The organism is Chryseobacterium binzhouense (assembly GCF_007474545.1).
GTDB lineage: Bacteria > Bacteroidota > Bacteroidia > Flavobacteriales > Weeksellaceae > Chryseobacterium > Chryseobacterium binzhouense.
In genome coordinates, this window is record NZ_VKOG01000004.1 from 230,687 (window position 1) to 346,029 (window position 115,343).

105 protein-coding genes, 1 pseudogene and 1 riboswitch (2 of these 107 running past the window's edge) are annotated in these 115,343 nt (G+C 35.1%); of the genes and pseudogenes, 45 read left to right on the plus strand and 61 right to left on the minus strand.

Features of this window, described 5'->3' with window-relative positions:
• Window positions 1-86, plus strand: partial view of a trimeric intracellular cation channel family protein gene (locus FNE73_RS11840; RefSeq protein ID WP_143884809.1) — the 3' end only. It extends 547 nt beyond the left edge of the window; only the last 86 of its 633 coding nucleotides appear in the window; the start codon falls outside the window, past its left edge; it ends in the stop codon at window positions 84-86.
• Between the two features lie 249 nt (window positions 87-335).
• On the opposite strand, the gene FNE73_RS11845 is transcribed toward FNE73_RS11840, so the two are convergent.
• Window positions 336-905: a DUF2892 domain-containing protein gene (locus FNE73_RS11845; RefSeq protein WP_143884810.1), complete on the minus strand. Its 570-nt coding sequence runs from the start codon at window positions 903-905 to the stop codon at window positions 336-338.
• Between the two features lie 83 nt (window positions 906-988).
• A complete protein-coding gene (locus FNE73_RS11850; RefSeq protein WP_143884811.1) occupies window positions 989-1,474 on the minus strand; it encodes a dihydrofolate reductase in 486 nt (161 codons plus the stop codon).
• Window positions 1,475-1,559: 85 nt separating this feature from the next.
• Here FNE73_RS11850 and FNE73_RS11855 point away from each other — a divergent pair, with 85 nt between their 5' ends.
• The 5 genes from FNE73_RS11855 to FNE73_RS11875 all read left to right on the plus strand — a co-directional run bounded on the left by FNE73_RS11855 (window position 1,560) and on the right by FNE73_RS11875 (window position 6,054).
• Window positions 1,560-2,168, plus strand: a complete 609-nt coding sequence (locus FNE73_RS11855) for a LemA family protein (protein ID WP_143884812.1) — start codon at window positions 1,560-1,562, stop codon at window positions 2,166-2,168.
• Window positions 2,165-2,596 carry a TPM domain-containing protein gene (locus FNE73_RS11860; RefSeq protein WP_143884813.1) on the plus strand — a complete coding sequence of 144 codons (432 nt, stop codon included), beginning with the start codon at window positions 2,165-2,167 and terminating at the stop codon, window positions 2,594-2,596. The genes FNE73_RS11855 and FNE73_RS11860 overlap by 4 nt, the downstream gene beginning before the upstream one ends.
• Entirely contained in the window at window positions 2,577-3,374 is a 798-nt protein-coding gene (locus FNE73_RS11865) for a TPM domain-containing protein (RefSeq protein ID WP_143884814.1), read from the plus strand. The genes FNE73_RS11860 and FNE73_RS11865 overlap by 20 nt, the downstream gene beginning before the upstream one ends.
• Before the next feature lie 276 nt (window positions 3,375-3,650).
• Complete coding sequence (locus FNE73_RS11870; protein WP_143884815.1) at window positions 3,651-4,172, plus strand: NAD(P)H-dependent oxidoreductase; 522 nt, start codon at window positions 3,651-3,653, stop codon at window positions 4,170-4,172.
• 1 nt (window position 4,173) lies between these two features.
• Window positions 4,174-6,054, plus strand: a complete 1,881-nt coding sequence (locus tag FNE73_RS11875; RefSeq protein ID WP_143884816.1) for a monovalent cation:proton antiporter-2 (CPA2) family protein — start codon at window positions 4,174-4,176, stop codon at window positions 6,052-6,054.
• Window position 6,055: 1 nt separating this feature from the next.
• Here FNE73_RS11875 and FNE73_RS11880 read toward each other — a convergent pair whose 3' ends face one another.
• Window positions 6,056-6,865: a head GIN domain-containing protein gene (locus tag FNE73_RS11880; protein WP_143884817.1), complete on the minus strand. Its 810-nt coding sequence runs from the start codon at window positions 6,863-6,865 to the stop codon at window positions 6,056-6,058.
• 137 nt (window positions 6,866-7,002) lie between these two features.
• Between FNE73_RS11880 and FNE73_RS11885 the strand changes: the two genes are divergently transcribed.
• The 6 genes from FNE73_RS11885 to FNE73_RS11910 all read left to right on the plus strand — a co-directional run bounded on the left by FNE73_RS11885 (window position 7,003) and on the right by FNE73_RS11910 (window position 15,648).
• Window positions 7,003-9,150: a M3 family metallopeptidase gene (locus FNE73_RS11885; protein WP_228430065.1), complete on the plus strand. Its 2,148-nt coding sequence runs from the start codon at window positions 7,003-7,005 to the stop codon at window positions 9,148-9,150.
• Between the two features lie 175 nt (window positions 9,151-9,325).
• Window positions 9,326-10,489, plus strand: a complete 1,164-nt coding sequence (locus FNE73_RS11890; protein ID WP_143884818.1) for a T9SS type A sorting domain-containing protein — start codon at window positions 9,326-9,328, stop codon at window positions 10,487-10,489.
• Between the two features lie 127 nt (window positions 10,490-10,616).
• Window positions 10,617-13,265 (plus strand): 4-alpha-glucanotransferase, encoded by a 2,649-nt coding sequence (locus tag FNE73_RS11895; protein WP_143884819.1) that lies wholly within the window; start codon window positions 10,617-10,619, stop codon window positions 13,263-13,265.
• A gap of 138 nt (window positions 13,266-13,403) precedes the next feature.
• Window positions 13,404-14,354, plus strand: coding sequence for a hypothetical protein (locus tag FNE73_RS11900; protein ID WP_143884820.1), 951 nt, complete (start codon window positions 13,404-13,406; stop codon window positions 14,352-14,354).
• 186 nt (window positions 14,355-14,540) lie between these two features.
• Window positions 14,541-14,990, plus strand: coding sequence for a DUF342 domain-containing protein (locus tag FNE73_RS11905; protein ID WP_143884821.1), 450 nt, complete (start codon window positions 14,541-14,543; stop codon window positions 14,988-14,990).
• 148 nt (window positions 14,991-15,138) lie between these two features.
• Window positions 15,139-15,648 (plus strand): ferritin, encoded by a 510-nt coding sequence (locus tag FNE73_RS11910; RefSeq protein ID WP_143884822.1) that lies wholly within the window; start codon window positions 15,139-15,141, stop codon window positions 15,646-15,648.
• Between the two features lie 62 nt (window positions 15,649-15,710).
• On the opposite strand, the gene FNE73_RS11915 is transcribed toward FNE73_RS11910, so the two are convergent.
• Window positions 15,711-18,851, minus strand: coding sequence for a UvrD-helicase domain-containing protein (locus FNE73_RS11915; RefSeq protein WP_143884823.1), 3,141 nt, complete (start codon window positions 18,849-18,851; stop codon window positions 15,711-15,713).
• A gap of 182 nt (window positions 18,852-19,033) precedes the next feature.
• Between FNE73_RS11915 and FNE73_RS11920 the strand changes: the two genes are divergently transcribed.
• On the plus strand, window positions 19,034-19,780 hold the full coding sequence (locus FNE73_RS11920) for a hypothetical protein (protein ID WP_143884824.1): 747 nt from the start codon (window positions 19,034-19,036) through the stop codon (window positions 19,778-19,780).
• Window positions 19,781-19,814: 34 nt separating this feature from the next.
• Here FNE73_RS11920 and FNE73_RS11925 read toward each other — a convergent pair whose 3' ends face one another.
• From FNE73_RS11925 to FNE73_RS11945, 5 genes are all read right to left on the minus strand, one after another.
• Window positions 19,815-20,327: a GNAT family protein gene (locus tag FNE73_RS11925; RefSeq protein ID WP_143884825.1), complete on the minus strand. Its 513-nt coding sequence runs from the start codon at window positions 20,325-20,327 to the stop codon at window positions 19,815-19,817.
• 5 nt (window positions 20,328-20,332) lie between these two features.
• Window positions 20,333-20,554 (minus strand): PspC family transcriptional regulator, encoded by a 222-nt coding sequence (locus tag FNE73_RS11930; protein WP_076449725.1) that lies wholly within the window; start codon window positions 20,552-20,554, stop codon window positions 20,333-20,335.
• Window positions 20,547-21,821, minus strand: a complete 1,275-nt coding sequence (locus FNE73_RS11935) for a DUF2851 family protein (protein WP_143884826.1) — start codon at window positions 21,819-21,821, stop codon at window positions 20,547-20,549. Before FNE73_RS11935 ends, FNE73_RS11930 begins: the two co-directional genes overlap by 8 nt.
• 736 nt (window positions 21,822-22,557) lie before the next feature.
• On the minus strand, window positions 22,558-23,703 hold the full coding sequence (bshA, locus tag FNE73_RS11940; protein WP_143884827.1) for an N-acetyl-alpha-D-glucosaminyl L-malate synthase BshA: 1,146 nt from the start codon (window positions 23,701-23,703) through the stop codon (window positions 22,558-22,560).
• A gap of 16 nt (window positions 23,704-23,719) precedes the next feature.
• A complete protein-coding gene (locus FNE73_RS11945) occupies window positions 23,720-25,420 on the minus strand; it encodes a glycoside hydrolase family 3 protein (RefSeq protein ID WP_143884828.1) in 1,701 nt (566 codons plus the stop codon).
• Between the two features lie 110 nt (window positions 25,421-25,530).
• Between FNE73_RS11945 and FNE73_RS11950 the strand changes: the two genes are divergently transcribed.
• On the plus strand, window positions 25,531-26,073 hold the full coding sequence (locus tag FNE73_RS11950; protein WP_143884829.1) for a hypothetical protein: 543 nt from the start codon (window positions 25,531-25,533) through the stop codon (window positions 26,071-26,073).
• A 77-nt stretch (window positions 26,074-26,150) separates the two neighbouring features.
• On the opposite strand, the gene FNE73_RS11955 is transcribed toward FNE73_RS11950, so the two are convergent.
• The 9 genes from FNE73_RS11955 to FNE73_RS11995 form a co-directional block, all read right to left on the minus strand.
• Window positions 26,151-26,699: a hypothetical protein gene (locus tag FNE73_RS11955; protein WP_143884830.1), complete on the minus strand. Its 549-nt coding sequence runs from the start codon at window positions 26,697-26,699 to the stop codon at window positions 26,151-26,153.
• 162 nt (window positions 26,700-26,861) lie between these two features.
• Window positions 26,862-27,449, minus strand: a complete 588-nt coding sequence (gene ribA, locus FNE73_RS11960) for a GTP cyclohydrolase II (RefSeq protein ID WP_143884831.1) — start codon at window positions 27,447-27,449, stop codon at window positions 26,862-26,864.
• Window positions 27,450-27,464: 15 nt separating this feature from the next.
• Complete coding sequence (locus tag FNE73_RS11965) at window positions 27,465-27,908, minus strand: hypothetical protein (RefSeq protein ID WP_143884832.1); 444 nt, start codon at window positions 27,906-27,908, stop codon at window positions 27,465-27,467.
• Entirely contained in the window at window positions 27,905-28,516 is a 612-nt protein-coding gene (locus FNE73_RS11970) for a DUF4254 domain-containing protein (RefSeq protein WP_143884833.1), read from the minus strand. The genes FNE73_RS11965 and FNE73_RS11970 overlap by 4 nt, the downstream gene beginning before the upstream one ends.
• A gap of 14 nt (window positions 28,517-28,530) precedes the next feature.
• Window positions 28,531-28,743 (minus strand): twin-arginine translocase TatA/TatE family subunit, encoded by a 213-nt coding sequence (locus FNE73_RS11975; protein WP_143884834.1) that lies wholly within the window; start codon window positions 28,741-28,743, stop codon window positions 28,531-28,533.
• 30 nt (window positions 28,744-28,773) lie between these two features.
• On the minus strand, window positions 28,774-30,330 hold the full coding sequence (locus FNE73_RS11980) for a murein hydrolase activator EnvC family protein (protein ID WP_143884835.1): 1,557 nt from the start codon (window positions 30,328-30,330) through the stop codon (window positions 28,774-28,776).
• Window positions 30,327-31,166, minus strand: a complete 840-nt coding sequence (locus FNE73_RS11985) for a DUF4292 domain-containing protein (RefSeq protein ID WP_143884836.1) — start codon at window positions 31,164-31,166, stop codon at window positions 30,327-30,329. The genes FNE73_RS11980 and FNE73_RS11985 overlap by 4 nt, the downstream gene beginning before the upstream one ends.
• A 124-nt stretch (window positions 31,167-31,290) precedes the next feature.
• Window positions 31,291-32,307, minus strand: coding sequence for a sugar phosphate nucleotidyltransferase (locus tag FNE73_RS11990; RefSeq protein ID WP_143884837.1), 1,017 nt, complete (start codon window positions 32,305-32,307; stop codon window positions 31,291-31,293).
• A 31-nt stretch (window positions 32,308-32,338) separates the two neighbouring features.
• A complete protein-coding gene (locus FNE73_RS11995; protein ID WP_143884838.1) occupies window positions 32,339-33,793 on the minus strand; it encodes a lipopolysaccharide biosynthesis protein in 1,455 nt (484 codons plus the stop codon).
• Window positions 33,794-33,910: 117 nt separating this feature from the next.
• Between FNE73_RS11995 and FNE73_RS12000 the strand changes: the two genes are divergently transcribed.
• A complete protein-coding gene (locus tag FNE73_RS12000; RefSeq protein WP_143884839.1) occupies window positions 33,911-35,251 on the plus strand; it encodes a dihydroorotase in 1,341 nt (446 codons plus the stop codon).
• A 98-nt stretch (window positions 35,252-35,349) separates the two neighbouring features.
• On the opposite strand, the gene FNE73_RS12005 is transcribed toward FNE73_RS12000, so the two are convergent.
• The 6 genes from FNE73_RS12005 to FNE73_RS12030 form a co-directional block, all read right to left on the minus strand.
• Window positions 35,350-36,246 carry a helix-turn-helix domain-containing protein gene (locus FNE73_RS12005; RefSeq protein ID WP_143884840.1) on the minus strand — a complete coding sequence of 299 codons (897 nt, stop codon included), beginning with the start codon at window positions 36,244-36,246 and terminating at the stop codon, window positions 35,350-35,352.
• A 398-nt stretch (window positions 36,247-36,644) separates the two neighbouring features.
• Window positions 36,645-37,646: an aldo/keto reductase gene (locus FNE73_RS12010; protein ID WP_143884841.1), complete on the minus strand. Its 1,002-nt coding sequence runs from the start codon at window positions 37,644-37,646 to the stop codon at window positions 36,645-36,647.
• An 89-nt stretch (window positions 37,647-37,735) separates the two neighbouring features.
• Window positions 37,736-38,650 (minus strand): helix-turn-helix domain-containing protein, encoded by a 915-nt coding sequence (locus FNE73_RS12015; RefSeq protein WP_143884842.1) that lies wholly within the window; start codon window positions 38,648-38,650, stop codon window positions 37,736-37,738.
• Between the two features lie 48 nt (window positions 38,651-38,698).
• Complete coding sequence (locus FNE73_RS12020) at window positions 38,699-39,538, minus strand: SDR family oxidoreductase (protein WP_143884843.1); 840 nt, start codon at window positions 39,536-39,538, stop codon at window positions 38,699-38,701.
• Between the two features lie 214 nt (window positions 39,539-39,752).
• The gene (locus FNE73_RS12025; protein WP_143884844.1) at window positions 39,753-40,436 is read right to left on the minus strand and encodes a response regulator transcription factor; all 684 of its coding nucleotides are present in this window, start codon (window positions 40,434-40,436) and stop codon (window positions 39,753-39,755) included.
• A gap of 5 nt (window positions 40,437-40,441) precedes the next feature.
• Window positions 40,442-41,695: a sensor histidine kinase gene (locus tag FNE73_RS12030; protein WP_143884845.1), complete on the minus strand. Its 1,254-nt coding sequence runs from the start codon at window positions 41,693-41,695 to the stop codon at window positions 40,442-40,444.
• Window positions 41,696-41,859: 164 nt separating this feature from the next.
• Here FNE73_RS12030 and FNE73_RS12035 point away from each other — a divergent pair, with 164 nt between their 5' ends.
• From FNE73_RS12035 to FNE73_RS12075, 9 genes are all read left to right on the plus strand, one after another.
• Window positions 41,860-42,276, plus strand: coding sequence for a DUF1573 domain-containing protein (locus FNE73_RS12035; RefSeq protein WP_143884846.1), 417 nt, complete (start codon window positions 41,860-41,862; stop codon window positions 42,274-42,276).
• Between the two features lie 166 nt (window positions 42,277-42,442).
• Window positions 42,443-43,324, plus strand: coding sequence for an SDR family oxidoreductase (locus tag FNE73_RS12040; protein WP_143884847.1), 882 nt, complete (start codon window positions 42,443-42,445; stop codon window positions 43,322-43,324).
• Between the two features lie 207 nt (window positions 43,325-43,531).
• Entirely contained in the window at window positions 43,532-44,419 is an 888-nt protein-coding gene (locus FNE73_RS12045) for a DUF2589 domain-containing protein (protein WP_143884848.1), read from the plus strand.
• A gap of 18 nt (window positions 44,420-44,437) precedes the next feature.
• Window positions 44,438-45,136: a hypothetical protein gene (locus FNE73_RS12050; RefSeq protein WP_143884849.1), complete on the plus strand. Its 699-nt coding sequence runs from the start codon at window positions 44,438-44,440 to the stop codon at window positions 45,134-45,136.
• On the plus strand, window positions 45,136-45,714 hold the full coding sequence (locus FNE73_RS12055; protein ID WP_143884850.1) for a hypothetical protein: 579 nt from the start codon (window positions 45,136-45,138) through the stop codon (window positions 45,712-45,714). Before FNE73_RS12050 ends, FNE73_RS12055 begins: the two co-directional genes overlap by 1 nt.
• 13 nt (window positions 45,715-45,727) lie before the next feature.
• Window positions 45,728-46,984, plus strand: coding sequence for a S8 family peptidase (locus FNE73_RS12060; protein WP_143884851.1), 1,257 nt, complete (start codon window positions 45,728-45,730; stop codon window positions 46,982-46,984).
• A 2-nt stretch (window positions 46,985-46,986) separates the two neighbouring features.
• Window positions 46,987-47,190, plus strand: coding sequence for a hypothetical protein (locus tag FNE73_RS12065; RefSeq protein WP_143884852.1), 204 nt, complete (start codon window positions 46,987-46,989; stop codon window positions 47,188-47,190).
• 68 nt (window positions 47,191-47,258) lie between these two features.
• On the plus strand, window positions 47,259-48,086 hold the full coding sequence (locus tag FNE73_RS12070) for an endonuclease/exonuclease/phosphatase family protein (protein ID WP_143884853.1): 828 nt from the start codon (window positions 47,259-47,261) through the stop codon (window positions 48,084-48,086).
• Window positions 48,087-48,222: 136 nt separating this feature from the next.
• A complete protein-coding gene (locus FNE73_RS12075; protein WP_143884854.1) occupies window positions 48,223-48,927 on the plus strand; it encodes an FKBP-type peptidyl-prolyl cis-trans isomerase in 705 nt (234 codons plus the stop codon).
• Window positions 48,928-49,025: 98 nt separating this feature from the next.
• On the opposite strand, the gene FNE73_RS12080 is transcribed toward FNE73_RS12075, so the two are convergent.
• From FNE73_RS12080 to clpB, 5 genes are all read right to left on the minus strand, one after another.
• Window positions 49,026-49,667, minus strand: coding sequence for a response regulator transcription factor (locus FNE73_RS12080; protein ID WP_143884855.1), 642 nt, complete (start codon window positions 49,665-49,667; stop codon window positions 49,026-49,028).
• Window positions 49,664-50,446, minus strand: a complete 783-nt coding sequence (locus FNE73_RS12085) for a sensor histidine kinase (RefSeq protein WP_143884856.1) — start codon at window positions 50,444-50,446, stop codon at window positions 49,664-49,666. Before FNE73_RS12085 ends, FNE73_RS12080 begins: the two co-directional genes overlap by 4 nt.
• Window positions 50,422-51,075, minus strand: coding sequence for a hypothetical protein (locus tag FNE73_RS12090; RefSeq protein WP_143884857.1), 654 nt, complete (start codon window positions 51,073-51,075; stop codon window positions 50,422-50,424). The genes FNE73_RS12085 and FNE73_RS12090 overlap by 25 nt, the downstream gene beginning before the upstream one ends.
• A complete protein-coding gene (locus FNE73_RS12095) occupies window positions 51,075-51,563 on the minus strand; it encodes a hypothetical protein (RefSeq protein WP_143884858.1) in 489 nt (162 codons plus the stop codon). The genes FNE73_RS12090 and FNE73_RS12095 overlap by 1 nt, the downstream gene beginning before the upstream one ends.
• A gap of 167 nt (window positions 51,564-51,730) precedes the next feature.
• A complete protein-coding gene (gene clpB / locus FNE73_RS12100; protein ID WP_143884859.1) occupies window positions 51,731-54,325 on the minus strand; it encodes an ATP-dependent chaperone ClpB in 2,595 nt (864 codons plus the stop codon).
• A gap of 436 nt (window positions 54,326-54,761) precedes the next feature.
• Between clpB and FNE73_RS12105 the strand changes: the two genes are divergently transcribed.
• From FNE73_RS12105 to FNE73_RS12115, 3 genes are all read left to right on the plus strand, one after another.
• Window positions 54,762-55,337: a TetR/AcrR family transcriptional regulator gene (locus FNE73_RS12105; protein WP_143884860.1), complete on the plus strand. Its 576-nt coding sequence runs from the start codon at window positions 54,762-54,764 to the stop codon at window positions 55,335-55,337.
• A gap of 87 nt (window positions 55,338-55,424) precedes the next feature.
• Window positions 55,425-56,444, plus strand: a complete 1,020-nt coding sequence (locus FNE73_RS12110; RefSeq protein ID WP_143884861.1) for an LLM class flavin-dependent oxidoreductase — start codon at window positions 55,425-55,427, stop codon at window positions 56,442-56,444.
• Between the two features lie 83 nt (window positions 56,445-56,527).
• Window positions 56,528-56,962 (plus strand): lipocalin-like domain-containing protein, encoded by a 435-nt coding sequence (locus FNE73_RS12115; RefSeq protein ID WP_143884862.1) that lies wholly within the window; start codon window positions 56,528-56,530, stop codon window positions 56,960-56,962.
• Window positions 56,963-56,997: 35 nt separating this feature from the next.
• Here the strand turns inward: FNE73_RS12115 and FNE73_RS12120 are convergent, their stop codons facing one another.
• The 4 genes from FNE73_RS12120 to FNE73_RS16770 form a co-directional block, all read right to left on the minus strand.
• The gene (locus FNE73_RS12120) at window positions 56,998-57,468 is read right to left on the minus strand and encodes a PH domain-containing protein (protein ID WP_143884863.1); all 471 of its coding nucleotides are present in this window, start codon (window positions 57,466-57,468) and stop codon (window positions 56,998-57,000) included.
• 70 nt (window positions 57,469-57,538) lie between these two features.
• Window positions 57,539-60,577 (minus strand): SbcC/MukB-like Walker B domain-containing protein, encoded by a 3,039-nt coding sequence (locus FNE73_RS12125; protein WP_143884864.1) that lies wholly within the window; start codon window positions 60,575-60,577, stop codon window positions 57,539-57,541.
• A 161-nt stretch (window positions 60,578-60,738) separates the two neighbouring features.
• Window positions 60,739-61,947, minus strand: coding sequence for a metallophosphoesterase family protein (gene sbcD, locus FNE73_RS12130; RefSeq protein ID WP_143884865.1), 1,209 nt, complete (start codon window positions 61,945-61,947; stop codon window positions 60,739-60,741).
• A complete protein-coding gene (locus tag FNE73_RS16770; protein ID WP_185147340.1) occupies window positions 61,944-62,114 on the minus strand; it encodes a hypothetical protein in 171 nt (56 codons plus the stop codon). Before FNE73_RS16770 ends, sbcD begins: the two co-directional genes overlap by 4 nt.
• 337 nt (window positions 62,115-62,451) lie before the next feature.
• On the opposite strand from FNE73_RS16770, the gene FNE73_RS12135 reads away from it, so the two are divergent.
• Window positions 62,452-62,703 carry a VF530 family protein gene (locus tag FNE73_RS12135; protein WP_143884973.1) on the plus strand — a complete coding sequence of 84 codons (252 nt, stop codon included), beginning with the start codon at window positions 62,452-62,454 and terminating at the stop codon, window positions 62,701-62,703.
• A 205-nt stretch (window positions 62,704-62,908) separates the two neighbouring features.
• Window positions 62,909-63,409, plus strand: coding sequence for an FKBP-type peptidyl-prolyl cis-trans isomerase (locus tag FNE73_RS12140; protein WP_089744937.1), 501 nt, complete (start codon window positions 62,909-62,911; stop codon window positions 63,407-63,409).
• A gap of 127 nt (window positions 63,410-63,536) precedes the next feature.
• Here the strand turns inward: FNE73_RS12140 and FNE73_RS12145 are convergent, their stop codons facing one another.
• The 3 genes from FNE73_RS12145 to folE form a co-directional block, all read right to left on the minus strand.
• Window positions 63,537-63,914, minus strand: a complete 378-nt coding sequence (locus tag FNE73_RS12145) for a YchJ family protein (protein WP_143884866.1) — start codon at window positions 63,912-63,914, stop codon at window positions 63,537-63,539.
• A 112-nt stretch (window positions 63,915-64,026) separates the two neighbouring features.
• Window positions 64,027-65,493, minus strand: coding sequence for a cysteine--tRNA ligase (gene cysS, locus FNE73_RS12150; protein WP_143884867.1), 1,467 nt, complete (start codon window positions 65,491-65,493; stop codon window positions 64,027-64,029).
• Between the two features lie 425 nt (window positions 65,494-65,918).
• Window positions 65,919-66,584 (minus strand): GTP cyclohydrolase I FolE, encoded by a 666-nt coding sequence (gene folE / locus FNE73_RS12155; protein ID WP_143884868.1) that lies wholly within the window; start codon window positions 66,582-66,584, stop codon window positions 65,919-65,921.
• Window positions 66,585-66,679: 95 nt separating this feature from the next.
• Between folE and FNE73_RS12160 the strand changes: the two genes are divergently transcribed.
• Window positions 66,680-67,834, plus strand: coding sequence for a hypothetical protein (locus FNE73_RS12160; protein ID WP_143884869.1), 1,155 nt, complete (start codon window positions 66,680-66,682; stop codon window positions 67,832-67,834).
• An 89-nt stretch (window positions 67,835-67,923) separates the two neighbouring features.
• On the opposite strand, the gene metF is transcribed toward FNE73_RS12160, so the two are convergent.
• The 8 genes from metF to FNE73_RS12200 all read right to left on the minus strand — a co-directional run bounded on the left by metF (window position 67,924) and on the right by FNE73_RS12200 (window position 78,261).
• On the minus strand, window positions 67,924-68,883 hold the full coding sequence (gene metF / locus FNE73_RS12165; protein ID WP_143884870.1) for a methylenetetrahydrofolate reductase [NAD(P)H]: 960 nt from the start codon (window positions 68,881-68,883) through the stop codon (window positions 67,924-67,926).
• A gap of 30 nt (window positions 68,884-68,913) precedes the next feature.
• A complete protein-coding gene (locus tag FNE73_RS12170; RefSeq protein ID WP_143884871.1) occupies window positions 68,914-69,213 on the minus strand; it encodes a hypothetical protein in 300 nt (99 codons plus the stop codon).
• Window positions 69,214-69,396: 183 nt separating this feature from the next.
• Window positions 69,397-72,063, minus strand: coding sequence for a methionine synthase (gene metH / locus FNE73_RS12175; protein WP_143884872.1), 2,667 nt, complete (start codon window positions 72,061-72,063; stop codon window positions 69,397-69,399).
• A 4-nt stretch (window positions 72,064-72,067) separates the two neighbouring features.
• Window positions 72,068-73,159 carry a fatty acid desaturase family protein gene (locus FNE73_RS12180; RefSeq protein ID WP_143884873.1) on the minus strand — a complete coding sequence of 364 codons (1,092 nt, stop codon included), beginning with the start codon at window positions 73,157-73,159 and terminating at the stop codon, window positions 72,068-72,070.
• Window positions 73,160-73,242: 83 nt separating this feature from the next.
• Complete coding sequence (locus FNE73_RS12185) at window positions 73,243-74,253, minus strand: homocysteine S-methyltransferase family protein (protein ID WP_143884874.1); 1,011 nt, start codon at window positions 74,251-74,253, stop codon at window positions 73,243-73,245.
• A 166-nt stretch (window positions 74,254-74,419) separates the two neighbouring features.
• Entirely contained in the window at window positions 74,420-75,586 is a 1,167-nt protein-coding gene (locus FNE73_RS12190; protein ID WP_143884875.1) for an O-succinylhomoserine sulfhydrylase, read from the minus strand.
• 190 nt (window positions 75,587-75,776) lie between these two features.
• Window positions 75,777-77,321 carry an ACT domain-containing protein gene (locus FNE73_RS12195; RefSeq protein WP_143884876.1) on the minus strand — a complete coding sequence of 515 codons (1,545 nt, stop codon included), beginning with the start codon at window positions 77,319-77,321 and terminating at the stop codon, window positions 75,777-75,779.
• Window positions 77,314-78,261 (minus strand): alpha/beta fold hydrolase, encoded by a 948-nt coding sequence (locus tag FNE73_RS12200; RefSeq protein ID WP_143884877.1) that lies wholly within the window; start codon window positions 78,259-78,261, stop codon window positions 77,314-77,316. The genes FNE73_RS12195 and FNE73_RS12200 overlap by 8 nt, the downstream gene beginning before the upstream one ends.
• Window positions 78,262-78,326: 65 nt before the next feature.
• Window positions 78,327-78,434, minus strand: a riboswitch (SAM riboswitch).
• A 186-nt stretch (window positions 78,435-78,620) separates the two neighbouring features.
• On the opposite strand from FNE73_RS12200, the gene FNE73_RS12205 reads away from it, so the two are divergent.
• Window positions 78,621-81,233: an MGH1-like glycoside hydrolase domain-containing protein gene (locus tag FNE73_RS12205; protein ID WP_143884974.1), complete on the plus strand. Its 2,613-nt coding sequence runs from the start codon at window positions 78,621-78,623 to the stop codon at window positions 81,231-81,233.
• Between the two features lie 79 nt (window positions 81,234-81,312).
• Here FNE73_RS12205 and FNE73_RS12210 read toward each other — a convergent pair whose 3' ends face one another.
• The 9 genes from FNE73_RS12210 to FNE73_RS12250 form a co-directional block, all read right to left on the minus strand.
• The gene (locus tag FNE73_RS12210; protein ID WP_143884878.1) at window positions 81,313-81,738 is read right to left on the minus strand and encodes an OsmC family protein; all 426 of its coding nucleotides are present in this window, start codon (window positions 81,736-81,738) and stop codon (window positions 81,313-81,315) included.
• 53 nt (window positions 81,739-81,791) lie between these two features.
• Complete coding sequence (locus FNE73_RS12215) at window positions 81,792-82,349, minus strand: YdcF family protein (protein WP_185147341.1); 558 nt, start codon at window positions 82,347-82,349, stop codon at window positions 81,792-81,794.
• Window positions 82,350-82,366: 17 nt separating this feature from the next.
• Entirely contained in the window at window positions 82,367-83,689 is a 1,323-nt protein-coding gene (locus FNE73_RS12220) for a DUF58 domain-containing protein (protein ID WP_143884880.1), read from the minus strand.
• 35 nt (window positions 83,690-83,724) lie between these two features.
• Window positions 83,725-83,973, minus strand: coding sequence for a four helix bundle protein (locus FNE73_RS12225; RefSeq protein WP_455423420.1), 249 nt, complete (start codon window positions 83,971-83,973; stop codon window positions 83,725-83,727).
• A gap of 148 nt (window positions 83,974-84,121) precedes the next feature.
• The gene (locus FNE73_RS12230; RefSeq protein WP_143884881.1) at window positions 84,122-85,159 is read right to left on the minus strand and encodes an AAA family ATPase; all 1,038 of its coding nucleotides are present in this window, start codon (window positions 85,157-85,159) and stop codon (window positions 84,122-84,124) included.
• A gap of 24 nt (window positions 85,160-85,183) precedes the next feature.
• Window positions 85,184-86,350: a hypothetical protein gene (locus tag FNE73_RS12235; RefSeq protein WP_143884882.1), complete on the minus strand. Its 1,167-nt coding sequence runs from the start codon at window positions 86,348-86,350 to the stop codon at window positions 85,184-85,186.
• A gap of 6 nt (window positions 86,351-86,356) precedes the next feature.
• Complete coding sequence (locus FNE73_RS12240) at window positions 86,357-87,154, minus strand: DUF4129 domain-containing protein (RefSeq protein WP_143884883.1); 798 nt, start codon at window positions 87,152-87,154, stop codon at window positions 86,357-86,359.
• Window positions 87,147-88,106 carry a DUF4013 domain-containing protein gene (locus FNE73_RS12245; RefSeq protein WP_143884884.1) on the minus strand — a complete coding sequence of 320 codons (960 nt, stop codon included), beginning with the start codon at window positions 88,104-88,106 and terminating at the stop codon, window positions 87,147-87,149. Before FNE73_RS12245 ends, FNE73_RS12240 begins: the two co-directional genes overlap by 8 nt.
• Window positions 88,093-89,076 carry a stage II sporulation protein M gene (locus FNE73_RS12250; RefSeq protein ID WP_143884885.1) on the minus strand — a complete coding sequence of 328 codons (984 nt, stop codon included), beginning with the start codon at window positions 89,074-89,076 and terminating at the stop codon, window positions 88,093-88,095. The genes FNE73_RS12245 and FNE73_RS12250 overlap by 14 nt, the downstream gene beginning before the upstream one ends.
• 26 nt (window positions 89,077-89,102) lie before the next feature.
• Here FNE73_RS12250 and FNE73_RS12255 point away from each other — a divergent pair, with 26 nt between their 5' ends.
• Complete coding sequence (locus FNE73_RS12255) at window positions 89,103-89,852, plus strand: RDD family protein (RefSeq protein ID WP_143884886.1); 750 nt, start codon at window positions 89,103-89,105, stop codon at window positions 89,850-89,852.
• 45 nt (window positions 89,853-89,897) lie between these two features.
• Here FNE73_RS12255 and FNE73_RS12260 read toward each other — a convergent pair whose 3' ends face one another.
• The gene (locus FNE73_RS12260) at window positions 89,898-90,368 is read right to left on the minus strand and encodes a hypothetical protein (protein WP_143884887.1); all 471 of its coding nucleotides are present in this window, start codon (window positions 90,366-90,368) and stop codon (window positions 89,898-89,900) included.
• A gap of 186 nt (window positions 90,369-90,554) precedes the next feature.
• Between FNE73_RS12260 and FNE73_RS12265 the strand changes: the two genes are divergently transcribed.
• Window positions 90,555-90,845, plus strand: coding sequence for a GNAT family N-acetyltransferase (locus FNE73_RS12265; protein WP_130914185.1), 291 nt, complete (start codon window positions 90,555-90,557; stop codon window positions 90,843-90,845).
• On the opposite strand, the gene FNE73_RS12270 is transcribed toward FNE73_RS12265, so the two are convergent.
• From FNE73_RS12270 to smpB, 5 genes are all read right to left on the minus strand, one after another.
• Complete coding sequence (locus FNE73_RS12270; RefSeq protein WP_143884888.1) at window positions 90,834-91,805, minus strand: glycosyltransferase family protein; 972 nt, start codon at window positions 91,803-91,805, stop codon at window positions 90,834-90,836. The two genes, FNE73_RS12265 and FNE73_RS12270, sit on opposite strands and share 12 nt — an antisense overlap.
• 1 nt (window position 91,806) lies before the next feature.
• Window positions 91,807-92,631: a UDP-2,3-diacylglucosamine diphosphatase gene (locus FNE73_RS12275; RefSeq protein ID WP_143884889.1), complete on the minus strand. Its 825-nt coding sequence runs from the start codon at window positions 92,629-92,631 to the stop codon at window positions 91,807-91,809.
• Window positions 92,632-92,688: 57 nt separating this feature from the next.
• Window positions 92,689-93,429 carry a YebC/PmpR family DNA-binding transcriptional regulator gene (locus FNE73_RS12280; RefSeq protein ID WP_130914188.1) on the minus strand — a complete coding sequence of 247 codons (741 nt, stop codon included), beginning with the start codon at window positions 93,427-93,429 and terminating at the stop codon, window positions 92,689-92,691.
• A gap of 92 nt (window positions 93,430-93,521) precedes the next feature.
• Entirely contained in the window at window positions 93,522-94,997 is a 1,476-nt protein-coding gene (locus FNE73_RS12285; RefSeq protein ID WP_143884890.1) for an OmpA family protein, read from the minus strand.
• Window positions 94,998-95,074: 77 nt separating this feature from the next.
• On the minus strand, window positions 95,075-95,533 hold the full coding sequence (gene smpB / locus FNE73_RS12290; RefSeq protein ID WP_089744851.1) for an SsrA-binding protein SmpB: 459 nt from the start codon (window positions 95,531-95,533) through the stop codon (window positions 95,075-95,077).
• 118 nt (window positions 95,534-95,651) lie between these two features.
• On the opposite strand from smpB, the gene FNE73_RS12295 reads away from it, so the two are divergent.
• Window positions 95,652-97,274, plus strand: a complete 1,623-nt coding sequence (locus FNE73_RS12295) for an ABC-F family ATP-binding cassette domain-containing protein (protein ID WP_143884891.1) — start codon at window positions 95,652-95,654, stop codon at window positions 97,272-97,274.
• Window positions 97,275-97,394: 120 nt separating this feature from the next.
• Here FNE73_RS12295 and FNE73_RS12300 read toward each other — a convergent pair whose 3' ends face one another.
• Window positions 97,395-98,210 (minus strand): ferritin-like domain-containing protein, encoded by an 816-nt coding sequence (locus FNE73_RS12300; RefSeq protein WP_143884892.1) that lies wholly within the window; start codon window positions 98,208-98,210, stop codon window positions 97,395-97,397.
• Window positions 98,211-98,235: 25 nt separating this feature from the next.
• Window positions 98,236-98,943, minus strand: coding sequence for a ferritin-like domain-containing protein (locus FNE73_RS12305; protein ID WP_143884893.1), 708 nt, complete (start codon window positions 98,941-98,943; stop codon window positions 98,236-98,238).
• Between the two features lie 214 nt (window positions 98,944-99,157).
• Here FNE73_RS12305 and recJ point away from each other — a divergent pair, with 214 nt between their 5' ends.
• The 11 genes and pseudogenes from recJ to FNE73_RS12360 all read left to right on the plus strand — a co-directional run.
• Window positions 99,158-100,876, plus strand: coding sequence for a single-stranded-DNA-specific exonuclease RecJ (recJ, locus tag FNE73_RS12310; protein ID WP_143884975.1), 1,719 nt, complete (start codon window positions 99,158-99,160; stop codon window positions 100,874-100,876).
• 112 nt (window positions 100,877-100,988) lie between these two features.
• Window positions 100,989-101,576 (plus strand): nicotinate (nicotinamide) nucleotide adenylyltransferase, encoded by a 588-nt coding sequence (nadD, locus tag FNE73_RS12315; RefSeq protein WP_143884894.1) that lies wholly within the window; start codon window positions 100,989-100,991, stop codon window positions 101,574-101,576.
• A 40-nt stretch (window positions 101,577-101,616) separates the two neighbouring features.
• Complete coding sequence (locus FNE73_RS12320) at window positions 101,617-101,955, plus strand: DUF3817 domain-containing protein (protein ID WP_143884895.1); 339 nt, start codon at window positions 101,617-101,619, stop codon at window positions 101,953-101,955.
• 207 nt (window positions 101,956-102,162) lie between these two features.
• Window positions 102,163-103,077 (plus strand): dimethylarginine dimethylaminohydrolase family protein, encoded by a 915-nt coding sequence (locus tag FNE73_RS12325; protein WP_143884896.1) that lies wholly within the window; start codon window positions 102,163-102,165, stop codon window positions 103,075-103,077.
• 45 nt (window positions 103,078-103,122) lie between these two features.
• Window positions 103,123-104,046 (plus strand): citrulline utilization hydrolase CtlX, encoded by a 924-nt coding sequence (ctlX, locus tag FNE73_RS12330; RefSeq protein WP_143884897.1) that lies wholly within the window; start codon window positions 103,123-103,125, stop codon window positions 104,044-104,046.
• A gap of 927 nt (window positions 104,047-104,973) precedes the next feature.
• A complete protein-coding gene (locus FNE73_RS12335) occupies window positions 104,974-106,629 on the plus strand; it encodes a T9SS type A sorting domain-containing protein (protein ID WP_143884898.1) in 1,656 nt (551 codons plus the stop codon).
• A 6-nt stretch (window positions 106,630-106,635) separates the two neighbouring features.
• Window positions 106,636-110,103, plus strand: a complete 3,468-nt coding sequence (locus tag FNE73_RS12340; protein WP_143884899.1) for a hypothetical protein — start codon at window positions 106,636-106,638, stop codon at window positions 110,101-110,103.
• 6 nt (window positions 110,104-110,109) lie between these two features.
• Complete coding sequence (locus FNE73_RS12345; protein ID WP_143884900.1) at window positions 110,110-113,595, plus strand: DUF6443 domain-containing protein; 3,486 nt, start codon at window positions 110,110-110,112, stop codon at window positions 113,593-113,595.
• Complete coding sequence (locus tag FNE73_RS12350; protein WP_143884901.1) at window positions 113,555-114,079, plus strand: hypothetical protein; 525 nt, start codon at window positions 113,555-113,557, stop codon at window positions 114,077-114,079. The genes FNE73_RS12345 and FNE73_RS12350 overlap by 41 nt, the downstream gene beginning before the upstream one ends.
• Window positions 114,080-114,113: 34 nt before the next feature.
• Window positions 114,114-114,292: pseudogene (locus FNE73_RS17035) on the plus strand (RHS repeat-associated core domain-containing protein); the annotation flags it as partial.
• Between the two features lie 607 nt (window positions 114,293-114,899).
• Window positions 114,900-115,343: the 5' portion of a hypothetical protein gene (locus FNE73_RS12360; RefSeq protein WP_143884903.1), read on the plus strand. 87 nt of this gene lie beyond the right edge of the window; the window shows 444 of its 531 coding nt (coding positions 1-444); it begins with the start codon at window positions 114,900-114,902; the stop codon falls past the right edge of the window.

Below are 115,343 nucleotides of genomic sequence, written 5' to 3' on the forward strand. Positions count from 1 at the left end.
TTATTGTTTCAGTAAGAACTCTGGCTGTAAAATACCATTGGCAAATGCCTAAATTTTACGGATACGAACAAAACTCAGAAATGTAAATATTATGAACCACAATTGACAACGAGAGAGAACCAAGCTATTTCATAGGCTATATTGTAAATTTAAAAATCAAATAAATTAGATTTTTACAGAATACATGCACAAGCCCCCAGTATTACTGAATTTTATCAAAACTACCACCAATTTGTTTAAACAAAATACCCTAATTGAATATCGTAATAAAATCATCACCATTTAAACAAAAAAGCACCTGATTTCTCAAGTGCTTAATCTTTATTCCTAAAATATTAAAAGAATTTTCCTCTGTTTCTCATATTGGGATTATGCATATGCTTTTGCATGGTCGGCATTTTCAGCTGATCTTTCAGCATTTTGATCTGATCAGCCATCATTCCTGCAGAATCCAATCTTTTAGCTTCTTCCAAAAGCTTTTGACCTTCCTGTCTCCTGCCTTTAGAAATTGCACCCGCTGCGAGGTTTAAGGTAGCCATTGCACGGTCGTGTTTCATATTCAGACCATAATCTAAAGCTTTTTTCATCAAAGGTTCTACTTTGGTTGGATGATCCTGTGCCAAAATCAAACCTTGCAGATAATGATAATATCCATATTGGTTTTTGTGAAGCTCTGTTCTGTAATTTTTGATATTACCTAAAAATTTGGAAGCCTTTACCATATTCTGTTTTCTCAATTGCCAGAAAGCAAGCAAGATATTTTCATTTTTGAAAAATAAGAAAATTGGCAAAGCAGAAAGAAGAAAAACAACAATTCCCCATCCCAAACTTCTGGTATAAAACATCATGTAAAGACCGCCTAAAATAAGAAGCGCAGCCACTATGATTTTTATGTTTTTATTCATGATTAAATTTTAGAAGTGCAAAGATAAAACATTTAAAGGTTAGATGCTAAAAGTTAAGCCTTAGAATTACGGCAACTATTCTTTCAAATTTTTTCATAAGTCTGAAAGCAAAAATCATATTGATTTTTCTCGTCTTTTTCGTGGCATACTTCGTTTGTTTTTTTCCATATTTTAGAATCAATTTTAGGAAAATAGGTATCAGCTTCAAGGTTTGCCTCTACCAGAGTTACTTCCAGCTTATCAACAATTTCCATTGTCTGGTCATAAATAGTACCACCACCAATGATAAAAATGTCTTCATCTATCTTTTTTGCAAACTTTATAGCCTCTTTGATGCTTCCTACAATTAAGATCCCTTCTTCAAACCAGTCTTTTTTTCTGGAAATAACAATGTTGGTACGGTTGGGAAGAGGTTTTCCGATACTTTCGTATGTTTTTCTTCCCATAATCACGGGATGTCCGGAAGTAATTTCTTTAAAATGTTTTAAATCTTTGGGAAGATGCCATAACAATTGATTATCAGAACCAATTTCATTATTTTTCCCCATTGCAACCACAATTGTTGTCATTTATTAAATTTTATGCAAAATTAGCACTTAATTTGTATATTTGAGTAGCACAAAAAGCATTAAAAAAATTAAACAAAATTCAAACATGAAAAACAAAGGCTGTTTCAGTGCCGGAACCATCGGCATTGCATTACTTATTATTTTAGTATTAGTATTTTTCTGGGGTAAAAGCGGTTACAACAATTTTGTAGCTCAGGAACAAACGGTAGATGCAAAGTGGTCTAATGTACAAACCGTATATCAAAAAAGAGCCAACCTCATTCCGAATCTGGAAAGAACCGTAAAATCTTATGCCAAATTTGAGCAGGAAACTTTAACAAAAGTAATTGAAGCCCGCTCTAAAGCAACTTCAATCAATATCAATCCTACCAACCTTACGGAAGAAGACATGGCGAGATTCCAGGCTGCGCAAGGTGAATTGACCGGAGCTCTCAGCAGATTGATGGCAGTAGTAGAATCTTATCCTAATCTGAAAGCAGACCAGCAGTACATTAATTTCCAGAGAGAATATATTGCGATTGAAAACAGCATCAGAATGGAAACGGTAAATTACAATGATGCTGCAAGAGACTATAATATTTTGATCAAACAGTTCCCGAACAATATTCTGGCAAATTTTACCAATTTTAAAGAAAAGCCATTATTTAAAGCACAGGCAGGAGCTGAAAATGCACCTAGCGTATTTACTGAATAATGAATCGCTTTTTAACAGATCATCAAATAGCTTCCCTTGTGGAAGCTATTCAATCGGCAGAAAGTCTTTCTACCGGAGAAATCCGCGTACATATAGATTCTACAACTGATGACAAGGTTGCCGAAGCGGCTTTTGAAGTTTTTAAAGAACTCTGTAAAGACAAAACAGCAGAAAAAAACGCAGTACTTTTTCATGTTAACTTTGAGCAGAAATATCTCACAATTATTGGTGATACAGGAATTCACGAAAAAGTACATCAGTCTTTCTGGGATCACCTTCACGACTATATTACTTCAGAATTTGCAAAAGGACACTTTTATCAGGCTTTAAAAAGTGCTATTCTGGAAACCGGAAAAGAACTGAAAAAACATTTTCCAGCCAACGGAAAAAATCATAACGAACTACCCGATGAGATTACATTCTCTTAAAATATTTTTTACTTTTTTTATTTCCTGCTGTTTTAATATTATTTCAGCACAATATACAATTCCCGAAAAACCTGCCGTTTTGTATCCTGTGTATGATGAAGCTAATCTTCTTACCCAACAGGAAAAAGATGCATTAAACAACAAACTCATTCGTTTTGCAGATTCTACTTCTACAGAAATTGAGGTCATCATTATCCCTTCAACAAAAGGTGAAGATATTAATTTTCTGGCTGCAACTTTCGGTGAAAAATGGGGAATCGGACAAAAAGAAGTAGATAACGGAGTGGTTTTTCTAATTGCAAAAGAAGACCGAACTATGTCTATCCAGCAAGGAAGAGCCGTTGAACAATATCTTACCGCTTCTGTTGCCGGACAGATTTTAGACTATATTGTAACGCCACAATTTAAAAAAGGAAAATGGTACGAAGGCATTGATGACGGAACGTCTGCCATTATGGAGGCAGTTCAGGGGAAATTTAAACCCTTGCAGAAAAATCATAAAGGCAGCTCAGGAGGGGCTAAACTGATCATTATCGCATTTATTATCTTCATTATTATTGTCATCATTACGAGCAAAGGCGGAGGAAATAATGACGACGGAGACATTATTCTCAGCCGAAGAGGACGCAGAAATTATCCGGGAGGATTCTTTCCTTTCCCTGGAAGCTTTGGCGGTGGCGGCTTTGGCGGTGGAAGTTCCCGTGGTGGCGGTGGCGGATTCGGAGGCTTCGGCGGTGGCGGAAGTTTTGGAGGCGGTGGTGCTTCGGGAGGATGGTAATTACTTGTTACATGAAATTTTCAATTATATCAATTTCTGAATATTTTAAATTATTTAAAGATTTACTCTAAGAATAATATTTAATTTATCACCTATAGTTGTAAAAAATCAAGCTTTATTTATCATAACAACCATTCAATAAAGACAGAACATTAAAAACTTATTGACGGTAAATAAATTGAAATCATCTCTCAACTTCAATTAAAATTTCATTAAACTTACCATCACCATTCCTATTTTACTCATTTTTCATTATATTTACGAAAAACGGGTTGTATGAAGAAAACGCTGGTTATTTTTGCTCATCCTTATCTTGAACATTCTAATTCAAACGTAGAACTCATCAATTTCTACGTGCGTCATCAGCATTTTACACTTCGCGATTTATACGAAGAATATCCCGACTTTCATATTGCCGCTTTCAGAGAAAGAAAAAGACTTCAAAATTATGACCGTTTTATTTTTCAGTTTCCTATCATTTGGTTCGGAGTTCCGCCTTTGCTAAAATTGTGGATTGATGAGGTTTTTGACCGCAACTGGCTGAACGAAGGGGAAATCAATCCATTAGAAAATAAAGAAGTTTATATTGTCGTTACAACAGGTGGCAAAGAAAGATCCTTCTCTAAAGAAGGAACCTATAAATATACAATCGACGAAATAATCAGCGGACTTATTGTATCGCTGAATGTTTTTAAAGCTAACATAAAAGATATTACCATCGTTTACGAAGCCAACAAATTATCTAAAAAAGAAATTATTTTACAGAAAAAGAAATTTGTAGAAATCCTGAATCAATAATATGGAAAACACTCTAGCGATGAACACCCTTTTATTCTTAGGTGTAGCCATCATTATGGTTCCACTCGCAAGGAAATTGGGTTTAAGCTCGGTTATCGGATATATTTTAGGAGGTATTATCATTGGTCCCTATGTTTTAAAACTGACCGGAAATGATGTAAACGACATCATGCACGCCAGTGAATTCGGGGTAATCATGCTGCTTTTTTTAGTCGGACTTGAATTAGAACCCAGAAAATTCTGGGAGATGAGGAAAAAAATTATTGGTTTGGGACTTACTCAGATGGCGTTAACCATTTCCATACTTTTTCTGATTTTCATCTGGGCTGGCTGGAAAGTTGATAAATCTATTGCGATTGCCATGTGTTTTGCACTTTCCTCTACTGCCATTGTGCTTCAGACCTTACAGGAAAAAAACAATCTGAAAACTACAGCAGGTGAAGCATCTTTTTCCACTCTGCTGTTTCAGGATATTGCCGTGATTCCCATTCTGGCAATTTTGCCGATAATTGCCAATTATAAAGCCAGACATCAGGATAATGAAGTGCAGATTCTCATTCAGAAACTCCCGGAATGGCTTCAGGCAGGTACCGTAATTTTTGGGGTTATCATTTTAATTTTATTAGGCAGGTATGTTTTTGTTCCTTTCTTAAGGTATGTTTCCAAAGCAGGAATGCCCGAGCTTCTTACCGCTTCATCGCTTTTTCTGGTTATCGGCGTTTCAGAATTAATGATTGCGATTGGTATTTCTCCGGCTTTAGGAGCCTTTTTAGCAGGTGTGATGCTGGCAAACAGTGAATTTCGTCATGAGCTTGAAGCACAGATCAACCCGTTCAAAGGATTGTTGCTTGCCGTCTTTTTCGTAAGTGTAGGCTCTACGATGAATTTTAATGTTATTCAGAATGGCGCAGTCTTTATTTTCAGTACTGTTTTTGTAGTTCTGGCTGTAAAATTTCTCGTGCTGTTTGCGATTGGAAAATTTTTTAAGCTTGATAATCCACAGACTTTGTTTTATGCCTTTGCACTTTCACAGGTAGGAGAATTTGCTTTTGTACTGATCAACTATGCTTCAGATCTGTATTTATTCGGAGCAGAACTCAATGCACAGTTAATGGCTGTGTCGGCAATTACCATGTGTATTACTCCAATTCTTTTAATTATTAATGACAAAATTATCACACCAAGATTCATCAAAGAAGTTCCGGATTCTGATTCTGACTTTAATATTCTTGAGAAAAATATTGATCAGAAGAAAATTATCATCGTAGGTTTCGGACATTTCGGAAGCACTGTAGGACGGCTTTTAAAAGCAAATAAAGTAACAGCTACTGTTCTGGACAGAGATTCGGATCGTGTAAAAATGCTGAGAAGCTACGGTTTTAAAGTTTATTATGGTGATGCAACCCGTCTTCCTGTTTTGAGAGCTGCCGGAATTGAAGATGCAAAAATTCTCGTCCTCTGTCTGGATGACCCCGAAATGAATAAATTTGTCGCCGATTTGGTAAGAGAACAATATCCTAATGTAAAAATATTTGTTCGTGCTAAAAACAGAATTGACGCCTATGATTATCTGGATAACGGAATAGAGAATATTTACCGTGAAACACTGGGAACTGCGGTAGATATGGCAGTAGATGTACTCCACGAAACAGGAATGAGAAAATACGCTGCCAGAAGATTGGGACAAAGATTTATGGCTATTGACAAAGCATCGGTACGAAGACTGGCAAAAACAGATAAAGACGAAGAAATGCATCTTTTTACCACAAAAGAAATCCTCCAGATAGAGGAGGATTTATTAGCTTTTGATAATCTGAATTTTGACCGAAAAGATTGGGAAACATTAGCTTCAGAAGATGAAGAAACTGATATTCAGCTTTAAATTACTGCAGACTGACGCTACCGCCACTGCTTTCTTCTTTGGAAACTGTCGTCACATTTCCTTTTTTAATGCCGTTCACACTTCCGCCAGACGAAGCATGGGCTTCAAACCTTGATGCTACTCCTACTTCTATTCCTGCTCCGCTGGAAGATTCTGCCTTCACAAAATCTGCAATCATTTCTTTTGCCGCAATATCACTTCCGGAAGATGCTTTCAAATCAGCAGTCTTAGCTTTTCCTGAAACTTCAACAGTTGCGCCTGAAGAAGCTTCCACAGAAAGATTTACTGCCCAGATCTTTCCTGTAAAGTTACCACTGCTTCCTGCATTAATGGTAAATTCATTGGCTTCAAGCTTTCCTGATATTTCTCCCGAACTTGACATCTCCAGATCTGTTTTATCCTGAGTAAACTGATCTTTAACCGCAATAACAGCTGCTGAATTAGCTGTAAGTTTTGTAAAATCCTTTGCATAAATTTTAGCCTTTACTTTAGAGCTGTTTATTACGCGAAATCCTCTTTTATAATGAATATGGAGTTCTCCCCCATTATTTTCTACCAAAACCTCATCAATGATATTTTCAGGAGCAGAAATCACTACTTTTTCCACGTCTGATTTTATGATTTCAGCTTCAATAGCCTGCGAAACTTCAACCTTATCAAAATCTCCTGCAAATTCTTTTTGCTTTACAGGTCCATGATCAGAATTGGTGGCATTAGGAAGCCATTCGTTTTTTTGCTCTCTCTTGTCATTCTTATTACAGGAAGCCAGCAAAACAAGTCCTGAAAAAATTAAAATTGTACTAGATTTCATGATATGATGTTTAAAAGTTTAGTTTTTAATATCTTTATACTTTAATAACAACTAAAATATGAAATCTGTTACAATTGACAGCGAAATGTAAATTAAAAAATACCTGATTTCATATATTATTCTAAAAAATAAAGTAGATGTATATAAAAAACATTTCCTCGGCACTGCTAATTTCTGCTTTAGCATTTAACTATTCATGCACCACAATGAAAACACCCGACACTCAAAAAGAAATTCCCGTTCCTGATGCTTCGCTTTCCTCAAACCCTTTGATGAAAAAAAGCAAACTTCAATACGAAGCTCCGGAATTTGACAAAATTAAAGATGAACATTTTAAACCTGCTTTTGAATTTGGACTAAAACAGCATGATGCAGAGATTTTGAAAATTGCCAATAATCCTGAAAAGCCAACTTTCGAGAATACCCTTGTTGCACTTGAAAAAAGCGGCGAGGTTTTAAAGAGAGCTGTGATTGTCTTCTCAAATCTTACAAGTGCGAATACCAATCCTACATTGCAGGCTTTAGACGAAGAATATGCACCTGTTTTTGCAGCCCATTCTGACAAGATGTATTTGAATGAAAATCTTTATCAAAGAATAAAATCAATTTCAGAAAATGGATTAGATTCAGAAAGTAAAAGACTGCTTCAGTATTACAAACAAAATTTTGAAATTGCAGGAGCTAATCTTTCTGCTGCTGATAAAGAGAAACTAAAACAAATCAACCAGGAACTGGCTTCTCTTTCCACACAATATTCCAACAAACTACTGGAAGCAAGAAAACAGGGCGGAGTTTTCTTTACTGATGTAAAGGAACTTGACGGACTTTCTTCTGACGAAATTGCAGCTGCTGCAAATGATGCGAAAAATGCAGGTAAACCTGGACAATATCTTCTTACTTTACTTAACACCACTCAGCAGCCTCTTCTGCAAAATCTCAACAACAGAGCAACCAGAGAAAAACTTTTCAAAGCATCATGGGAAAGAGCAGAGAGAAACGATGGAAATGACACAAGAGAGACCATTGAAAAACTGGCTGCTTTAAGACTCAAAAAAGCGCAGATTTTAGGAAATAAAAGCTTCGCAGAATGGAAGCTGCAGGATCAGATGGCAAAAAACCCTGAAGCTGCAGTTAAACTTATGAATCAGCTGGCTATCCCGGCTGTGGAAACCGCAAAGCGTGAAGCTAAAGATATTCAGGATCTCATTGATAAGCAAAAAGGCGGCTTTAAAGTGCAGCCATGGGACTGGAATTATTACGCAGAGCAGGTAAGAAAAGCAAAATTTGATCTTGACGAAAGCGAAATTAAACCTTATTTCGAAATCACAACGGTACTAGAAAAAGGCGTTTTCTTTGCTGCTGAAAAATTCTACGGGCTTACCTTCAAAAAAAGAACCGATCTTCCTGTCTATCATCCTGATGTGGTTACTTATGAAGTTTTTGATCATGACGGAAAATCTCTGGCGATCTATTACCTTGATTTTTATACCAGAGATTCTAAAAATGGCGGTGCGTGGATGAGTAACTTTGTTGAGCAATCCTACCTTTTAGGAACAAAACCAGTGATTGTCAACTGCTACAATTATCAGAAACCAGCAGAAGGAAAACCGTCACTAATCAGTTTTGACGATGTAGAAACCATCTTCCATGAATTTGGACACTCTATTCACGGGATGTTTGCGAGCCAGAAATATCCATCTCTTTCAGGAACAAATGTCCCGAGAGATTTTGTTGAATTCCCTTCACAAATCAACGAACATTGGGCTTTAGATCCTGTCGTACTGAAAAATTATGCTATTCATTACGAAACAAAACAGCCCATTCCTCAAAGTCTAGTTGATAAAATTAAAAAAGCTTCGACTTTTAATCAGGGATATATGACCACAGAACTTGTTTCTGCAGCTTCTGTGGATATGGATTGGCATTCCGTAACCAGCGAAACACAGCTTCTTCCTGTGTTGGATTTTGAAAAACAATCTTTAGCAAAACACGGTTTCACATTAGCAACTGTTCCGCCAAGATACCACACTCCATACTTTGCCCACATTTGGGGCGGCGGTTATTCAGCAGGATATTATGCTTATCTGTGGTCTGAAACTTTAGACAGCGATGCCTGGGAATGGATTGAAAAAAATGGCGGGCTTACCCGGGAAAATGGCGACCGATTTAGAAAATATATTCTTTCTGTAGGAAATTCTGTCGATCTTAATCAGGCATTCAGAGATTTCGCGGGTCATGACCCTGACATTAAACCTTTACTAAGGAACAGAGGTTTTATTAAATAAATTTTAAAAGCATTCAATTATTTGGATGCTTTTTCTATTAAATGAAGATTTGAAAATTTCAGGAGTTATGATCAATTTTAAAAAATTCCATTTAAATTTTTTCATTTATTTCATCCAATCTAAAAAATATGTAACTTAGTCATACTAAAATGATTAATTATAAAATATATAAACTATGAAAAAACATTTATTTCCTATTCTTTTGGTTTTACTTGGAAATACCGTAAATGCACAGCAGGATTTTTTTGCACTTACCGGTAAAAATTCCCCAAGAATTGAATTTAATGATTTCCGCACAATGAATGCAGACGGAACATCCGGCGAAACCGTTTTCGGAGTTTCTTCTTCTGCCAGTGTCATATCGCAGGCACGAAAATCTGCCGTTTCGGAAGATAAAAATTCTTTTCATAACTCTCAGGCGATGAATCTTGCTGCTTTAGCATACGATTCTTCAGGAAACAATCTGGTTTATATGCCGATGTTCTCTTCAAACATTTATGTATTAAACCAAAAAACCAAAGAAATAACGTTAGTTGAAAATAATGTAGCAAGAGTAACACCGTGTGATATCAATTCACACATTACAAGAATGGCGACAGGATACAACGGAAATATTTATGCGATCAACAATTCAGGAACGCAGTTTATTGAGATCAGCAAAAAGAATGATCAGTTTACCGTAAAAGATCTTGGCATCATCAAAGACGACGAGTCTAATGGTAAAAACTCTTTTACTGCAATGGAAACAGGTTTTGGCGGAGATATGATTGCTGATGCCGACAATAATTTCTACGTTTTTTCTGTGACAGGAAATGTTTTTAAAATTTCAACAAAAGAATTAACTGCAAAATTTGCAGGAAAAATCACGGGGCTGCCGGAAAACTACTCCGTAAACGGTGCTGCGGTAAACTCTAAAGGAAATATAGTTGTAGCAAGCGCAAAAGGTGCTCCCATGTACGAGTTTAGCCTGAAAAATCTTGAGGCAAAACAACTTTCCGGTGAACAAAACCTCCACATTTATGATTTGGCGAGCCGATATTTTGCCAATGACAAAGTTACGCAGGCAAATACAATGGCAAACATTGATGTTTATCCTACAAAAGTGGAAGATCAGACAATTACCGTAAATGTAAACGACAAAAACATTAAAGGAAATATCAAAGTAACTTTATTTGATATTTCAGGAAAATCTGTTTTCAATATCAGTCTTTCAGTAAAAGACGGCAACCTCAATCAGCAGATTCAGCTGAGAAATTTCTCAATAGGTGCTTATATTGTGAATATCACCGAAGAATCCGGAAAAACTTTACTTACAAAAAAGATTTTAGTTACAAAATAAAATCTGAACTATATTCAGTATATCGAAGCCTTTTCCACTCTCAGGAAAAGGCTTCTTATCTTAAATTTGATTCATCAAGTATTTATTTTTAAAATTTAAACCGTATTTTTAGACAAAAATATATGAGATGAAATTGTATTTTAACCTTAATTATTACACAAAACCGGGCGAAAATTTAGAGCTTGTCACCCATGAAAGCGACCATGCAGAAAGAGTTCATAAAATGTTTCATACCGGAAATGGTGAATGGAAATGCGAAATAGATTTTTTTTCTAAAAACATAGAATACCATTATCAGCTATGCGATGACCATAGAAAAGTTCTTAGAAAAGAGCCCGTAAAGCATCATCATACTTTCCCTCACAACTATAAAGAATTTCTGATTTTTGACGAATGGAATTCTAAAAATCTTCCGGAAAATTATCTCAACAACAAAATTTTAAAGAATAAACTTCAACAAAAAGGTTCACAGAAAATTTCTATTTTAAAAAAACATACTCATCTTTTCAAAATAGAAGCTCCACTTTATAATCCCGACTGGGAAATTGCACTTATTGGAAGCACGCCTTCTCTAGGAAACTGGAATTATGAAGATGCAATTCGCTTAACACAAACCGATCCCGGTATTTGGAAAGCAGCTGTTGAAGTACCCGAAAACTATGTTATTGAATACAAATATTCTATTTTTGACAAAAAACTTCAGAAAATAATTGATGTAGAAACAGGTGATAACAGATCTGCTTTTCCAAATAGTCAGAAAGAGGTACTGCAGATTATATCTGATCATTATTTCAGATTTAAGTCTTATCAGATGTATCATGCAGCCGGAGTCGCTGTACCAGTTTTTTCATTGCGGACAGACGACGGTTTTGGAGTCGGGGAATTTTTAGATTTAAAAAAGCTTGCAGACTGGGCTAAAAATACTTCGCTTGAAATTATACAGATTCTGCCGATCAACGATACAACCGCAAATTATACATGGACTGATTCTTATCCCTATGCTGCCGTTTCTGTATATGCACTGCATCCGCAATATATTTCGCTGGAAAATCTTGATTTTAAAATACCAAAAAATTTAGAAGAGAGTTTTGCTCAGGAAAAGGAACATCTAAATTCATTAGAACTCATTGACTACGAAAAAATGATTGCTTCTAAGTGGAAATATCTGAAAGCTATTTTTACTACCGAAAAAGAGAAAATCTATAAAGACAGAAATTTTAAAAAATTTCTTAAAGATAACGAAGCCTGGCTTCTTCCCTACTCTGCTTTTTGTGTATTGAGAGATAAATACAAATCACCGAATTACAATCTCTGGAAAACTCACAAAAAATATATTGCAGGAAAAATTGCACCTTTCTTTAATGCAAAAAACAAAGATTATGACGCTGCAATGCTGCACTCGTGGGTACAGTATCAACTTGATAAACAGCTGAAAAATTCTGTTGAATATATTCACAGTCTCGGAATTTCTCTAAAAGGAGACTTGCCGATAGGAATCTACCGGTATTCTGTAGAAGCATGGACTGAACCTGAACTTTTCGGAATGGATTTTCAGGCTGGAGCACCACCAGATCAGTTCACAGAAATTGGTCAAAACTGGGAATTTCCTACTTATAATTGGGAAGCCATGAAAGCCGATGGCTACCAATGGTGGAAAAACCGTTTCAAAGCCCTTGAGCAGTATTTTGATGCTATGAGAATAGATCATATTCTCGGTTTTTTCAGAATATGGAGAATGCCTGTTTCAGCAACACAAGGCATTTTAGGCTATTTTTATCCTGCAATTCCTGTTACTTGGGATGAGTTCAAAGCCCGTCACATTCCTTTTAATTTCGAAAGATACTGCAAGCCTTACATCAATGACGAAATTTTATGGAAATATTTTGGAGACCAAACCGGCAAAGCACTTGATTTTTTAGAAAGAAAATCAGATGGTACTTATCAGTTTAAAGAAAATTTTAATACCCAAAGAAAAATATCAGAACACTTTCAGGGGAAAATGGATGATTTTTCCGATCAACTGATTACACTGTGTGCTAATGTATTGTTTCTTACTGAAGAGAGAAATGGAGAAAAGGTTTATCATCCTAGATTTAACGCATTCAAAACAGAATCTTATCATTTTCTGTCTGACTGGGAAAAGACTTCGGTATACGAACTATATCAGGACTACTTCTTCAAACGTCAGGATTATTTATGGAAACAAAGTGCAATGGAAAAACTCCCTGTTATTCTGAATGCAACCGATATGCTGATTTGCGGTGAAGATTTGGGATTGGTTCCGGACTGTGTTCCTGAAGTAATGGATGAACTTGCTATAGTTGCACTTAAAGTACAGAGAATGCCTTCGGAAAACATTCCGTTTTACAATCCTAAAATAGCTGATTATATGAATGTTGTGACGGCTTCTTCTCACGATAGCTCAACACTCAGACAATGGTGGAAAGAAAACCCGTCATTAACTCAAAAATATTTTAATCAGCAGCTTGGTCAGTTTGGAAAAGCACCAGAAAATCTGGAACCGTATCTGGCAGAAATCATCATGAAACAGCATCTTTACAATGATGCAATGCTGGCTATTTTTCCTATTCAGGAGTTTTTTGCAACAGATGAGAATCTCATTAACAGAAAAACAGATAATGAACGAATTAATAATCCCGCAGTATTTCCACACTATTGGCGTTACAGAATGCACATAAAACTGGAAAACATTATTAATTATTCAGAATTTAATCATAAAATATCAGATTGGGTGAAAGACAGCGGAAGAAACTAGAAAAATATTCATACTGATTATCAATAACTTAAAAATTTATTATATTGAAGTTTTATCTTAGGATTTAACTTCTTTTTTTTATCTGCATCAAAAAGACAAGAACGAAAGTTTTTATTTAACCAATTAATTACTGAAAAAATGAAAAGAATATTTATAGGATTTGCACTCAGCTTAGCAACTTTAACCTTTGCTCAGCAATATCCGAACAACGGATGGGGCAACGATGGATATTACGGAAATAACGACGGATATTATAGTGATGAGGATGACCGAAATTTTTTCCCGGACGATTATTATTACAATTATCCGCAAGATTATTATCCGCAAGATTATTACCAAAGTTATTATAATGACTACAGACAAAGCATTATAAATATCAACTGGAATCGTTTTTTTGTACAGCACAGACTCAACCGCTGGCAAATAGACCAGATTCTGTATCTGAATAATTTATACTCCAGTTTTGCAGCATGGAATAATTTTTACAGATTTAATCCGGACAGATGGTATTATGACAGATACTATGCAATGGAAAGGATTTTGGGACCTAGAGTCTTTGTAATTTTCCAAAACAATTATTATCAGGGTGCTCATCCGATTGTCTATTTTCAGAATTACAGAAGAACATATTATGTACCGAGATTCAGAGTAATGCCGCGTTACAGAAATGTAAACATCAATGTTTACCGTGTTGACAGAAACAGTTTCAGACGTGCAGATAATCCTACGCTGAATGTGGTAAGAAATTCAGGGTTCCGAAATGGAAACGGTAATTCTTCAGGATTCAGAAATGACAATGGAAACACAAGACCTAATAACGGATTCAGAAATTCTGATAATGGCGGATCAAGAAATAAAGCTGACAACGGCGTAAGAAACAACGGAGGGTTTAGAAATAACGAACCTAGAAACAATGGCGGTATGAGATCTGAAAGCAATACTACTCCTCCAAGGAATAATGAAGGTTTCAGAAATCAGCCGAAAAGAGAAAATTCGAGTCCGAGAATTCAGAATAATACTCCGAGACAGGAAAATAACAGAGGTGAAGGAAGAGGTTCAGGTTTTAGAGGCAGTTTAGTAAGAAATTAGTTTTTTTAGTTTTTCATATATTATATTTGAGTGGTGTTGAGAGTGAATATTTTATTCACTCTCTTTTAATTAAAACAATATATTAAAAATATGATAATAAAATTTAACTTATTTTATGAATTTAACTTTTAACTTTTTCTAAAAAACTTTATCAAAAAGATATAACAAACAAATAAATCATAACACATGAAAAAATTAGTATTAGCGTTATTTATTGCTACAGGAACTTTAGCCATAGCGCAGACAAAGCAGGATGGAAGAAAATTTAATAAAGAAGAAATGCAGCAAAAGATGCAGATGAAGGAACAGGAAAGAATGGCTGAAATGCAGAAAGAACTGAACCTGAATCAGGCACAGGTAGATAAAATAAAAAACCTTCACGAAAAGCGGAGAGCTGAAATGAAAGCTGAGTTTGAAAAAAACAAAGGTGAAAGACAGGCAAAAATGGAACGCATGAAAGCAAGACAGCAGCAGATGGACAGTGAGATGAAAAACATTCTTTCTACTGAACAATACGAAAAGTGGCAGGCTTCCAGAGAAGCAAAAATGAAGGAAAGAAAAGCAATGATGAAAGAAAAAAGAGCCAATAGTGAAAGAAGAATGATGCAGAAACGCCAGTCTGGAACAGCGATGTAATTGAAGAAAAGAGTTTATAATTTTTGATTTTTAATGTTGGAGGGCAGAATTTTTTCCTGTCCTTTTTTGTATTCATTCTAAACCTAAATTTAGGTCAAAACTTTTGATTTTGCCTTTTAATCAGTAATTTTGAATATAAATTTATATTATGGTAAGTGAAAAAATTGCACAGCTCATCAACGAGCAGATTGCTCACGAGCAATACGCAGCACAATATTATCTTTCAATGTCTGCATGGTTTTCAGCAAAAGATCTGGATGGCATTGCCAATTATTTCCGCGTGCAAAGCAAAGAAGAACTCATGCATGCGGACAAAATGTTTGATTATCTGAATGATGTAGGCGGTGAAATTATTTTAGGCGAGATTCCGAAACCTCCGCATAGCTTTGAAAATGCGACCGATATTTTCGAAAAAGCGCTGGAACATGAGAAAAAAGTGACGAGAAGTATTTTCAACATCGTTAAAAACGCCAACGAAGAAGGAGATTTTGCTACAACGTCATTTTTGCAGTGGTTTATCAATGAGCAGGTAGAAGAAGAAGCGAGCGCATCACAATTGGTGACTAAAATCAAAATGGTTTCTGACAACCCTTCTGCTCTGTATCTTTTTGATCAGGAATTGGCAAAAAGAGTTTTTTCTCCTGATGCAACAGCGTAAAAAAATTTAAAAATCTATTTCGGCGGAGCCTTTGGCTCCGCCGAAAATTTAGAATATCATAACTACAAATATATCAGCTTCGTTTTCAAAACTTTCCTGCCAAGTTTTTCAAGAACATTTTTATAAGTCTGAATCTGCCTTTCGTCTTTCTCCGTTGGCTGACCCGTTTTAAAATCTAAAATAACGTAGCCTTCATCATTTTGCAGGATACGGTCGGGACGGTAAATCTGGCTGATTCCGTTTTCAGTAATCATGATGTCTTTTTCATTGATGACTTTCCATTTTTCATCAAAAAATTCAGAATGCTCTGTAATGATTTTCATTAAATCCGAATTAATTTCAGTTTTTTCGTCAAGTGTAATCTGACCTTCCAAAACATAAGCTTCCAAAACTTTATCTATATCTTTTTCAGTATTTATTTTTGACAGCAACTCATGCACAAAAAGTCCGATTCTCACTTTTTCATTTCTTACCTGATAATTTTTTGACGGCGTTGCTATTTTTACGGAATCTGTTTCTTCGTGCTTGTTACGTAGTTTCTGAATATTCTGGGTTTTGAATTCGGAATAAGGATGAGCAATTTGCTTTTTCAGCATTTCAGGAGAAGTTTCGTACAGATCAAACTCATCAAGATCCTGAGGATTTTTAGATTGAACAAATTCCAGAATTTCCAGATTATTGGATGTTTTGTTTTGTTTCTGAAGATAAAAAAACAACTGTTCTACAGGTCTTGTAGTTGCTACGTATTGCAGACACAGCCTGTCAACCAGATTTTTATATGAGTTTTCCAGATTAAATTTTTCGATCCCCTCATCATACGCTTCCAGATTTTTGCTGAACTGATTAATATTAACCGATTTCAAAGCACTTTCTGTGTCAGTCTCAAACCAATTGCTAAATTCAGAGTCCCTGTTTTTGTTCATCATAGGAATAAAAACGACAGGAAATTCAAGTCCTTTTGCTTTATGAATTGTCATGATCTGAATAGCATCAATATTTTCTGATGCCTGAATGGTATGCTTAGAAGCTTCTTCGTCCCAGTATTTCAAAAATTCTTTGGTACTTGCTCCTGCATTTTGGGTAAAATTAAAAAGCATTTCCAAAAAATTCAGGAGAAAATCAGTTTCCTTATTTTCAAAAGAAAATTCGTTGATGTAATATTCTATAAAATTATACAGGTTAAATTTGGGAAATTTATCCTGTCTGAGATGCAGACTGTATTTCTTTTCTATAAAATCAAGAATTTCCTCGTGTGCATCTAAAGAAAGAATTTCTTTCATCCCAAAAGTAAAATCAAGGATCGTAATTCTTCCCAACCTGTTGAGATAAAACATCATCATCATCAGATGCGGTTTGTTTTTGGGATTGGCTTCCCATTTAAGATATTGAACCACCGCTTGTATAGTATCTGATAATTCGAGAGTAAGACCTTTGTCTGAAATGGTTTTAATATTAGTTTCTGTTCCGTTGTAAGTAACTTTAAGGTTTCCAAGCTTCTGTGAATATGAAAATATATCAAAATTTCCGCGGCACAGAATAGTGATATCAGAAAATCGAAATCCATTATCCAGACATTCCTGTATATCTTTCTGCATTTTCACTGAAACATCATCATAAAATTCTTCATTGGTTAAATTCTCAACCAAATTCACCTTTACCCTTCCATCAATAGACGATTTGGGGTTTTGTTCTCCATCAGATCCAAAAATCTGCCGATGCTCATCATGAAGATTCTGAGAATGAAAATGATACAATTCATTATTAAATTTCACAATATTTTTTGCGCTGCGCCAGTTATCTTTCAGTACAAGTAAATCTGCCTGCTTTGGAGAAATCTCGGTGTTATTAATAATATCAAGCATCAGTTTACTTTCGCCGCCCCGAAAGCGGTAAATACTCTGTTTGGGATCGCCCACTAAAGTAAAAGAAGTGTTTTCTGTTGAAATACTGTGATCTCTCAACGGAACAAAATTCTGCCATTGCAATTCTGAAGTATCCTGAAACTCATCAAAAAAATAATGCTGAAACTGAGATCCCACCTTTTCATAAATAAATGCAGACGGCTCGTTTTTCAGATTTTCATTGATTAAAATATTAAACTTAGACAATAGAACCAGATCATTTTCACTCTCAATTTGTCTGAGTTGATCCTGAATATCTTTATTCACCTTCAAAGGAAGCAGTGCCGAAAGAATTTTTTCTTTTTTTTGAGTTTCAATGTAGAGTAAAATGAGCTTCATCCGGTTTTCCAGAAGCTGTTCCAGAATTTCTGAAATATCGGCTTCTTTATGTTTTGATTTTGCAGAACAGCCTTTCCTGTATTTTTCTACGACAGATTCTTCGGTTGAGCTTGGAAAGGGAAATCCTATTCTCTTTTTCTCATAAAATTCTACAGCTTTTACAAAAAAACCGCCCAATCCGTTTTTACCCTGTGCAAAATCTTCTATTTCAATATTCCTGTTCTTATAGAGCTGTATGGATTCCAGAGCGAGTGCTAAAGATCTTTTTTTATTATCAGAAATCTCAGTCCGTAAACTGTTTTTGATATTTTCATAATTATGGTCATCAAACTCATTATTATTTTTAAGATGTTCATAATGAATATCTTTCACAAATTCCTTTGCAGAATCGTACAGGCTTTTATTGAGATTGATTCTTTCATTATTATCAAGACTGTAATCTACATAATCCATAAACGAATCTGAAATTTTATCATTTTCACCAATCTGATCCAGCATTTTATCTACCGCTTCAATCAAAAAAGGTTCTGCATCAATTTCCAGATTAAAATTTTTCGCCAAACCGAGTTCGTAAGAAAAACTTCGTACTAATCTGGAGTTAAAACGGTCTATTGTTCCAATGTTTAATGTGGAATAATTATGAAGAATATAATCCAGAAGTTTTTTTGAGCGATGGTGAAGCTCATCCAGTGTTATCTTTAAACCTTCGTTTTCAAATGCTTTCTGAATGTTTTTAAGATCATTATTATCCGTATAGCTTTCTGCTGTAAATTTTCCGAGCCACGAAAGAATTCTTTCTTTCATTTCGTTGGCAGCCTTATTTGTAAAGGTAAGAGCCAGAATATTTCTGATGATCTGCTGCTGATTGGGATACCTGAGACAAATCATCAACAATCTCTGTACAAGAGCATAGGTTTTCCCTGATCCGGCAGAAGCATTAATGACTGTATAAGAATTTGACATTTCGAACTAAAGGATTTTGTGCAATTTAAATAAAATTTAGCTGATAATTTTAACATTTAAGGCTCAATATTTTAACAGTTATATGCCAACAATCAAAAAAAGTCCTAAATGCCGTTAAGTCTGGTTAAACTTCAATTTAAAATGAAAAATAATTTTAGCTTTGTCTATCAAAACAATAATCTGTGAAAATTAAACTATTTTTTATTCTTCTTTGTTTTTTCGCTTTGAACGCCCAAGCTCAGGAATATATTTTCGGTAAAATTGTGGGTGAACAAAATCTGCAAATCTCTGATGTTACCGTGATCAATATCCGGACTGACGAGAGGGTTTTCAGCAATAAAGACGGGCATTTCATGATTTCCGGAAAAGCAGGAGACATTCTTAGATTTATAAAAATAGGCTTCGACAGACTGGATCATAAAGTCATTCCGGAAAATGCAAAGTCTTCTTTAAATATTAATATGATACGATCTGCAATTTTAATTGAAGAAGTTGAAATCAAAAAAGGCATTACCGGAGATCTAAAGAGTGACGCCAACTCGCTCAATGAATCTAAAAAAGTAGCAAAACTGAAAAAAGATATAGCTCAGTACATCTCTCAAAAGTCAGATCCAAGAATTTTAGCTGCAAGACCCGGGGAATTTGTACAGCCAAAAGGACAGGGTTTCTCTATTGGAAAAGTAAAAAATAAATGGGATGATCTGGATATGACAATCTATATTGTTGCTGCATTGGGAACTCAGTACTTTACTGATTTACAGATTGAGCAGCCGTTTATCCATCATTTCGTGACCTACGTTCTCCAGGGAGGATTTGAAAGAAAAAACATTTTGAAGTACGGTTATATGACTGATGGTGATCTGATGAGATTCCAGAGAGCGGTATTAACCAGAATTATGTCTTATAAAACTCCGCAGGCTCAGAAATAACAATCAACATTGTAATTTTGCAGACGGAAGTATTTTAATGATAAACTACATCATAAATTTCGTCTTTTATCTGCTGAATATTTTCTGGTTTATAATTGGCTAAAAGCCATAGCTGAATATTTTTTTTACCCTCTCCGTAACTGGGCTGAATATACATTTCATCAATAAGATTAAAACCGTTCCGCTGATAAAAGGAAAACCTTCGTCTGGCATTTTCATTCAGGCTTTCCGGCTCTATTTCCAGAATGATTCTCGGGTAGCTTTTTAGTAAAAATGCTGTAATCTGAGACCCCATGTTACGACTTCTGAACTCATCAAAAACTTCAAAATGCTCAACAAAAGTAAATTGGGAAAGTTCCCAGATAATAAGGTAGCCTATATTTTGAGCTTCATCCAAAACAGAGAGTACCTTTACTTTGGGATGTACAAATAGCCTCACAAACTGAAACCACTCTCTCCTCTCATCCTCCGGAAAAGTGGAAGAATAAGAATCAAATATTTTTTTGATTCTGTAATCATCAGCCGAAGTAACTTGTAAAAACTCCATCTTTTTTAAAGGTCAAAAACACTTGGTCTTCTTGTTATAAAAATATCTTTTACCCAAAGCGTGAAAGCCAGACCCAGATAGATTAAAAAGAAAAATCCTGCCGTTGCAAATGTGGAATAAATAAAAAATACCCTGAGTTTGGATACAGGAATTCCCAATTTGGCTCCCATTCTGGTAAGAACCCCGAACCATTCGCGCTCCATTTTATGACGAAGATTATCAAACATGATAAGAATCTTTTAAAATTTTAAATCCGATCCCGCAATTTAAGCAATTTTTCACTTCACAAAAATGTTTGTGGTGATAAATCAGGCTTTGGCTTATTAAAGAATGATCAATTTTTAAGCCTAAATTTTTCCATTGCTGCACTATGGAATTTTTTTCTGCCGGAATCCCCGTATAAAAACTAAGAATATGATCTGTAATGCTTTCATTTAGATGTTTTTCATACGTGAATTTTACCGGTAAAACAGCATTAAGAATAACAATCTCAATAAACTCAGACGTCAGAATTTTTGGATGATTTATGGTAGATAATTTTCCGAAACTGAAGTGATTATTCCAATATTCAGAAGCCTGTACATCGCCGAAAATAAGAAGTATCTCATCTATACTTTCAGCCGAAATAATTTTTGAAAATAAATTCTGATGCCTGAAATATAAATCTGCCAACTGTGACAAACGAATCGTAGGAAAATTTGGAGGACGAAGCCTGAGAAATTTCGGAGCAACTGTAATTTCTGGAAGATTATATTTAGCTTTTAAAAAATCAAACTCTCTTTTCCATATTCTCATCGGCTCATCTCCAGGATTCTGAAGCCAGCCTGCAATTCCAAAAAACAAAGCCTCCAACTGCGTTTTATTTTGCCTGATTTTATTAACAACCATAAAATCTATGGTTTCCGCCAATTGCTTAAAAACAGCTGCATTTATTTTCAGACCAAAGGCATAAGCCAAGTGCTGAAACAACACTGCTTCATAATTGTTTTTATGAATTTTAAGATCCTGTTCTATCGTTAGAGATTTCTCTTCCAGCCTTCTAAGTAAATTTTCCTCATGGAAGTTTACGGGGATTTTATCAGGACTGAAAATCTTTTCACATGGAATAAATTGATTTTCATCCATCAAATGCTCATATTTTCTGAAGACATTTTCATCCACATAATGTCTGAGTTCAAGTGTGGGAATATTTCTACTTTTATGTTCCTGAATATCTGCATCATTCTGAAAAACAACATGAAGGATAATATTTTTATAATCGGGATTTTGGGAATGCTGATGAAAAATCCAGTCAGAAGACTTGATATGAAGCTCTATATTTCCCACCAGGATTAAGTCATTGATTTTAATTTTTGCCATCAAAAAATCCGGCCCGGAATCTGAGTTCCACTTCCCGTAGTCTATAATTTCAATAGAATTACCATCTATGTCTTTAAAATTATAGTCCGTAAAAATCTTGTAATTCCAGAGGTACTGTAAAAGTTTTTCGTTCATCGGGTGTTTTTGTAATCAACACTAAATTATTAAAACTATTTTATAAGTTCCATTTATTTTTAAAATTATTGCGATTTAATAATTATTGTATTGCTTAAGTAATATCAAAAAGATTAATAGAAATTAAAAACGATATTGATTCCAAATACTTTAAGTTTTGTCGCATTAGCGATTTAGCTTTGCAGAAATAACAAAAAAACTATTACATAAAAATTTGCGCATATTTAAACACAAAGTCTTATTAAAATAATCTTATACATAAGGAGCAAAGATGAATCAACAGGTTGATTTGATGAAGCGATATTTTCATGCTTTGCAAAGCAATTAATTGCCTTTGCATCTTAAAATAAATCTTTGCGTGAAAATTAACAAAAAACTTATTACAGGAATATTTGACACATATTTAAACGCAAAGTCTTATTAAAATAATTTTATATCTAAGGAGCAAAGTTAAATCAACAGGTTGATTTGATGAAGCGATATTTTCACGCTTTGCGAAGCAATTAATTGCTTTTGCATCTTAAAATAAAACATTTTGAAAGTAAATCTTTGCGTGAAAAAATCTTAAACCAATAAAGAACATGGGTGAATTATACATTAAAAAAATCATTTATATTTGAAAAATTCAAAAATAAACTATTAAAAAAACACGGTTGTGAAACCCACAGCAAAAGCAGTGGATTATTTGTTCTAAAAATTTCAATTCTGGATAAATTTACATCCAATACAAATATTGCTACAAAGCAAGCGCTCCTCTGAACTTTTCGATTGTTGCTTTATACATTTGCTCGTAAATCGGGAGAATATTTTTAAGGTCAAATTTTATTGCCTGTTCTTTAGCATTCAGTTTCATTTGGGCTAAAAGCTCGTCATTGCTCAGCAATTTAATGCAGTAATTACTCATGGCTTCAACATTTCCTATTTCAGCCAGATAACCTGTTTCACCCTGAATATTAACTTCAGGAATCCCTCCTGCATTCGAACTGATTACCGGGGTATTTGCCGCCATAGCTTCCAAAGCCGCCAAACCAAAGCTTTCCTGCTCAGACGGAAGCAGAAACACATCTGAAAGCTGCAAAATCCTATACAGATCATTGACTTTTCCTAAGAGTCTTATTTTTGAAATCAAGTGCGGATTTTCTTCCAGAAATTGGTTTACTTTTTCCATTTCTGGACCTTCACCGATGATAATCAGTTTAGACTTAACTTTCTTTTCAACATTTTTAAAAATATTCAGAACTTCTTCTACCCTTTTTACCGGACGGAGATTGGAAACATGGATCAGGATTTTTTCATCCGGACCAGCGAATTGTGTTCGCTGACATTCATTAATTACATTAAATTCAGAATTATCAATAAAATTGGTAATCACCTGAATGTCTTTTTTAATATTAAAAAACTGCAGTGTATCTTTTTTAAGACTTTCAGAAACCGATGTAATGGCATCCGATTGATTGATTGAAAATTCCACTGCATGTTTATAGCTTGGATGCTGACCTACCAAAGTTATATCTGTTCCGTGAAGAGTCGTGACGAGAGGAATATCATTTCCGTCTTCTTTCAGCATCTGCTTTGCCGTAAAAGCAGCATACGCATAAGGAATTGCGTAATGGGCATGAAGCAAATCCAGCTTATAAAGATTCACAACGCGGTAAATCATGGAGCTCAGCGCAATATCATAAGGCTGATATTGAAAAAGCGGATATGTCTGTACATTTACTTTATGAAAAAAAATATTAGGATTGGTAATATCTAATCTTGCCGGAAGTGCCGAACTGATAAAGTGTACCTCATACCCTTTATTAGCTAGAGACATCCCGAGTTCTGTAGCTACAATTCCGCTTCCACCGTAAGTCGGGTAGCAAAGTATTCCTATTTTCATTTTTCTTTTTTATTATTTATTTTGAACAGGATTTTAAGTCCATTCCCATTCCGGCTTTTAAACTTTCATTAACCAAAACAGGTAGCCTTCCTGATATTTTTGTTTTACCATTAAGTGCATCGGCAGTTGCATTCATAGAATCTTCATTATTTTCGTATGAAACGAGAACCGTAGACGTTTTAGAAAGATTAATGTCTTTCAAAGCATACGCACTTCCAAACACATTTAAAATAACATTTTGATTTTTCTCTAACTGTGTAAGCAGTTTTTTAGATTCTGCTGAGATTTTATACGGTTTATATGCCGTAGAATTATCTTTGTGAAAACCAACAATTACCGTAGAATTTGCAGGAATGGAAGATATTTCTGAAGCTTTCTTAATAATAATATTTGAATTTACATTTAGTCTATCAGCAAAAGTTTGATAAGGAGCTTCTTCTAGTGGAATGTAATAGTAAGTATTTTCAGGCTTTAGAGGAAGCAGCTTCTTTTCGTCTTTTAATAAAGTTAAAGCATTTGAATAAAGATTCTGAACCAGCTTTTTGTGGGAATCGTTATTGAGATCATGGTTAATATTTTCAGGATTTCTTGGTATGTATTCATTTAACCCTAAAAAATATTTGGTAAGCAATATCTTTTTCACACTTTCCTCTACTCTGTTCTGAGAGATTTCTCCAATATCTATCGCTTTCTGAATGAGTTTTTTGCCTTCTTCGACACCTTGAGAAAACAACATAATATCGTTGCCCGCTTTAAAAGCCAAAGCATCTAATTCTCCGGGCTTGTATTTATTAGCCACCGCGCCCATATTGAGAGCATCAGTAATAATCAAACCTTTATAATCCAATTTTTCTTTCAATAGCCCTGTGATAATTTTTTTAGAAACAGATGCAGGAATACCTTTTTCGGATTCCAGACTCGGAACATACAAGTGAGCCACCATGACGCCCCCGATTCCTTTATTCATCAATGATTTAAATGGAGCCAGCTCTACTTTGTTTAATCTGTCGAGATCATGAGAAACTACAGGCAGATCCAGATGAGAATCTGTGCTGGTATCGCCATGCCCTGGGAAATGTTTAATAGCGGCAAGAATATGATGATCCTGTAGACCATTGGCATAAGACAGTGCAGATTTGGTAACATTGGAAACCTCAGATCCGAAACTTCGGTTTCCGATAATAGGATTATTCGGATTAGTATTTACATCTACAACAGGAGCAAAATCCCAGTTGATGCCCATTCTTTTACAGTCTTCTGCTATTTTGGCTGCCATTTCGTAGATCAGCTCTTTATCCTGAATGGCTCCTAAAGTCATTGCCCATGGGAATTTATGTGCTTTTGCAATTCTTTGATAAAGCCCCCATTCGGCATCCATTCCGATCATCAGCGGAACTTTTGATTTTTGCTGAAATTCATTCACCAAAGTAATTTCCTTTGCTGCATCATCCTGCATTAAAATTAAACCTCCTATCTTATCATTCAGAACAATATTTCTTACCTGATTGATATGATCATCACCTTTATTGGTATACAAAGCAACAATAAAAAGCTGCCCTAGTTTTTCTTCCTGCGAAAGGCTGTTATAGGTTTGGTTTACCCAATCCTGAGCTTTTCTCAAATCTGCTTTAGACAGGTTTTTAGGCTGATATTGAGCCGAAACCGTTGAAGTGAAAATGATCATCACCGAAAGGCAGCTAAAAACAAATTTCCTCATGAGATTTTGAATATGAACAAAAATACAATTAAAAAAAAGATCAGTACTAAAGTTTTTATAATTTTTGGTATATGTTTTGATCTCATTTAATTAATTTAAAACTTTTTTTAATGAAAAAACTATTTCCAATAGCCGCACTTGCATTTTCAAGTCTTTTCATCTTCAGTTGTGATAATGGGAACGATGAGGTTGCAGTTGTTGACAATACAGTATACGCACAAGTAAAGGATGTTACCGGAACATTTAGTTCATCTAATGGTTATAAACTAACTCAAGGACTAAGTATATCCAATACAACAGTAGTCTTAGTTTACAGAAATGTAGGCGCATCTAATAACCCTATTTGGCAATTAATTCCTAAGACTTTTTATTTGGATGATAATCTTGCCTTTCCAGCAAACAGAGAATTAGATTATAATTTTGATTTTACTACGGGAGATGTAGAAATTAGAACAGAAGCAAATTTTGATCAGGCAACTCAAATGACTAATGTTGAAACGTCAAGCTTTCTTGTAAATCAGACATTCAGAATTGTTTTAATTCCAGGTATTGCTGGTAAAACTTCAAATCCTGTAAATCATGATGATTACAATGCCGTGATAAAATATTATAACATTAATGATTCCAATGTTACTAAAACAAAACTAAATTAAGAATCTTTTCAAATTTTTATAATGAAAAAGCTCCGGATGAATAATTATCCGGAGCTTTTAATATTTTGAATAGCTTTTTATTCTAAAACAATTTTATTCGGATAAAAAGAAAACTTACCTGTAAAATATTTATATCCGGAACAGTTATAGGTTTTAATATTATTCAGCGTTGGTTTTTTCTTATAAGGTATATTTAGCTCATCAAAGCCAGCATCGCTGAAAACCAGAGTTTCACCTTTTCTATATCGGTCTATTTTAAGGTAATATTGTTTTTCACTATTTTTTTTAATGAACTTAGGAATGATAATGGAATTTGAATCCATTACTTTCGATACTGTTTTGCAGTGATTATTTTTATAAATCATCAAATCGTTTTCGTCATCTAAACCTTCAACAGATTGTTGAAAATACAATACCTCCGGCGTACTCTCCTCAAATTCGTCCTTATAATTAAAATTATCTAGAGCAGGAAATTCAATCATTACATTAGAATCTGTATCATTCTTAATGGTTAAGATAAGCAGAGAGTCCTTCTTATTGATTACAGGATAGATCTTAATTTCATTATGCGAAAGTTTTTCACATGAAACTAAAGTTAAAATTAAAAATATGACAATTGTTTTCATTAAAATTTAAACGATTTTATTAGAGGCTGAAGCAATTTATCTAAAGTAAGGTAAACTATAAAAAAAATAATCATGGAATTACTCTACTAATTTTTAAAGTTAAAAGACCTGTAATAATAAAAAAGCTCCAAATTACTATGTAATTTGGAGCTCTAATTCGTTTCAGTCATCTAAAAAGTGACCGAAAAAGGTTTTCTTCGTCTGCAGATAACTCCGGCTAATATCGTTTGCCGGAATCTGAAGAGGAATTCTTGAGTTGAGATGAATGTTACTCTCTTCTACAAACTTCACTTTTTCAGGATTATTGGTTAAAAGATTAACATCCTTAATATTAAGCTGATTGAGAATTTCAATAGCAATCCCAAAGTTTCGGTCATCGGCAGGAAGTCCCAATTCGAGATTTGCCTGTACTGTATCTAATCCTTTTTCCTGTAGCGAATACGCCTTGAGTTTGTTGATAATCCCTATATTTCGTCCTTCCTGACGAAGATAAATGATTACCCCGCCATTTTCATGCATAAATTTCATTGCTGAATCAAGCTGCTGACCGCATTCGCATTTTTTAGAATGAAAAACTTCTCCTGTTATACATTCCGAATGAAAACGAACATTAACGGGCTTTGAAAAATCTGTAGTTTCGGAAACTATCGCCAAGTGAGGCATCCAGTCATTTTCATCTTCCGAAAAGGCTATCATCCGGAAATTACCGTGCTCCGTAGGAACATTAGCTTCCGCCTGAATTTTGATCATTGAATATAATTGTGTTTATTTTTTTCCGTTTACAGAATCTTCGATAACAGAGATATTGGTTTTAAGTCTTACCAGATATCGGTTTAATACCTCGTCATCATCTTTTTTAAGGAATCTTCTAAGCTTTTGAATGCTTTTGTAAGATTTTTCTAAGTTTTTTATTGCCTTGCTCTTTCCTGAAACATTTCCAGATTCCACAGCATACAGATAGTTCTGCAATGTATATTTCAACACCGTAACCTCTTCGTTTAAGGCTGAATTGGAAAATCTGGGAAATGAAGAAATAAGATTGGTAATTTCAGAAGCATTTATATTTTCAGTAATATTAATCCCTACTCCTTTAGAGCCTTCCGAATTACTTCCTGATGCACTATCCGAAAGAGGTGACAGATTAAGCTTTTCGGTGGCACATGAGGTAATAAATACTGAAATTATTCCGACAATAAAAAGTCTTTTCATTTTTGCTCCTTTTGATAAAGGATTGGGTTAAGACTTTCATCATTGTACATTTTCATCTGTTTGTACACCTTCATCTTAACATCACCGTTTTCTATATCTTTCAGCAGCTGATCTATTGAAGCTGACAGGTCTTCTTTTTGAGAAAGCAGAACATCCAGTTTTTCCTGACATTTTATTCTATGCTCTTCACTTGCAGTTTCTCGGTTTGCTTCCAAAGCCATATGAAAAACTTTAAGCGATAAAATAGACAACCTGTCTACAGCCCATGCAGGCGTTTCAGTATTGATTTTAGCATCTTTTTTAGGATGTACATCTTTATAATGATCCAAAAACCAACCATCTATAAACTCTACCAAATCTGTTCTTTTCTGATTGGAAGCATCAATCATTCTTTTCAGCTGAAGCGCCTCCACAGGATTGATATTCTCATCTCTGATAATATCTTCTAAATGCCACTGAACGGTATCAATCCAGTTTTTAGCATACAAAATTCGTTCCAAACTTCCTTCCGGAAAAGGATTGGTTATTGATGTTTCTATATTGTCTAAAATATGATAGTCTTCAACTGATTGATTGAAGACTTTCCAGGCAGTATCCGAAAAATTCATTTAATAAAAGAATTTTAATTACTGTTTGTTGTTGTACTCGAAGAGGTATTTTCCGTTTTTGATTCCGGTTTTTCGTCCTCTTTTATTGCATCTTTAAATTCTTTGATCCCGGATCCCATTCCTCTCATCATTTCCGGAATTTTTTTACCTCCGAAAAGAATCAGTAAAAGTACCGCAACGATAAGAATATGCTGCCAAGATAAAGCTAATATTGTTAATGTATGCATCGCTATATTTTTTACAAAGTTAATCTTTTTTTAATATGTAACCCAACCTAATGGATCTACTGCATTATTTCCGTTCCAAATCTGGAAATCTAAAGTATATGTACCGTCAAAATCTTCAGCGACAGTTCCTACTATGGTTCCTGCAGACACCTGCTGATTTTTAGAAACAGTATTGTCTTTTAAGTTTGAGTAAATCGTAAAATAATCACCATGTTTTACCATTACCGTCTTTGTGCCATCAGCAGAAGGAATTACCTGTGCTACGGTTCCGGGAAAAACAGCCCTTGCAGAAGTTCCTTTTGACACTGCTATTTTAATCCCATTATTTTCTTCCCAGATAGATTTGAAAACAGGGTGTTGCTGTCTTCCGAATCTGTGGGTAATTGTTCCTGATACCGGCATTGCTATTCTCCCTTTATTGGCAGCAAAATTGTTTCCGGCAGCAGTTGACACCCCAAAATTGGTCATTGCTTTTGTCTCTGCTGCTTTTTTCTCAGCATCTTTTTTCTTCGCCAGATCAGATTCCGCAGCTTTAGCCGCAATCAGCTTATCATTTGCTTCTTTTGACTTCAATGCGGCTTCATCTGACGCTTTTTTGGCAGCCAGCTTTCTGGCCTCATCTTTAGCTGTAGCTTCATTTCTTGCCGCATCTTCATTTCTTTTTCTTTCTTCTTCTGCTCTTTTAGCGGCCAAATCAGCTGCTTTTTTTGCTTCTGCCTCAGCAAGCTTTCTTTCTCTTTCTAATGCTTCTGCTTTTGCTTTATTCTCTGCATCAATTCTTGCTTTCTCCCGCTCTGCAGCAAGCCTTGCCAAACGTATCTTTTCTGCTTCAGCCTTCTTTCGGCTTTCTTCTTCAGCTTTTGCAATTCTGATTTCTTCAGCAATAATAGATCTTATTTTTCCTTCCAGAGCTTTAGACTGAGCCTGCTTCTGCTTCAGTTCGGCAGTTAGCTTATTTTCATTTTTCTTAAACTCATTCACCAATTGCTCTTTCTGCTGTCTCTCAACATTGATCGTTGTAAGATCTTTTTGTTGATTAACCAGCAAAACCTCCTTCTCTACTGCTGATTTTTTCTTTTGCTCAACAGATTTTTTGAGTTCTTGTGCTGCGGTAGTAATTTCTGCCGCTTTTTTATCCTGATACTCAGAATATTCCTTTAAATACTGTACTCTTCTGAGCGCTTCTCCCAGACTTTTTGATGAAAGAATAAAGGTAACTTTATTCTGCACTCCTTTGTTTTTGTAAGCATTTACCAAAACCTGAGCATAATTTTTTCTCAGAACAGCCAGCTCCCGGTTTTGCCTGTTTATTTCTAACTGACGAAGATAAATTTCATCTTCAATGAATCTTTTTTCTTTCTGTGTATTATTGTAAACTTTTTCTCTTAGTGCTAATTTCTGATTAACATTATTAAGATATGATAGTGATAATTTTGATTCATTTCTGGTTTTCGCCAGTTCTGAATTTATCTGGGCGATCTGTTTTTTCAGATCTGCATTCTGCTTTTGCAATTGCTCCTTATTTTGCTGACCAAACTGCAATCCGAACGTCAAAATGCCTATTAAAATGCTAATTCTTTTAATCATTTAATATCAATTTTCTTATAGCTGCCCGGAACGGAATAAGGTGTCTCCATTCTGGAAAATTCAAATTTCGTATTTTCCAGTAAAATCTGACTTGATTTTGATCCTTTTATAATTATTTTAACATTTTTCGGAAGCTTTACTTCATTCGGAAAGGTCTCCCAGTTTTCATATACGATTTCAATTGCATCATTGGATTTCACATCATTCAATTTGACCCAATATAAATTAAAATCATCTGTGTACTGCATTTCCATTTTATATTCTCTTACAACATCATTCGTTACTATTTTCTGATTGGCAATAGAAGTAAGCTGATAACCCAGAGAGTTTTTTACAATATTGGAATTACTGTTGGTAATATGCATAAAAGTGCGTCCCATCAGTATTTTTTCCAAAATTTTGTAATCAATAAAATTTACATTCAGAAGGTTGTTGAGATAATCAAAATCAGAATCAATATAATTTTTGTTGTATCTGTCAATTGCCTTAATTCCTTCAGGTGTTATCAAAGCTCTTGCAGCAGGAAATACAAGAAAACTAATGTTTGACCATATTTTTTTATCATTCTCTATATAAATGGTTGCGTCAAGCGGACTCACCCTTAACTGATCTGCCGTGATTTTACTATTGATCTTTACCGATTCAAATTTTGGATGAATAAAAATTTTCTCGTAAAAAGTAAGTCTGTCCTGAATATTCTTTGCGTCTTTAGGCAGGTTTTGATCGGTTGATATTTGAGTACTGTCGGTTTCTGACGAGTTCTGAGTCAATCCCTTTTTAGACTTGCACGAAAGTACAGTTAATATTATAATGAGTAAAAGAGTCCATTTTTTCATAAGAAACATTTTTTAATCTGATTCAAAACTTGCATTGTAATCAGATTCAATGATTTTTTTGCAATATTAACGCCAAACCACACAAAATAGTATTGTGTGGTTTTTAGACATCATTTATTTTAGTTTATTTAGATAAAAAATCCAAAACTGAGAAGTCTCCCAAAGAAATTTCTCTGGCTACTCCAAAGTACTGTGCTGAACTTCCGATCATTGAGTTGGAAAGATTCCCGTGATCAATCACTGTTTTCTCTTGAATTAAAGAATTGTCAATATTCGAATTAATTACTTTTGTTCCTTTACCCAAAGAAACATAAGGACCAATTTTCGAGTTTGAAATTTCAACACCTTCTCCTATATAACAAGGCTGAATGATCAAAGAATTCTGAATATTTGCCGACTCAGGATATTGTGTAAAAAGATTTTTCTCATATTCCAGAATCTTACCATTGGTTTCTACAGTTGCGTTTTTATTTCCGCAATCCATCCAATCATCTACTTTTCCTAAAGAAAACTTGGCATCTTTTTGACGAAGGTTTTCCAAAGCTGTTGTCAACTGATATTCTCCGCTTACTTTGATATCGTTATCCATGATATAATTAATTTCAGCCATCAGTTTTTCCGCAGAATTGAAATAATAAATCCCGATAATGGCAAGATCAGAAACAAAAGTCTGCGGTTTTTCGATAAAATCTGTAATAAAACCATAATCATCCAACTTCACTACACCGAAAGCAGAAGGATCATCTACTTTCTTTACCCAGATTACACCGTCTGCATTGGTATCCAAAGTAAAATCTGCTCTGAAAAGCGTATCTGCATAAGCGATTACGACATTTCCCTGCATAGACTGTTCTGCACATTTGATAGAATGTGCCGTTCCAAGAGGCTCAAGCTGATGATAAATAGTTCCTTTTGCGCCTAAACTTTCTGCAATTTTAATCAGAGAACCTTCAACTTCAGCTCCAAAATCTCCGATTATAAAAGCAACTTCATCAATTTTCTCTCCCGCAACCTTAGCAATATCTTCTACCAGTCTCTGCACAATAGGTTTTCCTGCAATTGGAATCAGCGGCTTAGGAACAGTTAAAGTATGTGGTCTTAGTCGGGAGCCTTTCCCCGCCATAGGAACGATTATTTTCATATGCTTATTTTTTTATAGTTAATTTAATAGTTTAATTTTTCCTGAGTATTTTATTAATCATCAATCTTTCATTGTAAGCTAAAAAGGCTATGAACAAAAGAAACAATCCGTTTCCTACAAAATAGTTTTCTCTGAAATAGTAGAACGAAATCATTGAAATGACAACAGATAATGATAAATAAATAAGTATTTTCTTGATATTATAATGAATAGGATATTGTATTTTTCCCCAAATATATGAAATAATCATCATGCTTGAATAAGTAATTAAAGCTGCAAATGCACTTGCCCAATAACCGTATTTCGGAATGAAAATAAAGTTGATGAGAATTGTAATTGCCGCACCAATTAAGGAAATATACAGTCCTACTCTGGTCTGGTCAGAAAGTTTGTACCAAATTGAAAGATTCAGATAAATTCCTAAAAACAATGCACCCAACATTACAAAAGGAATAATTTCAATACCTTCATAATACAATGGGTTTTTTAAGTACTTTTCTGATATCCATTGCAGATTTACCATCAATCCGATGTAGATCAAGCAGTTGCAGATTACAAAAACATCCATCAGAACAGCGTACGTTTTATGATTGTTTTTATCTTTAAAACTTGAGAAAAAATAAGGCTCAATTCCCAGTTGATAAGCCTGTCTGAAAACCGTGATAAAGGTTGCGATTTTATACACCGCTCCGTATACTCCTATTTGATGCTTAGCCTCTTCTTTCGGTAGTAAAAACTTAAGGAACTGCCGATCTAAGGTTTGATTAACGATTCCTGCCAAACCAGCAATCATTACCGGCCATGAATAATTCATAATTCTTTTCCAGAGCTTAAAATCAAATTTTCTGAAACTGAAATTCACAAATTCTTTTCCTACAATTGCTAATGTAATAATACTCTGCACCAAATTGGCAATGAATACATATCCTACCCCTATTTCGGGATCGTATTTTATTCCTAAAATTCCATTAGGATAATTTGGAAGCCATTTGATGAAGAAAACGACAAGAAAATAGTAAACCAAAGAACCGATGACTTTTGATAACATATACAAAATCGGCTTTCCTTCAAGCCTTAAAACAGCAGAAGGAATCGTTGAAAATGCGTCAAAGGAAAGAATAAAAAGGAAAATTACCAGATAATTGACCTGATCGGGCGTTTCAAAAGCATTTGCCAGATCCTGCCTGAAAACATACCCTAAAATAAGGTATATGAAACCTGCTGTAAGAATACTCATTGCGCAGGTAGATACAAGCGTTTTTTTATCAATCCTGTCTTCTTGAGCAAAACGGAAAAAGGAAGTTTCCATTCCGTGAGTAAGAAAAACCGTAATCACCCCTGCAATAGAATACCAGTCTACAAACGGAGATGATGCAGCCGGACCGTATGCATTGGTAACAATCGGAGCAATTAAAAACGGGAAAACCCTTATCAAAACTGAGCTTAAACCATATACAGCGGTCTGTCCGAATAATTTCTTATACAAAACTTGTTTTTTAAAATGCAAATGTAAATATTAGAATTCACAATTTTCTGATTGATGTCTTAAAAATAACTTCTGAAAAGATTAAATTTGTGAAATATCAATTTAACTGAAAGTAAAATGAAAACGCTCATCAAAAATGCAAAGATCGTAAATGAAGGAATTGTTTCTCAAAATGACATCCTTATCGAAAACGACTTGATTTCCAGAATTTCCAACAATATTTCTGAAGACAATGTGGATCAGATTATCGACGCTTCCGGAAAATATCTTTTACCCGGAGTGATTGACGACCAGGTACATTTTCGCGAGCCGGGTTTAACCCACAAAGGCGATATTGAATCTGAATCCCGTGCTGCCATTGCGGGCGGAACCACGAGTTTTATTGAACAGCCAAATACGGTTCCAAATGCCGTTACTCAGGAATTATTGGCGGATAAATATGAGATTGCTGCGCAAAAATCTTTCGCCAATTACGGCTTTATGATGGGCGGAACCAATGATAATCTGGAAGAAATTCTGAAAACCAATCCCAGAAATGTTCCGGGAATAAAATTATTTTTAGGCTCATCTACAGGAAATATGCTCGTTGATAATCCTGAAACACTGGAAAAAATATTCAGCAATACCAAAATGCTGATTGCCGTTCATTGTGAAGATGAAGCGACCATCAGAGCCAATACCGAAAAGTATATTGAAGAGTACGGTGAAGATATTCCAGTTAAATTTCATCATCTAATAAGAAGCGAAGAAGCCTGCTACATATCATCTTCAAAAGCGATTGAACTTGCCAAAAAAACCGGGGCGAGACTGCACGTATTTCATCTTTCAACCGCAAAAGAAATGGAACTTTTCAGAAATGGCATTCCATTAAAGGATAAAAAAATTACGGCGGAAGTTTGTGTCCATCATTTGACTTTCACCAATGAAGATTACGAAACACGAGGCGGACTTATTAAATGGAATCCTGCTGTAAAGACTCAAAAAGATAAAGACGGACTTTGGGAGGCGTTGCTGGACGACAGAATTGATGTAATTGCTACTGATCACGCACCACATACCTGGGAAGAAAAACAGAATGTCTATACAAAATGTCCTTCCGGTGCACCTTTAGTACAGCATTCTTTAGCCGCAATGCTAGAAAATTTCCATACAGGAAAAATTTCTTTGGAAAGAATTGTTGAAAAAATGTGTCACAATCCTGCAGTTTTATTCAGAATTGAAAAAAGAGGCTTTATCAGAGAAGGCTACAAGGCTGATCTGGCTTTGGTAGATTTGGATACCAACTGGACTGTTGAAAAAGAAAACATACTTTATAAATGCGGTTGGAGCCCAATGGAAGGGATGAGTTTTCGTTCAAAAGTCACGCATACTTTCGTTAATGGAAATTTAGTTTACGAAAACGGAATAATTAATGAGCAGAGATTCGGGGAGCGATTGCTTTTTGAAGTAGAAGAATAATTTTAAAATGCAAATTTGCACAACTGCAGATTTGCATTTTTTATTCTGATCTCCCGAAGATTAAGCTGAAAAACCTGTTCATTATGCAAGAAAAAATATCAATTAAATGACTGCCGAAATTCCAGTGGTGACATACTTGTTTTCTTTTTGAAAAGTGTAGAAAAAGACTGTGAATGCTCGAATCCCAGTTCATAAGCAATCTCACTTATTGATAATTCAGTCGTAGAAAGTTTCTCTTTTGCCTTACCGATAAGCTTTTCGTGAATATGTTGCTGCGTGTTTTGTCCGGTGTGAACCCGCAAAAAGTCACTCAGATAATTAGGAGAAATATTCATTGCTTCGGCAATCTGATGAACAGTCAGCAAACCTTTTTGAGCCGACTCTTGAGCAAAATAATTATTCAGAAACGTCTCAAACTTCGCCAAAATCTGATGATTTCCGCTTTTTCGGGTAATAAATTGTCTCTCATAAAACCGCTTTGAGTAATTTAGCAGCAACTCTATCTGTGACAGAATAATTTCCTGCGTATGCTGGTCGATACGTTCACATTCCTTATCAATTTTATTCAGAATTTCCAACAAATTATTTTCTTCATCTTCAGACAGATGCAACGCTTCATTCACAGCATAAGAGAAAAACCCGTAAGATAAAACCGTTTTTGCCAAAGAATGTTTCAACAGAAAATCCTCGTGAAAAATCAAAAGATAACCTGTATTTTCACAATCCATCGTCTTTAAATCCAGATATTGTACCTGATTCGGCGCCGTAAAACTCAAAACTCCTTTGTCATAATCGTAATGTTGCTGTCCGTATTTTATTTTTCCGGTCGCATTCCGTTTTAAGGCAACACAATAATAATGGCTTACAAATCCTTTCCACACATCATCTTCAATGAAAACACTTTCCGAAAGATTGATGACACTTACCATCGGATGTTTCGGTTCGGGAAGTGATAATAACCGATGAAACTGTGAAATAGATTTTATGGTGTTCATATTTTGAAATTCTATATAATAAAGGTAATAATTATTTGACTCCGTCGAACCACTTTGTTAGGTTTGGGCAACTTAATCCGTCTTCCACTCCCGCTTTTTCACTCCACTTTGTTTCGCAAAAAGAGCTACGTTCAAACCTAACGAAGTGGTTCATCATTCCAAATAAAAAAATAAAAAAGATGAGATAAGCCAGGGCGCAATCGTATTGCGTTTTAATTTAACCACAAAATGCACAAAAGATATTGCAAAATATTGTTTAGATAATCAAAGCTCTCAAAAAAATCAAAGATTTAAAAACTTATGTGTTCTTTTATCGGTCTAACAAGAAACTTTAAAAACATCCAAAAACTTTTGTACCTTTTGTGGTTAAATAAAATTCGTGCATTCGTGGCAAAAAATCAATAATCCAAAAGTCCCATCCCAAACTCATCGTAAGTCGCTCCTGTGTCCGTTCCTAAAGGTACAATACTTTCCAAGTTTTGTAAATCAGATTCATTCAATTGGATATTTGTCGCTTCAATATTCTGTTCAAGATATTTTCTGCGTTTCGTTCCCGGAATCGGAATAATTCCTTTGCTGATAATCCACGCCAAAGCCAATTGTGAAGATGTAATATCTTTTTCTTTCGCCATAATTTCAATCGCTTTTACTAGTTCAATATTTTTATAAAAATGTGCCTCCTGAAAACGAGGAATTCCTCGTCGGAAATCATTTTCCGGCAAATCGTCAATGGTTTTAATGTTTCCGGATAAAAATCCTCTTCCTAAAGGAGAATACGCCACAAAGCCAATTCCCAAATCATTCAGAGTTTTAATTACCCCTTTTTCTTCAACTGTTCTTTCAAATAAAGAATATTCACTTTGTACTGCGGAAATCGGATGAACAGCGTTTGCTCTTCTCACGGTTTCCGAACCAACTTCCGACAAACCAATATAACCGATTTTCCCTTCCTTTACCAAATCGCTCATCGCTCCAACGGTCTCTTCAATCGGAACATTTTTATCGAGACGATGCATATAATAAAGGTCGATGTAATCGGTTTTCAGATTTTTCAAAGAACGTTCAACCGATTTTTTTACATAATCTTTTTGACCGTTGATTTTCCAGGTGACTTGTTCATTGTCATCAATTTCCCATCCGAATTTCGTCGCAATAATGTATTGGTCACGATTTCCTTCGATGGCCTTTGCAATCAGCTGTTCATTTTTAAAAGGACCGTACAAATCAGCCGTGTCGAGAAAATTTCCGCCCAATTCCAAAGAACGGTGAATGGTTGCAATTGATTCTTTCTCATCAGATTTTCCATACATATCAGCATCGCCAAAACCTGTCATTCCCATACATCCCAAACCGATATTCGGGATAATTAATCCTTGGTTTCCTAATTTTACTTTTTTCATTTATCTTGATTTTTAATAAGACAAAGTTGATGAGAAATCTAAAATCGGATGTATGCAAAATGACGAATGTTGTATGAGAATTACTGATGTCAGTTAAACGACTTCCGAAACTCCAAAGGTGAAATATCTGTTTTAGCTTTAAATAATTTGCTGAAAGACTGCGAATGCTCAAATCCCAATTCATAAGCAATCTCGCTCACTGAAAGTTCAGTCGTGGAAAGCTTTACTTTTGCTTTTTCAATCAGTTTTTCGTGAATGTGTTGCTGCGTCGTTTGCCCCGTCAAAGACTTCAAAAGACTTCCTAAATAATTAGTGGAAATATTTAGTGATTCAGCAATATAATTGGCGGTTGGCAAACCTTTGTTGATGACTTTATTATTGAAATAATCTTCCAGAATATTTTCCAATTTATCCAAAATCTGGTGATTGCTCTTTTTTCTGGTGATGAATTGTCTTTGATAAAACCGTTCGCAGTAATTCAAAATCACTTCAATTTGGGAAATGATGATATTCTGAGTGAATTCATCAATTCCAGATTGGTATTCTCTTTCAATGCCTTTAAAAAGACCGATTAAAGTTTCCTCTTCTTTTTCGGAAAGAAACAAAGCTTCATTCACATCGTAACCGAAGAATTTATAATTGTGAATGGTCTTTGCCAAAGGGGTATTCCAAATGAAATCTGGATGAAAAGCCAAAAGAAATCCCGAAGGTTTTGTGTCGTACTTGTCAATAATCATCCTAACCAATTGTCTGGGCGCAATGAAGCACATTAGACCGCCATCGAAATCATACTGGCTCTGTCCGTAATGCAACTTACCTTGCAGATTCCGCTTGAATCCCATAAAATACAACTCCTGAACCCAGCTGATTTCAGGCTCATCAATTTGATATTCTACCTGGCTGTAATCCACCAGACTAACCAGCGGATGCTGAGGCTGAGACAATCCGCAAATCCTGTGAAATTCAGCAACGGTATCTATAGTGTATAATTTTCTGTTAGTCATAACCTGAAGAATTAAAGGCAACAGTCCGTCAACTGCTGCCTTACAAAATTAATAATCTGTTGAAATACTTAATGTTTTGAAATCAGAAATTTCATTCTGAAGTGTGCTTAATTTATTGTTTGCCATTTGAAAAGCATCGGAACCTAAAACTAAATGAACCGGCGGATTTTCCATTGCTGCTAATTCTACAAGCGCCACCGCTGCTTTTTCCGGGTCGCCGGGCTGATTGCCATTGATGTCCTGCTCGTGTGCTTTTTGGATTTGTCTTGTCATCGTATACGCATCAATTTCATTTTCAGGAGTGCGAAGTGAACCTCCGGTAAGAAATTCAGTTCTGAAATATCCGGGATAAACCACCGTAGCATTCACGCCAAATTCTTTCGCCTCAGCAGCCAAACCTTCCGTGAAGCCTACGACTGCAAACTTGGTTGCGCAATAGATTCCCCAACCAGGAAAATCTCCGGTCAATCCGCCAATGGATGCAATGTTGATAACAAGACCGCTTTTCTGTGCTCTAAGATATGGCATTGATTTTCTGATAACATTAAGAGAACCAAAGACATTGGTATCGAAATTCTGGCGGCTTTCTTTGTCGGTCAGCTCCTCCAAAGTTCCCAATTGTCCGTAACCGGCATTATTCACAATTACATCTAACTTCCCGAATTTCTCAACTGTTTTAGAAATCGCTTCTGAAACAGAATTTTCATTCACCAGATCCACTTCCAGTGGAAGAAATTCAGAATTTTCTGCGCTGATGACTTTCTGTAATTCTGAAATATTTCTTGAAGTTGCCGCAACGAAATAACCTTCAGCTATTAATTTTTTTACTAATGTTAGTCCTAAACCTTTTGAAGCGCCTGTTACAAACCATACTTTTTTTGTACTCATTTTGATTGTTTTTAATGGGGTTAATTATTTACAGTACAAAGTTGATGATTGATAAACAGAACAATGTGACCAAATCAAAGATTATTGTAGCCAAAACCAATAATCTAATAATTTGAAATCTGAAAATATTAAAAGATTGTTGAATTATTTTTTTTAAATTTCTGGTTTTAGCCTAAGTTTCAATTAGAAACAATCATATAAAGCCAGAAAAAGATTATTTCTCTGAAAACCGGAAGCCGATTCCATGAATGTTTTCTATTCTTATATTTTCTTCAAAAGAAAAAATCTTTCGCAGTCTGGAAATAAAAACATCTAAACTCCGTCCCATGAAATAATCGTCATCTCCCCAGATTGCTTTCAGTATTTCCTGTCTTTTCAGAACCGTATTTTTATTTTTAATAAAAAAAAGTAATAATTCTGATTCTCTCTGAGTAAGAGAAACCATTTTGCCTGATTGATCTTTTAAAGTATAATTTTGAGGATCAAAAGAAAAATTGCCTACTCCGTAATTTAGAGAGACGGGTTGTGTCTTTTTTGATCTTTTCAGAAAAATTTCAATTTTGAGAATGAGTTCTTCAATACTGAAAGGTTTTACCAGATAATCATCGGCTCCAAGCCTTAGACCTTTAATCCGATCTTCCTTTAAAGATTTGGCAGAAATAAAAATAATAGGAATTTCAGAATCTGCATTTCTGATGTGTTCTGCAAGTTCAAAACCGTCCATTCCGGGCATCGTGATATCCAGAAGACAAATATCAAAATCGTAATTGCGAAAGGCTTCCAATGCAGTTTTTCCGTCCGCACAATAGTGAATGTCATAATGATTTTCCAGACTGTCCTGAATCAGAAATGCAATCGTCTGATCATCTTCGGCATATAAAATTTTAGATTTCTCCATATCTGTTAATTTTGAAAGGGAATAAAGATCATAATAGTAATACCCTGATCTGGATTATTCTCAACCGAGATTTTCCACCGGTGCTGCTGTACAATTTTTTTCACGTAAAATAATCCAAGCCCAAACCCACTGACTTCATCAGATTTTCTGGTATTTATTCTGTAAAACTGATCAAAAACAGATGAAATATTTTTATCCGGAATTCCTATTCCGTTGTCTTTGAATTTTAAATAAAATCCTTTTGAATCTTTGGTTTCAGAAATTTCAATATGAGGTTTTCTGTCACAGTATTTTATTGAATTATCTATGATATTATGCACCACATTGCTGAAATGGAATTCGTCTGCCAGTATAGTTGTTTCATTTTCAATTTTTATATCAATCCTTACGTTTTCATTTTTTTGACTGATCTGTTGTTTAATATCATTCAGAAAAGATGAAATATTTATTTCCTGAAGATTTAATTTTAGTCCGGAAGCATCATTTTTAGCAATATTCAAAATTTTTTCGATATGATGATTCAGCTTATTTCCCTGATTGGCAATGATGGCTGTATAAGTCTTTAATTTTTGGCTGCTTTGAATTGTTTCCTGCTTACCCAAAGCTTCTGCTGCCAAAAGAATAGATGACAATGGCGTCTTGAACTCATGAGTCATATTGTTGATAAAATCACGTTGAAGTTCGGAGAATTTTTTCTGCTGAATAATGGTGTAAATAGAATACACATAAACAAAAAGTATCACAATGAGAGCAATCGTCAATACATACCAGAATTTCAGTGAGCTTACAAGATAAGTTGTTTTATCAGGAAACCGTATTGAAAAATAATATACCAGATTTTCATGTTTCGGAAAGCTGATCATCTTTCTTTCCGGCTCCTGATCTTTAGTTGAGATATATCTTCCGTACACCATGCGATCACTGTGGCAGTTGTAAACCGCATAAACATAATCTGTGTTGATCTGAAATCTGGTAAATTCCGTTTTTAAATAATGCTCCAGAATTGTAGGGTCAAATTCGTTGTTAATATCTACTACATAATAGTCATTTGCTATATTCTGTACCGGGTTTTCCGTAAACGACGCTTTGGAGCCGTAGAGTTTTTTTACAACTTCCAACAATGCAATATTAACTTTCTGATTAAACTTTTTATCCTCCAGATGATAGGCTTGTCTCGTCCACAAAAGCTGGGCAATCAAAATTCCGATAATCGCCACAAAACCTAAACTGATAATGATATTAAGTTTTTTTATTTCCATATTATGAAACAATATTATTTAAAAAAACAATGAGAAATACAGCATTAACAACTTATTAACAAACATTAGAGAGCAATTAACAAAATTAATCCTTTATGAGATATACATTTGTCATATCAAAATAAAATATTTAGAATAATTATTAATTTAAAAATCGAAATACTATGAAAAAATTTACCATTTCTGCGCTTTTGGCGGCTTTAGCATTTTCACCTATTTATGCTAATGTATTTCCTGTTGAGAGCTCTTCTGTTATTAAAGTTATAGCTGATGCCATTAAATGGAAAGCAGAGACTATTGATGTGGGAAATATTCCGCAGGGAAAACCAAAACTGATCAGATTTGAATTTACCAATACTTCCGGAAAGCCAATTATGATAGAAAATGTTGCGCCATCTTGCGGCTGCACAACTGCCGATTATACCAAAACAGAAATTAAACCCGGCAAAAAAGGCTTTGTAGAAGCAAGTTATAATGCTGCAAATCCGGGAGCTTTTACCAAAACCGTCAATGTAACTACAAGTGACAGCAAAACACCTAAAACACTTACATTCAAAGGAGTTGTAATTGCTGATAAATAACATCAATTTAGTTTTATAGTTGTAAAAAGTCTGATAACTATTTATCAGGCTTTTATGTTTTTCAGGGTTAATATCTTGAGCATAGCTTTTCCGAACCGCTAAAAGAAATTTTTATACTAAATTTACAAAACACACATTATCTGATTATCGTTAAAATATTCAAAATATGAATTTGTACACACAACCTATGCTGCGTGAAGGCGCATTACAAGATAAAGTTGCCATTGTTACAGGAGGCGGAAGCGGACTTGGCAAAGCAATGACCAAATACTTTCTTGAACTGGGCGCAAAAGTAGTTATCACATCCAGAAATCTGGAAAAATTACAAATTACCGCCAAAGAGCTTGAAGAACAAACCGGAGGAAGAGTACTTTGCGTAGCATGCGATGTACGAAACTGGGATGAAGTAGAAGCCATGAAAGAGGCTGCTTTAAAGGAATTCGGAAAAATTGACATTCTTCTGAATAATGCTGCCGGAAATTTTATTTCACCAACAGAAAGATTAACGCATTCTGCCTTTGATTCTATTTTGGATATTGTATTGAAAGGAACCAAAAACTGTACGCTTTCCATTGGAAAACATTGGATTGATTCTAAAACTCCAGGAACAGTATTGAATATTGTCACAACTTACGCTTGGACGGGTTCAGCATACGTTGTTCCGTCTGCTTGTGCAAAAGCCGGAGTTTTGGCAATGACAAGATCTTTAGCTGTTGAATGGGCAAAATACGGAATCCGTTTCAATGCTATTGCGCCCGGTCCTTTTCCTACAAAAGGAGCATGGGACCGACTGCTTCCGGGAGATTTGCAGGAGAAATTTGATATGAGAAAAAAAGTGCCGCTGAGAAGAGTCGGTGAACATCAGGAACTGGCAAATCTTGCCGCTTATCTGGTTTCTGACTATTCTGCTTATATGAATGGCGAAGTAGTAACCATTGACGGTGGAGAATGGCTTCAGGGTGCAGGAGAATTTAACATGCTGGAAGATATTCCGCAGGAAATGTGGGATGCGCTGGAAGCAATGATTAAAGCAAAAAAATCGAATTAACTATAATTTCTAACTTTATTAATACCATTAAACTCTTTTAAAAATTTTTAAAAGAGTTTTTTATTAGTTACCACTAACATTTACTTAACAATACATTTTCCGTTAGGGAAAAACACCCTTTCAATTTCGGTGATTTACCTGCAATGTTTTCTTTTTTAGCGAGATACATTTGTACTACAAATTAGTATTAACCAAAACAAAATCAAAATGGAAACATTGAAATCGGTGCTGGAAGCCAATCACACCAAAAAATCAAAAAACGAATTAATTGAACTTTTATCCGGAGTACAGCAAATAATTTCTCCGAATGTGTATGATAAAATTTCAGGAGTGGAAATCTCTGAACTGAAAGATCTTTCAACAAAAGAAATTCTTTCGATCATTGATCAGTTCAAATCTGCTTATGACGAAAAATGGGAAAAATCTTTAGCCAGCGCATCATCACAAGTCTTAAAAATGATTTCTATGAGAATGGCTGCAGATGATGAAATTTTCAGAACTTCTGATGCCTCCAATGCAGATTTTGCTGCCGAACTGGGGAGTATAGACTTTGCTACCGTAATCGGAGGTCCGCTTGATGCTTGTGTGAAAGCACAATCCAATGCTTCAGTTTCTACAGTAAGTTTTATTAATGAGGTTGGTTTTGAAGCTACTGATCCCAACAATCCCAATAGTCCTAAGAAACTGAGAATGGCAGATTTTAAATACAAAAAAAATGTGCCTAACCCTGATTTTGATGACACAAAACCTGAAAGCAATTCTAATCCAAAAACAATTCAGCAGGATGTTGAACTTTCGGTTCCGTTTATTGCGTTACTGAATGTTCCGTGCTTCAGAATAGAATCCTGTGAAGTAGATTTTAATGTGAAGCTCAATTCTACATACACCAAAGATGTAAGCAGCAATTTTGGGATTGATGCAGGTGCTTCGGGAGGATGGGGTCCGGTAAAATTCAGTGTAAATGTTTCTTACAAACGTTCTTCAAGCACAGGAATTAAAGTGGAAAAAGAATATTCTTTAGGAGTAAAAGTACGGGCAACCAACGATGAAATGCCTGCAGGACTGGAAAAAGTTTTAGGTTTGCTCGCTCAGTAAATTTTAAATTTTACGACTATGATAAAATTATCAGATTACCTGGATTATCTCAACAATGAGATAATTCAGGCTCGTAAAAGAGCAGACGAAAACGCTATTGCCATCGCAAAAGAATACGCCAAACATGAATATCTGAAATATTTTACAGCTCCGAGATATGCTTTACCCAGCGTAAAAATGGAAATCCCTCTAAAAATTACTGATATTGATGCAGATGAAAAGTATAATTTTAAAATAAATGAAGATCAGCTGATTGGTGAAGTAAATGAAAGAATCCGTCTCGTCAACAGAGAAAAAAGGCTTAATATCACAGAAATTTCTAAAAAGCAGATTCAGACTGAAGACTTTAAATCAATATTTAAAAAACTGGAGTCTACCGATCAGAAGTTTGGAAAGCTTCCCACAACAGAGGTGGTGAAATTAGATTTAAAATCACAGATAAAAACTTTAAATACTGGAATTTTCCGGCCACAGGACGGAAGTTCAGATACAGAAGTCAACGAGCTAAAGGAAATCTTCTCTAGTGTGTTACTGAATAAATATAAGCTTGTGAACTCCAAACTGAATAATATCTATATTGATCCCAACACAACATCCGCAGAAGATAAAGACAAATTATTTATAAATCTTCAGGTTTCGATGGAAGCGGAAGGAATCCGCATCGTGTCTTACAAAGATAAAGACGGTAAAGAAGTAGAACAAATAACATTTGAGTAATGCAGGAACTGATTCATCATACAACGCAGACTTTGGAGTTTCATCTGGATCAACTTAATAAAATTCAGGAAGTATATCTTGCGAAATCCTTTGATTTTGACAGCCAGTTTGATACTTTTCTTCATCAATTGCTTGATTATTTTAAAGCCAAAGGAAATACGACTCGCGAATCTGAAGTTCTGAAAATAATGAGCATGATTGAAACAGTAAAACGTGGCTTTAATCCAGTGAAACTTGAAAATATCAGCTCCGGAAAACGAAATTTGTTGTACGGTTTTTCTTTTAACGGAATTGAAATGATTCACGGGTTTCTTACTGAGCTGCTCGCAAAAGAACAGAAAAAACTTGATGAATCGGAAGAATTACTTTCAGGCTTGATGATTTCTCTTTATCAAAACAATATTCTGGATGATGCTACAATTAAAGAGCTGAATTCTGTTATAAAAATAGGTCAGTTTTGGGAACAGCTGCTTTTACAGAATACATCTATTGCAGGAATCAACAAAAAACTGAGACTGAGCCTTTTATCAGAAGACATTTATCTCATTATTGAAAAAATACTAACCAAGATCACATAAACATACATCAGCCATGGAAAACGAAAGATACATCGTCCTTTTGAAGGATCAGGCGAAAAGTTCCATCAAAAAAGTGGAAAAAGAACTGGAAGTAAGCATTACCTCATCAGAGTTTCTGTCGAAAGACAACCGCTCTTATGAAGTGATTGATGAGGACAACGGAGTTTTATACAAAAATCTCGGAGTAATGGTAGTAGAAAATATGGATGAAGACCAGCTGAAAAAAGCCGTGAAAAACGAATCTAATCCTATCATGTACTTTGAGAAAGAAAGAGATTTTTTTCAGGCAGATGAAATGAAAATTATTGCCGAACTCAAGAAAAAATCGGCTGAGCTTTCCGATAAAATCAGTGAACTGGAAAACTTCATCAACAACAAACCGATTCCTCCAAAAAACTTAATTGAACTGGAATGGGGACTTAAAGCAATTGGAATTGACAGAACATCATTTACCGGAAAAGGAATTGATATCTGCATTCTGGATACCGGACTTGAAATGACCCATCCTGACTTTTCAGCAAGAACCGTTGAAGGAAAATCTTTCATTGAAGGCGAAGACTGGAATTCTGATCCGAATGGTCACGGAACTCACTGCGCAGGAATTGCTGCCGGAAATTTACGCTCTGATACCGGAAAACGCTACGGGATCGCAAAAGACTGTAATCTGAAAGTTGCCAAAGTACTTTCAAATCAGGGAAAAGGAACAACAAGCAGCGTGATTGATGCCATCGACTGGGCTATTACAAAAAAATTCAGAATACTTTCACTTTCACTTGCTGCTCCGGTCGGCATCAACGAAAAACCGTCCGTACTTTTTGAAACAGTAGGAAACAGAGCTTTGGAAAACAACTGTCTCATCATTGCGGCAGCGGGAAATGACAGCAGCAGACCTTCTCTTCCAAAACCGGTTTCTGCACCGGCAAATTCGCCTTCTATTATGGCAGTTGCAGCGATTGACGGACAAATGAAAATTGCAAGGTTTTCAAATGCGGGCATCAATCCTTTGGAAGGCGGAAACATTGATGTCTGCGCTCCAGGAGTGGATATTTTCAGCAGTTACTCCAAAAATATTAAAAATAAAAACTATTATGCGCCGTTAAGCGGAACCAGCATGGCAACACCTCATGTTTCAGGTCTTGCAGCCCTACTGATGGAACAGTTTCCGGAAAAAACAGCGAAAGAGATATGGAAACTGATTGAAACTCAGGCAAAACCTATTGAAGGATTGAAATACAGGGATATAGGAAGCGGTTTAATCCAAATCATCTAAGCATGAAAACTTATCTCGCCGTTTTGAAAAGCGATGTTGACTCCGAAGAATTCAGGGAATTTTTAAATCTTAAAAAAATAAAAATTCTTGATTACTATAAAGTCCTGCAAGTGTTTAAAATACAAAGTGATAAAAAACTAAATCCAAAAGATTTCAAAAAATTCTGTATAAGTATTGAAGAAGATCGGAATGATTTAACCATTTAATTACATCAAAAAAGTTTCTCTCTCGTTGAGAAACTTTATTTTTGTTTAAATTTAATACAACACCAAAAATGAATTTCAGGTTAACTACTCTACTTCTGCTATTTTTTTCATTTATGTTTTCGCAAAATTTAAAAGTCATGTCATTTAATATCCGGCTGAATCTTGATTCTGATAAAGAAAATTCCTGGACTAACAGAAAACAGGATGCCATTGATCTGCTGAATTATTATCAGCCAGATTATTTTGGCGTACAGGAAGCTCTTCCGGAACAAATGAAAGACATTAAAAACGGAATGCAAAACTACGAATACGTAGGCGTAGGAAGAGATGACGGAAAAGAAAAAGGTGAGTTTTCTGCCTTGTTTTATGATAAGGAGAAACTTCAGGTTTTAAAATCCGGAACTTTCTGGCTTTCTGAAACACCGGAGAAACCGTCTAAAGGATGGGATGCTGCTTACAACAGAATTTGCACCTATGCTTTTTTTAAAGATAAAAAATCGAAAAAAGAATTTTTAGCAATGAATATTCATTTTGACCATGTAGGAAATGTGGCGAGAGTGAAGTCTGCGGATCTGATTCTGAAAAAAGCAAAAGAAATGAATCCTAAAAATCTTCCAGTCATTCTGAGCGGGGATTTTAATTTAACTGAAGAAACTGAGCCTGTACAAATACTTTCAAGAAATTTAGACGATACTTTTTATAAATCAGAAACTAAACATTATGGTCCTGTAGGAACTTTTACCGGATTCAATATCAATGAAATTCCCCAAAACAGAATTGATTATATTTTTGTAAAAGGCTTTACAATAAAATCTCACAGGCACATTAATGACCGAAGAGAAAATCTTCTGTATCCTTCTGATCATTTTCCTGTTTTGGTTGATCTGCAGTTTTAATCATAAATTAATCAAATCAACTATCAGATGATCAATTGAAAATTGTGGTAAAAAAATTATTTTGCAATAAGAATTTCTATAATTAATGATAGATTTGCAGCGATTAAAATAATTTACTGATCAATAATAAATTTAAATGAAAAAACAGATTACTGCATTATTCTGCATAGCAGCATTAAGTGTTTCGTGTGATAAGAAAGATGGCACACAAGGAGACAGCAAGTATACGGATGACCAAAAAGCTTCTTACTATATCGGTCTTAATATTGCACAAAATATGAAGCAGGAGGGCTTCAAAGTAGATGCAGATCTTTTGGCACAGGCTATCAAAGAAGAAATGGAAGGCAAAGAAAAACTGATGCCTGCCGAAGAGATGAATACCTTTATGCAGGAATTTATGCAGAAGCAAAGTGAAAAGAAACATTCTGAAGCATTAGCACAGGCAGGGGAAAACAAGAAAAAGGGTCAGGAGTTTCTTGCCAAAAATAAAAGCAATCCTAAAGTGAAGACTACCGCATCCGGTTTACAATACGAAATATTACAGGAAGGAGATGGTACAACCAAACCTAAAGCATCAGATATTGTACAGGTAAAATATACCGGAAAACTGCTTGATGGAACTGTTTTCGATTCTACCGATAAAAATGGTGGCGCCCCAATGGATATCAATCTTGGTGCAGTCATAAAAGGATGGACGGAAGGTATCCAACTCATGAGTAAAGGATCTAAATACAGATTTTACATCCCTTCAGATTTAGCTTACGGAGACAACGGAGCCGGAGCAGCAATTCCGGCAGGTTCTACCATCATCTTTGATGTGGAATTGGTCAATATAAAATAAGCTGAAAAATTTTTCAGAATAATAAACAAAAAAAAGGAGTACAAAAACTCCTTTTTTTATTAAAAATACTAATCTTAGTGACAGAATAAGTTGATTGATTAAGATTCAGCAAAGCCATTTTTTAAAGCAAAAACTGCCAGTCCGACTCTTGTTTTCAACCCTAGTTTTTCACAAAGCTGATCGCGGTAACTTTCCACAGTTCGCGGACTGCAGAACATTTTTTCAGCAATCTCTTTATAACTGAGTTCGGTTGCCGTATAAGAAAGAAACTCTTTTTCTCTGTCGGAAATTTTCAGTTCTTTATCATTTTTATTACCATTAAGGGTGGAAAAAATGATTTTCTCTGCCCATTCAGGATAAAAAGTACCTTCAGATGAAAGCTTTGATAATGCATGTTCCAGATCTTTGGGATGCGTGTTTTTCAGCATATAGCCTTTTGCTCCGTATTTAATCATCTTGATAACACTTTGGTCATCGCCCTGCATACTGAGAGCCATAACCTTGATGTCCGGAAGATTTTTGCGAAGCCACTGAGCAGTTTCAAATCCATCCATAATCGGCATACTGATGTCTAAGAGTATAATATCCGGCTTTTCCTCAGTAGCCTGAAGTTTTTCGATAAGTGCTTTTCCGTTTTCTGCAACGCCTTTCACTGTAAAACCGGGAAAATTATTAATAATACTTTCAAGAGCTTTGGCTATCAGTAAATGGTCATCAACAATTATAATGGTTTTCTTCATGGCTTTATCTGTTTTATTTCAACAAAAGTTCCTTCATTTTCCCGACTGTGAAGTGTAAATTCTGCATCAATAATAGATGCCCGGTTTCTCATATTGGTAAGACCAATTCCGTTGGAAAGTGTGTTCTGAGTATCAAATCCTACTCCATCATCCCGAATCGCCAGCTTCCATCCCTCTTCGTCTGTTGTCTCTAATTTAATGAAAATATTGCTGCATTGAGCATGTTTTATGCTGTTTTGTATAAATTCCTGAGTAATTCTTAGCAAAACATTTTTATGAACAAAGTCTAAATCTAAAAGATCAATATTACTTTCAAAATGAATAGTACATTTCTGCAGTGAGTTGGCATTGCTTACCTCTTCCTGAATTAAGGTTTTAATGTCTTTTTTTGTAATATTATCATCTGTAAGCGTTTTAGAAAGACTTCTTAAATCCTGAAGCGACTGATTGAGGATCTGTGAAACCTGATCTATCCGTTCGCTTTCTTCGGGCGCTCTGTTTTCATAAAGAAGCTGTTGCGTATAAAGACTTGCTAAAACAAGCTTCTGACCAATATTATCGTGCAGCTCCCTCCCGATCTGTTGCATGGTTGCCTTTTGTATTTCAACCTGCGTAGCAAGAAGCTCTCTTTGATGAATTTCATTTTTTATCTGAATTTCAGTAAGATATTCTGCCTTTCTTTGTTTGTATTTTTTTATATAAACCATTACGGCGACAATAAAAAATACAAAGAAAATGTTGAATAAAATAATCGTTAAGAATAATTCTGTTTCCCCCATATAAAAGAACTTGCAAACATAAGATACATAATAACCGCCGAAGCCTGAAAATACAAAGTATATATGCCCCAGATTTGTTTGTGCTCGTGAATCTGAAGATAAAACGTCCAGTAAGGCAGTGTCCCGATATAAAATAAAGTTACTCCGAGATTGGTATAAAACATAGGATTTTTAGCAAATTCCAGAATACGATCCGAATTGACTTGTTTATAATATTCCAGGACTACCAAAAACATCAACAAAACGCTTCCAAATGTATAATTGAAAGAGAAAATATATTTGTTTTTTAAAAAATAAAGCTCATTGGGTATATAGGCTAATAAAAAAACAGCTGTAAAAATCCAGAACAATACTTTTTTCTTTAAAGAGACATAAGCATACAGCCAAAAGAAAAATATAAATTCTAATGGTATTACAAAATAGTTGAAAAATAGATGCATAGGAAACGGACTGTATTTTACGCCATATTTCCCAAAGGCTTCACAACAAAAAATAAACACCAGATATCCCGCAAAATAGCTGTACAGACTTTTACTTTTTCTAATGAAAGTCATGACAACAGCAATGAATGCTGCCAAACCTTCTGAAACAATCATCACATTCTGCAGCAACAAATGTATCTCAGACATTAATACGACTCTACAATTGAATTTCCCGGCGGAATAAGCGCTCCGTGATTCTGAGCAACCGCTCTGCCTGAAACTTCAAGAGTTACAGCCAACGCATGAGAACTGTCTTCATAAGGATTAAAATCATAATTAAGATCATCCTTCTTTTTTGTAGGAACCATGATAAGGGTATGCCTTTTTGCATAATCAGCAGGAATAGGCTCTTGCGGGTCTTCAGGATAAGCTGCATAGTAAAAACGAATTCCCAAATCTTCGGTTCTTACTTCAGGATCTACTTCATAAGCTTCTTTCTCAATATCTGCAATAAACTTTTTTAATGTTACCATATCAAACCAAATAGCATTAGCATCCTCCATTCCCATACATTCATTAATCGCCATAAGCTGATTATTACGGTAATTATCTACCTGGCTTTGTATTACTTCCGTAGGGATAACATTAGGTTCTCCAAGTCCTTTCTTTACTTTTGTTTCAGCGTTGTTTTCCATATTATTTTGTTTTAAAAATGTCAACGCAAATTAATGAAAAAATAGGATATATTGCTTTTTAACTCGTTAAAATTCCCTGATTTTATCGTACTTCGACAAAAAAATAAGTGCCGCAGATTACTCTACAGCACTTATCATAAAAATAATATATATGAAAAAAAAACTACTTATAAATCTGTCGGTCTGAAAACCAAACCTGTTTCATCAAAATAATCCAGAGTGATTCTGTCGCCATCGTTCACTTTTCCGGCTAGAATTTCTCTTGATAATCTGTTTAAAACTTCCTGCTGAATTACTCTTTTCAACGGTCTTGCCCCGAACGCAGGATCATATCCTCTATTCATCAGGTAATCTACTGCATCCTGTGTTGCCGTCATAATGATATTTCTTTTCGAAAGCATATCATTAAATCCTCTCAGCTGATAGGTAACGATTTTTCCGATTTCCTTTTTTCTCAATGGCTGGAACAGTACAACCTCATCAATTCTGTTTAAGAATTCCGGACGTAAAGTTTGTTTCAGTAAATCAAAAACTTCAATTTTAGTTTTGTCAACAATCTCATCCTGATTTTCTTCGGTGATATTCTCAAAATTCTCCTGAATGATATGAGAACCCAAATTCGAAGTCATAATGATAATCGAATTTTTGAAATTTACAACTCTACCTTTGTTATCCGTCAATCTTCCGTCATCCAAAACCTGCAACAACGTGTTGAAAACATCAGGATGCGCTTTCTCAATTTCATCTAACAGTACGACGGAATAAGGTCTTCTTCTTACAGCTTCCGTCAATTGCCCGCCTTCATCATAACCCACATATCCCGGAGGAGCACCAACTAATCTGGAAACGGAATGACGTTCCTGATATTCGCTCATATCAATTCGCGTCATATTATTTTCATCATCAAATAAAAACTCCGCTAAAGCTTTTGCCAGCTCAGTTTTTCCAACTCCCGTTGTTCCTAAGAATAAGAATGACCCGATTGGTTTCTTATCATCACTCAATCCCGCTCTGTTTCTTCGGATCGCATCAGCAACGGCTGTAATTGCTTCGTCCTGTCCAACTACTCTGTGATGAAGTTCGGTCTCCAGATTCAATAACTTTTCTCTTTCAGACTGAAGAAGTTTCGTTACAGGAATTCCGGTCCATTTAGCAATCACTTCAGAGATATTTTCAGAAGTTACTTCTTCTTTAATCAATTCATTCTGATGGTTTTGCATTTCGATTTCAAGCTTTTTCAACTCTTCCTCTTTCTCACGCAGTTTTCCGTATTGTATTTCCGCTACTTTGGCGTAATCTCCTGCTCTTGAAGCTCTTTCTGCCTCCAGTTTCAGAGATTCTATATCTTTTTTAATCTGCGTTAAATCTTCAGATTTTTGCTTTTCTTTCAGCCATTTGGCGTTGATTTCATTTCTCTGTTCAGAAATTTTCGCAATATCTTCTTTTAAATGATCGATTTTTGTCTGGTTCCCTTCTCTTGAAATTGCAGCCAGTTCAATTTCCATCTGCATTAATTTTCTGTCTAAAACGTCCAGTTCTTCAGGTTTTGAATTGATTTCCATTCTCAATTTTGCTGAAGCTTCATCAATTAAATCAATCGCTTTATCCGGTAAAAATCGGTCTGAAATATATCGTTGAGACATTTCCACCGCCGCAATAATCGCCTCATCTTTGATTCTTACTTTGTGGTGCGCTTCATATTTATCTTTAATTCCACGAAGAATAGAAATTGCCGATTCTGTATCCGGTTCTTCCACCATTACCTTCTGGAAACGTCTTTCTAAAGCTTTATCTTTTTCAAAATATTTCTGATATTCATTCAAAGTCGTTGCGCCGATGGCTCTTAATTCTCCTCTCGCTAAAGCTGGTTTCAAAATGTTTGCGGCATCCATTGCTCCTTCACCGCCTCCGGCTCCTACCAAAGTGTGGATTTCGTCAATGAAAAGAATAATCTGTCCTTCCGATTTAATAACTTCATTGACAACAGATTTCAGACGCTCTTCAAACTCACCTTTGTATTTTGCACCGGCAATCAAAGCACCCATATCCAGAGAATATAATGTTTTATCCATCAGATTTTCAGGAACGTCACCGCTGATAATTCTGTGGGCGATTCCTTCTGCAATGGCGGTTTTACCAACACCGGGTTCACCAATCAGAATCGGGTTGTTTTTCGTTCTTCTGGAAAGAATCTGCAACACTCTTCGGATTTCTTCATCACGCCCGATTACAGGATCCAGTTTTCCTTCCGCCGCTAATTCGTTGAAGTTTTTAGCGTATTTATTTAAAGACTGATACGTTTCTTCTGAACTTGCAGAAGTTGCTTTCGAGCCTTTTCTTAATTCTTTAATTCCCCCTTCCAAAAGACTTTTGGTCACGCCCATATCTTTCAGCATTTTCGAAACTTCGGAATTTGTTTCCAACAACGAAAGCCATAAATGCTCAATCGTTACATATTCATCGCCCATTTTTTTAGCGATATTGGGTGCATCAAGCAAAACTTTATTCGCTGATTGTGAAATGTAAATATTACCACCCTGTACTTTCGGAAGTTTTTCTAAATTCTCACGGTTGCGTTCTCTAACTAAAGCCGCATCTGCTTCGGATTTTTTCAACAAAAAAGGCGAAATATTTTCATCTACCTGGAAAATTCCTTCCAGTAAATGTTGAGGTTCGATCTGTTGGTTGCCAAATTCCATTGCTACTTGTTGTGCAGCCTGGATGGCTTCCTGTGATTTTACGGTATATTGATTTAAATTCATATTGTTTATAATTGATGTTTAACTAATGACAAATGATTTTAAAATATGCATCAAATTCTGTTCAATTCTCACTGTTAAAAAGATGATATTTGTTTCAAAAAAAGCATTAAGAAAATAAATCAGTCTCAGTTTGTACGTTGTCATCTTCATCTTCTTAATGCTTATCAATCATTTATTCTGAAACGATTATCACAAAAAGCATTCTATTATTAATTTTCCAAAAATAAAAGACAAAATTTCCGAATATTACAATTAAGGAACTGTGTTTTAAGACAAAATTTCCGAAATCAGTTTTTAAATTATATTTTTTACGGGAAACTCTCAACTTTTAATGTTCTTATTCATATCAGTTGGGATAACTAAAAATTACAACGAACAAAATCAATATTAAAAAGGAGACTTTTAGCTAAAGAATATATATTTTTGCATTGAAATCATGGAGTTAAAAGAAAAACAGATCAAAATACTCGAAGTTGCTGTAGAACTTTTTAAAGAAAAAGGCTATGTTGGAAGTTCAATGAGAGATTTGGCAACCAAACTGAATATTAAGGCTGCTTCACTATATGCGCATATCCGCTCAAAGGAAGAAATTCTGGAATGGATATGTTTTGGTGTTGCTCATGATTTTTTCAAGAAGCTAAAAGAGGTAAAAAACACTGAAGTTTCCGCACACGAAAAGCTTAATCTTTTTATTGACAACCATCTTTCTATCGTTTTAAAAAACCGGGATGTAACCCACATTTACTCCAACGAATGGAAACATCTTGAAGAAAGACTTCCCGAGTTTGTCTCTCTAAGGAAAAATTACCAGCAGGAAGTAGAACAACTGATTTCGGATATTTATAAAGCCGAAAACTGGGAACTGAAATCTCCTGCCTTCACTACGAGATTCATTCTTCACACTTTAAACAATTCATATTTCTGGTTTAAAAGAAATACAGAAAGCACTTCGGAAATCACCGATGAAATCCGGGATAAAATCCTTTTTGGGCTTTTAGGAAATCAAAAATAGCTGTTTAGGGAGAGTCACCGTTCTTACCATTCATCAATGTTTTTGAATTTTCATTGATCTAAATTTGCTGTATCTAAAATTAACAATATGGAATTAGGAATAGGAATGTTTGGCGACTTAGCTTTTGACCAAACTACCGGAAAATATAAAGATGCAGGCATCAAAATCCGTGAAATCATTGAGCAGGTGAAACTAATGGATGAAGTGGGAATTGATGTTTTTGCAATGGGAGAACATCACCGCCCGGACTACGCCGTTTCTTCACCGGAAATGGTTTTGGCAGCTGCAGCAAGTGTTACCAAAAACATTAAATTGGCAAGCGGAGTCACTGTTTTAAGCTCTTCCGAACCCGTAAAAGTATATGAAGATTTTGCAACATTAGATTTAATTTCTGATGGCAGGGCAGAAATCTATGTAGGTCGTGGGAGTTTTATAGAATCATTTCCTTTGTATGGTTACTCACTGAATGATTACGAGCAGCTTTTTGATGAAAAGCTGGAACTTTTATTAAAAATAAATTCAGAAGAAAATGTTTCATGGTCGGGAGAACTTCGGGCTCCGATGCAAAATCAAACGGTATATCCGAGAGCAAAAAACAATGGAAAACTTCCGATCTGGAGAGCCGTTGGCGGAACACCACAATCTGTTTTGAGTGCTGCCAAACTGGGAATGCCTTTAGTCGTTGCAATTATTGGGGGAATGCCGATTCAGTTTAAAAATTTAATTGAATTTTATAAACAGGAATACCTTAAAGCTGGTCATGCTGAGTCTGAAATGCAGATTGCCATTCACTCGCATACTTTTGTAAGTGATGATAAAAAAGTTATTGAAGGTTATTTTTACAATTATAAATCTCAGATGGACAGAATCGGAAAGTCCAGAGGCTGGGCTCCTTATAACAAAATGCAGTATGAAAGCGGCAGAAGCGAAGACGGAGCATTATTTATCGGAGATCCGGATGAAGTTGCAGATAAAATAAATTACATAAAAGAAATTTTCGGAATCACAAGATTTATCGGTCATATGGACGTAGGTGCACCGGAAGATAATGTGATGAGAAAATCTATTGAATTGTTTGCAACAGAAGTAAAAAATCAGTTGAAATAAACTGTAGATTTTTGTCTACGCAGTATTATTTATTTCCATAACAAAGGAAAAATTGATAAATTCGCAGCGTTAAAAATTCAAATATGAAAAAAATATTAATGATGTCTTTAGGCGTTTTTGCGCTTATGTCATGCTCTAATGACGATGAAAACGAAAATGCTGTATCAATCGTAGGAACATGGAAAGAAAGTAAAATTGTGATTTACAACGGAACTAATAATGCTGTATTAGACACAGAATTACCAGATGACTGCGACAAAAAAAACACTTACGAATTTACATCCAACGGAATTTTAAATTCAAAGATATTCTATACAAAATCTGATGGCATATGTGAAGAAGACGGATTTTTTTCTGAAAGCTATACTTATGACCCTGCAACAAAAAAGATAACAGTTGCCGGAACCACCACCGATGTCATACAGCTTACTCAAAACGAGCTTCAAATTGTTTATGATGTGAATGACGAAAATGGAGATGGTGTGGATGATCAAGTTGTCATGTTTATGTATAGATAATAGTTCAACAAAGAGAATAAATTAATTCCGCATCTTTACTGATGCGGAATTTTTATATCCTTTTCAGCATCAAGTTCTGATTTATATTCGTTCAGCAGATCAGCAAGTTTTTTTGCAGACATTCCGTAAGTATCGGGAAAGGCTCCTGTTTTCGATTTCATATTAACAGATTCCAGAAGCTTTTGGTCAAGATCAAAAACCACCATTTTATTAATGAAAATACTTTTGGTTCTAAAACCGCTTACAGCCTGCCACGGTATAAAGGTCACCCTGAATAAATTTTTCATCTCTATTCCTCTTTCATCAATTTTCAAGTAGGCAGAATCAGGAATCAGGTTAATGATGAAAATTAACAAGCAGATTCCGAAGAAAACAATGTTCAGAATTCCGATCAGCATGTTTTTTTCCAGCAATGAAATTCCTAGACCAACAAAGCCTGCACTTATCACTGTAAGAATAATAGTTTTAATTTTTGACGGTTTTAGAATAATAGGTAAGTTTTGCATAATATTTTTTAATGTTCAAAAATAGGAAACTATATCAACAATTTACAAAATAAACCTGTAAGGTTTTTAATTAAGAAACCTCAATCAAACTTCCCTTTTCCTCATCTTTTGTAATATTCAGTGAAACCGGAATTTTCTCTTTCAGCTCTTCCACGTGCGAAATAATTCCTACAATACGGTTCTCTTTCTGCAGATTCATCAGCGTTTCAAACACGATATTCACCGATTCCAGATCCTGAGTTCCGAAACCTTCATCAATAAAAAAGAAGTTTTTCTCCGATTGAGCATTCGTTTGCACACTTTCTGCCAAAGCCAGCGCAAGACTCAAAGAAACCTGAAAAGCCTGTCCTCCCGAAAGCGTTTTTACACTTCGGCTTCGTCCTTCATTCAGATAATCAATGATTTCAAAATCGTTATTTTCATTCAATTGTAAGCTCAGCTGATTTCTGGTCATCCTATGAAAACGCACATTGGCGTGGTCACATAACTGGCGAAGATAAATTGAAGAAACATACTGCACAAAACCGGCTCCTTTAAAAAGACTGGTCATGATTTTCAGATTTTCTGCACGTTTCTGAAGCTGCGCCAAATCCTTCAAAAGATTTTCCTTTTTCCTGAATTCCTTTTCTAATCTTTCAATTTCAGTTGCGATCTTTACCACAGAATCATTGGTTGTTTTTAAATCTTTTTCAAAAGTTCTAAACTGATTTTCAATGGCTAAAAATTCTTCCTCGTTAAATGAAAAGTCTTTAAGCTTATTTTCCAGTTCAAGAATACTGTTTCTCAGCGTTTCAAACTGAATCCTGAACTGCTGAATTTGATTTCTTATTTCCTGAACATTGATTTCCTGAGCAAGAATTTGCTGGATTTCCTCCAAAGTGCTGAATTGCTGTTCAGATAAAGCTTTTCCAATCTGATTTTTATTCTCTGAAATTTCTTTTTCCAGTTCGGAAATCCGTTTTTCCAATTGATGAACAACCGTTTTTTTCTCGGCTAATTTGGGTGAAATTTCTTTCTCGCCTTTAATTAATTGATTGTAATCCTGTTCAGTTTCAAGGTTTGATTTTGCGAGTTTATGATAAATTTCTTCCACATCAACAATCGTTTTATCTTTGTAATCAACCCATTGCAATGCTTTTAAATTGGTTTCATTCGTCTTGATTTGCTCTTCTTTTTTTGCTTCATCAAGCCTGAATTTTTCCAAAGCTTTATTGTAACTGTCAAGATTTTGCCTTTCTTTATCCAGATTTTTTTGCTCTGAAGAAATTTGCTGATTCAGTTCATCCATTTGTTTTTCAATGGTGAAAGATTGTTGTCTTTTTTGCTCAAAATCATTTTGATTTTCCGGATTAAATTCTACCCAGTTGAAATTTTTTAAATGTATATCTAAGTTATTTTGAATCTGTTTTAAACTTCCTTCTTCTGATTTCGACTGTTCTTCAAAAATCTTTTTACGGTCAAGAATTTTTTCGATTTCCAATGACTGTTTCCGAATGTTTTCTTCTTTAATTTCCAGCTGCCCAATCTGCTTCTGAATATCATTTAATTCTGAATTTACATCATCAAAATGTACAATATTCGGATGTTCCAAAGCACCACAAAGCGGACAAGATTCTCCCTCGTGCAATTCGTTGGCAAAGTGAGCCAGTTTCTGTTGAACATCAAGATGATTCTTTTTTTCAGAAAGGTTTTTTTTCTGATTTTCTAAAACTTCAATCTGATTCTTAAAATCATTTTTAAATGTTTCAGGATTAATTTCAAAAGGCTTTAATTCATCGGAGATCTTTTCTATTTCAAGTTTTTTTAAACGAATTTTCTCTGATTGAATATTCAAAAATTCCTTTAATCTCTTGTTTTCTGAAAACCAATTCCCTACGTTCAGAAGTAAAGTAGAATCTAATTTTTTCGTTTTTAAAAGCTCTGCATTTTTTGAAAGTTCTTCAATCTTGTTTTGAATTAATTTTTGGTTGGCTTCAACTTCTTTTACTTTTTCCGAGCCTTTTGTTGTTCGTTCTTTTAAAGTTGTAATTTCCTCAGAAAATTTCAGCATCTGAAGAATCAGACTCAAATCATTTTCCTGAATCTTAGATTGATGTAAAGCTTCATATTTCGGTTGAATTGCAGAAAGTTTATTCCTGATATTTTCAGACTGAATTTCTGTTTCCTGCATAATTTTGAACTGTTGTTCTTTGCTGCTCTGCTGTTCAGAAATTTCCTTGAGAAGTTTGTTGTTCTCAGAAATTAAGGGTGTGAAAATACTGAAAACTTTATCGTAAATTTCGGTCTTTGTTTCTAAAATATCAATCTCAGATTTCTTTTGAGTCAGTTTTTCAAAATCTGATCTTTTCCGATGCAAAAGTTCAAAATCTTCTTTCAAAGTTTTCAGTTTCACATATTTCTGTTCCGTTTCTCTGAAAATTTTCTGTACTTCTTCAAATTTTTGCTGCTCGGTTTTTAGATGTTCTTTCTGAGCTGAAATTTGTTCTTCATTGATCTCTTCAAAACCTTTTAACTGACCTTCTAACTGATCGAGTTCTGATCTGTTTTTTACATTTAAAACTGAAACATTATTCTGCAAATCAAAACGCTGAAGACCAAAAATTTCTTTCATCATATTGGTTCGGTCTGTTGCGCCAAGTTCCAAAAACTCTTTAAACTGCCCTTGAGGAATAATTATGGTTCGCTTAAAATTAGCATAACTCAAACCAATCACTTTTTCAGCATTTGAATGCTCCAATGGAATCCAGTTTTCATTTTTCCATTCGTAAAAAGTAACGGTGGGCGTTTTTACATCTTCAAAATTCTTAGAATTTCGTCTGAATTCTCTTGTTGCACGGAATTTTTTGTTTTCATAATTCAAAAAATCAAACTCAATATAGGATTTGTTCGATTTCAGATTCATCATGTTGTAAGCACGTTTATCTCTTGCATTCAGGCGTTCTGTTTCGCCATAAAGAGCAAAAGAAACAGCTTCCAAAATAGAAGATTTTCCTGAACCTACCGAACCGAAAATGCCGAACAAGCCGGCTTCCGTAAGATTTTCAAAATCAATTTTCTGCCGTTCCTGATAAGAATATAGACCTTCTAAAGTCAATTGAATTGGAATCATAAGAGAATATTTAAAATTTAAACCAATAAGTTGATTTAGGAAGTGAAGAAATAATTAAGATTTTGAGAGCAAAATTAAGAAATGAATCTTAAGAAATTTATTTCTCTTAACTCATCTGAACAACTTAATATTTCTTAATGTTTAAAAATATTTTAATTAAATTATTTTTCGGAAACGATTTCATTAAATAAATTAATGAGTTCTTCATTTGCATCCTGACCACCGTTTTTTGATTTAAAATAATCTTTGAATAAAGTTTGTATATCCTGACTGAGATTAATCTCACTCAGCTTATTTTCATCAAATTGCTGATGTTTAAATTTAGGAATCAAATATATAATTCCGTTGTGTGCCTGATAAATCTTTTTTCGCTCTTCTGCTTTTAAAAAAGTCTGACTTTCTAAAGTAATTTCCACCAGAGAATCAGGGTTCTCCTGAAGCCATTCTACTGTTTTTTCCACACAGTCAAAGGTCTTTCTTTCCAGACATCTTCCGTTTTTTACAGCAATTTTTTCAAATGAAATCTGCTTATCGGGTTCTGCTTCAATGATTGATACATATTTGGTCTGCCCCGCTTCGCTAAAGCTATAGCAAAGAGGTGACGAAGAATAAACAACCGGTTTTTCATCGGTTCCGATATTTTGAAAACGATGCAGATGCCCCAAAGCGGTATAATGAATCTGTGGAGGAATGATATCTGAAAAAATCAGGTCAGCATTTCCTATTTTAATAGGCTTCTCCCCTTCCGGTTCATCCAACATAGGTTCGCCTTTTTTATTCATATATAAATGCGTCATCAGAAGATTGACTCCGTTATCATCACAAAATTCATCAGCCGTTTTTTTCCAGTGTTCTGCTAAAACAGCATTCAGTTCACTTGCTTTATTTTCTCCGAAATATTCTTTCAGACGGATTTCATTGGCATAAGGCGTGTGAAGAATTCTGACAGGAAAATTCTGATTTTGAAGTTGCAGCTCGATAAATCCTTCTGCAGATTTTGAAATTCTAAAATGCTCCAGTTCAAAAGGATGAACGGTCGCTTTTGGATGACCTATTAAAATGATTCCGCATTCTCTTGCAAGAGGATCCGGTGCATCAATCAAGCTTGGAGAATCATGATTTCCTGAAATGGCAATGACGGGCCGTCTTCCGTTTAAAGATAAACGCTTTAAAGTTTTATAAAAAAGTTCTACTGCTTCAACGCCCGGATTGAAATTATCAAACAAATCTCCGGCAATTAAAACCAAATCAACATTCTGTTCATCAGCAATCTGAACGATTTCGTCCATAACCAAAACCTGCTCTTCCAATCTGGAAAAACGGTCGAGACGTTTACCTAAATGCCAATCGGCAGTATGTAGAATTTTCATAAAATTTTCGTTTCCTCTTCCTGTTGAGCTGCTAATTTAGCCTTTGTATTCTCGCGCATTTCCTTTAATCGGTTTTTTCTTTTCAATTCAGCTTCCTGAATTTTACGTTTTTTATTGTCGATTTTCTTTTTATGCAGTTTTCTGTTGGCATCGGTATTTCTGCTCATTTCAACTTAAAATTGGTATTGCTAAATTAATCTATTCTGAAGAGAAAACTTTATTAATTGATAAGAGCTTAGTTAAAATCTATTGTTTTATATTCGAAATTGCTATGACATTATCATCAAACCTGATGTTAATCTTAAATTTAAACGCAAAGTTTTTAACGCAAATAGTAAGAATGCAAGGCAAATAAAATTTGCTTCGCAGAGCTTGAAAATACAGGAACTCTCAATTTAAAGCAAAACTGTTTATTTCTTCTTACGTTTTGCTTTTTGAACAACTCAATTAAAGTGAAAGAAATTTTAAATTTCACAAAAAATGAATTCTTATCTTTACATCATTATGGAACAGCAGTCTAAAGATCCGCTTCACGGAAAAAGGCTTGATGCAATTCTGGAAGACTTGGTAGAATATTATCAAGGTTTTGAGAAATTGGGCGAACAAATCAACATTAAATGTTTTACCGACAATCCGAGCATAAGTTCTTCGTTGAAATTTTTGAGAAAAACACCATGGGCAAGAACTAAGGTTGAAAGTCTGTACCTGTATGTTTTAAGACAAAAGAAAAAAGAAGAAAAAAATAAAGAAAAGTGAAGCCTGAAAATACTGATTCATTTTTGCCCGTTAAGTTTGTATTGAATGCTTTTCGAAAAGTAGAGTTACAATATTTCTTTCAAAAAAAACACTGAATTAATATTTTAAATAAAGTTAAATAAACTCGCTCATTCCGATCAATCATTTCAAAAAGATTATATTTGTACGGTTAATCGTGATGAATTTTCACGGAAAAAAGAAAAATATGACAATTGAAAACAATCATGTGGTAGCTGTAAAGTATATTCTTCACACTATCGAAGAAGACGGAAGCAAGGTTTTGGTAGAAGAAACTACAGCAGAAAATCCACTTACATTTTTATATGGTGTAGGAATGATGATTCCTAAATTTGAGCAGAACATTCTAGGTCTGAAAGCAGGTGATAAAGCAGATTTTACCATTCAGCCGGAAGAAGCTTACGGTCAAAAACAGGAAGATGCAATTGCACAGCTTCCGATTGACATGTTCCAGGAAAGCGGAATTCCGCCTGTGGGAGCTATTTTACCTTTATCTGACAACCAGGGAAATAATTTTCAGGCATTCGTAGTAGAGGTTACTCCTGAAGTTGTTGTGGCAGATTTGAATCATCCAATGGCGGGTAAAGTTTTGGACTTCCAGGTAGAAGTATTAAATACAAGACCTGCAACTGAAGAAGAATTATCACATGGTCACGCTCACGGAATTGACGGAAACGAAGGTCATTAAAAAAATCTTCTAAATAATATAAAATGTCCGGCAGAAATGCTGGACATTTTTATTAATATTGATCTGTTGAAAGAAAATATCAAAAAAAATTCTTTAGTAAGACAAAATAATGTACCTCAGTTTTTATTTACTCTAAAAATTCACCGTTCACATAAAACCATCGGTTCTGAATCATTTTAAATGTAGATAATTCGTGATGAATTTGTTTCCGTCCGTTTTCATCTGTATAATAAGCTTTGAATTCCACTTTGTTCAAAGATGGTTTATTTACGATTTCCAGTTTTGTCCATTGATTACTTTCACCCCATTCCTGCAAATCATTAGTGTTATGAAACTGTCTTTTACTCGGCGCAGTAGTTTCCATTAAGTACGTTCCATTCGGAATAGCAAATGCAGAATACCTCGACCGCATCAAAGCTTCTGCTGTTGGAGCATTTTTTTCTTTTGTATGGTATGGTTTACAGCATTCTTCATAGGTTTTACCGGAGCAGCACGGACAGTTCATTACAGATATTTTAAAGGCAAAAATCGTTAAAAATATACATTGTTGAAATAATTATAACTATAAATTTAAATCCCGGCACTTTTGTACCGGGATTATTAAATTTTTACGGGTTTTAATTTACAACATACGTCGTACCATCTCTTCCGTCTTTCAGCTCAATGCCTTCTGCAAGAAGTTTATCACGAATCTGATCGGATAGTTCAAAGTTTTTTGATTTTCTTGCCTGATTTCTCAATTCAATCAGAACTTTTAAGGTCTGATCCAGTTTTTCATTATTGTTTTCTTCAATGGTCTGAAGTCCTAAAACATCGAAAACCAAAGCATTTAAAGTAGATTTCAGTTCCTCTAAATCTTTCGTTGAAATAGTTTCTTTGCTATCATTCAAAACAAAAATATATTTTACCGCTTCAAATAAATGCGCAATCAGAACCGGAGAATTAAAATCATCCGTTAATGCTTCATACGCTTTGTTTTTCCATTCTTCAATACTGAAACCAGATTGCATTTCGTCATTAGGAGTGATGCTGTTCAGAAGTTTGATCGCTTCCATCAATCTTATGAAACCTTTTTCACTCGCCATCATTGCATCATTTGAAATGTCTAAAACACTTCTGTAATGTGCCTGCAAAAAGCAGAAACGAACAATTGAAGGATGGAAAGGCTTTTTAAAGAAATCATTTTCCCCTGTTACCAACTGCATCGGCAGAATATAATTTCCGGTAGACTTGCTCATTCTTTGTCCGTTCATAGTCAGCATATTTGCGTGCATCCAGTAATTTACAGGAGAAGTATCATTGCAGGCTTTTCCCTGTGCGATTTCACATTCGTGGTGCGGAAATTTAAGATCCATTCCGCCTCCGTGAATATCAAAAGTTTCTCCCAAATATTTTGTACTCATTGCAGTACATTCCAGATGCCATCCCGGAAAACCTTCGCCCCAAGGCGAGTTCCATCTCATGATATGTGCCGGAGAAGCCTTTTTCCACAATGCGAAATCCTGCGGATTTTTCTTTTCACCTTGTCCGTCCAAATCACGGGTATTGGCAAAAAGTTCTTCGATATTTCTTTTTGAAAGTTCACCATAATTCAGACCTCTTCTGTTGTATTCCAACACATCGAAATACACAGAACCGTTGCTTTCGTAAGCAAATCCTCTTTCAATTAACTTTTGAGTCAGCTCAATCTGCTCTACGATATGACCGGTTGCAGTTGGTTCAATATTCGGAGGAAGCAAATTGAACATATCCAGAACTTTATGAAAATCTACCGTGTATTTCTGTACGATTTCCATTGGTTCTAATTTTTCGAGACGGGTCTGTTTCACGAATCTGTCGTTGTTCACATCTCCATCGTCCGTAAGGTGACCTGCATCGGTAATGTTTCTGACGTAACGAACTTTATAGCCCAAATGCATCAGACTTCTGTAGATAAAGTCGAAAGAAAGGAAAGTTCTTACATTTCCCAAGTGCACATTGCTGTAAACCGTCGGTCCACAGACGTACATTCCGACATTTCCTTCTAAAATCGGCTTGAATATTTCTTTTTCTCCCGCAAGCGAGTTGTATATTTTTAGTTGCATTTATTTAATTTGATTTAATGATTTTAAATTTAGTCTAAAGTTTATCAATTAAAAGATTTTCACCTTTTAACAGCAGGTATAGCAGCAACAAATAATAGTTGTTACAAATATCTTGTCTGAAACTTTTTTAAATTTTATCATTTATTTTATTTTTTAAATAAGATGAAATTTTTCTATAAAAATTAACTTCTCCATCCTTTAAATCTACATTGTTTGTTGGGAAAATTGTAATTCCAATCATAGGTGTTTGATGTAAAGTAATTAAAATTTAATCAACACTAAAATCGTAATACATTGTTTCCAAACCATCATCAATTTTCTGAATCAGAACTCCTTTAAATTGATTTGTAATTTCTTTTACAAAAAAATCAAATATAGGGTTATTGACTTATTGTAAAGATAAATTTCAAAATTTGGCATAGCAATTAATCCAATTTCGCATGACTTCCCACATAATGCAGAAACTCCTGTCTTGTGATAGGATTAGTCCTGAAAATACCGCTTAATTCTGCTGTGATCGTAGAACTTGCGGTATCTTTTATTCCCCTGCAATTAACACAAAGGTGTTTTGCATCAATGATACAGGCAACGTCTTTCGTTCCTAAAGCTTCTTTTAAAGCATTCACAATCTGCATCGTCAGTCTTTCCTGAACCTGTGGTCTTTTTGCGTAGTAATCCACAATCCTATTGATTTTCGAAAGACCGATTACTTCACCGTTCGAAATGTAAGCAACATGCGCCCTTCCGATGATCGGCAAGAAATGATGCTCACAAAATGAATATACAGTGATATCTTTTTCCACCAACATCTGGCGGTATTTATATTTATTTGAAAACGTGGAAATTCCCGGTTTGTTTTCAGGAAGAAGTCCCCCGAAAATTTCATTTACATACATCTTGGCAACACGTCTCGGAGAATCTTTTAAGGAGTCATCGGTCATGTCTAAGCCAAGGGTTTCCATAATCTCTCCAAAAAGTTCGGTAATTTTTTCTATTTTTTCTTCCGGCGATTTCTCAAAAGCATTTTCACGAATCGGCGTATGCTCTTTTCCTGTGAAAATATCATCATCGTTGTCGGTAAAATCAACCATTTTTATTTAATTTGCACAAAAATACGGATTATATCTTTTTAAATAATTTCAATTTAGACGAAAATATCATCTTTTAACCTATCACAAAACAAAATATGATCACTGTTGAAAAAGTACATACTGAAAGTCAAAAGAAAGAATTTCTGGAATTTCCCGTTAGGCTTTATCAGCATAATGATCATTATATAAGACCTTTGGATCAAGATCTTGAATCTATTTTCAGTCCCGAAAAAAATAAATTTTACAAAGATGGTGAATGCGAAAGATTTCTTTTTAAAAATGCTAAGAATGAAACTGTAGGAAAAGTTGCCGTTTTCATCAACAAAACTTATCAGCAACAACAGCCCACCGGAGGAATCGGTTTTTTCGATTGTATCAATGATCAGGAAACAGCAAATTTCATTTTTGATCATTGCAAAAACTGGCTTCAGGAAAGAGGCATGGAAGCGATGGACGGACCAATAAATTTCGGGGAACGCGATAAATTCTGGGGATTGGTTATTGAAGGTTTTCTTGAGCCTTTGTACGGAATGAATTACAATTTCCCTTATTACAAGGATCTTTTTGAAAATTATGGTTTTAAAATTTATTTTGAACAGCTATGTTTTTCAAGACCTATTTTCTCTGAAGTTTCGAGGCTTTTTACATTAATGCACGCCAAACACAGTAAAAATCCTGATCTTTCTGCAAAACCCATGACGAAAAACAATCTGGAGAAATTTGCCAAAGATTTTACCGAAATTTATAACAAAGCATGGGCTGCTCACGGAGAAGGAAAATGTATGCAGGAATCTAAAGTGCTGAAAATGTTCAAAACGATGAAACCCATCATTAATGAACATATTTCATGGTTTGTCTATGAAAACGAAAAACCGATTGCCATGTGGATGAATCTACCCGACACCAATCAATGGTTTAAATATCTGAATGGAAAATTCGGACTTTTGGAAAAACTAAAATTTCTTTGGATAAAAAAATTCAAAAAGAACGAAAAAATGGTCGGTCTGGTGTTCGGTGTCGTTCCGGAATGGCAAAGAAAAGGTATTGAAGGCTACATGATCTGGGAGGGAACACAACATTTGAGAAAACATACTGATTTTAAAGTGACAGAAATGCAGTGGATCGGGGATTTTAATCCCAAAATGATTAAAATTGCGGAAAATCTTGATACCACAGTCACGCGAAAACTAGCAACGTACCGTTATCTTTTTGACAGGAATAAGGAGTTTGAAAGACATCCCATTTTATGATTTATATGGTTTCGGCGGCTTCGCCGCCGAAACCATATAAAAAAGTTCTGCATTTCTGCAGAACTTTAAAATATTCATTTTTCACTTTATTAGAATAGCGCTCCGGCTACCTTTTTTATATTGTCGCTCTTCCCCATCGAATAGAAATGCAGAACCGGAACTCCGAATTCCAGCAATTCTCTGCATTGCGTAATTGCCCATTCGATTCCGATTTGTTTTACGGCTTCATTATTTTTGGCATTTTCCACTTCATTAATCAGTTCTTCCGGAAGATCAATTTTAAAAATCTGCGGTAAAACCTTTAAATGCTTTTTCGTAGCAATCGGTTTAATTCCCGGAATAATAGGAACGGTAATTCCCATTTCACGGGCTTTTTTCACAAATTCGATAAATTTTTTATTATCAAAAAACATTTGGGTCACGATATAGTCTGCTCCTGCATCAACTTTTTGCTTCAGCCATTTCAGATCATAATTCATTGAAGGTGCTTCCATGTGCTTTTCGGGATAACCGGCAACGCCGATGCAGAATTTGTTATGTTCATCACAAATTTCATCCTGATTATGGAGATATTTTCCTCTTCCCAGATCATTAATCTGGTGAACCAATTCCATTGCACTTCCGTGACCTCCCTGAGTCGGCTCAAAATACTGATGTCCTTTCATCGCATCGCCTCTGAGAGCCATCACATTATCAATTCCAAGATACATACAGTCTACCAGAAGATATTCTGTTTCCTCTTTGGTAAAACCTCCGCAAAGCAAATGTGGAACGGTATCTACATTATATTTATGCTGAATTGCCGCACAAATTCCCAACGTTCCGGGACGCATTCTTGTAATTCTGCGTTCCATTAATCCGTTTCCTTTGTCGATATAAATATATTCTTCTCTGGAAGTGGTAACGTCGATGAACGGCGGTTTAAATTCCATTAAAGGATCAATATTTTTATAAAGATCTTCAATCCCAATTCCTTTTTGGGGCGGAACAACTTCAAGAGAAAATAACGTTTTTCCGTTTGCGTTTTTTATATGGTCTGTGATTTTCATTATTTATCGTTAGCGTAATTTGTATAGTTTTTAATTTTTATAAATCCAGTCTGTAATTAAAATATTGGATTCTCCACAGTTAGAATATGAATCTAAAGCAAATGAAACTTTAAAACGGTATTTTCTGTTGTTAAAAGCTTCAAAGAAATTGCCGTTTTGAAGGACAGCAAAATCAGACTTCATATTTACTTCGTAAACATATTTTTTATTGGGTTTAAGCTTAATATCCTTATCCTTATAAGTAAAACAATCAATATCTTTTTTTGCAAGATTCATCTTTTCGAAAGACTGATTTTCTTCATTATACAACTCTAAATTTTCCAATCTCATATTGCAGAAATTGATTTCCTTTCGAATTTTAAATATTTTATAATCCGTATTCTTAATTGTCAGCTTAAATTTCCCTGTTTCGTTTAAATTTTCTGAATGAATCAATATCTGATAGCTACACTTTTGAGAAAATGCGGACCAGCTTATCATTACAAAGAAAAATGAAAAAAGTTTTTTCATAATTTAAATTTCATTTGCCAAATTAGGATTCAGCCATTTTCTAGCTTCCTGCAAAGCAATTCCTTTTCTTACCGAATAATCTTTCAACTGATCTTCAGCAATTTTTCCCAGTCCAAAATATTTGGCGTGCGGACTTCCGAAATAATATCCCGAAACCGAAGCAGTCGGAAACATCGCTAAACTTTCAGTAAGATAAACACCGATATTTTCTTCCACTTTCAGTAAATCCCAGATCGCGTGTTTTTCCAAGTGATCAGGACACGCAGGATAACCAGGAGCAGGACGAATTCCCTTATACTTTTCAGCAATCAATTCTTCATTGGTTAAATTTTCCTGATTGGCGTACCTCCAATATTCCGTTCTTACTTTTTTATGTAAAAATTCCGCGTAGGCTTCTGCGAAACGGTCTGCCAAAGCTTTTACCATGATCGCGTTGTAGTCGTCATTCGCTTTTTCGTATTCCTGCGCCAATTCATCGGTTCCGAAACCGGTTGTTACACAGAAAGCTCCCATATAATCGGTTTTTCCTGAACTTTCAGGGGCAATAAAATCACTCAACGCCAGATAATCTTTCCCTTTGGAACGCTGAGCCTGCTGTCTTAAAGTAATGAACTTCGTTTTTTGTTCGTTATTTTCATCAAAAATTAAAATATCGTCCGTTTCCGTAGAATTGGCTTTAAAAATTCCGAATACTGCTTTTGCCGTTAATAATTTTTCGTCTAAAATCCTCTTCAAAATAATCTGCGCATCTTTTAATAGTTCTCTTGCCTGAGCTCCTACAACCTCATCTTCTAAAATTTGCGGATATTTGCCATGAAGATCCCAGCTTCTGAAAAACGGCGACCAGTCGATGAAAGGTAATAATTCTCTCAGATCCTGATTTTCAACAACGGTAATTCCTAACTGATTGGGTGTAAAAATTTCTTCATTTTCCCAATCGATTTTAAATTTATTCTGCCTGGCTTCTTCAATAGAAACGTAGTCTTTTTCTACCTGTCTGTTCAGGAACTTTTCACGGAATTCGGAATATTCACTTTTCAGATCATCAACGTATTCCTTATTTCTGTCGCCCAGTAATGAACTTACCACATTGACCGCTCTGGAAGCATCATTGACGTGAACTACGGCATTTTTATATTTTAAATCAATTTTTACGGCTGTATGTGCTTTTGAAGTTGTTGCACCACCAATTAGTAAAGGGAAATTTAAATTCTGTCTTTCCAGTTCCTGCGCAATGTACACCATTTCATCCAGACTTGGTGTAATTAATCCGCTAAGTCCGATCACATCAACCTGATGATCAATTGCAGCCTGAATAATTTTTTCAGCCGGAACCATTACGCCAAGATCTACAATTTCGTAATTGTTACAGCCTAAAACGACGCTTACAATATTTTTACCGATGTCATGAACGTCTCCTTTTACCGTTGCCATAAGGATTTTTCCGTTGGCTGGTTTTGTTCCGTCTTTTTCTGCTTCGATGAATGGCTGTAAGTAAGCCACCGCTTTTTTCATCACCCTTGCAGATTTTACAACCTGCGGTAAGAACATCTTTCCGCTTCCGAATAAATCTCCGACAACGCCCATTCCGGTCATTAAATTGATTTCAATCACGTGAAGGGGTTTTTCTGCCTGTAATCTTGCTTCTTCCACATCTTCTTCAATAAAACGGTCGATTCCTTTTACTAAAGAATGCGTAATCCTTTCCTGTAAAGGTTTTGTACGCCACTCAAGTTCTTCAACTTTCTCTTTTTTGACTGATTTATGTTTTTCAGAATAATCTAAAAGTCTTTCTGTTGCATCATCTCTTTTATCGAGAATCACGTCTTCAACGAGTTCCAGAAGTTCTTTATTAATTTCATCATAAACCTCCAACATGGCAGGATTTACAATTCCCATGTTCATCCCTGCCTGAATCGCGTGATAGAGGAAAACCGAGTGCATTGCTTCTCTTACCGTATCATTTCCACGGAACGAGAACGAAACATTGGAAACTCCTCCACTTACGGATGCATACGGAAGATTCTGGCGAACCCATCTTGTTGCTTCAATAAAATCGATGGCGTTTCTGCGGTGTTCATCCATTCCCGTTGCCACAGGGAAAATATTTAAGTCGAAAATAATATCTTCAGCAGGGAAATTTAAACGATTCACTAAAATATCATAGGAACGTTTTGATATTTCGATTCTGCGTTCGTAGGTATCGGCTTGTCCCACCTCATCAAAAGCCATGACAATCACAGCAGCACCGTATCTTTTGATGGCTTTTGCCTGTTTGATGAATTCTTCTTCACCTCCTTTTAAGCTGATGGAATTGACCACACATTTTCCCTGTGCAACCTGCAATCCGGCTTCCAGAATTTCCCATTTCGAAGAGTCGATCATCAGAGGAATTCTTGCGATGTCCGGTTCTGAGGCAATAAGGTTTAAAAATTTAATCATGGAAGCTTTTCCATCGATCAGTCCATCATCAAAATTGACATCAAGAATCTGTGCACCGCCTTCAACCTGATGACGTGCAATATTGAGCGCTTCCCCGAATTTTTCTTCTTTTATTAATCTTAAAAATTTCTTTGAACCGGCAACATTGGTTCTTTCACCAACGTTGATAAAGTTGCTTTCCGGTGTTATAATTAAAGGCTCAAGCCCTGATAATCTTAAATATTTCATCAATTTATTCTTCTAAAATAAAATATGCATTATTCGCATTTTGCTTCAGCAAATCCACATGTTTGCCCAAAGCGGTAAAAATCGGAAACCGTTTATAGCCGAGATTATATTCTTTGGCAAACTGCTCGATTTCTTCTGTAATTTCATTATAATAGGCATAACTGTAATTCGGAAAAAGATGGTGGGCAACGTGAAAGTTGAAATTTCCCAATACATTTCTTACAAACCAGTTATTTTCTTTTAAATCGTTGGTGACTTCAAACTGATGGTGAAGCCAGCTAAAAGGAAGTCCGTTTTTCTCATCAAGTTTCGGAAAGGCATTATCGGGAAGCGGGTGCAAAGGCAACAGGACAAAAAGCGCAAAAATACTCGCCGCAATAACCTGTAAAAACCACGCTCCCAAAGCCAAACCTAAAGACACTTTAAAAAACAGAACAGGAACTGCAATCTGATAGAAAAAGTAAAACAGTTTATACGTCACCATTTTAATTTTTTCTTTTACCGGAATCGCTCCCTGCGTTTTCAGAATCACTCTTTCGTTATCAAAAAAATCTCTGAAATCACGGATAAACATCCAGTTGAACAGATATAAAGGATAGACCAGAAAGAAAAAAAAATGCTGATATTTCTGAATGCCTTTCGCTTTGATCCACGGAACGATTAAAAGCAATCCGCTCTGCTCAATGTCTGTGTCCCAACCGTCCACATTCGGATATGCGTGATGTGCTGCAATATGTCTTTTTTTCCATATGTAGGAATTCGCTCCCACAAAATCGAAAATCTGTAAAACCAGGCTGTTCAGTCTTTTACTTTTAAAAATATTATTGTGAGCCGCTTCGTGAATTAAATTCAGATAAATTAAAACAAGAGAAAGTCCCATTAAAATAAAACTCAAAATGTAAACAGAAGGCTGGTCTGCATTTAAAAGTGCAAAGACATATAAACCAAAATAGACCAAAGGCAGAATAACTGCTTTGATCTGAATATAAATATCCCTGTTTTCAGGAATGGATTCTACTCTTTGGTTCACTTTTTTTCTGAGTTCATTAAATAATCTGGCATCTTCCGGATCTTTAAAGTAAATAGGTTTTTCCATTATATTTAATTTTGTGTGATAATTAAAGATAATATTAAAAACTGTTCCTTTTTCTTATGATTTAATTAAAAAATTCTATTATTTCAGACAAATTCCTTCAATTTTCTTGGCGGATATTGCGAAACCAGATCTGCAATTGCCTTGATATGATCCGGTGTTGTTCCGCAGCAACCTCCAATGATGTTGATTAATCCTTTTTCTACATATTCTTTGATCTGACTAGCCATATCTTCCGGTGTCTCATCATACTTCCCGAAAGCGTTCGGTAAACCCGCATTCGGATAAGCTGAAACAGCAAATTCTGAATTATGAGCCAGTGTTTCCAGATAAGGCGTTAATTGATTTGCTCCTAAAGCGCAGTTAAAACCTACACTTAAAAGATTTAAATGGGAAACTGAGATCAAAAACGCTTCCGCAGTCTGTCCGCTCAATGTTCTTCCCGAAGCATCGGTAATGGTCCCTGAAACCATGATTGGAATCTTGATATTTCTTTCGTCCTGAAGTTCGTCGATAGCGAAAAGGGCTGCTTTTGCATTCAATGTATCGAAAATGGTTTCTACCAAAAGAATGTCTGATCCTCCGTCTAGTAAGGCTTCGCACTGTTGTTTGTAAGCGATTCTCAGTTCATCAAAAGTAATGGCTCTGTAGCCGGGATCATTCACATCGGGGCTTAAACTTGCGGTTCTGTTGGTTGGACCGATAGAACCTGCTACAAATCTTGGTTTATCCGGATTTTTCGCAGTGTACTCGTCGCAGGCTTTTCTTGCAATTTTTGCAGAATCGTAATTCAGTTCGTAAACCAAATCTTCCATGTGATAATCTGCCATGGCAATGGTTGTTCCTGAAAATGTATTGGTCTCAATAATATCTGCTCCTGCTTCAAGGTATTTTTTGTGAACTTCTTCTATTGCTTGAGGCTGCGTTAAGGACAACAAATCATTGTTCCCTTTTACCGGATGTTCCCAATCTTTAAATCTTTCTCCACGATAGTCTTCTTCTTCGAATTTATAGCGCTGAAGCATGGTTCCCATCGCTCCGTCGAGAATTAAAATTCTTTCGGATAATGCTTTGTATAGTTGTTCTGAATTTTTCATTTATTATATTTTTTCCATAGGCTGCACTACGGTTATTATTGTTGAACCTTTCGGGTTTTATAATGCTGAATCTTTCACAGCCCGACTTGAGCGGAGCTCTTTTTGCCGCAGCGAAGCGGAGGCAAAAAAGCGGGAGCGGAAGGCGGATAAAGCTGCCCAAAGCAAATTAATCCAATGCCTGTTTCAAATCTGCAATGATATCTTCCACATTTTCCAGACCTACCGAACAACGAACCAAACCTGCAGTAATTCCGACTTCGTTTCTTTCTTCATCGGATAATTTGGAGTGCGTTGTAGAAGCGGGATGCGTTACAATAGTTCTCGTATCGCCTAAGTTTGCAGAAAGGGAACACATTTTAATTTTATCTAAAAAGTTTCTTCCGCCTTCAATGCCTCCCTTGATTTCGAAGGCAACGATGTTTCCTCCTAATTTCATCTGCTTTTTCGCAATTTCATAGCTTGGATGAGATGGCAAGAAAGGATATTTTACCAGTTCTACATTTGGATGACTTTCTAAAAACTCAGCGACTTTTAAAGCGTTTTCACAATGTTTTTCTACACGAATTGCCAATGTTTCCAGACTTTTAGACAAAACCCAGGCGTTGAAAGGTGACATTGCAGGTCCTGTATTTCTGGCGAAAAGATAAATTTCACGAATTAAATCTTCTCTTCCGACTGCAACTCCGCCTAAAACACGACCTTGTCCGTCAATTAACTTGGTTGCGGAATGCACCACGATGTCTGCTCCGTATTTTATCGGCTGTTGCAGATAAGGTGTTGCAAAGCAGTTATCCACAATGAAAATTAAATTGTGCTTCTTTGCAATCTGTCCGAAAAATTCTAAATCCAACACTTCAATCGCAGGATTGGTAGGTGTTTCCAGATAAAGAATTTTTGTGTTTGGCTGAATATATTGTTCAACATTTTCTGCATCTTCTGCTTTGAAATAGGTTGTTTCAATATTCCATTTCGGGAAATATTTTGTGAACAAAGTATGCGTAGAACCGAAAACAGACTGACAGCTTACAATATGATCTCCTGCATTTAGCAAAGTCGCAAATGTGGAGTAAATCGCTGCCATTCCAGTTGCAAAAGCATATCCTGCTTCTGCACCTTCCATTTTGGCAATTTTCTCGGTAAATTCGGTTACGTTCGGATTGGAAAAACGGCTGTATAAATTTTTTGGTTTTTCTTCCGCAAAGCTCGCTCTCATGTCTTCCGCATCCTGAAAAATAAAGCTGGATGTGAGATACAAAGGTGTTGAATGCTCATCAAACGGGGTTCTTTCAGTCTGGGTTCTTATGGCAAAGGTTTCAAAATTTTCGTTTTCCATATAGTTTAAAATGTAACAATGTATCAGTTTAGCAATGTACCAATGAGATGCTTCGACAAGCTCAGCATGATAATTGTAATGAATATTGGTAACTGCTACATTATTAAATTGTTATATTAATATTATTATTTCGTACCATAGGTTTTACCTACGGCTATTAATATTGAACCCTTCGGGTTCACAGGTTCTTTTATTTTGTTTCACTTACTCTTAGAATGTCTCCGAAAACGCCTCTTGCTGTGACAATTGCTCCGGCTCCGGCTCCCATGATAACGATTGGGTTTTCGCCGTAACTTTCGGTGTAGATTTCGAAGATTGAATCTGATCCATTTAATTGTCCTAATGCGGAAGTTGCCGGAACGGAAATTAATTTCACATCAAGTTCCCCTTTTTCTTTCTGTAAATCTCCGTGAAGATCTCCTACATATCTTAACACGTATCCTTCCTGCTGATTTTCTTTGATTTTCTGATATTCAGCATCTAATTCGTCCAGTCTTAAAAGAAATTCTGATTTGGAAACAGAAAGCAGATTTTCAGGAACCAGATTCTGAATGTTGATGTCTTCAAATTCATTAATTAAATCTAATTCTCTCGCCAAAATCAGTAATTTTCTTGCCACGTCGTTTCCTGACAGATCTTCTCTCGGATCGGGTTCGGTATATCCTTTTTCCAACGCTTCATTGATGATGGTGGAAAACTTATCGTCTCTTAAAGAAAAATTATTGAAAACATAGCTTAATGTTCCCGAGAAAACGCCTTTAATTCTGGTAATATTTTCTCCTGAAAGATGTAGAAGTTTAATGGTGTCGATCAATGGTAAACCTGCTCCCACATTGGTTTCGTAGAGATAGCGTCTGTTGTTTTTGTTCAACGTATATCTTAGTTGACGGTATTCTGAAATCGGAAGAGTATTGAAAATTTTATTGGAAGAAACCAGATCGAAACCGTTTTCCGCCAATGTATGATAATTTTTTACAAAATCTTTACTTGCCGTATTATCCACAACGATTAGATTTTCCAATTGATTTTCTTTGGAGAATTTAATCAGCTCCTGAACATCAGAAGGATTTTCTGCCGTTAAAACCTCGTCATTCCAGTTGTTGTCGAAACCTTTTTTGTTAAAAGCTATTTTTCTGGAATTGGCAACTGCAACTACTTTAAGATCTATTTTTTTGCGTTTTTTAATTTCTTCTGAAGATTCCAGAACCTGCTCTATTAAAGTTTTTCCGACGTTTCCGTGACCAATAATTGCAAGATGAACGGTTTTCGGTTTTTTGGAAATTTCAGATTCGATGATATTTTTTGCTTTTTCGTCCTGTGAAGATGTCACAACGATATTTACCCGTTTTTCGGCTGCAATCTGGTTTAAAAGCAATGGGAAAACATTATTTCTTGCGAGTTCCGCCAATACTTTGTTGAAGTCTTCTGCAACAAATCCTATAACTGAGACATTATTGATGCTGTAAATCTGGGAAACCTTTCCGGATTTTCTTTCCGCTTCAAATTCATCAATAAGGCAATTCACCGCTTTTTCGGAATCGTTTTCATGAACTAAAATGGAGATTCCGTTTTCAATTGCCTGCTGGGAAATTACTCCCACACTGATTCGCGCTAAAGTAAGCGCTTTGAAAATTCGTCCGTCAATCCCGATTTCCCCTAAGAAATCCTCACCTTCAAATTTGATGATGGATCTGTTTTTTAAGAATTTTATTTCGTTAGCATTACTCTTACTCATTGTACAAAATATTTTTAATGATCGTATTTAATTGTTTATATTCCATTAAGAAGGCATCGTGCCCGTGAATTGAGGTGATCTCGTGATAAAAAACATTCTCCTTTTTCTCTTTCAGCTTTTTAAAACACATTCTGATTTCAGAGGCGGGGAAAAATAAATCGGTATCAACAGAGATCATGTGCATTCGTGCCTGAATTTTTTCCAATTGATTTTCATTAACATTGATATTCATCAGCAAATGATTCATCAGCTTGTAAGCCTTTAAACTAAATCTTTCGGCTAAGACATTTCCGTGATAAACGAGCCAGTCTTCTGATTCTAACTTCTGCTTTTCCTGATTGTATTTATTTTGAAATCTGTCATTCAAAGATTGCGGCGTTCTGTAACACAACATCGCATGGATCCTCGCTTTTTGAAGAGGCTCGTCATTCTGATTCAATAAAAATTTCTGAACCAGACATTGTGCATGAAGCCAGTCGTGAGTTTTGAAATCGCAGGCAACAGGAATGAAAATTTCAGCAAGAGCCGGATTTTTAACCAGCATTTCCCAACCGATTCCTCCTCCCAGAGAACCTCCGATAATGGCGTGTAAACTTTTAATATTCAACATTTCAAGACCTTTCAAAAAGATATTCGCAATATCCGAAGGCGTGAAATCTTCATATTCGTCAATAAAAAAATCATCAAATCCGTTTCCGGGAATATTGAAGCACAGAATTGTATATTGGTCGGTATCGATTACCTGATGTTCTCCAACCAGTTGTTTCCACCATCCTTTTTCTCCGGAAACATTGGAATTTCCGGTTAAAGCATGATTCACTAAAATGATCGGGGCAGAAAACAGGTCTTTTCCGAAAAGCTGGTAGCTTAACGGAATGTGATATTCCTTACCGGAATTGGTTTTATACGAAAAATTAATATAGTTTAGTTCTGTTTTCAATTCTATTATACTTTTTGATAATACAATTTGAAAATGCCATAAGAAATGGCTGAAAGAACTTCAGTAAGTTATCTGTCCAAAATAATTCTGGTAGAACGTAGCACCTTCATTGCCTGCGCAAAGGGTTGCTAAGGTTTCACAGGGTCTAATCCCTCAACCTTTCTTGATAACATTTTCAATATGTGAATGATCGAATGGTACAAATATAAAACTTTTCTTTTAAATATTTATAAAAATTTAATTTAACCTCTCAAAACCCCATAAACAAAGGCGTTTCGGGGAAATATTAAATTTAATTAAAATTTATTAAGTTGGAGTTTTTTCTTAAAAAAACTAACTTCGTGAGTAAATGCGATAAAATGATTGCTGAAAAACATAGATTACAAGATACAGAATGGAAAAACTGGGGTCCTTACGTGAGCAACAGACAGTGGGGAAATGTACGTGAAGATTATAGCCCCAACGGGAATGCATGGCATTTTGCCAACCATAATATTGCAGAAAGCCATACCTACAGATGGGGAGAAGAAGGAATTGCGGGAATCTCAGATACCAAACAGCTTTTTTGTTTTGCTCTTTCGTTTTGGAATAAAAAAGATCAAAGAATAAAAGAACGTCTTTTCGGATTGAGCAATCCGCAGGGAAACCATGGTGAAGACATTAAAGAAATTTTTTACTATCTGGATAATACGCCTACTCACAGTTATATGAAGATGGTGTATAAATATCCGATTAATGAATTTCCTTATGACGATATTGTAGCTGAAAATGCGAGACGCTCTAAAAAAGAACCTGAGTATGAATTATTCGATACCGGAATTTTTGATAACGACGAATATTTTGATATTTTCATAGAATATTGTAAATCTGACGCAAATGATATTCTGATAAGGGTTACGGTATGTAACCGAAGTGACAAATCTGCTCCGATTGTCGTTCTACCAACTACATGGTACAGAAACAACTGGAAGTGGGGATATAATGAATATAAAGGTCAGGTAGAAGCCGGAAAAGAAGGCTGTATTAATGTTTTACACGAAAGTATTCCTATCAAAAAGTTTTATTCTAAAAACAAGAACGCTGAAAGGGTTTTCTGTGAAAATGAAACAAATCATCCTAAATTACACGGTACTCCTGCTGTAGAAAACACTTATTATAAGGACGGGATAAATGATTATATTATTCATCATAAAAAAACTATTAATCCCGAACAAAAAGGCACAAAAGCAGCATTCGTTATTGAAGAGACTATTGGAGCAAAAGATTCAAAAATTTTTGAATTTCGTCTGTCTCCTTATGATATGGAAGATGCGTTTTACCAGTTTGATGAAATTTTTGATGCCCGAATTAAAGAAGCTGATGAATTTTACCAAGAAATACAGCATGATATTTATGATGAAGACGAAAAAAATGTACAAAGACAAGCATTTGCCGGACTTCTATGGAATAAACAATTCTATCATTATAATGTTGGAAAATGGCTGAAAGGCGATCCTAATCATGAGGCTCCGAGAGATTTTGACAATTATGTCAGAAACACAGAATGGGAACATCTCCACAATAAAGATATTATCTCCATGCCCGACAAATGGGAATATCCTTGGTATGCGACATGGGATCTGGCGTTTCACTGCGTTCCTTTTGCCATAATTGATGCTGAGTTTGCGAAAAACCAGTTGCTTTTACTTACAAAAGAATGGTATATGCACCCTAACGGACAGATGCCTGCTTACGAATGGAATTTAAGCGATGTAAATCCACCAGTTCATGCATGGTCTTGCTTCAGGGTTTTTAAAATTGATGAAAAAATGAACGGCAAACCCGATTTGCTTTTCCTGGAGAAAGTTTTCCAAAAATTATTGCTGAATTTCACATGGTGGGTAAACAGAAAAGATAAAAACGGTAAAAATATTTTTGGCGGCGGATTTTTAGGTCTGGATAATATCGGTGCATTTGACCGGAATATGGAGCTTAAAGATGGTGAACATCTGGAGCAGGCAGACGGAACGAGCTGGATGGCAATGTATGCTCTTAATATGATGAGAATGGCAATGGAACTCGCACAATATTATCAGGTGTATGAAGATATGGCTATCAAATTTTTTGAACACTATCTCTACATTGCAGAAGCCATGGAAAATCTTGGTGACGGAAAAGAAGGACTCTGGAACGAGGAAGACGGATTTTTCTATGATGTACTCCAACTCGCAAACGGAGAAAGTGTTTCGTTGAGACTGAGAAGTATTGTCGGTTTAATCCCAATGTTTGCTGTTGAAATCATAGACCATCATCTTTTAGATAAAATGCCGAACTTCCGCGAAAGAATGGATTGGGTTCTAAAAAACAAACCAGATCTCACCAAACTTGTTTCACACTGGGAAGAAGAAGGCACCGGGAGAAAACATCTGATGAGCATTCTCCGAAAAACAAGATTGACCAAGGTACTCAACCGTATGCTTGACGAAAAAGAATTTCTGAGTTCATACGGCATTCGTGCCATGTCTAAGATTTACGAAAAAGATCCTTTTGTTTTTACGGTTCATGGTAATAAAAATGTTGTTTACTATACTCCTGCAGAAAGTGACAGCAGAATGTTTGGCGGAAACAGCAACTGGAGAGGTCCGATATGGTTTCCTATCAACTTTCTGATTGTGGAAAGCCTGCAAAGATTCCATTTTTATTATGGAGACAGCTTAAAAGTTGAATTTCCGACAGGAAGTGGAGAAAAAAAGAGTTTGGATGAAGTCGCTCAAAATATCAGTGGAAGACTCTGCTCTATATTTTTGAAAGATGAAAGCGGACAGCGTGCTTTTAACGGAGGTAATTACAAATTAAATTATGATCCTCATTTTAAGGATTATATTACTTTCTATGAATATTTTCATGGAGATAACGGGCGTGGTGTCGGAGCTTCACATCAGACAGGATGGACTGCTACTGTTGCCAAACTATTAAAACCCCGACTCTCTTAATTGAGATTATAACTTTGGAGAATCATAGAGTTTGAGAGTTGAAAATATTTCTTCTCTCAAACTCTGTTACTCTCCCACTTTATTGCTCTATTTTTTCACCGTTTACAAAAACTTCGTAGCCGATTTCCACATTCGGCTCTAAAGTTTTAGATACCGAACAGTATTTTTCGAAAGATAATTCTGAAGCTTTCAAAGCTTTTTTAGGATCTACATTTCCTTCGATAAAAAATTTTACCATTATTGACTTAAATGGTTTTGCTTCATCTACAGGAACTCTTTCACCTTCAACTTCTGCTTTAAAACCGGTAATTTCCTGTCTTTGTTTGTTTAAAATGGAAACCACATCAATCCCGCTGCATCCTGCAACAGCCATCAAAACACTTTCCATTGGGGAAACACCTTTTGCTCCGGGTTGTGTTGTATTGTCCAGTAAAATTGAATTCCCCTGAGCGTTGGTACATTCAAATAAAAAATCATCGTTGAGACGGTTTAAGGTAATTTTCATTTTGCTTATTGCTTTATACAAAATTACAAAATGAATTCAGCAATTTGAATAAATTAGAAAATCTCTTTATAAAACGCTACAAATTCACGAAAGACAGAATAAAAATCTCTTATTTCAAAATAAACAGGACTAGAACTTTCAATATTTTTAAATCCTTCTTTTCTAAACAAAATTTTGGTTCTGGTTTGATGAAAATATTGTGAAACTATGATGGCACTTTTAAAATTTAGACTATCCATTATTTTGATGGAATTTTTTACGGTCTGTTGGGTATCGTTTCCAAAATTATCAACAACAATGTTATTTGCCGGAATTTTATTATGGATAAGATATTCTTTCATTTTATCGCCTTCCCAAAAACCTTCATCTCCCAAACCTCCGCTTACAATAATTGTCTTCACTCTGTTTTGTCTGAATAAATCAATGCTTTTATCAAGGCGTGCTTTCAGTCTATCGGAGGGAGTTCCGTCTTCATTAATTTTGTTACCTAAAACTATTGCCGAATCTGCTTTTCTGTTTTTATCATATAATCCATCAAAAATAATATAGGAAGAATGAATTAAAAACCAAGCAGCAAAAACTCGAAAAAAGGTTTTCAAATATTTTTTCATAGGTTGCCGATAAAACATTACAAAATCCCTCTTGCTTTGATCTCCAGATATTTATTAATTACCTCAACATTGAGGTTTTCCGGAAGTGTGTAAACTGAATAAATTCCATATTTCCTCAATTCCTGAATGATTAGTTTCTTTTCAAATTCAAATTTCTCGGCAATGATTTCATCATAAATTTCCTGCATCGTTTCAGGATTGGAATGAATGATCTTCTGAACTTCTGTATTTTTAAAGAAAACTACAACCAACAAATGATTTTTGGCAATGCCGCGAAGGTATTTCATCTGCCGGCTCAATCCGTCTAAAGTTTCAAAATTGGTAAAAAGAAGAACCAGGCTGCGTTGATTAAGAGAGTATTTAATATCCTGATATAATCGGTTGAAATCACTTTCAAAGAAATCAGTTTTGATGTTATATAAAGCTTCCGAAATTTTTCTCAACTGTCCGGATTTATTATCTGCAGCTACTTTATTTTCAGCTTTTTTAGAAAAAGTCATCATTCCTGCCCGATCGCCTTTTTTCAGAATGATATGGGATAAAGCCATCGTCGCGTTAATAGAATAATCCAAAAGACTCAGACCATTAAAAGGCATTTTCATTGTTCTTCCTTTATCAATCAGCATAAAAATACGCTGTGATTTTTCATCCTGAAACTGATTCACCATCAAACGATTGGTTTTTGAAGTCGCCTTCCAGTTGATTGTTCGAACATCATCTCCGGGAACATATTCTTTAATCTGCTCGAATTCCATTGTATGTCCCAATTTTCGGATTTTTTTTATTCCGCCTAAAAGAAATTCGTTCTGCAATGCCATCAGTTCGTATTTTCTAAGATGGATAAAGGATGGATAACACGCCAATGAAGCATCTTTCTGAAAAATAAAACGTTTCGAGATAAAACCCACCGGCGATGAAGTATAGACATTTAATGCCCCGAAATTATATTCACCTCTATCTTTTGGCTCCAGAGAATACTGAAAAAAAACATTTTTACCCGGCTGAATTTCTTTTACAATTAAAAAATCTCTTTTCTGAAACTGAAATGGAATTTCATCAATTACTTTGACATTAATCTTGAATATGTAATTATTTTTAATATCAATTTTAATAAAATTTTCATCGCCATTCGACAGTTTTTCAGGTAAAATTCTCTGGGCTAAAACTGCATCTTTTGGCCTGAAAACAAGCAAATAATCTACAAACGCAACAAAAAATACCAGCAATAAAGCCGAATGACCCAAAATCATAAAAAACGAAAAAAAGAATGCTAAAATATAGAGCATTCCTACACCGATGAGTGCGAAGAAAAAGCGTGTATTGATGTATAGTTTTTTCAAGATTGTAGGTTTTAGATTTTAGGAGTCAGATTTATTTATTGCTTTAAGGAATTAATAAGACCATTTAACATTTTTGAATTTTCAATAATATCTTGATTTAATTTTAAATAGTTTTTCTCATTTAAAAAACCGAGATTTTTTGCTATAATTAATTGTGTTTCAACCTCTGCACAACTTCCTCTAGAGATTCTTAGAAACTGCAAATAATCAGGTACACTTCTTCTAGAATTTCCCTCAGAAATATTGGAAGGAATCGAAACTGCAGCTCTTCTAATTTGAGATATTTAACCATATACTTCAGTTTTAGGAAAAGATTCAGTTTCTTTATAAACCTCTGTAACAAAATTTATAGATTTCTGCCAAACTAAAAGTTCTTTAAAATGTGCCATAATGAAAAACTTACAACTATAATCTTCTACCTAATACCTCAACCTATCTAGGAATTTCTATTCCTTCCAGAATCTGTCTGATAATTTCATCGGCTGTAAGTCCTTCCATTTCTCTTTCTGGCGAGACAATGACTCTGTGTCGTAAAACTGCATAACTTGCTTCTTTAATATCTTCCGGGGTTACAAAATCTCTTCCTCTTAATGCGGCAAATGCTTTTGAAGCCGTTAATAAAGCCAGACTTGCTCGTGGCGAAGCTCCCAGATATAAAAATTGATTTTCTCTTGTATTGATGATGATCTTGGCGATATATTCTATAAGTTGAGATTCAACAATGATTTCTTTCACCAGCTTCTGATAAGTATTGAGCTGTTGTGCAGTAATAACTTTATTTACAGCTTCCGTTTTATCTTCCAGTCTGTTATCGTGTTGGTTTTTGATGATTGAAATTTCCTGTTCCAGATTAGGATAACCTACATTGATTTTAAATAAAAATCGGTCAAGCTGAGCTTCGGGAAGTCTGTATGTTCCTTCATGTTCAATCGGGTTTTGGGTTGCAATAACCAGAAACGGCTCTTCCATTTCATAACGCGTTCCGTCGATGGTAATCTGCTTCTCCTCCATTACCTCAAACAAAGCCGCCTGAGTTTTTGCCGGAGAACGGTTGATTTCATCAATCAGAATAAAGCTTGAAAAGATGGGTCCTTTTTTAAACTCAAATTCAGAATTTTTCATGCTGAAAATTGAGGTTCCCAAAATGTCGGAAGGCATCAGATCAGGCGTAAACTGTATCCTGCTGAAATCTACATCAATAGTTTTTGCCAGTAGCTTTGCTGTAATTGTCTTCGCAACTCCGGGAACTCCTTCTATCAGAACATGACCGTTAGAAAGCAGTGCCGCCAAAAGATGTTCGACCATTTTTTCCTGACCGACAATTACTTTGGCGATTTCTGTTTTTACTTTATCTAAATTTTCACGAAGCTCAATCATATCAATTCTTGACTGAAACTGCTCCTGCTCTTTCTGTTGTATATCTAAATTTACAGATGGCTGATATTCTGAATGTCCGTTATTATCTTCCATATTGTTTTATTTTTTAATAAATTTTTATTTTAAAATTGAATCCAAAAGAGCATTCATCTTTGCCAAATCTTCTTTCATCACACTCGCGTAAGGATCCTGTGCTTTTTTCATTAAAACAACCGCTTCTTCAATCATTTCAATTGGTTTTCCTGTTTTCAGATGAAGCTTTTTTGCAAAATCACCATCCAGATTCTGAGTATCTATCAATAGATCAATTCTCACTTTATTTAGAAAATACTGAGCTTTTTTTGCCATCATATCATGAAAATCACCTTCCTGAAGATACAGATTACCGATGCTTTTCACAAAATCAGCCGAAGTATTTCTGAGAGGTTCAATTACGGGAACAATACGCTGTTTTCGTTTTGCATTGAAGAAAATAAATAATACCATCCCGCCTAAAAATACCCACCAAGCATATTTAAGCGGCGGATTGGATAAAATAAAACGCAACGACCAGCTAGATTCCGTTGTATTGGCTTCCGTAAACCACAATGTTTCATTTTCATTCAGATAAGAAAAAATATTTTCTGCGTACTTTAAATTTTGAGGCTTTAAAAGATAATAATTGGTAATAAAAAGCGGCTCGCTGTGAACGAAAATATACCCTTTCCCAAAAGGCGCTTTAATAAAATTAGCCTGAACGTCATTGTCTTCCTCAACTGTTTTTCCTAAAACCTGCACTTTAGGTTTAATATAAGAAAAACCTTTTCCTGAAGGAAACTTATCCAGTTTCAGAGAATCATCTACATATTTTTCATCTGTGAGTTTTAATACATTGTTATCTTCAAAAGAAATTTGCGACATATAAAAACCAATAGAGTCTGAAATAGCTTTAGGAACTCTTGATGCAATAACCATCACGTTGGATCCTTTTTCTGCCTGCTTCAGGATTTTGTACCAGGATTCTGCATCAATTTCACTTTCTATGATTAAAATATTATGCTTATTATCTTTTGCGGGATTATTTTGCGAATAATAATTATATGGTGAAAGATTTACTTTTGTAAGTTTATTTTTGAACAAATCTTTAGACTCTTGATTGAACACAAATAGTCCGAAAGGAGATTTCTTATTGACATCAAAATTTTTCCGCCAGTCTAAAACTTCCTTCTTGTTCAATTCAAACAACGCCAGAATCACCATGATTATGATGAAAATTACAGCATATATTTTGAAAGTTCTGTTCATACCGGACTAAGCATTAAAGTTTTGAAACTGTTTTTTGAATTTTGCATAATGCTCCTCATCAATGCTGAATTCTCCGTACCATACATAATCGAAAATATAGGAAAGATCGTAAAATTCATTTTTAAGATTTCCTGCTTTTAATTCTGCAACATAATCTTTGTTGGTTTTTTCCGGATTCCACTGGATCAGTTTTTTGTCACTCAGTTTTTTGAGGATAAATAAAAACTGGTATCTTACTGCCGAACGGTAGTCTTTATTATTTTCAAAAGCTGCAATACTTTGAGGGAAATTTATTTCGTGAATATTCTCATGAAGCTCTTCTTCATTAATCTCAACTTTTCTGTTCTTTTTATCAAAAAACAGACTCCCATTGTGGCTGATTAAAAATTTAACTAAAAAATATAAAAGAAACCCTACCACAACAATCGCAAAAAGACGGATAATCACTGCCGTAATCTGCGAAGATGTCTCCATACTTGTTTCTCCGAAGATGCTTCTGATGAGTTCGGCAATTTTACGCTGTAATTTTTGAAGCAAAGACTCTCTTGGTTTGGAAGTTGTGTAATCGAAATCTTTTTCCTGATATCTGGAACCTAATTTTTCTTTGAATTTTTTCTGAAAAACAGGATTCTCGGTAAGAGGATTGGCTTTTAACACAGAATCTGCAACATACATATTTCTGTAATGCGAAGTTACCGCAGAATCCACAACAATTTCTTCGGTATATTCTTCCGTATAATCATCCTGCGCTTTTACAAGACCAAGATTCAGAAAAACAATCAGTAAGAACAGAAATTTATTCATTAACGCCAATAGTTTCAATTTCCTGCAAGTCAAGCTGCTGATGTAAGTCTCTGCGGCTGTCAAAATACATCAGTCCGGAATTTACATACATTAAGTTTGAAAGAATAAATGAGAAAAGTAATGATACACCATAAGTCACAAACAAAATAATCCCGAATCCGTCTGCAAAAGGATTCTGCTCAAAATTTCCATCTGGGGCAGAAGTCGCAATTTTAACCATAAAAAGAATCATGGGTATCATTGTGAAAATTGTGATAATTACCTGTATGATAATGTAAATAACCAATGTTGCTCCCCAATATTTCCAAAATGGCGAACCTTCTCTTGCACTCGGATAAGAAAACTGCGAACGAATGGAGTAACTTAAACTTGCAAAAAATCCTCTGGAACTATTGAAATAATCAAACATTAAAAAATTGATAATGTTTACTACAGCAGGAGCAACCAAAAATAAAATAAAGAAACCGATCAGAATGAAAATCATCGCATAGGAAATCCCTAAAATGATAATTGCTAATGGGGTAACGATAAAGACCAAACCGAGTATTAATTTCCCGATTTTTCCTGCATTCGATTTGAATTCAGACATAATATCATCTACTTTGATCTTTTGTTTTCCTTCATTCAGCTTTTTCATGTAAAAAACAGGATACAGATAATTTACAATCATTAATGCTATAAAAAGTATGAATGTAAGAATACCGGTCGTAATAAACATCCCTGCATTTTCCTGAAAATAATTTTCAAAATAATAGCTCTGACCGCCAATATTCGATCCGAAAGCCTGCATAAACAATTCTTTGTAACCGAATATGAAAATTACAACAAGCAGAATCAGCAGAAGACCATTGATAAGAAGATAATTTTTGTAATAATTTCTTCCGTAAAGTTTAAAAAATGCAAATGTATCGCTTATAAATGCTCCGAAATCTCTTTTTTTATATAATTGCATGGTGAATTTGTTTTTTGATTCTCTGGTTAACGATTTTAGGATAAATAAAATAATAAAAACTGATGATTCCCAAACAGCCGAAAATAATGATAAGGTTTAAAACCAAAGGCATATCTAAAGCATGTCTCGTTACATAACCTTCAATAATTCCGGCACATATCGTAAAAGGAACCGTGCTTAAAAATATTTTAAATGAATTTTTGAATCCGTTTTTGAAAGAATTGAATCGTGAAAATGTTTTGGGGAACAAAATAGATGCTCCTAAAATTAAACCACACATCCCCTCTACAATCATACTGAAAATCTCAAATGTTCCATGAAGCCATATTCCTTTTGCGCTGTCTGCCAAAGCCCCATGTTCGTAGAAAAAATACTGAAAGGTTCCTAACATAATAGAATTCTGCATCAGCACATAAAATGTCCCGATTCCAAGAAACATTCCGTAGAGATATAATTTAGCTCCGACAATAATATTGTTAAATGTAATTCCTATTGTGCTTCCCCAGGTTGATCCGCTTTGATAAACACCTACAGGATTTCCGTTTTTGATGTTTTCAATAGTCATGTTTACATAGCCTTCGCTCAGAATAATTTTAGCAAAATCTTTATCATAAACCGCTGAAAGCACACCAATAAGCATAAAAGAGAAGAAAAATATAAAAGAATACATCAAATACCTTCTGTATTCAAAAACAATCATCGGAACTTCCGTTTTAAAGAAATAAAGAAGCCTGTTTTCTTCTATACGTTTTGTTTTGTAAATTTTCTGAAAAATTTGTGACGACAAATGATTCAGATAAACTGTTGTATTGCTTTTAGGATAATAAGACTGTGCAAAAGATAAATCGTTGATGAGGTTTATATACAGTGATGACAGATCATCAGGATTTTTTTTGATTTTCCCCTGAATAACCTGCTCAATTCCCAACCATTTTTCTTTATTTTGTTTGATGAAATAAACTTCTCTCATATTGTAAGGCTAAAATAATAAAAAATATGTCTCAAATTGCGATAAATACTTCTCAAAATGTAAATATTAATTTCACCGTTGCAAGCATTGGAGAAAGAATCTTAGCTTTCATTATTGACGGTGTTATCAGGATTGCTTATATTTTCCTTGTTTTTTATCTTTTTTTCAGCGTTTTAAATTTAGGCTATATTTTAAACGGGATGGATGACTGGTCTCAGGGTGCTGTTTATATTGTTCTGACCTTTCCCGCTTCTATCTATCCGATTGTTTTTGAAAGCCTGATGGAAGGTCAGACACCCGGAAAAAAAATAATGAAAGTACGTGTCGTAAAAATTGACGGTTATCAGGCTGGTTTTGGGGATTATCTTATTCGATGGATTTTCAGGCTGATTGACACCACTTTTTTGGGATTGATTGGATTAATCTCTATGATTATTTCAAAAAACAATCAAAGATTAGGCGATATTGCTTCCGGAACTGCAGTTATTTCTTTAAAAAATCAAATCAATATTTCGCATACGATTTTAGAAAATATTCAGGAAAATTATATTCCGACTTTTCCTCAGGTAATCGCACTTACCGACAATGATATGAGAATCATTAAAGACAATTATCTCAAAGCCGTGAGAATTGATGACAGACATGTCATTTCCAGACTTTCAGATAAAATTAAAAACATTTTGAAGCTGGAAGTAGATCCGAGAGAAATGACAGAAAGACAATTCATCGGGATTATTATCAAAGATTATAACTATTATACAGGAAAGGATAATTAACTCTACATTCAGTTATAACTAATCATACCTAATCTGAAATTAAAATCATTGCAGCAAAGACCATATTGCAACACCAATTCCGGCATAGACAGTCACTGTAATAATATCAGCAATGGGCTGTGAAAAGCGTTTTTCAGCAATTTTTTCTCCATTGATCTGATTTTTATGAAATTTGAGGATTTTATCCGGCTTTCCAACAGGATGTGCAACCAGGCTGTCATTTTCCCATCTGTCCACGATAATTTTATATTTTCTTCCTTCCACATCAATTTTAAAATTCTTGCTTGGAACAAGCTTCTCCTGAATATTTACTGGAACAGAAGCTAGCTGTGAATTCAGGTTTTGCGATTCAGCAGTATTATTTTTTGTCTGTATGGAAGCCGTATTACCAAGAGCTGCATTTTTATTAGGATCTTGTTTACTGTCAATGGGTATTTCTGCCGGTTTTCTGACCTGATATGTATAGCAGCTCATTAGACAAAACGATATGATGAGAAGGTAAAAATTCTTTTGCATTAGTCAAATTTAAGAATTAAACGGAAAACTCCGTATTTTCTTTTAAAAGTTTCTGCTTTTTAAAAATTTATTTGAGATTACAACAGCTTTAGGTTTGAGTTTAGCAGTTAGTAAAAATTTGTTGATGTATATCAAAAACTCCTCGGTGCAGTTTTTGTATTTTTATTTTTAATTAAAATCAAGATTATGAGATTCGAAAATAATAAATCAGGAAACGGCGGAGTCATTACGCTGAATAACGAAATAAAAGAAGTGGGAAGACTTACCTATACGATTTTCCCAAACGACAGTAAACTTGTTATTTCCTTTGTTCTTGTGCATCCAGAGTTTGAAGGTCGGGGAATGGGAAAATTCCTTGTTGAGGAAGCCATTAAATTTTCTCGTGAAAACAACTGGAAAGTGTATCCTCACTGTTCTTATGCGAGAGCTGTGATGAGAAGAATGAATGACGTAGAAGATATATTTTTACAGCATTAAAACTTCTTTCAGTAAAATTTCTTCAATATTATCCGGATAATCAACCTTAAAATGCAGATCGGAATCAATCCAGTTTTCGATTTGTATTTTATCAAGAATTTTAGAATTAGGAATTCCCATTCGGTTTAAAGCAGCTGCATTACATTCCTGTTCGTACTGATTATGAATAGGAATTACAAAAAGTTTTTTGTCCATAAACAATGCTTCGGCAGGAGTTTCAAAGCCAGCATTGCACAAGATCCCTTCACAGTTCTCAAAATGTTTCAGATACTGAACTTCATCAATAGGAAAAATTTCAGCATTTTTAATCTTGTTGTCAATCACTGCGTTTCTTGAAAAGATTTTCCATTCTACAGGAATATCATTTAAGATTTTAATGATGTTTTCATCCGAAAAACTTGGAAGATACACCACATAAAATCCCTTTTTATCAGGATTAAGATTTCTTATTTTCCGTCTGATAACAGGCTTTTTGATTTGTGGATGATAATTTTCAAAGTGAAAACCTATTTTACGCTCACTTGGAACGTAATACTTAAGAATCATTTCGCCAAAGAAATCTTTTTTTTCAGGTTTTGGAGTTTCTTTAAAGCTCATTGAAGCCTGATGACTCAGCTCAATCATATTCAGATTTTGAAGTTTACAAGCCCAGCCTGTAATTGGTTCATAATCGTTAATTATCAAATCATACGTACTGAGATCTATATCTTTTATAGTTCTGAATGCTTCTGAAAAATTATTTTCAAACAGAATTTTTTGGTACGAAATACCTCCTCGTTCATTGTATAACAGGGAAATTCCTTTATGTTGAAAATTAATCGGAAAATCTGCTTTCAGTTGTGATTGATGACCGCTGATTAAAGTATCAACATGAGCATATTTTTTCAAAATCGGAATGATTTCCTGCGCTCTTGCAATATGCCCGTTTCCTGTTCCCTGAAATGCGTACAAAACTTTCATTTTATGTAAACTGGGTTACGAGTTTCATCAGATCAGAAGGATGGATGTCGTGAATTTCTTCGGAAGTATCTTCCTTGAGAGAGTCTTTATGGTCATCATAATAAAAGATTTTCCATTCCTCATTATGATATTCCAAAGCAGAAAGATTTTCTACCCAATCTCCGGAATTAAGGTAAATACAAGATCCTTTTTTATTAGTAACCTCACGAATTTGAGGCTGATGAATATGTCCGCAGATTACATAATCATATTCATTATCAATGGCAAGCTCAGAAGCAGTCAGCTCAAAATCGCCGATATACTTTACTGCTTTTTTGACATTATTTTTAATTTTTTTTGAAAATGAGTACTTTTCCTTACCTATTTTCTCTAAAAACCAATTGACCAGATTGTTGATGACAATAAGAAAATCGTAACCTTTACCACCAAGTTTTGCAATCCATTTAGAATGCTGTACAGAAGCATCGAATACATCTCCATGGAAAATCCACGTCTTTTTGTTGTTAACATCCAGACAGAGTTTGTTGCAGACTTTCAGCTTACCCAGCTCGAAATCAGTAAATTTCCGGAATATTTCATCATGATTTCCGGTAATATAGTATACGTCGGTGTCTTTTGTAGCAAAAGAAATAATCTTCTTGATCACCTTTAAATGAGGCTTAGGGAAGTAAGACTTTTTAAACTGCCAAATATCAATAATATCACCATTCAAAACCAATGTTTTGGGGTGGATAGAATTCAGATATCTCAAAAGTTCTTTAGCCTTACATCCGTAAGTTCCCAAATGTACATCCGAAATAACAACCAATTCAACGTTTCTTTTCATAATTTTAGACAAAGAAACTAATTGAAAATGAATTATATATGAATGTAATATTATTTTTTATAGAGAGTCAAGAAGCTCATCTGTCATTTCCATATTGTGATATACATTCTGTACATCATCATCTTCTTCAAAACGTTCAAGCATTTTCATATTAGCTTTAAACTGTTCTTCGTTCACTTCTTTTGTATTGTTTGGAATTCTTTGTAATTCTGCACTTTTCGCTTCAATTCCTAATTCGTCTAATTTGTGAGACAAAGAACCAAAATCTTCAAAAGCTGTGGTGATCATTACCTCTTCTTCATCTTTCTCAACATCTTCCGCTCCGCCATCAATCATTTCCATTTCAAAATCATCCCAATCCATTGTAATTTTAGATAACTCAATGGTAAATATACCTTTTCTGTCAAAAATAAAGGCAAGTTCTCCGTTTTTACCCAAGTTACCGTCAAACTTATTGAAGACAGCTCTCACATTAGCTACAGTTCTGGTTGTGTTGTTCGTAGTACATTCTACAAAAAACGCCACACCGCCTTGTCCATACCCTTCATAAGTTACTTCTTCGTAGTTTTCGGCATCTGCACCACTAGCCTTTTTGATCGCTCTTTCTACATTATCTTTTGGCATATTTGCGCCTTTCGCATTTTGAATGCATCTTCTCAATGCAGGATTAGATTCGGGATCCGGACCCCCTGCTTTTACAGCTAATGCAATATCTTTTCCGATCTTAGAAAAAGTTTTGGCCATTTTATCCCAACGCGCCATTTTAGATGCTTTTCTATATTCAAACGCTCTTCCCATTTTATTTTTAAATTTTCACAAAATTACTCAAAATCAGCAATAAAAAAAATACCCCTGGAAAACCAGAGGTATTTAATATTTAGAAAAATTTATTATTTTCTTTTTTTAGCCGGAGCTTTCTTTTTAGGAGTAGCTGGCAAGTCAGATTTTTTGTAAGTTTCCCACTCAGATCCAGAGATAGCTCTTACGATAACTTTTCTGTCAGCTTGTCTTTCAGCGTCAGAAGCAGTTTCAGGAACTGTAGCTTCTTGCTCACCGATACCAATTGACTTCAATACAGCAGGGTTTACACCTCTAGCTTCTAAAGCAGAAACTACAGCAGCAGCTCTTTGTCTTGATAAATTCAAGTTATAAGAATCACTTCCTTTCTTATCAGTCATACCAATAATTACGAAGTTTTCAGCAGGAGCATCCTTAATAATCTTAGCAGCTGTATCTAATTTACCGCTAGACTCTTTTCTGATTGTTGCTTTATTGAAATCAAACAATAGATCTCTAAACTCTTCAGTAATAGTTACATCAATTGGTTTTGGTTTTGGTGGAGGTGGACATCCGTTGTACTCAGCAACACCTGGAACTGTAGGACAAGCATCATCTTTATCTAAGATACCGTCACCATCTGTATCTGGCCAAGGACAACCGTTGTTTTCAGCTGGACCTGCAACTGTAGGACAAGCATCATCTTTGTCGATTACACCATCACCATCTGTATCTGGCCAAGGACAACCGTTGTTTTCAACTGGACCTGCAACATCTGGACATTGATCATCTTTATCTGGAACTCCGTCACCATCTGTATCAGGACATCCCTGGAATTCTGGTAAACCTGGAGTATCTGGACATAAATCGTCTTTATCTAAGATACCATCCTTATCTCTGTCTCTGTTTCCGAATCTGAAGTTCAATGTAGCTGAAGCTTGCCAGAAGTTAGCAACATTAGATTTATCACCTGGAGTTGAAACGTAATCTCCTTGTACCCCAAGACCAAAGTTCTTAGTCAACCAAAGATTAAGACCTGCACCAGTAGAAACAGTTAAGAAATTAGCTTTACCCATTTCGTTTCCGTTTTCTCCGTTACCGATCATCTCAGCAGGATTACCGTTGATTAAAGCCTGTCTAGGGAAAGAAAGACCTGTATAATCATGTCTTAGGTAGTTAGCACCAACTCTTAAGTATGGGTCAAACCAAGATTCTTCGTCCCAAAGAAGACCAGCTGCCTTAAATTGGAAACCAAGACCTGTCTGAAGGAAAAACTCCTTACCCATGTTGAATCTTTTGTTTTCAACATTACCTACAGTAGTCTGCCAGTCGATTACCAAACCTTTACCAACGTTTCTTGCAACAGTTAATTTTGATAATGGAGGTGTAATTGAGAAGTTGTTCACATTGAACATATTCTTCGTCAAATTAGTAGCAGAGAACGTATTGCTGAAATTGCTACGTTGTGCTGTATGGTTTTCCGCATGCGCACCAACCCCGATTAACCACGGATTGTTGGTCGTCTGAGCGAAAACAGTAGAGGCAACCGTAAGCGCCAATGCTGAAATTCCTAATTTTAGATTTTTCATAGAATTAAATGATTAAATAATTGATATTGCAAAATAAATATAATTTTTCTTTATAAACAAAGTTTTCAGGATGATTTTTAACTTTTCTTTAATATTCTATTGAGGTTTCTTTTATTTTCTCTATCTTTAATGGCTTCCCTCTTATCAAAGAGTTTTTTACCTCTTGCCAGTGCTATTAATATTTTGGCTTTGCCATTATCATTAATATAAAGCTTCAAAGGAACAATAGTATTCCCTGCATCCTTCAATTTCTTTTCGAATTTTGCCAATTCTCTTTTGTGCAACAGCAACTTTCGTTCCCTTTTTGTTTTATGATTATAGAATGTCCCTAGCTTATATTCATCTATCATCATATTAATAATATATAGTTCTCCATCAATAAACTGACAAAACGACTCTGTGATGGATGCTTTTGAAGAACGCAATGATTTAATCTCTGTTCCGGTCAAGACCATCCCCGCTTCTATTTCTTCGAGAATCTCATATTCAAAACGGGCTCTTTTATTTAGTATTCTGACTGTCTTTTCAATCTTCATTTTGATAGTTTTAATCCTTAAATGTACAAAATCTTCCTTGCGATAAAAAGTTGAGTATGATAATATTATCATTTACCCAATTTCTTTTTGTAATTTTGCGCCAAATTTACAAAACTATATGTTAACAGTATCTAACTTATCTTTACAATTCGGGAAGAGAGTTCTTTTTGACGAAGTAAACATCATGTTTACGAAAGGAAACTGCTACGGAATTATCGGAGCAAATGGTGCAGGAAAGTCTACATTCCTTAAAATATTGACCGGAAAACAAGACCCAACAACAGGACACGTATCTTTGGAACCTGGAAAAAGAATGTCAGTTCTTGAGCAGGATCACTTTGCTTACGATCAGTATACGGTACTTGAAGCAGTTTTGAGAGGTAATAAAAAATTATTCGAGATAAAAGAGGAGATGGACGCGCTTTATGCGAAAGAAGACTTCTCTGATGAAGACGGTATCAAAGCCGGAGAATTGGGTGTGATCTATGACGAAATGGGAGGTTGGACTGCAGAATCTGACGCACAGACCATGCTTTCCAATGTAGGCATTAAAGATGATATGCATTGGCAAATGATGAGCGAACTTGAGAACAAAGATAAAGTAAAAGTTCTTTTGGCTCAGGCGCTTTTCGGAAATCCTGATGTACTTATTCTGGATGAACCTACAAACGACCTTGATATTGAAACTATTTCATGGCTGGAAGATTTCCTGGCGGATTATGAAAACACCGTAATTGTTGTATCTCACGACCGTCACTTCTTAGACACCGTTTGTACGCATATCGGTGACTTGGATTATGCAAAACTAAATCTTTATACCGGTAACTATTCTTTCTGGTACCAAGCTTCCCAATTAGCAACGAGACAAAGAGCTCAGGCTAATAAAAAGGCTGAAGAAAAGAAGAAAGAACTTCAGGACTTCATTGCGAGATTCAGCTCAAACGTTGCAAAAGCGAAACAGGCAACTGCAAGAAAGAAAATGATCGACAAATTAAACATCGACGATATTAAGCCTTCATCAAGAAGATATCCTGCGATTATTTTTGAAATGGAAAGAGAAGCGGGAGACCAGATCTTAGATGTTAAAGGTCTTGAAAAGACAAAAGACGGAGAATTATTATTCTCAAATATTGATTTAAATCTTAAAAAAGGAGATAAAGTTGCTGTTTTGTCTAAAAACTCATTAGCAATTACAGAATTTTTCGAAATTTTAGCAGGAAACGTAGAAGCAGATAAAGGAACTGTTGCTTGGGGAGTTACTACAAATCAGTCTCATATGCCTTTGGATAACACCAACTTCTTTCAGGAAGATTTAAGTTTGGTTGATTGGCTGAGACAATTTACCAAAAATGATGAGGAGCGTCATGAGGAATTTGTACGAGGATTCTTAGGAAGAATGCTTTTCTCAGGTGATGAAGCTTTGAAATCATGTAAAGTGCTTTCAGGAGGTGAAAAAATGAGATGTATGTTCAGCAGAATGATGCTTCAGAAAGCCAATGTTCTTTTACTTGACGAACCAACCAACCACTTAGACCTTGAAAGTATCACAACATTGAACAACTCACTGTCTAACTTCAAAGGAAACATTTTACTGGCTTCACATGACCACGAAATGCTTTCTACTGTCTGTAACAGAATTATTGAGCTGACTCCGACAGGAATTATCGACAGAGAAATGACATACGACGAATATCTTGGTGATAAAAAAGTAAAAGAATTAAGAGAGAAAATGTATTCTTAATTTTTGAATCTTTATTAAAATATGAATCCCTAAGCTTTTATCAGTTTAGGGATTTAATTAAAAAATCCTTTTCAATTAAATGAAAAGGATTGAAAGAAAACATTTCTATTTATAATAATACTATACAATAAACAATGAAGCAATGGCAGTAGCATCTGATCCGCTTAAAACCTCATCGTAAGATGCAGATCCTGCAGCAGCACCAAATGCGGTAGCTGTATTAAATCCTGCCTGTACCGTAACTCCCTCTCCTGCATATACCGGATTGGTTGCTGCAGGCATATTTCCACCGTCTGCATTTTCGATCCAGCCTTTATTAGATCTCATTCTTCTCACTTGAGAAGCGTGTCTTGCTTCCACAGAATGGATTTGCAAAGCAGCCTGAAGAACCGTTTTGTTTGACATCACATTTCCAGCCTGACCTTTGTAAGCTCGCACTCCTGTGTCTTCAAAAGCTTGTGCTAAAATTAAAAACTGCTGATAATTGGTAAAAGGTGTAAAATTTCCGCCAGCCGTAAAGTCAAAAGTTGGTTTGGCAGCCGGAGTTACGCCCAGTGAGGTAAGTGTATTTTTAAGGAAAGTTACGTGAGCAGCTTCGTGCTTAGATATTTGCTGAAAAACAACACGATCGGCATTAGGAATCAAAGTTCCGGAATTAAGTCCGATTCTGTAATACTCATCTTCAAGATATTCCAGCGTCAATGCCAATTGAAGAGCATCGGTAAGAGCATTCTTCATTGCAAATGTCGGGTTTTCTGTGTTAACAGTCTCTGCTTTTGCTGATGTTGCCATAAAACTTCCCAATCCTAATGGAAGAGCGGCAACTGCTGCTTTTTTCCCAAAAGTTGAAAGGTCTGAAAGCGTTTCTGATCTGGACGTTTGTTTTGTAAAAAAAGAATCGTCTGATAATCTATCTAGTAATTTAAGAATGTTCATAATAATAAAATTTTGAATTGATAATTTAGTTAATGCCTCTTTCTTTCCAGGTAAATTTAGTTTTAATAAATCCGCCTGCTGCCATTACGATATCTGATGGCTCTTTGGCCACATCGAGTCCATTGGCATCAATTACATCATCGCCTGAGAATGCCGCAGTACCTGGATTAATCAAATCTCTGATCGCTGCAGCGTGTCTTGCTTCTACAGAAACAATTTTTCCTGCTATTACGAGATAATCCGGATTAGAAATATATTTCCCTGCTGCGTTGTAAGCAGCTACTCCTGTATCTTCAAGAGCTTTTGCTGTTGCCAGAACAGAATTTCTGTCATTAAAATTTACATTCGGATACTGAAATTCCAAAGTTGGCAACACATTAGAAGTTGCTCCTGAAATAGCCGCTTTGAAGAAATCTCTGTGGATAACCTCATGATGATACAAATCTGTAAAAATCTGCTGCTCAACTGAAGAAATCCCTGAATAAAAGTTGTTCACTACTTTGGTGTAAAAATCTGCCTCCAATTGCTCAAGTGCATAAGCATAATTTAAAACACCAACATCTCCTGTACCTAAGTCGAAGACATTACTATCAATAATTTCAAAATCATCATCACTACAGCCTACCAATGTAAGACCTGCTGCAACAATACCAATACCACTCAATTTTAGGAAGTTTCGTCTTCCTGTGTCTAGGGTCGCTCCCTTACTGGAAACCTGAATTGTTTTTTTCATAATATTATTTTAAAATAGGTTTAGTATTTAAAATCATTTACGAAGCATGGTTTCGTTTGGATTCAATAAACATTAATTTTTTTTAAATTTTATTAAAATATTATTCACTTTCAATAGATTATATTAAAAATAAACCCTCCAATTATGGAAATTATTTTTATAACGACTTAAATTTTCAATGGATTTTAAAATAAATTTTGCCTATTTTTGTGAAATGAGTCAAAAATGGATTTACAAACCAGAACCTGATGAAGAAATTGTTGATGGATTGAGTTCGTCGCTTGGTTTCGGAACTTTTGAATCCAAACTATTAGTTCTCAGAGGAATTGACAATTATCAGAAGGCGAGAGAATTTTTCAAACCCAACATGACCGATATCCACAGTCCGTTTCTGATGGCGGATATGCAAAAGGCTGTAGAGCGTATTGCAACAGCTATCGAAAACGGTGAGAAGATTCTGGTTTACGGAGATTACGATGTAGACGGCACCACTGCCGTTGCGCTTATGTACCTTTATCTGAGTAAAATCGTTCAGAAAAAATATTTAGACTTTTATATTCCCGACAGAAATTCTGAAGGATACGGAATATCAACCGAAGGTATTGATTTTGCCAAAGAAAACGGCTTTACATTAATTATTGCTTTAGACTGCGGAATAAAAGCAATCGACATGATTAATTACGCCAAAAGCAAAGATATAGAATTCATTATCTGCGATCACCATTTACCAGGCGAAGAGATACCGGAAGCAGCTGCGGTTTTAGATCCTAAAAGAAGCGACTGCAGATATCCTTTCAAAGAACTTTCGGGTTGCGGCGTAGGATTCAAACTTTGCCAGGGTCTCAATACTATTTATAAAATTCCTGAAGCTGAGCTTTTTGAACTCACCGATCTTTTGGCAATTTCTATTGCTGCAGATATTGTTTCAATGACGGGTGAGAACCGCGTTCTAGCAAAAATGGGTCTTAAGACACTCCGCAAAACCAGAAATATGGGACTGAGACTTCTTATTCCTGAAGATAAGCTTTCTCACTTTGAAATTTCGAATATTGTTTTTGAAATTGCTCCGAAAATTAACGCAGCAGGAAGAATTTCTCACGGGAAGGCAGCAGTCGAACTCATGGTTTCTGACAATCTGAAACATGCACACCAAATCGTAAACGACATCATGAATCTGAATGATGAAAGAAGAGAACTGGATATGAACTCTACCCTTTCTGCACTCAATCAGATCATAGAATCTCAGCAGGAAACAAAATTTTCTACCATTGTTTATCACCCGGAATGGAACAAAGGAGTAATCGGGATTGTAGCATCCCGTCTTACGGAAACGTACTATAAGCCTACTTTGGTTTTTACCGACGGAAATAATGGCGAAATGGTTGCATCAGCAAGATCGGTTTCAGATTTTGATGTACATGAAGCGCTTGATATGTGCTCGGAATATTTTTTGAAATTTGGCGGGCATCATGCGGCTGCAGGACTTTCTATGGAAAAAAGCAAGTTTGAAGCATTTAAAATTAAATTTGAAAAAATAGTTGCCGAAAAAATTCAGGATCATCAGAAAGAGCCATCCATTACCATAGATTCTGAAGTGCATATTGACGAGATTAACCGTGATTTTATCAATTTCCACAGAAAGCTGGCTCCGTTCGGACCTCAAAATATGAAGCCTAATCTGGTTTTAAAAAATCAGAAAATTTCGGGATATGTTAAAACGATGGGGAAAGACAATAATCATCTGAAATTTTATATTAAGCAAGAATCCACAGGAAGAAATATAGAATGTATTGGTTTTAAACTTGGGCAGTTTGCGGATGATTTCAGAACTAAAAACTTCGACATTGCATTTACTTTGGAGGAGAATCACTGGAAAGGCAATGTAACTCATTGTCTGAACATCAAAGACGTAAAGTTTTTAGACGGTGAATAAGTGAATTTGTTTTAGTATGAATGTTAATTCAATCATCCTACTGACTAATATTTTTTAAATTTACAAGCATAACGAATTGACTTGTGAAGCAAAATTGACTATTGGCTTAATAATGAAAAAAATCGGTTTATTTTTCGGTTCGTTCAATCCTATTCATATCGGTCATTTGATTTTGGCAAACTACATTCTGGAAAACTCTGACATGAATGAGTTGTGGTTTGTTGTAAGTCCTCAGAATCCTTTTAAAGAAAAAAAATCTTTGCTTAAAGATCACAACCGACTGGAAATGGTAGAACTTGCCATCCGCAATTATCCGTCTATGAGGGCTTCTAATGTGGAGTTTGGGCTGCCTACGCCAAGTTATACAATTGACACGCTTACTTATCTTAAAGAAAAATATCCTGATTATTCATTCAGCCTTATCATGGGCGAAGATAATCTGCAAAGTCTTCATAAATGGAAAAATGCTGATATTTTGATCAAAAACCACCACATTATTGTATATCCGAGAATTAGCAATGAACAAAATAATGAATCTGAAATTTCCCGGCATGAAAACATTTCATTGATAAAAGCGCCCATTATTGAACTTTCTGCTACAGAAATCAGAAATATGATAAAAGAAGGAAAGAATGTAAGACCCATGCTTCCACCGGAAGTTTTTGATTATGTAGATGGAAGCAGCTTTTATAAATCTTGATATTAGATGTTAGATACAAAATAATTCTTAGTTTAGTATTATGAATTTTATAGAAAAATTTTTCTCAAAATATTCTCAGGAGCAAATGATCAGATGGTTTAAGCAGATTTGCCTTGCAGAAGCCATTTCATGGTTTTTTTTGTTTACGGCTATGATCTGGATCCGTTCAGATAAAGAAAGCATCCTTCCTACAATCTACATCATCATTATCGGGAATCTTCACGGGTTGTTTTTTACACTTTATCTTTTGTTTCTTCCTTCGATGAGAAAAATTTACGAATGGGATGATGAAGACACTGTATTTACCATTATTGCTGCATTTTTCCCTTTTGCTACCATCTGGATTGATAAAAAACTGGCCCGTTTTAACAGAGAATAGGCTTTTTTAACAAATAATTTTTAAAGATTTTATCCTTATAAAAACTTGTGATTCTACTAAATCTATCTGAATTTTCCATAATCATCAGATGAATTAAACAGGATTTCTCACATTCACAAAACTCAGCGAAAATTCTCTGAATGTGAGGTATACAAAAACTTTTCCCTTCGCCTGCGTTTGTTTATATTTGCTTAATTCTCATTATTTATGAAATTGAATATCAAAAACGAAACAGGAAGATTAAAATCCGTTGTATTGGGACAGCCCAATTCTATGGGTATGGTTCCTACTCTGCAAGAGAGCTACGACGCAAAATCATATCATACTATACAGAATAATATCTATCCTAAAGAAGAAGATATTATTAATGAAATGAATGCTTTTGAAGCAGTGCTGAAAAGGTACGATGTACAGGTTTTCCGTCCAGATATTATTGCAGATTACAATCAGGTCTTTGCAAGAGATGTCGCTTTTGTGATTGACGATAAGATGATTATTTCTAACGTAATTTCAGACAGAGCAGATGAACAGAATGCCTACAAAAAAGTTTTTGAAGAGGTAGAATGGAGAAAAATCATCAACCTTCCGGAAACAGCCCACATTGAAGGAGGCGATGTTATCGTCTGGAATGATTTTCTTTTTATCGGAACCTGCTTTAGCGAAGATTACAGAAACTACAAAACTGCAAGAACCAACGAATATGCTATCGAAATTCTTAAGGAATATTTTCCAAAAAAGAGAATCATAGATCTTGAGTTGAAAAAAAATGATCAGGAACCTTATCAGGGAATTTTGCATCTGGACTGCACTTTCAACCCCGTTGGAAATGACAAATGTATCATTTATAAAAATGGTTTTGTAGACGAAAGCGATTACAATTTAATCATTGATATTTTCGGAGAAGAAAACTGTTTTCATGTAACAGATGAAGAAATGTTTGAAATGTTCCCGAATATCTTCTCTATTTCCCCTGAAGTTGTTGTATCCGACAAAGCGTTTACAAGAATGAACAACCACCTGAGAAACGAATGGGGAATGACCGTAGAAGAAATTCCTTACCGGGAGATTTCTAAAATGGGCGGCTTACTGAGATGCTCTACCCTTCCGCTTGTGAGAGAATAATGGAAAACTGCTTATTATTTTATAATTCCAATTTTTAACTAAAAAATGCAAACCACAGATACCGTACTAATGATAGAGCCGATTGCGTTTGGATATAATGCAGAAACGGCAGAGAACAACTATTTTCAGGTCGAACAAAAAGAAGCAGATATTCAGTCCAAAGCTTTGGTAGAATTTAAAGTTTTTGTTGAAAAACTGAAAAACAAGGGAATTAATGTTATTACAATTAAAGACACTATAGATCCACATACTCCGGATTCGATTTTTCCAAATAACTGGGTCAGCTTTCACAGGGACGGAAAAGTTGTTTTGTATCCTATGTTCGCCTCCAACAGAAGAGTTGAAAGAAGGGAAGACATTATTGAAACCATTAAACAGAAAGGTTTCGAAGTGAGCGAATTAGATGACTGGTCTTTACCTGAAACTCAAGGACATTTCCTGGAAGGAACGGGAAGCATGATTTTCGATCATGACAACAAAATTGCTTACGGTTCTGTTTCTTTAAGGCTGGATGAAAATCTTTTCAGAGAATTTTGTGCAAAATATGGGTTTAAACCTGTTGTTTTTCATTCTTTTCAAACAGTTGGCAACGAAAGACTTCCTATTTACCACACCAATGTAATGATGTGTGTGGCAGATCGGTTTGTAGTTATCTGTTTAAACTGCATTGATGATGAAATTGAAAGAGACATGGTTGCTGAAACCATCAAAAAATCTGGTAAAGAAATTATAGAAATCTCTGAAAAGCAGATGCAGCAATTTGCCGGCAATATGCTTCAGGTGCAAAATACGGATGGTAAAAAATTTCTGATTATGAGCCAGACAGCTTACCAGTCATTAGAACAAAATCAGATTGAAAACATCGAAAAATATTGTGAAATCATTTATTCTGATCTGAATACCATTGAAGTAAATGGCGGCGGAAGTGCACGCTGCATGCTTGCCGAAATTTTCCTGCCTAAGAGATAAGAAATTTAATCTTTAATAGTTTTGTAGTAGAATAAAATTTTCAGACAATACTATCAAGTACAACTCATAGCTTCCTCATAATTCTTTCACTAAAGATTATGAAGAAGCTTTTTTATGAAATTTACTCCTAAAAATATTTCTGAATACTTCTCTCCTAGAAATTATGTAAACAAAAGTTATAAATAGAATTGACTTTTATTGAATTCATTTCAAACACGTCAAGTTTTGTCGCATTAGCGATTTAGGTTTGCAGAAATAACAACAAACTTATTCTATGGACATTTAATACATATTTTAAACGCAAAGTTTTATCAAAATAATCTTATATATGAGGAGCAAAGTTAAATCAACAGGTTGATTGATGAAGCTGTATTATTACGCTTTGCGAAGCAATTAATTGCCTTTGCATCTTAAAATAAAACATTTTGAAAATAAATCTTTGCGTGAAAATTAACAAAAAACTTATTACAGGAATATTTCGCGCATATTTTAAACGCAAAGTTTTATCAAAATAATCTTATATATATAAGGAGCAAAGATGAATCAACAGGTTGATTTGATGAAGCGATATTCACGCTTTGCGAAGCAATTTAATTGCCTTTGTATCTTAAAAATAAAACGTTTTGAAAATAAATCTTTGCGTGAAAATTAATAAAAACTTATTACAGGAATATTTCGCGCATATTTAACTCAAAGTTGAATCAAAATAATCTTATATATAAAGAGTTAATCAACAGTTTGATTGATGAAGCGATATTTCACGCTTTGCGAAGCAATTAATTGCCTTTGCATCTTAAAATAAACATTTTGAAAGTAAATCTTTGCGTGAAACAATCTTAAACCAATAAAAAACATGGTGAATTATACATTCAAAAAATTCATTTATATTTGAAAAATTAAAAAATAAACTATTAAAAAAACGCAGCTATGAAAAAACTCTACTCGGGTGCATTTCTTGTATGCACCATGGCTGTATTGCAGGCTCAGGAGGTAATATGGCAGAAAGACATCCGTTCCAATACCCAGGATTTTCTCTCGCAGGTGACAACAACCATTGATCAGCAGTACCTTATTACCGGAAGCTCTATTCAAAGCAGTAAGCTACAAGCTGAAGGCAGTAAGCAAAACAATGGTTACGATTTCCATTTGGTAAAGCTCAACCAGCAGGGCGAACAGGTCTGGGAAAAATATTTTGCCGGAAACAACCACGATTACATCCAGTCAACGATCAGTACGCAGGACGGAGGTTTTGCGGTAGTGGGAACTTCATTTTCCACGACAGGACTGGATAAGAAAGACGCTTCCAAAGGCGGCAGCGATATCTGGCTTATAAGACTGAACGAATTTGGTGATGAGCTTTGGCAGAAAACCATCGGAACCGCTCAGGATGAGGAAGCAAAAGCTGTTATCCAGACCATGGACTTCGGATTTATGGTGGCAGGAAGCGTAAAAAATTCACCCAAAGGTTTCGGTTCTAAAGATGTAATGGTCATTAAGCTTGATAAAAACGGAAAAGAAATTTCACAGATTATTTTAGGCGGAAGAGGACTGGATGAAGTAGAGAAAATGATTCCCACTCCGGACGGAGGGGCGTTATTGGGAGTGTATTCCAGAAGTTCCGAGGTACAGGATGCGGGTTCTGGTAAGAATTCCGGGATGCAGGGTACAAGTGGAACCTCGAATCCCGAAGCACGTTACTCTAAGTCCACAGCTAACGAAGGCGAGGGTGATTACTGGATCATTAAGCTTAACAGAGACGGAAAGGTGGAATGGGAAAAGAATTTCGGAGGGAAAGGTGATGATCACTTAACCACTCTGGCGTATACTTCAGTAGGATACATCATCGGGGGAAGCTCCAGATCGGAAAGGTCAGGCAATAAAACTGTGGGAATTGAAGAAGGAACAGATGTTTGGCTCGTCTCTTTAAATTCCAGAGGAGAAGAACTCTGGCAGAAATCCTACAATTTCGGAAACCGTGATGTGTTGATGGGAATGAATGTGATTCAGAGAAAAGATGAAAGAGAAAAGAATAAAGACTTAACCCAAGGCATTTTGCTGGGTGGTTATACGCAGTCGGAAGGCAGAATAGAAGCCAATGACGAAACATTCTGGATGCTCTATCTTGACCAAAACGGCAATGAGCAGTGGCGGAAATACGTGAAGGGCGAATCCCGAAAAAAAGAAGAAAGGTTATCTGATTTAAAACTGAACAAAGACGGATCTATTGTCTTAGCAGGAACAAGTGCTGAAGAGTTAGGCAAAGAAAACTGGAAAATTGTGAAGCTGGGCGACAGTCAGATTGATCAATTGATTGAGAAGCAGGACATCAGAATTTATCCGAATCCGGTGAGTGATTACTGTTATGTGGAGATCGGAATGGAATCCGCAAGCTGGAAGCTGGGTGATGGGAAAGCTGAAGCTGAGATCATCATTTACGATATGGGCGGAAGACAGCTGCAAAGCCTGAGAACCAAAAACAAAATCACCAAGATCAACACCCAGAATCTCATTCAGGGAGCGTATCTGGTGGTGGTGAAAACCAATGACAACAAAACCGCAAATGCGAAAATTATTAAAAAATAAATACAGATGAAGAGAATAATTTTATATATAGCTTTTTCTTTTACTACTATTGATGCACAAGAGGTAAAAAATTATACTCCTAATATAATACCTCCGGCTCCTTCAGTAAATAATCTAATGAAGTTTGAAGAAGTTCCCGTAAGCCATTATACTGGAGTACCTGATATTTCTATTCCCATCTATTCAATGGCTACAGGACTTAGTAATGTTAGTATTAATTTAAGTTTAAAATATCACTCGTTAAACCTAAAACCAGAAGATAGAGCAGGTGAAGCTGGGATAGGATGGAGTCTCTTTGCTGGAGGAACTATCTCAAGAACAGTTATAGATCTGCCAGATGAAATAGAAACAATATCTATATCTGGTAACTCACCTAAACGGAAATACGGGATCTATTTGGATGAAATGTCAGAAAATGTACTTCCTGCCAACAGAAACTATACCAAAAAGTTTATAGAGGCAGTTCTCGCATCTCCAACTTCCAATTATTTACCTTTGGATAATGACAACTACAGGAAATTGCTATATGAAGCAATGTATCAAAATAGGTTTGATACTAGTTATGATCTTTATCAATATAGTTTTTTAAATTATTCCGGAAGATTTATTGTAGTTAAGAACAATGGTGTGCTTACTCCTGTTTTACTGGATAAAAATAATCTTAAAATAACTTGTGCTTACTCTTCAGATTTGATCAATTCATTTGAAATTACAGATGAATCAGGAAACAAATTTGTATTTAATATGAAAGAAGCATCACATACAAGTTATTTTTCATATTCTCAGAATATTTTAGGCGGAGATAATATAAACTCAGGATACAATAGTCCATATACAAGCAGTTATCATTTAAGTTCAATCAGAAACTCACATGATCAGTTATTTGTTTTATTAAATTATTATCCTGAGAAAGAAATAAGTATAGCAAGCCTTTCAAAAATAAACAGAGATTATGAAATACCATTAACTTTTAACCAAGATCAATTACCTTCTGCAAACTCAGCACTTCCTAAAATAGAAGAAAGCACTTCTAGTAAGATTAATACAAAAACCAGATCTCTTAAGGAAATCATTGTTATAGACAAAGGGAAAATTGCATTCGAATATGATTACGGTAGACTTGACAGTAATTATGAAGGGTCGCTTATCGGCAATTTACCACGTCTGAAAGAAATAAAAATTTTTGACTCAAATAGTCATTTAATAGAAAGTAATATTTTTTTTCATGGCTATAATAACGGATATAATTCATCTAGACTCAATTTAAATAGCGTAAAAAAATATGATAAAGATGGTAATATGATGAGCGGATATAATCTTGAGTATTATCCTTATAAACTAGAAATGACTGAGGATGAATGGAAATATATAAAATGTAATGATGCAGGATACTCTTACAGAGATGAATGTGTAAGAGCAGGTCAATTAAAAGTAATGACTCTCCCTACAAAAGGAAAAATAGAACTTGATTATGAAGTAAACACCTATACCCATCAGCCGGATTCTGAAAATTTTTCTCCAAACACGGTTGAAATTACAAATTTTGATGACAATGAATTCAACTGGGATCCTAGTTCATCTCATACTAACTTCACTAATTTCAATTCTGGATATAAATATGCCTTTGAACTTACCGGAACAATGAAGGTTTCTTTTGCTTTGAACCTGGATGATATAATGCAAGGTAACTATCAGTGGAACCTTATACTCTATAAAAGAGAAGGTAACAATTATATTCCAATTAGATCAGTAGGACCAGGTTTTGACAGTTCTGGAAATAGTAATGTCACCTATGAATTAGATCCTGCTATCTTGGATCCCGGTATATATTACTTTAAGCTAGACAAATATTCTCCCGGCTCCGTACCAAACTTTAGCGTATGGGTTAATTCTTTTTATAAAGTCAGAAATATGAATAATTATAAATTCCTGCTGGGAGGAGGGATTCGTGTAAAAACAATTAAATACTTTGAAGGAGATAACAATTTTTTCACTTCGCCATCCAAAATGACTGAATACAAATATGAAAGTCCTCAAGACTCTAAAAAAAGCAGTGGCGCATTGGTATTTCCTAAACCTATGTATTCGTATGAAGATCTCTATACTTATAAATTCTTCTATTATTCTATACCCGATAATCCCAATTATTATACTGGTAATAACGTAATAAGAACAACATCAAAACATAACTTCCTAAATGTTCAAAAAACTAAAGGGGGAGATATTGGATATCAGTTTGTTGTTCAAAGTGAATCAGGAAACGGGAAAACACTTTATAAATTTACATCTCCAATTGATTATCCCAACCTTTCACTTCCTTCTTTCAGATCTCCTTTCCTACCTGCTGAAAATTACGACTTCAGAAGAGGAAATATTCTTAATAAAAAAGTTTATAAAGAGAATGATACAAATCCAATTAATGAGGAAATCTTTGAGTATGAAGAAACTGTTGTCAAAAGCATGCCTACAGGTATAGGTCTTAGATTCACCGGGACAGCATATTATGATGAGTTTCTTTATGGATCAGTATTTAATACTTACGAAGAGTACAAAAATGCACATGATAGTCCAAGTATCATCGTTAATGGCCAAATGATGATAAATCAACCTTACAGACCTTACTGCATTACCCAGACTAAGGATTCTTATAGTTTTATTGCTTATTATCTAAAAAATGATATTATAGGAAAAACTAATCTGAAAAAACATGAAATAATCAATTATTTCCCTAATCAAACACCTTTAAAAACAACAAAACTATATCAATATAATTCATATGATTATCCTACGATGATTACAGAAACTCATCCTGAAGGAAACACTATAATCACCTCGAATAAATACGCCCACGAAAAAAACAACACCAGACTCATCAACGCCAATATGATCGGGCTTCCGCTGGAGGTTACGGTGACTGAAAAAGTGACTCCTTTATCTGCTGAAACCTTGGTTTCAAAATCTGAAACCAGATATGATGATGCATCGCATTTGTTTCCAAGTTCGGCTATATCTTATAATCTTCATAGCGGAAATGCTTCCACACAGGTAACATTTGATCAATATGATCTAAAGGGCAACATTCTTCAGTACACCGCCAAAGACGGTGTTCCAACCTCAATCATTTGGGGGTACAACGGTACGCAGCCTATTGCTAAGATTGAAGGTGCATTGTATAACAACATCAAAAACAATCCTTTGATTATTGCTATCATCAATGCCTCCAATTCAGATGCAGCAAATCCTGCTACAGAAAACAATCTGATTACCGCTTTGGATGCCCTTAGAAATGACATTAATTTTAAAAACTTCCAAATGGCAACCTATACTTATGACCTGCTCATTGGGGTAACCAGTATCACTCCGCCATCGGGAATCAGGGAGATTTACAAATATGATACAGCCAACAGGCTGGAAAAGATAGTGGATGAAGAAGGAAAGATCCTGAAAGAATATCAATACAACTACAAACCATAAAGCACGATGAAAAAAATAATCATTCCTATAAGTACGTTGTTTGTAGCCGGGTTTTACCATGCACAAGCAACAAATACAGAGAATTATGTACAGACCAGAGTATATCTTGAGCCTGTAGCAACAAGCAGCTCCACCGCAAAACAGATACAGACCGTACAGTATATAGACGGACTCGGAAGACCAAAACAGGTAGTAAATGTAAAAGCATCCCCTTTAGGAAAAGATGTGGTAACCCATATTGAGTATGACCAGTACGGAAGACAGGTGAAAGATTTTCTTCCTGTTCCGCAGTCCAATACTTTAAATGGAGGTATTGTTCAGAGTCCGCTTGCCAATGCAACACAGCCAAACCTCTACGGCTCGGAGAAAATCTATTCAGAGAAAATCCTCGAAAGCTCTCCTCTCGACCGTCTGCTCCAGCAAAAGCAGGCAGGAAATGTATGGAACAATAAGCCTGTCGGGTTTGAGTACGATGCCAACAGCACCACCGATGCCGTTAAAAAATACGCCGTCACCACCACCTGGGAAAACGGAGCCACAAAATCCGGGCTTACTCAGACAGACAACTATGCACAGGCTCAGTTATACAAAAATACGGTGACCGATGAAGATGGCAACAAAACCATAGAATTTAAAAACAGTAAAGGTCAGGTTTTGCTGGTAAGAAAAATGCTCAATGCTATCGAAAAAGCAGATACCTATTATGTATACAATGAATTTAATCAATTAGCATGTGTCATTCCTCCTCTAGCTGCTGTTTCCGGAGCTACCGATGAGACAACATTAAACAATCTCTGCTACCAATACCGATACGACGGCGAAAACCGACTGGTAGAGAAAAAACTTCCCGGAAAAGGATGGGAATTTATGGTGTATGATAAAGCAGACAGACTCATCATGACGCAGGATGCCAATATGAGGAATACAGGCAAATGGCTCATTACAAAATATGACCAATTTGGAAGAGTGATCTATACGGGAATCATCGCAGGCGGAACAAGAGAAGGCATGCAGAATCAGGCAGGTAATCTGGTAATTACAGAGTCTAGACATGCTTCGGGTTTTGCTAAAAACGGTATGCAGATTTACTACAGTAACGGTTACTTTGTGGATATAGAAACGGTATTTTCCGTCAACTACTACGACACCTACCCTTCATACAGCTTCAACCCCGCTTTTCCTTCTACGATTTATGGAAAAACAATTTTAACGGATAATGCAGCGACATTGGGGAAAAGTACAAAAAGCCTTCCGGTAATGACTTTGGTAAAAAACATTGAAGACGATAACTGGACGAAAAACTATTCATACTACGATACCAAAGGGAGACCTATAGGAAGTTACTCCATCAACCATCTTGGAGGATACACCAAAACAGAATCTCAGCTTGATTTTGCAGGAACCGTTTTGCAGACCAAAACTTATCACAAAAGATTATCTGCTGATCCCGAGAAAGTAATCACCGAAACTTTCACTTACGATCATCAAAATCGATTGTTGACCCACAAGCATAAAATCGATAATAATACGGAAGAAATTTTAGCTCAGAACGAGTATAACGAATTGTCTCAGCTTAAAACCAAAAAGGTAGGCGGTAAGATTTTAGGAGGCGCATTGCAGACCGTAAAATACAAGTACAACATCAGAGGCTGGATGACACACATTAATGATCCTGACAATCTCGGGACTGATTTATTTGGCTATAAAATAAAATACAACCAGGTAGAAGGTCTGGTAACTCCCGATGCATCCGATACTGCTTTGCAGGTAATGCCGAGATACAACGGCAACATTGCCGAGATCGATTGGAAAACCTCTACTCAGGAAAATGAACCTCTGAAAACGTATGGCTATGTTTATGACGGACTTAACAGACTCTCGGCAGGGTTTTATCAAAATTCGATGTTTCCGTCAATGAGACAGTATTTTGAGAAAGTTACTTACGATCTCAACGGCAATATAAAGACGCTGCAGAGAACAGCAGAAACCTTTGGTCCGGTAGTAAGGCTTATTGATAATCTTACGTATGATTATTATTCTGCCAACGCAGGCAACAGGCTACGGAAGGTTACAGATGCTTCGCTGAATTCCATGGGTTATCCTTATAAAACAAATCCTGCGGACATCGGATATGATGATAACGGAAATATGTTGAATTTTAATGACAAAGGGATGTCGTCCATTCAATATAATTTTCTAAATTTACCCAAGCAGATTACTCAGAACTCTGTGGTGACTAATTACACTTACAGAGCAGACGGAGTGAAAGTGAAGAAGCTCTTTGGAACTGTGCAAACCGATTATCTGGACGGTTTTCAGTATAAATATACAGAGCCTTGGGAAGACGAGTCGGGATCTACATCTGCTGCAGAGATAAAACTGAGATTTATCCCCACTTCCGAAGGGTACTATGATGCATTATTAGGATTGTATGTTTATAATTATAATGATCATCTGGGGAATGTAAGAATAAGCTATGCAGATTCTGATCATGACGGAAATATCAGGGGAAGAGATGAGAGAATACAGGAATGTACACCTTCAGGCTATGGTTATGATATCTGTAACGAATATTTTATTCCGGGGGAGATTGTTGCCAACAACACCTATTATCCTTTTGGAATGCTGTTTGATCATAATGTTCAGGCTAATAATGCAAATGCTTATAAATATAAGTACAACGGTAAAGAACTTCAAGAGACAGGAATGTATGACTACGGTGCGAGGTTTTATATGCCGGATATTGGGAGATGGGGTGTCGTAGATCCGTTGGCGGAGAAGTATACAAGAATGTCTCCGTATACTTATGTTGGAAATAATCCTTCTATGTTTGTTGATTATGATGGTAGAGATTTCGGGATGTATATTGATTTTAAAGCAGGTACAATTACGATAAAAGCAACGTATTATGCTGTTAAAGCCGATATGAAATCAGCAAATGGAGCTGTACAACTTTGGAATGATAAAAGTGGTAAATATAACTATACATATAAAGATGCTGATGGAAAAAAGGTTTCTCTGAAAATAAAATTTGAATTACAAACGTCTGAAGTAATACCCAAAAAGGATCAAACAGTCAAACAAGCTGTTGAAAATGCTGTATGGAATGATTCATCTGGAGAAGGCAATTCTTACAGAACAGCAACAGACGACAGTTTTAATGACGGAATAATGGGAGTTGCAGGATTAGGCAAATATGTAAGAATAAGAGATTCTGAATCTGATTCTGCAACAGGTACAGGAGGTCATGAAGTAGGGCATACCTTGAATGTAAGCCACAAAAATAGAGAAATAATGGGGAGTTCAGACTCTACAACTATTAATTCAAATCATGTAAAAGAAATATTAGATGTTATTGGAAGTACTCCAGATAATCCTACTAAATCAAATTCGACACAGCCTAAAGCAACGATACATATACAGAATAATAACTTAAAAACAGATCAAAATTATGAAAATTTCAGAAATGGTAAGATTAAGGCTGCTAATTAGTTTCTTTCTACTTGTATGTATTCTAATTGTTAAGGCTCAGGAGATAAAAAGTTTTTATTTTGTTCAGGATAAAATAAAAATAGATAACGCCGTAGTTGTTTCAGTAAAAGGGAGTTATCATTTATTTCTTGTTTCAGAAAAGGATATTTCTAAAAATATTAATATAGAAAAGTTAATTTTAGAAGGAAAAATATATTTATTTAATGATAATACTTTATTTCAAGATATTATTCCTATGGAGAAAAGAAAACTATTAGGAAGTTGTCCAGAATTATCTCGAAAATATACTATAAAGAATAGATATACAATTTTTAAACTTCCTAAAGATATCACTTATTTTTATTTTGGTTTTACAACATTAAAAGAATATGACAACAGAACTAATAATTCTGAAGAAAGAAGTTATTTTAAAAATAATCAAAACCAGTTTTATCCTATCGTTTTTCCAATATGTGAAAATCCAAATTTTATAGAAGATTTTTAATTTTGAATTATAAAGATAGTGTGCTTACAAAAACTATAAGTACAATGGTAAAGAGTTGCAGGAGACGGGATGTATGATTACGGAGCAAGGTTCTATATGCCGGATATTGGGAGATGGGGAGTTGTAGATCCGCTGGCGGAGAAAACAAGAAGATGGACACCGTATGTATATGCAGCTGATAATCCGATTAGGTTCATTGATCCTGATGGGAGAACATGGGGAGATCCTAAAGATCAAGAAAAGTTATTAAGAAATGTTAATAGAAGAATTGACGAATTAAATAAAAGTAATACAAAAATAGAATCTCAAATTAACAAAGGTGGACTAAGTGAAAATAAAGTAAAATCTCTGAACGCAGAATTGTCCGAGAATAATAAAAAGATTGGATATATGAATCAATCGTTAAAGGATATTAACACTATTGCAGATGCTAAAGAAACATATTTATCTAAGCCTACTCAAGGAGACGGCACTCATGGTGTGCTTAAAAAACAAGATTCAGAAGGAAAGGAAAGAATTTTGATCGAGGGTGATGGAATTACTCTTAGTTTACATGAAATTAGACACGTAGGACAAAGCTTTGAAGCAGGCGGAATGAAGTTTAATAAAAAAGGACAGTTATTAAATGCTGCAAAAACCGTTAATGGAAGTGTTGATATGAAGCAAGCAAGAATGAATGAAGTAGAAGCTTACAAAGTTGGACATTCATATGAACAAGGTAGTTATCCTGGGAGTGCTAATTCTTTAGATGATATAAATGAACAGTCTCTTATTAATATTTCAACCAGCTCATCATACATTTACGAAAAAGGCAAATAAAATGAAAAATATCATTCAATTTTTATTCTTAATCATAACATTATTATCTTGTAAGCCGGTAATTTCTATTAACAAAGATACAAATTCTCTTATTGGAAGCTATAAGCTAAAAAATGGAAATAAGACTTATCAAGCACTATCAGAAAAAAATTATGATAAAATAATATTAAATAAAGATAGTTCCTATCATCTTTATCACGCACAAGCCAGTTTTTCTCCAGCTATAGAGCAATGTGATCTTGCTTCAAAAGGAAAATGGTTACAAATTAGTGAAAATGTTATTAGTTTAGTAAGTGAAGATAATTTTTTGAAACAGGATGGATTTAAATATGAATTAAAAGAAGAGAAAAGATACTCACAGGACAGCATTTACCTTAAGGTTGAGTTTCCAACAGAGTATCGACCAGTTGATTTTACATTTACTTTTAATGATAGTCGCCGCTAT

Bases quoted from the DNA above. Each gene is read 5' to 3' on its own strand.
- FNE73_RS11950 (WP_143884829.1), top strand. From the start codon at position 25,531: ATGAAAAAACTATTTCCAATAGCCGCACTTGCATTTTCAAGTCTTTTC.
- FNE73_RS11855 (WP_143884812.1), top strand. From the start codon at position 1,560: ATGAAAAACAAAGGCTGTTTCAGTGCCGGAACCATCGGCATTGCATTA.
- clpB (WP_143884859.1), bottom strand. From the start codon at position 54,325: ATGAATTTAAATCAATATACCGTAAAATCACAGGAAGCCATCCAGGCT.
- FNE73_RS11975 (WP_143884834.1), bottom strand. From the start codon at position 28,743: ATGCATACATTAACAATATTAGCTTTATCTTGGCAGCATATTCTTATC.
- FNE73_RS12285 (WP_143884890.1), bottom strand. From the start codon at position 94,997: ATGAAAAATCTAAAATTAGGAATTTCAGCATTGGCGCTTACGGTTGCC.
- FNE73_RS12120 (WP_143884863.1), bottom strand. From the start codon at position 57,468: ATGCAAAACTTACCTATTATTCTAAAACCGTCAAAAATTAAAACTATT.
- recJ (WP_143884975.1), top strand. From the start codon at position 99,158: ATGAGTCAAAAATGGATTTACAAACCAGAACCTGATGAAGAAATTGTT.
- FNE73_RS12245 (WP_143884884.1), bottom strand. From the start codon at position 88,106: ATGCAATTATATAAAAAAAGAGATTTCGGAGCATTTATAAGCGATACA.
- cysS (WP_143884867.1), bottom strand. From the start codon at position 65,493: ATGCAACTAAAAATATACAACTCGCTTGCGGGAGAAAAAGAAATATTC.
- FNE73_RS12080 (WP_143884855.1), bottom strand. From the start codon at position 49,667: ATGAAGAAAACCATTATAATTGTTGATGACCATTTACTGATAGCCAAA.
- FNE73_RS12170 (WP_143884871.1), bottom strand. From the start codon at position 69,213: ATGAGATTGGAAAATTTAGAGTTGTATAATGAAGAAAATCAGTCTTTC.
- FNE73_RS11845 (WP_143884810.1), bottom strand. From the start codon at position 905: ATGAATAAAAACATAAAAATCATAGTGGCTGCGCTTCTTATTTTAGGC.
- FNE73_RS12295 (WP_143884891.1), top strand. From the start codon at position 95,652: ATGTTAACAGTATCTAACTTATCTTTACAATTCGGGAAGAGAGTTCTT.
- FNE73_RS12210 (WP_143884878.1), bottom strand. From the start codon at position 81,738: ATGAAAATTACCTTAAACCGTCTCAACGATGATTTTTTATTTGAATGT.
- FNE73_RS12075 (WP_143884854.1), top strand. From the start codon at position 48,223: ATGAAAAAACAGATTACTGCATTATTCTGCATAGCAGCATTAAGTGTT.
- FNE73_RS12030 (WP_143884845.1), bottom strand. From the start codon at position 41,695: ATGGAAATAAAAAAACTTAATATCATTATCAGTTTAGGTTTTGTGGCG.
- FNE73_RS11875 (WP_143884816.1), top strand. From the start codon at position 4,174: ATGGAAAACACTCTAGCGATGAACACCCTTTTATTCTTAGGTGTAGCC.
- FNE73_RS12235 (WP_143884882.1), bottom strand. From the start codon at position 86,350: ATGAACAGAACTTTCAAAATATATGCTGTAATTTTCATCATAATCATG.
- FNE73_RS12255 (WP_143884886.1), top strand. From the start codon at position 89,103: ATGTCTCAAATTGCGATAAATACTTCTCAAAATGTAAATATTAATTTC.
- FNE73_RS12195 (WP_143884876.1), bottom strand. From the start codon at position 77,321: ATGAGTAAGAGTAATGCTAACGAAATAAAATTCTTAAAAAACAGATCC.
- FNE73_RS12145 (WP_143884866.1), bottom strand. From the start codon at position 63,914: ATGAACTGTCCGTGCTGCTCCGGTAAAACCTATGAAGAATGCTGTAAA.
- FNE73_RS12015 (WP_143884842.1), bottom strand. From the start codon at position 38,650: ATGACTAACAGAAAATTATACACTATAGATACCGTTGCTGAATTTCAC.
- FNE73_RS12250 (WP_143884885.1), bottom strand. From the start codon at position 89,076: ATGAGAGAAGTTTATTTCATCAAACAAAATAAAGAAAAATGGTTGGGA.
- FNE73_RS12110 (WP_143884861.1), top strand. From the start codon at position 55,425: ATGGAATTAGGAATAGGAATGTTTGGCGACTTAGCTTTTGACCAAACT.
- FNE73_RS12340 (WP_143884899.1), top strand. From the start codon at position 106,636: ATGAAGAGAATAATTTTATATATAGCTTTTTCTTTTACTACTATTGAT.
- FNE73_RS12035 (WP_143884846.1), top strand. From the start codon at position 41,860: ATGAAAAAATTTACCATTTCTGCGCTTTTGGCGGCTTTAGCATTTTCA.
- FNE73_RS12140 (WP_089744937.1), top strand. From the start codon at position 62,909: ATGACAATTGAAAACAATCATGTGGTAGCTGTAAAGTATATTCTTCAC.
- FNE73_RS12320 (WP_143884895.1), top strand. From the start codon at position 101,617: ATGAATTTTATAGAAAAATTTTTCTCAAAATATTCTCAGGAGCAAATG.
- FNE73_RS11935 (WP_143884826.1), bottom strand. From the start codon at position 21,821: ATGAACGAAAAACTTTTACAGTACCTCTGGAATTACAAGATTTTTACG.
- FNE73_RS12115 (WP_143884862.1), top strand. From the start codon at position 56,528: ATGAAAAAAATATTAATGATGTCTTTAGGCGTTTTTGCGCTTATGTCA.
- folE (WP_143884868.1), bottom strand. From the start codon at position 66,584: ATGGTTGATTTTACCGACAACGATGATGATATTTTCACAGGAAAAGAG.
- FNE73_RS12135 (WP_143884973.1), top strand. From the start codon at position 62,452: ATGGAACAGCAGTCTAAAGATCCGCTTCACGGAAAAAGGCTTGATGCA.
- FNE73_RS11930 (WP_076449725.1), bottom strand. From the start codon at position 20,554: ATGTTTGATAATCTTCGTCATAAAATGGAGCGCGAATGGTTCGGGGTT.
- FNE73_RS11980 (WP_143884835.1), bottom strand. From the start codon at position 30,330: ATGATTAAAAGAATTAGCATTTTAATAGGCATTTTGACGTTCGGATTG.
- FNE73_RS12300 (WP_143884892.1), bottom strand. From the start codon at position 98,210: ATGAACATTCTTAAATTACTAGATAGATTATCAGACGATTCTTTTTTT.
- FNE73_RS12350 (WP_143884901.1), top strand. From the start codon at position 113,555: ATGAAAATTTCAGAAATGGTAAGATTAAGGCTGCTAATTAGTTTCTTT.
- FNE73_RS12185 (WP_143884874.1), bottom strand. From the start codon at position 74,253: ATGAAAAATTCAGAACAACTATACAAAGCATTATCCGAAAGAATTTTA.
- FNE73_RS12070 (WP_143884853.1), top strand. From the start codon at position 47,259: ATGAATTTCAGGTTAACTACTCTACTTCTGCTATTTTTTTCATTTATG.
- FNE73_RS11945 (WP_143884828.1), bottom strand. From the start codon at position 25,420: ATGAGGAAATTTGTTTTTAGCTGCCTTTCGGTGATGATCATTTTCACT.
- FNE73_RS12190 (WP_143884875.1), bottom strand. From the start codon at position 75,586: ATGGAAAACGAAAATTTTGAAACCTTTGCCATAAGAACCCAGACTGAA.
- FNE73_RS12275 (WP_143884889.1), bottom strand. From the start codon at position 92,631: ATGAAAAGAAACGTTGAATTGGTTGTTATTTCGGATGTACATTTGGGA.
- FNE73_RS11985 (WP_143884836.1), bottom strand. From the start codon at position 31,166: ATGAAAAAATGGACTCTTTTACTCATTATAATATTAACTGTACTTTCG.
- metH (WP_143884872.1), bottom strand. From the start codon at position 72,063: ATGAAATATTTAAGATTATCAGGGCTTGAGCCTTTAATTATAACACCG.
- FNE73_RS12335 (WP_143884898.1), top strand. From the start codon at position 104,974: ATGAAAAAACTCTACTCGGGTGCATTTCTTGTATGCACCATGGCTGTA.
- FNE73_RS12205 (WP_143884974.1), top strand. From the start codon at position 78,621: ATGATTGCTGAAAAACATAGATTACAAGATACAGAATGGAAAAACTGG.
- FNE73_RS11990 (WP_143884837.1), bottom strand. From the start codon at position 32,307: ATGAAAATAATCGTTCCTATGGCGGGGAAAGGCTCCCGACTAAGACCA.
- FNE73_RS12085 (WP_143884856.1), bottom strand. From the start codon at position 50,446: ATGGGGGAAACAGAATTATTCTTAACGATTATTTTATTCAACATTTTC.
- FNE73_RS12025 (WP_143884844.1), bottom strand. From the start codon at position 40,436: ATGGAGAAATCTAAAATTTTATATGCCGAAGATGATCAGACGATTGCA.
- FNE73_RS12215 (WP_185147341.1), bottom strand. From the start codon at position 82,349: ATGAAAAAATATTTGAAAACCTTTTTTCGAGTTTTTGCTGCTTGGTTT.
- FNE73_RS11925 (WP_143884825.1), bottom strand. From the start codon at position 20,327: ATGGAGTTTTTACAAGTTACTTCGGCTGATGATTACAGAATCAAAAAA.
- FNE73_RS12010 (WP_143884841.1), bottom strand. From the start codon at position 37,646: ATGAAAAAAGTAAAATTAGGAAACCAAGGATTAATTATCCCGAATATC.
- FNE73_RS12160 (WP_143884869.1), top strand. From the start codon at position 66,680: ATGATCACTGTTGAAAAAGTACATACTGAAAGTCAAAAGAAAGAATTT.
- FNE73_RS11970 (WP_143884833.1), bottom strand. From the start codon at position 28,516: ATGAATTTTTCGGATACTGCCTGGAAAGTCTTCAATCAATCAGTTGAA.
- FNE73_RS11915 (WP_143884823.1), bottom strand. From the start codon at position 18,851: ATGTCAAATTCTTATACAGTCATTAATGCTTCTGCCGGATCAGGGAAA.
- metF (WP_143884870.1), bottom strand. From the start codon at position 68,883: ATGAAAATCACAGACCATATAAAAAACGCAAACGGAAAAACGTTATTT.
- FNE73_RS11870 (WP_143884815.1), top strand. From the start codon at position 3,651: ATGAAGAAAACGCTGGTTATTTTTGCTCATCCTTATCTTGAACATTCT.
- ctlX (WP_143884897.1), top strand. From the start codon at position 103,123: ATGCAAACCACAGATACCGTACTAATGATAGAGCCGATTGCGTTTGGA.
- FNE73_RS12000 (WP_143884839.1), top strand. From the start codon at position 33,911: ATGAAAACGCTCATCAAAAATGCAAAGATCGTAAATGAAGGAATTGTT.
- FNE73_RS12230 (WP_143884881.1), bottom strand. From the start codon at position 85,159: ATGGAAGATAATAACGGACATTCAGAATATCAGCCATCTGTAAATTTA.
- FNE73_RS16770 (WP_185147340.1), bottom strand. From the start codon at position 62,114: ATGAGCAGAAATACCGATGCCAACAGAAAACTGCATAAAAAGAAAATC.
- FNE73_RS12090 (WP_143884857.1), bottom strand. From the start codon at position 51,075: ATGTCTGAGATACATTTGTTGCTGCAGAATGTGATGATTGTTTCAGAA.
- FNE73_RS12240 (WP_143884883.1), bottom strand. From the start codon at position 87,154: ATGAATAAATTTCTGTTCTTACTGATTGTTTTTCTGAATCTTGGTCTT.
- FNE73_RS12065 (WP_143884852.1), top strand. From the start codon at position 46,987: ATGAAAACTTATCTCGCCGTTTTGAAAAGCGATGTTGACTCCGAAGAA.
- ribA (WP_143884831.1), bottom strand. From the start codon at position 27,449: ATGATCAAAATTCAGGCGGAAGCTAATGTTCCTACGGAGCACGGTAAT.
- FNE73_RS11880 (WP_143884817.1), bottom strand. From the start codon at position 6,865: ATGAAATCTAGTACAATTTTAATTTTTTCAGGACTTGTTTTGCTGGCT.
- FNE73_RS12270 (WP_143884888.1), bottom strand. From the start codon at position 91,805: ATGAAAGTTTTGTACGCATTTCAGGGAACAGGAAACGGGCATATTGCA.
- smpB (WP_089744851.1), bottom strand. From the start codon at position 95,533: ATGAAGATTGAAAAGACAGTCAGAATACTAAATAAAAGAGCCCGTTTT.
- FNE73_RS12020 (WP_143884843.1), bottom strand. From the start codon at position 39,538: ATGAGTACAAAAAAAGTATGGTTTGTAACAGGCGCTTCAAAAGGTTTA.
- FNE73_RS11955 (WP_143884830.1), bottom strand. From the start codon at position 26,699: ATGAAAACAATTGTCATATTTTTAATTTTAACTTTAGTTTCATGTGAA.
- FNE73_RS12040 (WP_143884847.1), top strand. From the start codon at position 42,443: ATGAATTTGTACACACAACCTATGCTGCGTGAAGGCGCATTACAAGAT.
- FNE73_RS12105 (WP_143884860.1), top strand. From the start codon at position 54,762: ATGGAGTTAAAAGAAAAACAGATCAAAATACTCGAAGTTGCTGTAGAA.
- FNE73_RS12265 (WP_130914185.1), top strand. From the start codon at position 90,555: ATGAGATTCGAAAATAATAAATCAGGAAACGGCGGAGTCATTACGCTG.
- FNE73_RS12095 (WP_143884858.1), bottom strand. From the start codon at position 51,563: ATGGAAAACAACGCTGAAACAAAAGTAAAGAAAGGACTTGGAGAACCT.
- nadD (WP_143884894.1), top strand. From the start codon at position 100,989: ATGAAAAAAATCGGTTTATTTTTCGGTTCGTTCAATCCTATTCATATC.
- FNE73_RS12305 (WP_143884893.1), bottom strand. From the start codon at position 98,943: ATGAAAAAAACAATTCAGGTTTCCAGTAAGGGAGCGACCCTAGACACA.
- FNE73_RS12260 (WP_143884887.1), bottom strand. From the start codon at position 90,368: ATGCAAAAGAATTTTTACCTTCTCATCATATCGTTTTGTCTAATGAGC.
- FNE73_RS12005 (WP_143884840.1), bottom strand. From the start codon at position 36,246: ATGAACACCATAAAATCTATTTCACAGTTTCATCGGTTATTATCACTT.
- FNE73_RS11895 (WP_143884819.1), top strand. From the start codon at position 10,617: ATGAAATTGTATTTTAACCTTAATTATTACACAAAACCGGGCGAAAAT.
- FNE73_RS12055 (WP_143884850.1), top strand. From the start codon at position 45,136: ATGCAGGAACTGATTCATCATACAACGCAGACTTTGGAGTTTCATCTG.
- FNE73_RS12345 (WP_143884900.1), top strand. From the start codon at position 110,110: ATGAAAAAAATAATCATTCCTATAAGTACGTTGTTTGTAGCCGGGTTT.
- FNE73_RS12280 (WP_130914188.1), bottom strand. From the start codon at position 93,429: ATGGGAAGAGCGTTTGAATATAGAAAAGCATCTAAAATGGCGCGTTGG.
- FNE73_RS12060 (WP_143884851.1), top strand. From the start codon at position 45,728: ATGGAAAACGAAAGATACATCGTCCTTTTGAAGGATCAGGCGAAAAGT.
- FNE73_RS11885 (WP_228430065.1), top strand. From the start codon at position 7,003: ATGTATATAAAAAACATTTCCTCGGCACTGCTAATTTCTGCTTTAGCA.
- FNE73_RS11905 (WP_143884821.1), top strand. From the start codon at position 14,541: ATGAAAAAATTAGTATTAGCGTTATTTATTGCTACAGGAACTTTAGCC.
- bshA (WP_143884827.1), bottom strand. From the start codon at position 23,703: ATGAAAATAGGAATACTTTGCTACCCGACTTACGGTGGAAGCGGAATT.
- FNE73_RS11865 (WP_143884814.1), top strand. From the start codon at position 2,577: ATGAGATTACATTCTCTTAAAATATTTTTTACTTTTTTTATTTCCTGC.
- FNE73_RS12180 (WP_143884873.1), bottom strand. From the start codon at position 73,159: ATGGAAAAACCTATTTACTTTAAAGATCCGGAAGATGCCAGATTATTT.
- FNE73_RS11965 (WP_143884832.1), bottom strand. From the start codon at position 27,908: ATGAAAAGACTTTTTATTGTCGGAATAATTTCAGTATTTATTACCTCA.
- FNE73_RS12045 (WP_143884848.1), top strand. From the start codon at position 43,532: ATGGAAACATTGAAATCGGTGCTGGAAGCCAATCACACCAAAAAATCA.
- sbcD (WP_143884865.1), bottom strand. From the start codon at position 61,947: ATGAAAATTCTACATACTGCCGATTGGCATTTAGGTAAACGTCTCGAC.
- FNE73_RS11900 (WP_143884820.1), top strand. From the start codon at position 13,404: ATGAAAAGAATATTTATAGGATTTGCACTCAGCTTAGCAACTTTAACC.
- FNE73_RS12325 (WP_143884896.1), top strand. From the start codon at position 102,163: ATGAAATTGAATATCAAAAACGAAACAGGAAGATTAAAATCCGTTGTA.
- FNE73_RS11910 (WP_143884822.1), top strand. From the start codon at position 15,139: ATGGTAAGTGAAAAAATTGCACAGCTCATCAACGAGCAGATTGCTCAC.
- FNE73_RS11850 (WP_143884811.1), bottom strand. From the start codon at position 1,474: ATGACAACAATTGTGGTTGCAATGGGGAAAAATAATGAAATTGGTTCT.
- FNE73_RS12050 (WP_143884849.1), top strand. From the start codon at position 44,438: ATGATAAAATTATCAGATTACCTGGATTATCTCAACAATGAGATAATT.
- FNE73_RS12125 (WP_143884864.1), bottom strand. From the start codon at position 60,577: ATGATTCCAATTCAATTGACTTTAGAAGGTCTATATTCTTATCAGGAA.
- FNE73_RS11890 (WP_143884818.1), top strand. From the start codon at position 9,326: ATGAAAAAACATTTATTTCCTATTCTTTTGGTTTTACTTGGAAATACC.